The 115343-nt window shown below is 41.1% G+C and carries 113 protein-coding genes, 2 pseudogenes and 1 CRISPR repeat array (2 of these 116 only partly in view); of the genes and pseudogenes, 40 read left to right on the top strand and 75 right to left on the bottom strand.

The features are described from left to right. On the bottom strand, positions 1-322 hold the 5' portion of the coding sequence (gene bcp / locus NSQ36_RS04405; protein WP_113386881.1) for a thioredoxin-dependent thiol peroxidase. It extends 146 nt beyond the left edge of the window; 322 of the gene's 468 nt are visible here — the first part of the coding sequence; its start codon is at positions 320-322; the stop codon falls past the left edge of the window. Positions 323-450: 128 nt separating this feature from the next. Between bcp and NSQ36_RS04400 the strand changes: the two genes are divergently transcribed. Both NSQ36_RS04400 and NSQ36_RS04395 read left to right on the top strand, forming a co-directional pair. After that, the gene (locus NSQ36_RS04400; protein WP_339206888.1) at positions 451-1746 is read left to right on the top strand and encodes a glutamate-1-semialdehyde 2,1-aminomutase; all 1296 of its coding nucleotides are present in this window, start codon (positions 451-453) and stop codon (positions 1744-1746) included. A gap of 246 nt (positions 1747-1992) precedes the next feature. Beyond that, the gene (locus NSQ36_RS04395; RefSeq protein WP_050944721.1) at positions 1993-3066 is read left to right on the top strand and encodes an aromatic acid exporter family protein; all 1074 of its coding nucleotides are present in this window, start codon (positions 1993-1995) and stop codon (positions 3064-3066) included. Between the two features lie 34 nt (positions 3067-3100). Here NSQ36_RS04395 and NSQ36_RS04390 read toward each other — a convergent pair whose 3' ends face one another. The 10 genes and pseudogenes from NSQ36_RS04390 to fabL form a co-directional block, all read right to left on the bottom strand. Next, positions 3101-3997: an ABC transporter permease gene (locus tag NSQ36_RS04390; RefSeq protein WP_061407165.1), complete on the bottom strand. Its 897-nt coding sequence runs from the start codon at positions 3995-3997 to the stop codon at positions 3101-3103. A gap of 17 nt (positions 3998-4014) precedes the next feature. Continuing rightward, on the bottom strand, positions 4015-5016 hold the full coding sequence (locus tag NSQ36_RS04385; RefSeq protein WP_003217874.1) for an ABC transporter permease: 1002 nt from the start codon (positions 5014-5016) through the stop codon (positions 4015-4017). 60 nt (positions 5017-5076) lie between these two features. Continuing rightward, a complete protein-coding gene (locus NSQ36_RS04380; RefSeq protein ID WP_044139669.1) occupies positions 5077-6663 on the bottom strand; it encodes an ABC transporter substrate-binding protein in 1587 nt (528 codons plus the stop codon). Beyond that, entirely contained in the window at positions 6638-7615 is a 978-nt protein-coding gene (locus NSQ36_RS04375; RefSeq protein ID WP_339206886.1) for an ABC transporter ATP-binding protein, read from the bottom strand. The genes NSQ36_RS04380 and NSQ36_RS04375 overlap by 26 nt, the downstream gene beginning before the upstream one ends. Beyond that, positions 7584-8606, bottom strand: coding sequence for an ABC transporter ATP-binding protein (locus tag NSQ36_RS04370; protein WP_335365060.1), 1023 nt, complete (start codon positions 8604-8606; stop codon positions 7584-7586). Before NSQ36_RS04370 ends, NSQ36_RS04375 begins: the two co-directional genes overlap by 32 nt. 112 nt (positions 8607-8718) lie before the next feature. After that, entirely contained in the window at positions 8719-10461 is a 1743-nt protein-coding gene (locus NSQ36_RS04365) for an ABC transporter ATP-binding protein (RefSeq protein ID WP_339206884.1), read from the bottom strand. A 93-nt stretch (positions 10462-10554) separates the two neighbouring features. Then, the gene (locus NSQ36_RS04360) at positions 10555-11085 is read right to left on the bottom strand and encodes a DUF402 domain-containing protein (RefSeq protein WP_003217818.1); all 531 of its coding nucleotides are present in this window, start codon (positions 11083-11085) and stop codon (positions 10555-10557) included. Positions 11086-11232: 147 nt separating this feature from the next. Then, positions 11233-11493, bottom strand: a complete 261-nt coding sequence (locus tag NSQ36_RS04355; protein ID WP_050944727.1) for a YgaB family protein — start codon at positions 11491-11493, stop codon at positions 11233-11235. A gap of 174 nt (positions 11494-11667) precedes the next feature. Then, positions 11668-11814: pseudogene (locus NSQ36_RS04350) on the bottom strand (gamma-type small acid-soluble spore protein); the annotation flags it as partial. A 74-nt stretch (positions 11815-11888) separates the two neighbouring features. Then, positions 11889-12641 carry an enoyl-[acyl-carrier-protein] reductase FabL gene (fabL, locus tag NSQ36_RS04345; protein ID WP_024425211.1) on the bottom strand — a complete coding sequence of 251 codons (753 nt, stop codon included), beginning with the start codon at positions 12639-12641 and terminating at the stop codon, positions 11889-11891. A gap of 81 nt (positions 12642-12722) precedes the next feature. Between fabL and NSQ36_RS04340 the strand changes: the two genes are divergently transcribed. After that, the gene (locus tag NSQ36_RS04340; protein WP_310427947.1) at positions 12723-12947 is read left to right on the top strand and encodes a hypothetical protein; all 225 of its coding nucleotides are present in this window, start codon (positions 12723-12725) and stop codon (positions 12945-12947) included. On the opposite strand, the gene mutY is transcribed toward NSQ36_RS04340, so the two are convergent. Further along, positions 12934-14034: an A/G-specific adenine glycosylase gene (gene mutY, locus NSQ36_RS04335; RefSeq protein WP_310427945.1), complete on the bottom strand. Its 1101-nt coding sequence runs from the start codon at positions 14032-14034 to the stop codon at positions 12934-12936. The two genes, NSQ36_RS04340 and mutY, sit on opposite strands and share 14 nt — an antisense overlap. 191 nt (positions 14035-14225) lie before the next feature. On the opposite strand from mutY, the gene NSQ36_RS04330 reads away from it, so the two are divergent. Further along, a complete protein-coding gene (locus NSQ36_RS04330; protein WP_044139674.1) occupies positions 14226-15206 on the top strand; it encodes a metal-dependent hydrolase in 981 nt (326 codons plus the stop codon). Positions 15207-15294: 88 nt separating this feature from the next. Beyond that, positions 15295-15589: a CRISPR direct-repeat array (repeat unit 32 nt; unit sequence ATTTCAATCCACGCACTCATGTAGAGTGCGAC). Positions 15590-16210: 621 nt separating this feature from the next. Here NSQ36_RS04330 and rsoA read toward each other — a convergent pair. Both rsoA and NSQ36_RS04320 read right to left on the bottom strand, forming a co-directional pair. Further along, positions 16211-16432, bottom strand: coding sequence for a sigma-O factor regulator RsoA (gene rsoA / locus NSQ36_RS04325; protein ID WP_041815290.1), 222 nt, complete (start codon positions 16430-16432; stop codon positions 16211-16213). After that, positions 16380-16982, bottom strand: coding sequence for a sigma-70 family RNA polymerase sigma factor (locus NSQ36_RS04320; RefSeq protein ID WP_339206879.1), 603 nt, complete (start codon positions 16980-16982; stop codon positions 16380-16382). Before NSQ36_RS04320 ends, rsoA begins: the two co-directional genes overlap by 53 nt. A gap of 166 nt (positions 16983-17148) precedes the next feature. Between NSQ36_RS04320 and NSQ36_RS04315 the strand changes: the two genes are divergently transcribed. The 3 genes from NSQ36_RS04315 (at position 17149) to NSQ36_RS04305 (ending at position 19061) form a co-directional block, all read left to right on the top strand. Beyond that, on the top strand, positions 17149-17313 hold the full coding sequence (locus NSQ36_RS04315) for a YvrJ family protein (RefSeq protein WP_003217819.1): 165 nt from the start codon (positions 17149-17151) through the stop codon (positions 17311-17313). 94 nt (positions 17314-17407) lie between these two features. Beyond that, positions 17408-18571, top strand: a complete 1164-nt coding sequence (locus tag NSQ36_RS04310; protein ID WP_034664992.1) for an oxalate decarboxylase family bicupin — start codon at positions 17408-17410, stop codon at positions 18569-18571. 67 nt (positions 18572-18638) lie between these two features. Next, entirely contained in the window at positions 18639-19061 is a 423-nt protein-coding gene (locus tag NSQ36_RS04305) for a regulatory YrvL family protein (RefSeq protein WP_339206878.1), read from the top strand. Between the two features lie 2 nt (positions 19062-19063). On the opposite strand, the gene NSQ36_RS04300 is transcribed toward NSQ36_RS04305, so the two are convergent. Beyond that, positions 19064-19531, bottom strand: coding sequence for a DinB family protein (locus NSQ36_RS04300; RefSeq protein ID WP_339206876.1), 468 nt, complete (start codon positions 19529-19531; stop codon positions 19064-19066). A gap of 206 nt (positions 19532-19737) precedes the next feature. Here NSQ36_RS04300 and NSQ36_RS04295 point away from each other — a divergent pair, with 206 nt between their 5' ends. After that, positions 19738-20871 (top strand): NAD(P)/FAD-dependent oxidoreductase, encoded by a 1134-nt coding sequence (locus tag NSQ36_RS04295; RefSeq protein WP_339206874.1) that lies wholly within the window; start codon positions 19738-19740, stop codon positions 20869-20871. A 23-nt stretch (positions 20872-20894) separates the two neighbouring features. On the opposite strand, the gene NSQ36_RS04290 is transcribed toward NSQ36_RS04295, so the two are convergent. From NSQ36_RS04290 to NSQ36_RS04280, 3 genes are all read right to left on the bottom strand, one after another. Further along, positions 20895-23486: a YfhO family protein gene (locus NSQ36_RS04290; RefSeq protein ID WP_251191500.1), complete on the bottom strand. Its 2592-nt coding sequence runs from the start codon at positions 23484-23486 to the stop codon at positions 20895-20897. Between the two features lie 87 nt (positions 23487-23573). After that, positions 23574-24557, bottom strand: coding sequence for a glycosyltransferase family 2 protein (locus NSQ36_RS04285; protein WP_003217835.1), 984 nt, complete (start codon positions 24555-24557; stop codon positions 23574-23576). Positions 24558-24846: 289 nt separating this feature from the next. Next, a complete protein-coding gene (locus NSQ36_RS04280) occupies positions 24847-25119 on the bottom strand; it encodes a YfhJ family protein (RefSeq protein WP_003217809.1) in 273 nt (90 codons plus the stop codon). Positions 25120-25235: 116 nt separating this feature from the next. Here NSQ36_RS04280 and NSQ36_RS04275 point away from each other — a divergent pair, with 116 nt between their 5' ends. Continuing rightward, on the top strand, positions 25236-25385 hold the full coding sequence (locus tag NSQ36_RS04275) for a small, acid-soluble spore protein K (RefSeq protein WP_003217849.1): 150 nt from the start codon (positions 25236-25238) through the stop codon (positions 25383-25385). Positions 25386-25410: 25 nt separating this feature from the next. Next, entirely contained in the window at positions 25411-25584 is a 174-nt protein-coding gene (locus NSQ36_RS04270; RefSeq protein ID WP_003217811.1) for a YpzG family protein, read from the top strand. A gap of 22 nt (positions 25585-25606) precedes the next feature. Here the strand turns inward: NSQ36_RS04270 and NSQ36_RS04265 are convergent, their stop codons facing one another. Together NSQ36_RS04265 and recX are read right to left on the bottom strand one after the other, a co-directional pair. Continuing rightward, positions 25607-25921, bottom strand: coding sequence for a YfhH family protein (locus NSQ36_RS04265; protein WP_050944744.1), 315 nt, complete (start codon positions 25919-25921; stop codon positions 25607-25609). A 3-nt stretch (positions 25922-25924) separates the two neighbouring features. Continuing rightward, positions 25925-26716: a recombination regulator RecX gene (gene recX, locus NSQ36_RS04260; protein WP_322000558.1), complete on the bottom strand. Its 792-nt coding sequence runs from the start codon at positions 26714-26716 to the stop codon at positions 25925-25927. Between the two features lie 94 nt (positions 26717-26810). On the opposite strand from recX, the gene NSQ36_RS04255 reads away from it, so the two are divergent. From NSQ36_RS04255 to NSQ36_RS04245, 3 genes are all read left to right on the top strand, one after another. After that, positions 26811-27707: a TIGR01777 family oxidoreductase gene (locus tag NSQ36_RS04255; protein WP_339206871.1), complete on the top strand. Its 897-nt coding sequence runs from the start codon at positions 26811-26813 to the stop codon at positions 27705-27707. Between the two features lie 52 nt (positions 27708-27759). Further along, positions 27760-27870, top strand: coding sequence for a YfhE family protein (locus NSQ36_RS04250; RefSeq protein ID WP_017358836.1), 111 nt, complete (start codon positions 27760-27762; stop codon positions 27868-27870). A gap of 61 nt (positions 27871-27931) precedes the next feature. Beyond that, positions 27932-28087, top strand: coding sequence for a YfhD family protein (locus tag NSQ36_RS04245; RefSeq protein ID WP_003217852.1), 156 nt, complete (start codon positions 27932-27934; stop codon positions 28085-28087). A gap of 40 nt (positions 28088-28127) precedes the next feature. Here NSQ36_RS04245 and NSQ36_RS04240 read toward each other — a convergent pair whose 3' ends face one another. After that, positions 28128-28715 (bottom strand): nitroreductase, encoded by a 588-nt coding sequence (locus NSQ36_RS04240; RefSeq protein ID WP_003217860.1) that lies wholly within the window; start codon positions 28713-28715, stop codon positions 28128-28130. Positions 28716-28987: 272 nt separating this feature from the next. Between NSQ36_RS04240 and NSQ36_RS04235 the strand changes: the two genes are divergently transcribed. Beyond that, positions 28988-30244: a transcriptional regulator gene (locus tag NSQ36_RS04235; RefSeq protein ID WP_253622812.1), complete on the top strand. Its 1257-nt coding sequence runs from the start codon at positions 28988-28990 to the stop codon at positions 30242-30244. A 36-nt stretch (positions 30245-30280) separates the two neighbouring features. On the opposite strand, the gene NSQ36_RS04230 is transcribed toward NSQ36_RS04235, so the two are convergent. From NSQ36_RS04230 to mprF, 3 genes are all read right to left on the bottom strand, one after another. Beyond that, positions 30281-30748, bottom strand: coding sequence for a DUF393 domain-containing protein (locus NSQ36_RS04230; protein WP_050944749.1), 468 nt, complete (start codon positions 30746-30748; stop codon positions 30281-30283). Positions 30749-31084: 336 nt separating this feature from the next. After that, the gene (locus NSQ36_RS04225; RefSeq protein WP_003217810.1) at positions 31085-31633 is read right to left on the bottom strand and encodes a thioredoxin family protein; all 549 of its coding nucleotides are present in this window, start codon (positions 31631-31633) and stop codon (positions 31085-31087) included. A 91-nt stretch (positions 31634-31724) separates the two neighbouring features. Then, on the bottom strand, positions 31725-34295 hold the full coding sequence (mprF, locus tag NSQ36_RS04220; RefSeq protein ID WP_339206869.1) for a bifunctional lysylphosphatidylglycerol flippase/synthetase MprF: 2571 nt from the start codon (positions 34293-34295) through the stop codon (positions 31725-31727). 168 nt (positions 34296-34463) lie between these two features. Between mprF and NSQ36_RS04215 the strand changes: the two genes are divergently transcribed. Beyond that, the gene (locus tag NSQ36_RS04215; protein WP_003217817.1) at positions 34464-34943 is read left to right on the top strand and encodes a MarR family transcriptional regulator; all 480 of its coding nucleotides are present in this window, start codon (positions 34464-34466) and stop codon (positions 34941-34943) included. 22 nt (positions 34944-34965) lie between these two features. On the opposite strand, the gene NSQ36_RS04210 is transcribed toward NSQ36_RS04215, so the two are convergent. The 5 genes from NSQ36_RS04210 to NSQ36_RS04190 form a co-directional block, all read right to left on the bottom strand. Beyond that, entirely contained in the window at positions 34966-35247 is a 282-nt protein-coding gene (locus tag NSQ36_RS04210; RefSeq protein ID WP_106030241.1) for a hypothetical protein, read from the bottom strand. A 12-nt stretch (positions 35248-35259) separates the two neighbouring features. Then, entirely contained in the window at positions 35260-35787 is a 528-nt protein-coding gene (locus NSQ36_RS04205) for a YfiT family bacillithiol transferase (protein WP_339206867.1), read from the bottom strand. Beyond that, positions 35784-36809, bottom strand: coding sequence for a zinc-binding alcohol dehydrogenase family protein (locus NSQ36_RS04200; protein ID WP_339206865.1), 1026 nt, complete (start codon positions 36807-36809; stop codon positions 35784-35786). Before NSQ36_RS04200 ends, NSQ36_RS04205 begins: the two co-directional genes overlap by 4 nt. 690 nt (positions 36810-37499) lie before the next feature. Beyond that, complete coding sequence (locus NSQ36_RS04195) at positions 37500-38246, bottom strand: anti-sigma factor (protein ID WP_137055503.1); 747 nt, start codon at positions 38244-38246, stop codon at positions 37500-37502. Beyond that, a complete protein-coding gene (locus NSQ36_RS04190; RefSeq protein ID WP_050944756.1) occupies positions 38243-38809 on the bottom strand; it encodes a sigma-70 family RNA polymerase sigma factor in 567 nt (188 codons plus the stop codon). Before NSQ36_RS04190 ends, NSQ36_RS04195 begins: the two co-directional genes overlap by 4 nt. A 333-nt stretch (positions 38810-39142) precedes the next feature. Here NSQ36_RS04190 and NSQ36_RS04185 point away from each other — a divergent pair, with 333 nt between their 5' ends. Beyond that, positions 39143-39469: a YnfA family protein gene (locus NSQ36_RS04185; protein ID WP_050944757.1), complete on the top strand. Its 327-nt coding sequence runs from the start codon at positions 39143-39145 to the stop codon at positions 39467-39469. Positions 39470-39548: 79 nt separating this feature from the next. On the opposite strand, the gene NSQ36_RS04180 is transcribed toward NSQ36_RS04185, so the two are convergent. From NSQ36_RS04180 to NSQ36_RS04150, 7 genes are all read right to left on the bottom strand, one after another. After that, on the bottom strand, positions 39549-41264 hold the full coding sequence (locus NSQ36_RS04180) for an ABC transporter ATP-binding protein (RefSeq protein ID WP_050944758.1): 1716 nt from the start codon (positions 41262-41264) through the stop codon (positions 39549-39551). Positions 41265-41276: 12 nt separating this feature from the next. Further along, on the bottom strand, positions 41277-42206 hold the full coding sequence (locus tag NSQ36_RS04175; RefSeq protein WP_050944759.1) for an ABC transporter substrate-binding protein: 930 nt from the start codon (positions 42204-42206) through the stop codon (positions 41277-41279). Between the two features lie 138 nt (positions 42207-42344). Then, on the bottom strand, positions 42345-43928 hold the full coding sequence (locus tag NSQ36_RS04170; RefSeq protein ID WP_212046490.1) for a helix-turn-helix domain-containing protein: 1584 nt from the start codon (positions 43926-43928) through the stop codon (positions 42345-42347). A 70-nt stretch (positions 43929-43998) separates the two neighbouring features. Continuing rightward, positions 43999-45042, bottom strand: a complete 1044-nt coding sequence (locus NSQ36_RS04165) for an NAD(P)/FAD-dependent oxidoreductase (RefSeq protein WP_106030233.1) — start codon at positions 45040-45042, stop codon at positions 43999-44001. A gap of 154 nt (positions 45043-45196) precedes the next feature. After that, positions 45197-45826 carry a rhamnogalacturonan acetylesterase gene (locus NSQ36_RS04160; RefSeq protein ID WP_137055509.1) on the bottom strand — a complete coding sequence of 210 codons (630 nt, stop codon included), beginning with the start codon at positions 45824-45826 and terminating at the stop codon, positions 45197-45199. Positions 45827-45976: 150 nt separating this feature from the next. Continuing rightward, positions 45977-46441: a DUF6884 domain-containing protein gene (locus tag NSQ36_RS04155; protein WP_137055510.1), complete on the bottom strand. Its 465-nt coding sequence runs from the start codon at positions 46439-46441 to the stop codon at positions 45977-45979. Beyond that, positions 46438-46986 carry a VanZ family protein gene (locus NSQ36_RS04150; RefSeq protein ID WP_212046492.1) on the bottom strand — a complete coding sequence of 183 codons (549 nt, stop codon included), beginning with the start codon at positions 46984-46986 and terminating at the stop codon, positions 46438-46440. Before NSQ36_RS04150 ends, NSQ36_RS04155 begins: the two co-directional genes overlap by 4 nt. Positions 46987-47159: 173 nt before the next feature. On the opposite strand from NSQ36_RS04150, the gene NSQ36_RS04145 reads away from it, so the two are divergent. The 3 genes from NSQ36_RS04145 (at position 47160) to NSQ36_RS04135 (ending at position 48671) form a co-directional block, all read left to right on the top strand. Beyond that, positions 47160-47738: a TetR family transcriptional regulator gene (locus NSQ36_RS04145; RefSeq protein ID WP_034620888.1), complete on the top strand. Its 579-nt coding sequence runs from the start codon at positions 47160-47162 to the stop codon at positions 47736-47738. A 273-nt stretch (positions 47739-48011) separates the two neighbouring features. Continuing rightward, complete coding sequence (locus NSQ36_RS04140; RefSeq protein ID WP_003217798.1) at positions 48012-48356, top strand: SMR family transporter; 345 nt, start codon at positions 48012-48014, stop codon at positions 48354-48356. After that, complete coding sequence (locus tag NSQ36_RS04135; protein WP_003217878.1) at positions 48357-48671, top strand: multidrug efflux SMR transporter; 315 nt, start codon at positions 48357-48359, stop codon at positions 48669-48671. Between the two features lie 53 nt (positions 48672-48724). On the opposite strand, the gene NSQ36_RS04130 is transcribed toward NSQ36_RS04135, so the two are convergent. The 3 genes from NSQ36_RS04130 to NSQ36_RS04120 are packed head-to-tail and all read right to left on the bottom strand — an operon-like array spanning position 48725 to position 55814. Further along, positions 48725-49051, bottom strand: a complete 327-nt coding sequence (locus NSQ36_RS04130) for a hypothetical protein (protein WP_212046493.1) — start codon at positions 49049-49051, stop codon at positions 48725-48727. Further along, positions 49044-49646, bottom strand: coding sequence for a class D sortase (locus NSQ36_RS04125; protein ID WP_012009295.1), 603 nt, complete (start codon positions 49644-49646; stop codon positions 49044-49046). The genes NSQ36_RS04130 and NSQ36_RS04125 overlap by 8 nt, the downstream gene beginning before the upstream one ends. A gap of 21 nt (positions 49647-49667) precedes the next feature. Further along, positions 49668-55814 (bottom strand): SpaA isopeptide-forming pilin-related protein, encoded by a 6147-nt coding sequence (locus NSQ36_RS04120; RefSeq protein ID WP_339206860.1) that lies wholly within the window; start codon positions 55812-55814, stop codon positions 49668-49670. A 711-nt stretch (positions 55815-56525) separates the two neighbouring features. Between NSQ36_RS04120 and NSQ36_RS04115 the strand changes: the two genes are divergently transcribed. Then, complete coding sequence (locus tag NSQ36_RS04115) at positions 56526-58034, top strand: helix-turn-helix domain-containing protein (protein WP_113386858.1); 1509 nt, start codon at positions 56526-56528, stop codon at positions 58032-58034. 53 nt (positions 58035-58087) lie between these two features. Here the strand turns inward: NSQ36_RS04115 and NSQ36_RS04110 are convergent, their stop codons facing one another. From NSQ36_RS04110 to NSQ36_RS04045, 14 genes are all read right to left on the bottom strand, one after another. After that, positions 58088-58369, bottom strand: a complete 282-nt coding sequence (locus tag NSQ36_RS04110; RefSeq protein ID WP_003217864.1) for a hypothetical protein — start codon at positions 58367-58369, stop codon at positions 58088-58090. Between the two features lie 313 nt (positions 58370-58682). After that, positions 58683-59972, bottom strand: a complete 1290-nt coding sequence (locus NSQ36_RS04105; protein WP_339206857.1) for a hypothetical protein — start codon at positions 59970-59972, stop codon at positions 58683-58685. Positions 59973-59989: 17 nt separating this feature from the next. Beyond that, positions 59990-60556, bottom strand: a complete 567-nt coding sequence (locus tag NSQ36_RS04100) for a hypothetical protein (RefSeq protein ID WP_113386856.1) — start codon at positions 60554-60556, stop codon at positions 59990-59992. Between the two features lie 170 nt (positions 60557-60726). Continuing rightward, the gene (thrS, locus tag NSQ36_RS04095; protein WP_253622826.1) at positions 60727-62649 is read right to left on the bottom strand and encodes a threonine--tRNA ligase; all 1923 of its coding nucleotides are present in this window, start codon (positions 62647-62649) and stop codon (positions 60727-60729) included. Between the two features lie 609 nt (positions 62650-63258). Further along, on the bottom strand, positions 63259-64443 hold the full coding sequence (locus NSQ36_RS04090) for a DUF1835 domain-containing protein (protein WP_253622827.1): 1185 nt from the start codon (positions 64441-64443) through the stop codon (positions 63259-63261). Positions 64444-64681: 238 nt separating this feature from the next. Beyond that, positions 64682-65512: a DNA alkylation repair protein gene (locus NSQ36_RS04085; RefSeq protein ID WP_253622828.1), complete on the bottom strand. Its 831-nt coding sequence runs from the start codon at positions 65510-65512 to the stop codon at positions 64682-64684. Between the two features lie 191 nt (positions 65513-65703). Next, entirely contained in the window at positions 65704-66891 is a 1188-nt protein-coding gene (locus NSQ36_RS04080; protein ID WP_309217500.1) for an MFS transporter, read from the bottom strand. 26 nt (positions 66892-66917) lie between these two features. Next, positions 66918-67745: a MerR family transcriptional regulator gene (locus NSQ36_RS04075; protein ID WP_226804786.1), complete on the bottom strand. Its 828-nt coding sequence runs from the start codon at positions 67743-67745 to the stop codon at positions 66918-66920. A 139-nt stretch (positions 67746-67884) separates the two neighbouring features. Continuing rightward, complete coding sequence (locus NSQ36_RS04070) at positions 67885-68397, bottom strand: hypothetical protein (protein ID WP_050944775.1); 513 nt, start codon at positions 68395-68397, stop codon at positions 67885-67887. A gap of 4 nt (positions 68398-68401) precedes the next feature. After that, complete coding sequence (locus NSQ36_RS04065; protein WP_226804785.1) at positions 68402-68812, bottom strand: DUF6508 domain-containing protein; 411 nt, start codon at positions 68810-68812, stop codon at positions 68402-68404. Positions 68813-68918: 106 nt separating this feature from the next. Beyond that, positions 68919-70778: an alpha/beta fold hydrolase gene (locus tag NSQ36_RS04060; RefSeq protein WP_339206851.1), complete on the bottom strand. Its 1860-nt coding sequence runs from the start codon at positions 70776-70778 to the stop codon at positions 68919-68921. A gap of 58 nt (positions 70779-70836) precedes the next feature. Further along, complete coding sequence (locus NSQ36_RS04055; protein WP_113386849.1) at positions 70837-71403, bottom strand: TetR/AcrR family transcriptional regulator; 567 nt, start codon at positions 71401-71403, stop codon at positions 70837-70839. 153 nt (positions 71404-71556) lie between these two features. Then, the gene (gene rlmD / locus NSQ36_RS04050; RefSeq protein ID WP_339206849.1) at positions 71557-72942 is read right to left on the bottom strand and encodes a 23S rRNA (uracil(1939)-C(5))-methyltransferase RlmD; all 1386 of its coding nucleotides are present in this window, start codon (positions 72940-72942) and stop codon (positions 71557-71559) included. Between the two features lie 101 nt (positions 72943-73043). Next, complete coding sequence (locus NSQ36_RS04045) at positions 73044-73913, bottom strand: DNA-3-methyladenine glycosylase (RefSeq protein ID WP_212046530.1); 870 nt, start codon at positions 73911-73913, stop codon at positions 73044-73046. A 436-nt stretch (positions 73914-74349) separates the two neighbouring features. On the opposite strand from NSQ36_RS04045, the gene NSQ36_RS04040 reads away from it, so the two are divergent. The 3 genes and pseudogenes from NSQ36_RS04040 to NSQ36_RS04030 all read left to right on the top strand — a co-directional run bounded on the left by NSQ36_RS04040 (position 74350) and on the right by NSQ36_RS04030 (position 76478). Beyond that, complete coding sequence (locus tag NSQ36_RS04040; protein WP_003218040.1) at positions 74350-74862, top strand: hypothetical protein; 513 nt, start codon at positions 74350-74352, stop codon at positions 74860-74862. A gap of 132 nt (positions 74863-74994) precedes the next feature. Continuing rightward, entirely contained in the window at positions 74995-75954 is a 960-nt protein-coding gene (gene corA, locus NSQ36_RS04035) for a magnesium/cobalt transporter CorA (RefSeq protein ID WP_003218035.1), read from the top strand. A gap of 32 nt (positions 75955-75986) precedes the next feature. Next, a pseudogene (locus tag NSQ36_RS04030) lies at positions 75987-76478 on the top strand (DUF2716 domain-containing protein). A 35-nt stretch (positions 76479-76513) separates the two neighbouring features. Here NSQ36_RS04030 and pdaA read toward each other — a convergent pair. Next, positions 76514-77305, bottom strand: coding sequence for a delta-lactam-biosynthetic de-N-acetylase (pdaA, locus tag NSQ36_RS04025; RefSeq protein WP_339206845.1), 792 nt, complete (start codon positions 77303-77305; stop codon positions 76514-76516). Between the two features lie 101 nt (positions 77306-77406). Continuing rightward, the gene (locus tag NSQ36_RS04020) at positions 77407-77598 is read right to left on the bottom strand and encodes an SE1561 family protein (protein ID WP_339206843.1); all 192 of its coding nucleotides are present in this window, start codon (positions 77596-77598) and stop codon (positions 77407-77409) included. Positions 77599-77744: 146 nt separating this feature from the next. Here NSQ36_RS04020 and yfkAB point away from each other — a divergent pair, with 146 nt between their 5' ends. The 4 genes from yfkAB (at position 77745) to NSQ36_RS04000 (ending at position 81571) form a co-directional block, all read left to right on the top strand. Then, positions 77745-78866 (top strand): radical SAM/CxCxxxxC motif protein YfkAB, encoded by a 1122-nt coding sequence (yfkAB, locus tag NSQ36_RS04015; RefSeq protein ID WP_106030318.1) that lies wholly within the window; start codon positions 77745-77747, stop codon positions 78864-78866. A gap of 7 nt (positions 78867-78873) precedes the next feature. Beyond that, positions 78874-79710 carry a mechanosensitive ion channel domain-containing protein gene (locus NSQ36_RS04010; RefSeq protein WP_003218032.1) on the top strand — a complete coding sequence of 279 codons (837 nt, stop codon included), beginning with the start codon at positions 78874-78876 and terminating at the stop codon, positions 79708-79710. Positions 79711-79967: 257 nt separating this feature from the next. After that, on the top strand, positions 79968-80687 hold the full coding sequence (locus NSQ36_RS04005; protein ID WP_012009270.1) for a YebC/PmpR family DNA-binding transcriptional regulator: 720 nt from the start codon (positions 79968-79970) through the stop codon (positions 80685-80687). Between the two features lie 509 nt (positions 80688-81196). Then, positions 81197-81571, top strand: coding sequence for a stage II sporulation protein M (locus NSQ36_RS04000; protein WP_309217521.1), 375 nt, complete (start codon positions 81197-81199; stop codon positions 81569-81571). Between the two features lie 39 nt (positions 81572-81610). Here NSQ36_RS04000 and NSQ36_RS03995 read toward each other — a convergent pair whose 3' ends face one another. From NSQ36_RS03995 to NSQ36_RS03985, 3 genes are all read right to left on the bottom strand, one after another. Next, positions 81611-82372 carry a YfkD famly protein gene (locus NSQ36_RS03995; RefSeq protein ID WP_223251243.1) on the bottom strand — a complete coding sequence of 254 codons (762 nt, stop codon included), beginning with the start codon at positions 82370-82372 and terminating at the stop codon, positions 81611-81613. A gap of 88 nt (positions 82373-82460) precedes the next feature. Next, positions 82461-83528, bottom strand: a complete 1068-nt coding sequence (gene cax, locus NSQ36_RS03990) for a calcium/proton exchanger (RefSeq protein WP_106030316.1) — start codon at positions 83526-83528, stop codon at positions 82461-82463. Positions 83529-83592: 64 nt separating this feature from the next. Next, complete coding sequence (locus NSQ36_RS03985) at positions 83593-83970, bottom strand: OsmC family protein (protein ID WP_253622839.1); 378 nt, start codon at positions 83968-83970, stop codon at positions 83593-83595. 75 nt (positions 83971-84045) lie between these two features. On the opposite strand from NSQ36_RS03985, the gene NSQ36_RS03980 reads away from it, so the two are divergent. Next, positions 84046-85209 (top strand): MFS transporter, encoded by a 1164-nt coding sequence (locus NSQ36_RS03980; RefSeq protein ID WP_003218010.1) that lies wholly within the window; start codon positions 84046-84048, stop codon positions 85207-85209. Between the two features lie 16 nt (positions 85210-85225). Next, positions 85226-85726: a GNAT family N-acetyltransferase gene (locus tag NSQ36_RS03975; protein ID WP_339206840.1), complete on the top strand. Its 501-nt coding sequence runs from the start codon at positions 85226-85228 to the stop codon at positions 85724-85726. A 214-nt stretch (positions 85727-85940) separates the two neighbouring features. On the opposite strand, the gene NSQ36_RS03970 is transcribed toward NSQ36_RS03975, so the two are convergent. The 3 genes from NSQ36_RS03970 to NSQ36_RS03960 are packed head-to-tail and all read right to left on the bottom strand — an operon-like array spanning position 85941 to position 87601. Continuing rightward, complete coding sequence (locus tag NSQ36_RS03970) at positions 85941-86759, bottom strand: YhjD/YihY/BrkB family envelope integrity protein (RefSeq protein WP_335365587.1); 819 nt, start codon at positions 86757-86759, stop codon at positions 85941-85943. An 18-nt stretch (positions 86760-86777) separates the two neighbouring features. Then, entirely contained in the window at positions 86778-87110 is a 333-nt protein-coding gene (locus NSQ36_RS03965) for a YtxH domain-containing protein (RefSeq protein ID WP_339206837.1), read from the bottom strand. A 20-nt stretch (positions 87111-87130) separates the two neighbouring features. Continuing rightward, complete coding sequence (locus NSQ36_RS03960; protein WP_050944791.1) at positions 87131-87601, bottom strand: low molecular weight protein-tyrosine-phosphatase; 471 nt, start codon at positions 87599-87601, stop codon at positions 87131-87133. A gap of 173 nt (positions 87602-87774) precedes the next feature. Here NSQ36_RS03960 and NSQ36_RS03955 point away from each other — a divergent pair, with 173 nt between their 5' ends. Together NSQ36_RS03955 and NSQ36_RS03950 are read left to right on the top strand one after the other, a co-directional pair. After that, positions 87775-89130: a sodium:alanine symporter family protein gene (locus NSQ36_RS03955; RefSeq protein ID WP_003218008.1), complete on the top strand. Its 1356-nt coding sequence runs from the start codon at positions 87775-87777 to the stop codon at positions 89128-89130. Between the two features lie 77 nt (positions 89131-89207). Beyond that, the gene (locus NSQ36_RS03950) at positions 89208-89423 is read left to right on the top strand and encodes a DUF1128 domain-containing protein (protein ID WP_003214000.1); all 216 of its coding nucleotides are present in this window, start codon (positions 89208-89210) and stop codon (positions 89421-89423) included. Between the two features lie 113 nt (positions 89424-89536). Here the strand turns inward: NSQ36_RS03950 and NSQ36_RS03945 are convergent, their stop codons facing one another. Next, positions 89537-90055 carry a type 1 glutamine amidotransferase domain-containing protein gene (locus NSQ36_RS03945; protein ID WP_050944793.1) on the bottom strand — a complete coding sequence of 173 codons (519 nt, stop codon included), beginning with the start codon at positions 90053-90055 and terminating at the stop codon, positions 89537-89539. A 254-nt stretch (positions 90056-90309) separates the two neighbouring features. Between NSQ36_RS03945 and NSQ36_RS03940 the strand changes: the two genes are divergently transcribed. After that, on the top strand, positions 90310-94599 hold the full coding sequence (locus NSQ36_RS03940) for a multifunctional 2',3'-cyclic-nucleotide 2'-phosphodiesterase/3'-nucleotidase/5'-nucleotidase (RefSeq protein WP_339206835.1): 4290 nt from the start codon (positions 90310-90312) through the stop codon (positions 94597-94599). Positions 94600-94648: 49 nt separating this feature from the next. Here NSQ36_RS03940 and NSQ36_RS03935 read toward each other — a convergent pair whose 3' ends face one another. From NSQ36_RS03935 to NSQ36_RS03905, 7 genes are all read right to left on the bottom strand, one after another. Continuing rightward, on the bottom strand, positions 94649-95083 hold the full coding sequence (locus tag NSQ36_RS03935) for a terpene synthase (RefSeq protein ID WP_339206833.1): 435 nt from the start codon (positions 95081-95083) through the stop codon (positions 94649-94651). Between the two features lie 65 nt (positions 95084-95148). Beyond that, complete coding sequence (gene treR / locus NSQ36_RS03930; protein WP_044139741.1) at positions 95149-95877, bottom strand: trehalose operon repressor; 729 nt, start codon at positions 95875-95877, stop codon at positions 95149-95151. Positions 95878-95896: 19 nt separating this feature from the next. Continuing rightward, positions 95897-97597, bottom strand: coding sequence for an alpha,alpha-phosphotrehalase (treC, locus tag NSQ36_RS03925; protein WP_339206831.1), 1701 nt, complete (start codon positions 97595-97597; stop codon positions 95897-95899). Positions 97598-97612: 15 nt separating this feature from the next. Then, the gene (treP, locus tag NSQ36_RS03920) at positions 97613-99049 is read right to left on the bottom strand and encodes a PTS system trehalose-specific EIIBC component (protein ID WP_050944797.1); all 1437 of its coding nucleotides are present in this window, start codon (positions 99047-99049) and stop codon (positions 97613-97615) included. 164 nt (positions 99050-99213) lie between these two features. Then, on the bottom strand, positions 99214-99600 hold the full coding sequence (locus tag NSQ36_RS03915; RefSeq protein WP_339206829.1) for a DUF1992 domain-containing protein: 387 nt from the start codon (positions 99598-99600) through the stop codon (positions 99214-99216). Positions 99601-99731: 131 nt separating this feature from the next. Further along, a complete protein-coding gene (locus NSQ36_RS03910; protein ID WP_106033230.1) occupies positions 99732-101456 on the bottom strand; it encodes a methyl-accepting chemotaxis protein in 1725 nt (574 codons plus the stop codon). A gap of 31 nt (positions 101457-101487) precedes the next feature. Then, a complete protein-coding gene (locus tag NSQ36_RS03905; protein ID WP_050944800.1) occupies positions 101488-103146 on the bottom strand; it encodes a pyridoxal-dependent decarboxylase in 1659 nt (552 codons plus the stop codon). A gap of 579 nt (positions 103147-103725) precedes the next feature. On the opposite strand from NSQ36_RS03905, the gene NSQ36_RS03900 reads away from it, so the two are divergent. Together NSQ36_RS03900 and NSQ36_RS03895 are read left to right on the top strand one after the other, a co-directional pair. Further along, complete coding sequence (locus NSQ36_RS03900) at positions 103726-105708, top strand: LTA synthase family protein (protein WP_050944801.1); 1983 nt, start codon at positions 103726-103728, stop codon at positions 105706-105708. 99 nt (positions 105709-105807) lie between these two features. Further along, on the top strand, positions 105808-106395 hold the full coding sequence (locus NSQ36_RS03895) for a YjgB family protein (protein ID WP_268459389.1): 588 nt from the start codon (positions 105808-105810) through the stop codon (positions 106393-106395). Positions 106396-106440: 45 nt separating this feature from the next. Here NSQ36_RS03895 and NSQ36_RS03890 read toward each other — a convergent pair whose 3' ends face one another. Next, a complete protein-coding gene (locus tag NSQ36_RS03890) occupies positions 106441-106944 on the bottom strand; it encodes a DoxX family protein (RefSeq protein WP_003214123.1) in 504 nt (167 codons plus the stop codon). A gap of 194 nt (positions 106945-107138) precedes the next feature. On the opposite strand from NSQ36_RS03890, the gene NSQ36_RS03885 reads away from it, so the two are divergent. Further along, positions 107139-107897, top strand: coding sequence for a DUF817 domain-containing protein (locus NSQ36_RS03885; RefSeq protein WP_226804769.1), 759 nt, complete (start codon positions 107139-107141; stop codon positions 107895-107897). Between the two features lie 18 nt (positions 107898-107915). On the opposite strand, the gene nagE is transcribed toward NSQ36_RS03885, so the two are convergent. Next, positions 107916-109280 (bottom strand): N-acetylglucosamine-specific PTS transporter subunit IIBC, encoded by a 1365-nt coding sequence (gene nagE, locus NSQ36_RS03880; protein WP_050944804.1) that lies wholly within the window; start codon positions 109278-109280, stop codon positions 107916-107918. A 187-nt stretch (positions 109281-109467) separates the two neighbouring features. Here nagE and map point away from each other — a divergent pair, with 187 nt between their 5' ends. The 3 genes from map (at position 109468) to NSQ36_RS03865 (ending at position 110775) form a co-directional block, all read left to right on the top strand. Beyond that, positions 109468-110217: a type I methionyl aminopeptidase gene (gene map / locus NSQ36_RS03875; RefSeq protein ID WP_003213886.1), complete on the top strand. Its 750-nt coding sequence runs from the start codon at positions 109468-109470 to the stop codon at positions 110215-110217. 124 nt (positions 110218-110341) lie between these two features. Then, positions 110342-110503, top strand: a complete 162-nt coding sequence (locus NSQ36_RS03870; RefSeq protein WP_003214360.1) for a hypothetical protein — start codon at positions 110342-110344, stop codon at positions 110501-110503. A 134-nt stretch (positions 110504-110637) separates the two neighbouring features. Beyond that, positions 110638-110775, top strand: coding sequence for a YflJ family protein (locus tag NSQ36_RS03865; protein WP_106033234.1), 138 nt, complete (start codon positions 110638-110640; stop codon positions 110773-110775). 42 nt (positions 110776-110817) lie between these two features. Here NSQ36_RS03865 and NSQ36_RS03860 read toward each other — a convergent pair whose 3' ends face one another. Continuing rightward, positions 110818-111468, bottom strand: coding sequence for an MOSC domain-containing protein (locus NSQ36_RS03860; RefSeq protein ID WP_137055543.1), 651 nt, complete (start codon positions 111466-111468; stop codon positions 110818-110820). Positions 111469-111590: 122 nt separating this feature from the next. Between NSQ36_RS03860 and NSQ36_RS03855 the strand changes: the two genes are divergently transcribed. Continuing rightward, the gene (locus NSQ36_RS03855; RefSeq protein ID WP_050944813.1) at positions 111591-111863 is read left to right on the top strand and encodes an acylphosphatase; all 273 of its coding nucleotides are present in this window, start codon (positions 111591-111593) and stop codon (positions 111861-111863) included. 27 nt (positions 111864-111890) lie between these two features. Here NSQ36_RS03855 and NSQ36_RS03850 read toward each other — a convergent pair whose 3' ends face one another. Beyond that, complete coding sequence (locus tag NSQ36_RS03850) at positions 111891-112997, bottom strand: nitric oxide synthase oxygenase (protein ID WP_339206826.1); 1107 nt, start codon at positions 112995-112997, stop codon at positions 111891-111893. A gap of 104 nt (positions 112998-113101) precedes the next feature. Further along, entirely contained in the window at positions 113102-113659 is a 558-nt protein-coding gene (locus tag NSQ36_RS03845) for a PadR family transcriptional regulator (protein WP_212046546.1), read from the bottom strand. 112 nt (positions 113660-113771) lie between these two features. Here NSQ36_RS03845 and NSQ36_RS03840 point away from each other — a divergent pair, with 112 nt between their 5' ends. Beyond that, positions 113772-114257: a phenolic acid decarboxylase gene (locus NSQ36_RS03840; RefSeq protein WP_025206914.1), complete on the top strand. Its 486-nt coding sequence runs from the start codon at positions 113772-113774 to the stop codon at positions 114255-114257. Between the two features lie 72 nt (positions 114258-114329). Here the strand turns inward: NSQ36_RS03840 and NSQ36_RS03835 are convergent, their stop codons facing one another. Further along, positions 114330-115343: the 3' portion of a M14 family metallocarboxypeptidase gene (locus NSQ36_RS03835; protein ID WP_339206824.1), read on the bottom strand. Its footprint extends 618 nt past the window's final position; 1014 of the gene's 1632 nt are visible here — the last part of the coding sequence; the start codon falls outside the window, past its right edge; the stop codon is at positions 114330-114332.

Raw genomic sequence — 115343 nt, 5'->3', positions numbered from 1 at the left:
TCAGCTTCCATACTCCAAAGGCTTCGGACAATTTCTGTTCATCGTCTACAAGAAGTAAGAACGGTAAATCATGTTTTTCTTTAAACTTCTGATGTTTATCCTGACTGTCTGGGCTTACGCCGATAATGACAGCATCTAATTCTGCAAAGCTTTGATGGCGATCGCGGAAATCACATGCTTCTGTTGTACAGCCGGGTGTCATATCTTTTGGATAGAAATAAAGGACAATATGTTTTCCTTTAAAGTCAGAAAGCTTTACTTTCTCCCCGTTGTCACCGGTTAATTCGATTTCAGGTACTTGCTGGCCTACTTCGATTGTCATGACACAATCCCTCCAACCTATTTTTTAATAGCCTATCCAATTTTGAAAGGATATTCAACTAAGGACGCTTGCATCGGCATGTTAAAATAATGATAGACGACGTGATACGTTGAGATAGGAGGCTATTTATGAAATTCACAGAATCAGAAAAATTACATCAAGAGGCGCTGGAGCATATTGTTGGAGGTGTCAACAGCCCGTCTCGTTCATATAAGGCAGTAGGCGGCGGTTCACCCGTGGCTATGGAAAAAGGAGAAGGCGCTTATTTTTGGGATGTTGACGGAAATCGCTATATCGATTATCTAGCAGCATACGGCCCAATTATTACAGGACATGCCCACCCTCATATTACAAAAGCGATTACAAAAGCGGCTGAATCAGGTGTCCTTTACGGAACGCCAACGAAGCATGAAGTCACTTTTGCTAAAATGCTGAAGGAAGCCATGCCTGCTTTAGACAAGGTTCGCTTTGTCAATTCAGGTACTGAAGCGGTGATGACAACGATTCGTGTCGCACGTGCATATACAGGCAGAACAAAGATCATTAAGTTTGCCGGATGCTATCACGGTCACTCTGATCTTGTACTTGTGGCAGCTGGCTCTGGTCCATCCACTTTAGGAACCCCTGATTCAGCAGGCGTTCCAAAGAGCATCGCCAATGAAGTGATTACCGTTCCATTTAATGATCTTGACAGCTACAAAGAAGCATTGAATCGATGGGGCGATGAAGTCGCAGCTGTCCTTGTCGAACCGATTGTCGGGAACTTCGGCATCGTGGAGCCTATGGACGGTTTCCTGCAGCAGGTCAATGACCTCACTCATGAAAAGGGCGCACTTGTGATCTATGATGAAGTGATTACAGCTTTCCGCTTTATGTACGGAGGCGCACAGGACTTACTTCAAGTAAAACCTGACCTCACTGCATTAGGAAAAATCATTGGCGGCGGACTTCCAATCGGTGCTTATGGCGGTAAAAAAGAAATTATGGAGCAAGTCGCTCCTCTTGGACCAGCCTATCAAGCTGGCACGATGGCAGGAAATCCTGCATCCATTCTTTCTGGTATTGCCTGCTTGGAATTGTTAAAACAAGATGGTGTTTACGAGCGTCTTGATCAGCTTGGCGCTATGCTAGAAGAAGGCATTTTAGCCCATGCAAAAAAACATCAAGTAGATATTACAGTGAACCGCTTAAAAGGTGCTCTCACTGTCTATTTCACAAAAGAAACCATTGTGAACTATGAACAGGCTGAAAATACGGATGGCGAAATGTTCGCTCGCTTCTTTAAATTAATGCTTTCGCAAGGGATTAACCTCGCTCCTTCTAAATATGAAGCTTGGTTCTTAACGATTGCACATACTGAAAAAGATATTTCTGAGACGCTGCAAGCAGTAGATCATGCGTTTGAACAGTTGAAACAATCATAATAGGGTCAAAAACAGGCGTAAAAAAATGCGCCTGTTTTTTTATTTATCAGCTCTTGTTTGTCAAAAGCGTGTGAATCTGTTACATTTCTTCTCAATACCTTCTTTTGATGTTTTCATGAACTTTCAAAAATCACTTGAATATTTCGGAAGACCGCTGTATATTACTTAGTTGTTCATCAAAATATTTATAATAAATGACGAGTGATCATCTATTATCTAAAAGAAAGGAATGCAGGGACAAAACCAATGAAACTTGGAGCCCGTATTTTAAAAACAGGTATTGCCATTGTACTCGCGCTTTACCTGGCAACATGGCTTGGGTTGCCAACGCCCGTCTTCGCGGGAATTGCAGCTGTATTTGCTATCCAGCCATCTATTTATCGATCTTTTTTAACGATTGTTGATCAAGTGCAAGCCAATATTATTGGAGCAGCACTTGCCATTACGTTCGGTCTGCTTTTTGGCACTGGACCAGTCATTATCGGTTTAACCGCCGTCATGGTCATCGCCATTAATTTAAAGCTGAAGATTGAACACACGATTCCAATTGCACTTGTAACCGTCATTGCGATTTTAGAAAGTGCAGGGGATCATTTCCTTTCCTTTGCCTTAATTCGAACAGCTACTGTGGTGTTAGGAGTTCTTTCTTCATTTTTAGTGAATTTAATCTTCCTGCCGCCAAAGTATGAAACAAAGCTTGTTCATCACATTATGGAAAATACGGAGGAGATTTTAAAATGGATCCGTCTGAGCTCCAGACAGTCTACTGATCATTCCATTTTAAAGGATGACATCGATCAAATAAAAGAACGCATGATCAAATTAGATCACATTTACTTGTTATACAAAGAGGAACGAAGCTATTTAAAGAAAACAACCTATGTAAAATCAAGAAAGCTCGTTTTGTTCAGACAGGCCATTATGACATCGAATCGTGCCCTGTACTTGCTGAAAAAGCTTCATAAATTAGAAAATGAAATTCATTTGATGCCAGAGCATTTCAAGGAAAGCTTAACAGATGAAATTGATTACTTACTGTATTGGCATGAGCGCACCTTGATGAAATTCGTCGGTAAAATGAAGCCGCAGGACGATGAATTTCAAAATGAATGCTCTCTTCGCCTTGAAACGTTAACGAAATCATTTATCCAGCATCAGCAAAACCAAGAAAACGACTTGCTCGATTACAATATGCTGAATGTCATGTCCAGCATCATCGAATACCGTGATGAACTAGAGCATTTAGATACATTGATTACAAGCTTCCAGACGTATCACCCAAAAGACAGTGAAATTGAGACAGATGAAAAAGAAGCATAAATAGAAAAGACCAGACCGATTCCAAGAATCGGTCTTATTTTATTTTCTTCATTTTAGGATCCAGTGTGTCTCTTAACCCATCTCCCATCAGGTTAAAGCCCAAAACTGTCAGCATGATCGCTACACCTGGGAAAATTAATGTCCAAGGGGCTTGAACGAGATAAGGTCTTGCATCGGCAAGCATTTTCCCCCACTCTGGGCTTGGTGCCTGTGCACCCAATCCTAAAAAGCCTAAAGCCGCTGCTTCGATAATCGCTGTTCCGATCGCAAGCGTCGCTTGTACGATGACCGGCACCATACTGTTTGGCAGAATGTGACGCAGTACGATGCGGCGGTGTGACATCCCAACCGCCTTTGCTGCTAGCACGTATTCTTCTTGTTTAATACTCAGCACTTTTGAACGAACGAGCCGTCCAAAGGTTGGGACATTAATAATCGCAATGGCAATAAGGGCATTTTGTAAGGAGGGGCCTAAGATAGAGACGATCGCAATCGCCAGTAGAATACTAGGAAAAGCGAGTAAAATATCAAACACTCTCGAGATCACAGCATCTAGCACTCTTCCGCCATAGCCTGCAATCAATCCAAGCAGTGTGCCTAAAATGACAGACCCGAGAACCGAGAAGAAACCAACCCATAAGGAAATCCGCGCGCCATGCACAACTCTTGAAAATATATCTCTGCCGAAATCATCTGTACCAAACCAGTGCGCAGCTGATGGCGCACTAAATCGCTCACCGAGAGATTGTTCATTGATTCCAAAAGGAGCAATGAGCGGTGCAAATATCGCTAAAATGAGAAATAAAAAGACAATCACACTGCCAATGACCGCCAGCTTATGCTGAAAGAACAGCTTCATCGATTCAAGAATCAATGATTGAGAGCGCTCTTCTTTTGGTTGAGGTGGTTCAAGCTCTTTTTGCGCTTCCATGTGATCACTCTCCCTCCCTAATATTTAATCCTTGGATCAATGACCGCATACAAGATGTCCACAATGAAATTGATCAGGACAAATATGAGCGCAACGACGAGAATACCTGTTTGAATGACAGGGTAATCACGATAACTGATGGCGTCATATATATACCGCCCGATTCCCGGCCATGCAAAAATGGTCTCTGTTAAAATGGCTCCGCCTAGCAAAAGGCCCGTCTGAAGACCAATAATCGTCAAGATCGGAATGAGCGCATTTTTCAGACCATGCTGATAAATGATGAAAAATGAACGTACTCCTTTTGCTTTTGCTGTTCGAATAAAGTCTGAATGAAGTACTTCCAGCATACTTGCCCTTGTAATTCTCGCAATAATCGCAGCAGGGATTGTGGCGAGTGCTGTACTTGGTAAGATCAAATGCTTGATGCTGTCAGTGAATTGATCAAACCGGCCTTGCAAAAGCGTGTCCAGCGTATGAATATAGGTGATTGATTCCACTGGATTTCTGACGTTTTCACGTCCCGTTGTCGGTAAAATACCTAATTCAATCGAGAACAGCCACTGCCCCATTAAGCCTAACCAGAAAATCGGCATGGACACTCCAATGAGTGCAATAAACATCGCGACATAATCAAAGAAAGAATGTTTAAACCAAGCACTGATGATTCCAGCATTTACCCCCACAACAATCGCCAGCACCATGGCAAAAAAGGTCAATTCTAACGTCGCAAATAAGTATGGCTTCATTTCCTGGGCAATAGCCGCTCCTGTTCGTATCGAAGTCCCTAAATCCCCTTTTAAAAGGCCCAGCATGTAATGTCCGTATTGAACATACCAAGGCTGATTTAAACCGAGCTGGATGGTTAACTGTTCTACTGCTTCTTTCGTTGCCCGCTGTCCTAAGATGACCTGTGCTGGGTTTCCTGGAATAAACCGTATAATTGAAAACACGACCAATGTCATTCCGATCAATACTGGGATGAGCATTCCTGCCCGCTTCATACAATAAGCAAACAAACAGCTTTCACCGCCTTTTCTTTGTTTGAATAAGGGAGATACAAGATCTCCCTTATTTGCTTATTCGAAATACACGTCAGTCAAAGCTTCTGAACCAGTTGGATGCGGCTGGTAGCCTTTTAAATCACTAGATGCTGCAAGCATTGGGATGGAATGCACCAATGGAATCCAAGGTGCTTCATCATGAATGATTTCTTGTGCTTTTTTATATAGCTCATTTCGTTTCTTTTGATCTGTGTCTGTTTGCGCTTCAATGAGGATGTCATGCATTTTATCGTTTTCGAAGAATGTATAGTTGTTGCCGCCAATGCTGTCTTTGTCCAAAAGTGTGTAGATGAAATTATCAGGATCGCCATTGTCCCCTGTCCAGCCTAATAAGAACACATCAGCTTCCCCTTTACTTGCCTTATCTAAATAGGTCGCCCAGTCGTAAGTCACAATTTCTGCTTTGACGCCGACCTTTTCAAAGTTTGATTGAATGACTTCTGCTACCTTCATCCCATCTGGCATATACGGACGCGGTACAGGCATCGCCCAAAGCTTGATGCGAAAGCCGTCAGGAAAGCCCGCTTCTTTTAAAAGTTCCTTCGCTTTTTCAGGATCATACGGATATGGATCAATGTCGTCATTGTAACCTTCTAAAGCTGGAGGAAGAGGGTTTTTTGCTGGCTCGGCAAGTCCTCCATAAAATGACTTAATAATGGATTCTTTATCGACCGCGTAATTGAGCGCTTGACGAACGAGCTTGTTATCAAGCGGCTTTCTTGTGACGGTCAGTCCGATATAACCTACATTCATTGATGGTCTTTCAATGAGCTGGAGTGCTTGATCCGTTTTAATGCCATCTAAATCTGACGGATTCACGCCATCCATCAAATCGATCTCGCCTGTTTTCAATGCATTTAAGCGAGCCGAGTTTTCTGGGATCGAGCGGAAGATGATTTGATTCAGTTTTGGTTTATCCTTCTGCCAGTAATCTTCGTTCTTTTCTAACACGATACGGTCGTTTTGTTTCCACTCTTTAAATTTGAATGGTCCTGTTCCTACTGGATTTTCGCGAAAGGAATCGCCGCTTTTTTCAACAGCTGCAGGACTCGCGATGCCAAACGGTGACATGGCAATATTTTTAAGAAATGTCGCCTGCGGGCGCTTTAGCTGAAATTCAACTTCATGCTCACCTTTGACGATGATGTCCTTAATCACATGGCCTTTATCTTTTTTATAACCGCCAAACATGCCATAGTACGGGAATTTTTCTGCATCACCATTCATCCAGCGGTCAAAGTTGAATTTCACTGCTTCTGCGTTAAAGTCTGTGCCATCGTGAAATTTCACACCTTCTCTTAAGTAGAATGTGTACGATTTTCCGTCCTTTGCAACATCCCAGTCTGTTGCGAGACCTGGATGGATGGTCGTGTCTTTCTCACCGTAATTCAGCAGCTTTTCAAACATATTCTCTGTGACCTTGAAGGTTTCGCCTTCTGTTGTTGTGATTGGATCAAGTGAAGTGGAGTCTCCTCCTCTGCCAAATACGAGGGTGTCTTTTGTTGCCTTCTCTTCTGATGACGGAGCGGACGAGCATCCCCCTAAAAACAGTGCAAGTGCCAGCACAAAAATGAAACTACTGAACAACCATGTCTTCTTCATTGTGTTCCTCCTTTTGATATAAGTAACACGCCGCCGCGTGCCTCGCTTCCTTCTCATACAAAGCAGGTGCTGCTTTTAAGCATTTCTCCCACCTTTTTGGACACCTTTTGTAGAAAGGACAGCCGCCGCTTGGTGTCATGGCAGACTCTTCTGCCGACACATCTTGCGTCTCTAGCACGTGATCCATATGTGGAATGGATTTCAGAAGCAGCGATGTATAAGGATGAAGCGGGCTGTGAAATACGTCTTCGGCAGGCCCCATCTCGACAATGCGGCCTGCATACATGACTGCGATTCGGTCGCTCATATATCTGACAACACCAAGATCGTGAGAAATAAATAGATACGTTAGAGAAAGTGTCTTTTGCAATTCAAGCATCAAATTCAAAATTTGCGCCTGAACGGATACATCTAAAGCTGAAACGGGTTCATCGGCAATGACAAGACTTGGATGGGTAATGAGTGCTCTAGCGATACCAATACGCTGCCTTTGTCCGCCGCTGAATTGGTGTGCATAACGTTCTCCGTAGGATGGGTCAAATCCGACAATATGCAGCATCTCTTTTACCCGCTTCCGTCTTTCTGCTTTCGTTCCATGTCGATGGACAATGAGCGGTTCCTCTAAAATATCTTTGATTTTCATTCGTGGATTTAATGAAGCGTATGGATCTTGGAAAATCATTTGAATGTCTTTTCTTAAAGAACGCATCTCTCTTTCTTTCAAAAGAGTGACCTCTTGCCCTTTCAGTTGAATAGAGCCTGACGTCGGTTCAGTCAATCTCATTAAGCTTTTGCCAAGTGTTGATTTCCCGCAGCCCGATTCACCAACAATGCCAAGCGTTTCCCCCTCCTTCACGTGAAAGGACACTTGATTTAAAGCCAGAGTCGAATGTTTGTGTTTAGAAAAAAAAGCGGCTGTGTCATACCGTTTTGTCAGCTGATTCACTTGCAAGAGTGGGTGACTCAGTGTCTTCTCCTCCTTCCATTAGAAAGCATGCCACGCGGTGATCCTGTTCAATGGATTGTAAAACTGGATCTTCTTCAAGACATTGCGCCATTTGATAGGAGCAGCGCGCGGCAAATTGACAGCCTGATCGAATGGTCCCAGGCTTCGGTACATGACCTGCAATGGAGATGAGCTTTTCTTTTTTCTCTTTAAACGATGGAACTGAGGCGAAAAGACCTTTTGTGTAGGGATGCAGAGGTTTTTGAAAAATACGGTCAACGGTTCCTTCTTCTACGATTCGACCGGCATACATAATCATGACTCGCTGGCATATTTGCCGCACGACACCTAGATCATGGGTAATAAATAAGATCGCGGTGTCCATCTCTTCATTCAGCTTTTTGAGCAGGCGAAGGATTTGCGCTTGGATGGTCACATCAAGTGCAGTTGTTGGTTCATCTGCGATCATGAGCTTTGGGTGACAAAGCATCGCCATCGCAATCATCACACGCTGGCGCATGCCACCTGATAATTCATGCGGGTATTTTTTAAGCAACGATTCGGCTTGCTTCAATCCAACTGTCTGAAGCAGATCAACCGCCTTCGCTTTTGCTTCTTTTTGACCGATTGCTTGATGTGTGAAAAGGGCTTCCGTCATTTGTTTGCCGATGGTCATTAATGGGTTCAGAGAGGTCATTGGTTCTTGGAAAATCATCGAAATATCATTTCCTCTTATTTCTCGCCACTGTTTTTCTGAAAGCGACAGCAGGTTTTGCCCTTCGAATTGGATCTCTCCCGTTGTATCTGTTTGCTGATTCAGTCCCATTAATGACATAGATGTGATACTTTTCCCGCAGCCAGATTCGCCAACAATTCCTAAGGTTTCTCCTTTTTGAATCGAGAACGATATGTGATGGACGATGGGTACTTTTTGCTTTTTTTGCTGAAATGCAATGGACAGCTGTTTGACATCTAGCAGCACGTCTTGTTCTTTCACATATTCACCACCCCGTCATACTTTTTAAAATTGTATTGAGACAAGCTGGGAAATATGTCATGTTTTTGACAAGCATAAAAAAGCCTATCCGCTAGAATCGGATAGGCTTCTACTAATTTAATGTTTGAATGGTAAAAAGATGGCGATAGTGGCTGTCTCTGTTCATTAATTCTTCGTGTGTTCCTTTTTCCACAATCTCACCTTGTTCCATGACGACAATGAGGTCAGCATGTGTAATTGTTGATAAGCGGTGCGCGACAATAAAGGTTGTGCGGTCCTTTGCTAGCTTTTGCATCGCTTCCTGAATGTAATGTTCACTTTCTAAATCTAGTGCAGACGTTGCTTCATCTAAAATCAACAGCGGTGGATTTTTTAGAAAGACCCTTGCAATGGAAATCCGTTGTTTTTGACCACCTGACAGCTTCACGCCCCGTTCTCCTACCTTCGTGTCATATCCTTCAGGAAGAGACATGATAAAATCATGGGCATTTGCCGCTTTTGCAGCCGAAACGATTTTTTCAAAAGAGGCTTCTGGGTCTCCAACCGCAATATTTTCTTTAATCGTGTCACTGAATAAGAATGTATCCTGCAGCACCATTCCGACTTGATTTCGAAGGCTTCTTGCTCTGTACTCTTTTATATCAATGCCGTCAATTTCAAGTGACCCGTTTGTCACATCATAAAACCTTGGAATTAAGCTGACGAGAGTCGACTTCCCTCCACCGCTCATTCCTACAAGCGCAACCGTTTGTCCTTTTTCTACTTTCAAGGAGATATTGCGGAGAATCTCTTCCTGCGTGTGTTCATAACGAAACGATACATTTTTAAATTCGACCTCTCCTTTTAAATGATCGGCTTCTTTCGCATTCGGCCGATCTGTTACCTCGTATGGCTCATCAATAAATTCAAAGATACGATCCATTGACGCTACTGACTGAGTTAAAGTCGTGGATGAGTTTATGAGGCGGCGAATCGGGTTGTACATCCGGTCAATATAACCGACAAAGGCAATCATGGTCCCGATCGAAAGTGATCCATTAATGACGGTGTAGCCAGCAAATGCAATGATCAATAGCGGTGCAATATCAGTAATGGTATTGACGACGGCAAATGTTTTAGCGTTCCAATTCGTGTGATTGATCGCTTTGTTTAAGAAATTTTTGTTTTCATCATGAAAATTCTCTTGTTCATATTCTTCAATGGCAAAGCTCCGAATGACTGGCATTCCTTGTACCCGCTCATGAAGATGCCCTTGCACTTCAGCCAGTGCCTGTGACCGCTCTTTTGTCAGCTTACGCAGCCTGCCGTAAAAAAACTTCACTGCAGACGCATATAATGGAAAAATAATGACAGACACGATGGTGAGCTTGATGTCCAGTGTACACATAATGGCGATCACGATGAGCACAGTCATCAAATCAAGCCAAATATTCATAAGACCTGTGATGACAAACTCTTTTGTCTGCTCCACATCGTTGATGACTCTAGAAATGATTTCTCCTGTTCTCGTGTTGGCATAATAACGAAGGCTGAGCTTTTGAATATGCGAAAACAGCTTTTCCCGAATATCAAATAATACTTTACTGCCTGTCCACTGCGCATAGTATTGTCTATAGTATTCAACAGGCGGTCTCATCACTAAAAATAAGACGAGCATGATTCCCATAATGATCAGTAGAGATGATGTCTTTTCTTCAGCCGACCCCGAGCCTTGAATGACATCATCAATGACATACTTTAAAAGCAGAGGCAATGTTAAAGGAATCGAGAACTTGATCATCCCGATGACCATTGTCAATGCAATCTGTTTCTTATACGGTGTTACAAAAGCCATGTAACGTTTAATGACCCCCATGTAAATCTCCTTCCCAATCTATCAGTGCCTCTTATCCGTACGCAGTCAAAAACCTGTTAGCCTAAAAGCTAAACAGGTTTTTGCTGCTCTTGCTTATTTTGTATAATGTAAAAAACGTTCATACCACATATCCACAAATTCAGGAGCAAACGGACCTTTCCGCTGGTGAATCCAATGCAATAATGTATTCAGATGCTCTCTTAAGATACTATCGATTTCCTTTGGATAATTCATCTGCCTCTTATGATCTGCATATTCATCCTCATCCAAAATATTATACGTCATGTCTGGAAAGACTTTGACATCTAAGTCGTAATCAATATACTTAATTGCTTCTTCATCTGTTGCAAAAGGAGAGCTGATGTTGCAGTAATAATATACCCCATCATCTCTAAGCATCCCAATCACATTAAACCATTGTTTTGCATGGAAATAGCAAATAGCCGGTTCTCTCGTCATCCAAGTACGGCCGTCGGATTCAGTCACCATTGTCCGGTCGTTTGCACCAATGATACACAATTCCGTTGCTTTCAGAATGGTGGTTTCATTCCAAATCCTGTGGATCAAGCCATTGTGTTTATAGCTTTGAATTTGGATGCTTTCTCCTTCCTTGGGATAGCCCATATTTTCTCCCCTACTTTCTATAACAAAAAAACATAACAGTCCAAAGACCTAATTTCCCAACTAAACATGTCTCTATCATATTATACCGTTACATCATTAAAAAATGAAATGAAAAAGCCATTCAACCCAATTGAACGGCACACTGTCTTACATCACGGTTGAACTCTTTTCCATCTGCTTATATGAATTGATGACCTCTTCTGTCTGTTTTGTAAACAAGGTTTGGATTTTTTGCAGTTCCTTACGTTTCTGTTTGATTTGATCATGAAGCCTAGTCCACTCTTCTTGTTTTTCATCTTGCAGCAATTGTTTTTCTGTTTCTAAGCATAGATCGAGTTCTCCCTGTACATTGAGCAGTTGATCCATGAGCTGCATTTGTTCTTTTACAAGCTGATCGAAATCAGACATCTAACTCCTCCCTTTTATTTTCATCCACTTTTTGTCTGTATACCATTTCTTGAAAGATTGCAGAAATCCTTTGACTGTTTATGTAGAGGCTTTACAGGTTTTGTCGGATGGTGGGGAGAGGCAAAAAGAAAAGCACTTCATTCGTAGATGAAGTGCTTCCCTCTGTTTCAGTGATTAGCTGTTTTGTTGTTTGTTTTGCTCAGCTTTTTGGTTGTATTTTTTTACTTGCTGTGCGTCAGTCTCGCTAGCAAATTCAGTACCATATTGACCTTGAGCAGTAGCTTGGTTTTGTTTTTTCACTTGTTGTGCGTTTGTTTTGTTTTGTTGTTTATCCATCATTATCACCTCCACGCACATTAATTTGTGCAGAAGGTGTACTTCCTATTCATGATTTTTTAAACAAGCAAAGAACGTCCGCCATCTACAATGATGGTTTGTCCTCTAATCATGTCTGCTTTGCCTGATACAAGGAATTCGACGCTGTCGACCATGTCTTTAATTTCCACCATTCGGCCAGCTGGTGTATTTTTCTTGGCGTCTTCTAAAAGCTCTTCTCGGTTCGGGAAGTGCTTAAGTGCATCTGTATCGATCGCGCCGCCAGATACGGCATTCACGACAATATTTTTTTGTGACAGCTCAACAGATAGATAACGCGTCAACGCTTCTAATGCTGCTTTTGATACGCCAACTACTGTGTAATTTTCAAGGTAGCGGATGGAGCCTAGTGAGCTAATGCTGACGATATGTCCGCCGCCGTTTTTCTCCATTAATTTCGCCGCTTCTTGTCCGCAAAATAGTAACGCTTTTGCATTGATATTCATCGTCCAGTCCCAATGATTTTCTTCAAGGTCCATGATTGGCCGCTGAACACCTGATGCCGCATTGTTTACAAATACATCTAAACGGCCAAAGGTTTCGTCAATTTGTTGAAACATGTCTTTGATTTTCTCTGGCTGACCTACATTGGCTTTGACAACCAATGTTTTCACACCCATCGCTTCAATTTCTTCCGCTGTTTCAAGTGCGGCTTTTTTGCTTCTCGCATAGTTAATGACAATGTCATATCCTTTTTCAGCTAGGCGAAGGGCTACTTCTTTCCCTACACCTCTACTACTGCCTGTAATTAATGCACATTTACGTTGACTCATTATGGTTCATCTCCTGATTTGAATAGTTTTCGTTCATTCGCTTCACACTAATAGGAAAGTTCCTATTAGGAGGTTACATTCATGTATGTCGGACGCGATTTAAGCCAGCTTGGCATGATGTCCAAGAATCAATGGAAAGATACTGAGCTTGCTTACTTTCATCATGCTTTCCAACAAATTTTACCTTATTTAAACGAAGAAGGGCAATCTAAGTATCGAGAAATCATTTCTGAAATTGAAAACCGCGGAGGGCTGCACCGAAATGAAGCCGATTATACCCACGGTACAACGGTTAAATACGACTAGGCTGTTCAAGTGCCATCATCCAAATTTTTTGATGTGAAACTGGCAAAGCATATGCCTTAAATTCTTCTGTTGTCACTTTTTTCAGCATCGTGTCATCAGATACAGAGGTCACACGTCCAAAGAAAACAGAAATATTCCAGATGAGGTGGGTAAATACATGCTGAATGGTGCCTTCTAAGTCACCAAGCTCTGCTTGTACACCTGCCTCCTCTTTTAAGAAATCCATTAGCTGCTCTTTTTCCGTTTTTCTTCCCTTTATGGTTTCCAAGTTAGGGAATTCCCATAAATTCGCAAGAAGGCCTGTACTTGGCCGCTTATGAATATAGAGGTGGCCTGCATCATCAAATAACACCACCGCTGCCATTGATTTCGCAGTCGGCTTTTTCTTTTTACTTTTCACCGGCAGCTCATGCTGAACGCCTTCCTCAAGTGCCGAGCAATGCATGTTTACAGGACAAATGAGGCATGCGGGAGAGGTTGGGGTACAAATAAGCGCACCTAGCTCCATTAGCCCTTGATTGAATTCTGACGGCTTTTCCCGGGAAATGAGCTGATCAACCGCAAATTCGAAAATGTTTCTCGTTTTTGGTTTTGCAATATCATCCCATATGGACAAGATACGGGAAATGACCCTCATCACGTTGCCGTCTACCGCAGGGTATGGCTTGTTATAGGCGATACTCAGCACTGCGCCGCTCGTATACGGGCCTACACCTTTGAGCTTTGAAAATTGCTCTTTCGTATCAGGGACAATGCCACCGTAGGATTCATATACTTCTTTCACAGCTGCCTGTAAATTACGCACTCTTGAGTAGTAGCCAAGACCTTCCCATGCTTTCATGACCTTTTCTTCATCAGCTAAAGCGAGATCTTTCACCGTCGGGAATTGCTCCATAAACCGGTTGAAGTACGGAATGACCGTATCTACTCTCGTTTGCTGAAGCATCACTTCTGATACCCAGACGCGGTATGGATCTTGATTTTCACGCCATGGCAATGTTCGTTGTTCTTTTTCATACCAATCAATTAAATCATGCTGAAAGCCCGCAATATCTTTGCGGTCCAGCTTTTCTTGAATGTCTTTCATATCTATACTCCTTCTCATTGGACCGAGGGCTAACGTTCTGAAAAGAACCTTATTTGTTGTATACTGTTTGTAGATACGTTAACATGTTACATTAAATCGGGATAAAGCAAAAGTGATTTTGCACATAGTCTTGATTGGAGACGTATACTTTGTATGATTGTTCCTAAGCATGACAACTAGGAGGTAATCAATTGGACACTGGTACTCATGTAGTAATGGGCATTTCTCTTGGGGGACTTGCACTTTTAGATCCAGCCGTCAGCGCAGATCCACACATGGCACACGCCGTGATGATCGCGACCATCGCCGGCTCCCAAGCACCAGACATTGATACTGTGCTAAAACTAAAAAATAATGCAGTTTATATAAGAAATCACCGGGGATTTACACATTCCATTCCGGCTGTACTGTTCTGGTCATTGCTGATTCCGGCTGTGATTTTCCCATTTGTGCCGGGGGCGAATTTACTTCATCTTTGGTTATGGACACTATTAGCTGTTGTGCTTCATGTGTTTGTCGATATATTCAATGCATACGGCACGCAGGCCATTCGTCCATTTTCAAAGAAGTGGGTAGCGCTTGGGATTATTAACACGTTTGATCCGTTTATCTTTTTTACACACCTTGTCGCCATTGTCGTTTGGGCGATTGGCGGGCATCCCGGCTATACGTTCATTACGCTGTACGCCGTGATTTTCTGCTATTATATCGTCAGGGTCATCATGCAGCTTCAGATCAAACATCAGCTGCGTGCACAATTCGATGAAATTGAAGACATTATTATTTCGCCTACAATGAAGTTCAGACAATGGCGCATTGCCGTGAAATGTAAATCCTCTTTCCATGTTGGGCGCAGTATGAATGGAGAGGTCGTCATTTTAGACACCTTTAACCGGGTGCCGGTCCCTGACACAGAAATTATGAAAATTGCCAAACAAGATGAAAACATTTCAGCCTTTCTCTCCTTCTCCCCTGTCTACCGGTGGGAAGTGGATAAATACAAGGATCATTATGAAGTGCGGTTCATTGATTTGCGCTACCGCAGCAAAGGTCACTATCCTTTTGTCGCGATCTGCCATATCGACATGGACCACCAAATCAAAAATTCCTATACCGGCTGGATTTTCAGTGAAGAAAAACTGCAAAAAAAATTAAGACTCGGCTCTGTGTGAGCGAGTCTTTTTTGTTGTGTAGGGCTTGGATTATTCATTTGTGTAGATTTTGAACTGATAGGTACTTGAATTTGTATAAAACGCAGAAACTGTGATCTATGCACTCATGTAGAGTGCGACAACACTAAACGACTTTAGAGGTGTGGCCGCTTTATTTCAATCCACGCACTCATATAGAGTGCGACGCTCCACCTTGACCTGTATGTTCCAAATCATTCAATTTCAATCCACGCACTCATGTAGAGTGCGACTTTTACTCGTATGAGCGGTTGCAATACCCGCTTTATTTCAATCCACGCACTCATGTAGAGTGCGACACTAACCTGCGGTCCTTTAAAACCACCAGTACTTATTTCAATCCACGCACTCATGTAGAGTGCGACTGCGATTTCCGCCCCAATTATAACATTTTTTAGGGAATGATAGCCAAAACCCTCAATTTTCTATATAGAATTTTGTTTTCACCTCTAAATAATATACATTTTTTCTCATTTTTGTCGAATGAAAAGGTGCGAATGTCCCGGGGATTTTATGTTCACCTCACATTCGCACCGAATCTTTCTTAATCCTATTTAATTAAAAACTATTAATGATGATAATCATACTTATTTCGCTGTTTCATCAACAGCTTTGAATTCATTAAAAAAAGGCTGAAACAGAGTTATGTTTTTCACACCTATATCAAGCGCAATGTCAATATATCTTTCAAGCTACCTACTGACAAGAATTTTATTCCTCACACTCATATAGAGTGCGACCTCATTTGACGCTCTACTTTTTTCCCCTGTGGTATTTCAATCCACGCACTCACATAGAGTGCGACTGCGATTTCTGCCCTAATTGTAACATTTTTTAGGAAATGATAGGTAAAATCCTCAACTTTCAATAAAGAATTTTGTTTTCTCCTTCATAAAATATACATTTTTACCCAATTTTGTCGAATAAAAAGGTGCGAATGCCACGGGGATTTTATGTTCACCTGACATTCGCACCATCAGTTCCTCTTACATCTTCGTCATATATTCCACAATAAACTCCCAAAATCCAGGTCCCTCTTGGTAAATCAGCCGGTCTACTTTTTCGATGAGTTTGATATAGAGTTCTTGTTCGAGGTCTTCTCTTTCTTGATATGCCGTGTTTTGTAGTTTCTTTTTGATCATGGGTGTGAAGGTTTCAATGAGTTCTTCCATTTCCCCATTGGTCATTTTTTCTTCGTTCACGGACATCTCCCCCTGTTTCTTCTTTTAGTTTGTTGAGCGCTTTTTTGTGAATGTTTGAGATGTTTTGTCTCGTTTCGCCTAGCCGATCGGCTATTTCTTTCATTGTTTGACCTTCAACATAAATATGGGTTAAGACCATTTTTTGTTTGTCTGTGAGCTGCTGGTAGGCCTTGTACAATGTTTGGTCTTGCAGGTGCTCTCCTAAGTCTTGCTGGTTGCAGAGCACGGCTTCATACGTATCTGTTTGAACAGGGTCTTTCACTTCTTGTGTATCAGGATGATTGAGTATGAGCGGAAAACGCTGCTGTTTCTTTTTTACTCGTTTGTCAAAGTCGACTGAAAAGATGCGGATCATTGTGGAAATATACTTGATGATGCGGATTTTTTGATAAAACTGCTTGAATTCGAAATCTAGTTTTTTCGCATTTTCTTCGTTTGGCTCTTCCATGACTTGCCTAAGCAGCTGCTGGTTTTTAGGATTGCTTAAAAATTGCTGAATGAGCGGGTGATCAACGATTTCATTCCATTTTGCTTTCAATAACAGCCGATAATCCATGTGCATCCTCCCCTTTGTTCTCTCTACTTGCATTAAGTGGACAAAATTTAAAAAAAGTAAACTTTGTGAAACGGGTCTAATGGTTCATTTTCTCCCCCTTTGATTTCCTATTTCTTCTTTCATACCACTTATAAAGAAGACGAGCATCCGCTGGGAGGTGAGACAAATGGAGACCTTTTTTTCGGAGGAATGGCTGAAGCAGCTCGGTCAGGCTGGCTTTCCTGCCATTTTGACGGTTTATTTGCTGACACGTTTTGAACGAAAGTTTGATGAATTAAGCAAGCTCATCCAACGATTGGTCGCTGTTCAAAAAAATGATGAATCAGATTGACATCTGCTTGATTTGTTTCACCTTATGAAAACGAGGGCGAAATGAAAGGCCTTTTGTCACCTCACACAATACGATGTTGAAAGGGGATTTTATCATGAGTGAAAAGCAAAATGGTGTACCACAGCCGATTCGAGGAGAAAAAGGAGCAACGGTCAAAATTCCACGTAATCTCGAGCGAGACAGACAAAACCCAGATATGCTCACGCCACCAGAAACCGATCATGGAACGGTTCCCAACATGAAATATTCTTTTTCTGATACGCACAACCGTTTAGAAAAAGGCGGCTATGCCCGCGAGGTAACGGTGCGTGAACTGCCAATTTCTAAAAGTCTTGCCTCTGTGAACATGCGGCTAAAGCCTGGTGCGATTCGCGAGCTGCACTGGCATAAGGAAGCGGAATGGGCGTACATGATTTATGGGGAAGCCCGGATTACATCGGTTGATGCAGAGGGACGCAATTTTACAGAGGATGTGACCGAGGGGGATTTGTGGTACTTCCCTTCCGGCTTGCCGCATTCTATTCAAGCACTTGAACCGGGAGCTGAATTCTTGCTTGTGTTTGATGATGGTTCCTTCTCTGAAAATAGTACGTTCCAAGTGACTGATTGGCTTGCCCATACGCCAGAGGAAGTTGTGCTCCAAAACTTTGGAATGACAAAGGAGCAATTTGAGAAACTGCCAGAGAAAGAGAAGTATATTTTCCAAAAAGGAATTCCTGGTTCCCTTGAGTGTGACAAGGTGAAAACAGAGCAAGGAGAAGTCCCGAATTCCTTTAAATATGAGCTGTTAAAACAAGAGCCGATTACGTCAAGCGGGGGACAAGTGTGGATTGCGGATTCTACCAATTTCAAAGCCTCTAAAACGATTGCGTCTGCTCTTGTGAAAGTTGATCCAGGTGCCATCCGTGAGCTGCACTGGCATCCAAATACGGATGAATGGCAATATTTCATTTCTGGAAAGGCACGAATGACGGTCTTTGCCTCTGATGGACATGCGAGAACCTTCAACTATCAGGCCGGAGACGTTGGATATGTGCCATTTGCGATGGGGCATTATGTAGAAAATACAGGCGACGAACCGCTTTATTTCTTAGAAATCTTTAAGAGTGATCATTATGCAGATATCTCACTCAATCAGTGGCTTGCGGTCACACCGAAACAGCTTGTTCTTGATCATTTAGATCAAGGCGAAGACTTCTTGAAATTGCTTGACACTGAAAAACACCCTGTCATCGCTGCACCTAAAAAAGAGGATTAATTCAACCTTCCTGCAAAAAGGCTGTCCTTTTTGCAGGTATCTTCATGTAAAGGAGTGTTGTTTACCCATGCAGCAATCTGTTCACGCTTTATGGCAAGGGCTGAAATGGCTGATGGCGCTATCAGCTATCTGTTACATATTTTTGTTGTTTTGTGTGCTGTTCTTTCATTTGACGGGTGCTTTTTATCAATCGATTTTATCGCTGCTACTGTTTATGGGCATCTATGTTGTACTCGGGATCTCTTTTGAACATCTGGAACACGTGCTCATGCGGTTTGTTCGAAAATGCCGGTCCAAAAAACGATCCATCGTTTTCTATGCCATCTTACTTCACCTTTTGTTTATTTGGGGTGCTGTCTATTTATCAGACGAATTGGTTGACGGCATTTTGCTGACTACTTCTGAAGAAATTCTCTTTGCGCTTAGTCTTTGGCTATTTCATTTTTTGTTTGATTATGCGACGTTTCCATTTGAGAAAGAAGCATCGTGAGGCTATCGTCTTTCTGTTGAGAGCGCTTGTTTAACCTGCTCCATATGATGGAGATCATGCTTAATTAAGCCTGGAAAATAACTTGATAACGTCAGCTCGGTTTGACCGATCAGAAAGGGTGTAGTCCAGCGAGATGCTTCGATTTTCTTCATTTCTTGAAGCAATTCTGTTCTGACAGCAATAAATCGCCCAATCGTATCGCTTCTCTTTTCGTGTCTTGCCCTTTCGGCTGACTGCCGGTTCATTTCATGCACATCAGGTGCCTTACATAACGCCCGATCTTTCCAAAATTCCTTTAGGCGATCATGTAAAATAAATTCATCCCACGGAACAAAATGTGCGATGATCTCAGCAATACTCCACTTCCCATCAGCAATGGCGCGGCGCCATTCTTTGTCTGTTAATTCCGTTAGCGATTGTACCCATTCAAGGGTGTGTTCATAGTGTTTTATCACGGTGTCTTTGCTCATGTTTTGTTATCCCCTTCATGTTTTTAAAAGAAGTTGATTAGAAATTGGTTAGTTTCATTCTTGCGAAATCATTTATAACATATTATCATATACTTTAATTACCAAATGAAAAGGGGGAATTGTGATACGCTGTCCTATATGAAAAAGCTTATTTTTTTGCACTAAAATAAACCGACCGGTCTGTTTATAAAAGAGGAGGGGAAATAATGAAATCTCAACATGTGATCATTATCGGCAGTGGTGTAGCAGGATTGGCTACTTCTTTATTTTTAAAAAAGGCTGGGATGGAAAGTACGATTTATGAAAGCAGGTCAGATGAAGAATTAGAAACAGGAGCAGGTTTTTTACTGTCTCCAAATGGGGTAAAGATTTTGGATGAAATCGGGTGTAAAAATGAAGTGATAGCAAATGCAACAGTGATAAAGAAGATCCAGCAAATAAACAGTGAAAATGAAGTAGAAGCGATCTTTCACAATTATAGTGAAAAATATTATGATGCCCCTTTACTGAACGTCATGAGAGACCAAATCATCAAATCACTTTTAAAAGAAGTTCACCGTCAAGGAATAGAAGTGAAATACAACAAAAAGTTAACCTCGATCAAACAGCAGCCTCATTCCGTTCAGGTTCTTTTTGAAGATGAAACTGTGATAACAGGTGGTATTGTAATAGGAGCAGATGGAACTTTTTCGAAAACAAGAGAGGCTATTGCGTTTAATGCTAAATTAGATTATAGCGGCTTTTGGGGACTGCAAGGAGTATCGTTTGTGAAGGATTTTGTATTGGATGAGGCAACAAGTTATTTTTACAATGACGGAACCTTTCAATTCATTTTTGGAAAAGCGCATCCAACAAATAAAATGAATATTTTATGGCAAGCTTTCTCTCAGTGTCCTGAGAAGTTACCTACAAAACATTTTGAGAAAGCCAATAAAGAAACCATTCGACAGTTATTATATAAACAAATGGAACATTGGAACATTCCTAAACACCTATCTGACATCATCGATCATACAGACATGTTCTTTCCAAGAAGTATCTATGAAATAAAGGAGCTTCCTGTGTGGTCAAAAGGACGAGTTGTTCTTATAGGTGATGCTGTACATACAGCAAATCCTTTTGTTGGTCAAGGAGCATCGTATAGTCTAGAAGATGCCATGGTCATAGCAAAGATGCTAAGGGATCATGATGATCGAGATGCGTTCTATTATTATGAAAAGGATCGAAGAAAGAGGACAGAAGAATTGAATGAGCTATTTCAGCACATGAGTATTCAAAACGATATTGATAAAAAAATGAACGAATACACGATTGAATGGGATGAAGAAACTTACGTATGAGATGAAAGATAAAAAAACACCACTTATGATGAAAAGTGGTGTTTCTTGTGTTTTCTCCGTGCATAGAGGATCGCACCAATCAAACTGACGAGTGAAATCAATGCGAGAATTCTGATATAAGGCGGATAGTAGGTTAGCACAATCTCGTTTTTGCCTTTTTCTATTGGAAAACCGATAAAGGCGTAATTGGCTTGTTCAATATCAGTCTGCTGACCATTTACTGTGAGCTCCCAGCCTTTTTCATATGGTACTGGCAGAACCATATAATCATCGCCGCGTTTGTTATCATATGAGATCGTAAAGCGGTTGTTTTCGAGCTTTACCTGCTGGCTGCCATCATCCTGTTTTTCTTTTTCATATGCTTTCTCTAGGACGCGGTAAGGTTCTTGATACAGCTTCAGTTGATTGAGCTCATATGTCCCTTTTGGTACTCGAATGGAGAGGATCTTTTCCGCAGGGACCCGAATCGTCACATCATTGACACCTGTTTTGTAGATGGATGTATTGCTTTTTCGTGATGTGACATAGTCGTCAACGGATAACTGAAATCCTTCGTTACGGTCGGTCCGCTTCACATAAAAGCTCACATACACATCCCCAGCGCGAGCGATGTCATCTGGAAGTGTGATATTCAGACCGCCCATTTCTCCGTATACATCAAGCACGCCATGTTCGTATACAGCTTGTTCCGTATGAATATTCGTATCTTTGAGTCGATCTGCTGCGTGCTCGATTTCAGCGTTTCCTTTTTTGTCTAAAATGACGCCTTGCAGCATCGCATGCTCTTTATCAAGTGCTGAGGCATCCTTTAAGGATTGTTCTGAATAAACGGTGCTCGTTGTTCTTGCAAATGGCAGTGACCGAGTATTTTCATATACCTCATAATGCTCACTTTTCAAGATTGGCTTAAAATAAGCTGGTGGTGAGTAAGGCATCATGCTGTTTCTCATATAATACTTTCCGTAGGTCAAGCTGTATAAATTCGCCCTGTCCCCCATTGTTGCATACCGGCTGACACTTTCCCGTCCCATATCGATTTGCAGGTCATTCCAATAGAAATTGAGCAAATGCTGATTCAATATACTTGAATACACACTCATGCCTTGAAAGCCTTCAAATAATGGGGTATTGTTGCGCACGCCATTCATCCAATCAATCCGAGCGAGCGGATCTTTTGAGCGGCTTTGAATTTGCTGGATCAGCTTCATTTGTTCATGGCCAGCATATGCCTCACTATTCAGATACGTATCTGATACGCTCTTAATATTGCTTCTTTCAGATAAGTATCCCTGCTGATACACGCCTGCTGTCAGTAGGCTAATGGCAATAAGTACTGCTGAAAAGAGACGAAGGTGCTGACGTTTTTCGGCATGCATCCATAGGAAGAACAAGCTGATCACAACCAGTCCTATGCCTGTAAACACAACGACATCCATGTTTCCCTTTGCTCGTTCTGAAAGAGCGACTGCGAGAAGGAATACAATCCAAGCGCCTAAGACCGCACGCTTTTTCCACTTCCACTCGATTTGTGAGAAATGCTTGATCGTGATGGCAACGACCCCTCCAACTGTAAAGGCAAGAATGTACTCAAATCTGTACTGCGGTGCTGAAAAACCATTAAACACGCTCGCCATCTTTGGACTGTAGTGAAAAACAATGAGCAGCATACTGATGGATGTGAACATGAAAAACCATCTGTTCCGGTAAAGCGGTACGAGAAACAGACAAATCAGAAAAATCACGGGTAATAAATACACCCTGCTCGTAAACAGCAGATGATCATGCAGTTCGAACCAAGGAATGGCCTGTTCATACGGCGGTCTTATATTGTTAAGAAAGCCATAAACAGACGGGATAAAAAAGGCGGCACTGATCCCAAAGGATAACAGTGTAGAGATCGCAAGCGTCCAAAACACCTTCCACCCGCGCTCCTCACTTCGCAGCTTGATCATATATCTGAAGACAAGATATATCGCTAAAAAGATAAAGTGAATGTAAGCAAAGTAAAAGTTGTTGATCAGCATCAAACTGCAACTCGCAATAAACCAAGCGGGCTTACCCGTTTTGAATATCCGCTCAACCCCAAGTACAAGCAGCGGAAGCCACATCATGCTGTCGGTGAAAAATTCCCAAAACGTTTGATGCCGGAAATATACAATAGATAATCCATAAATTGCGGCACCTGTCAGTGCACCCAGTCTATTTTGAACCATTGAAAGAAGCACACGGTAAGCGATGAAAAGAATAAGCGTCAGCTTGATTACACTCAGCCAAATCACGGCATTTGCCCAGAAATGAATGTCCGTTGACTGTATGAGATGGAGCGCATTCATCAGCCAAACGACAGCGACTGTCACCATAAAGACCGTCGACGTTGTGAAATAATACCCTAATTGCGTGTATGTACCGCCGCCTAGACCGAATTGGTAGGAATAAAAGAAATTCCCTTTGACATATTCGTCATACAGCAGCTTTTTAAATGGGAGCATTTGCGAAATGCCATCCCCATCTCCTGTCATGTACCGGCCTTGCGTATATTCATATAAGAAAAAGGAGTGGCCTAATAATGCGAGAATGAGGCACATTCCAATGATTATCCATCTACGTTTCATCATCTAAATCCTTTCCACAAAAGATCCATTGTTCTTTGAAACAAAACAACCCAGCAAGCGATTCGTGCTTGCCGGTTATTTGACTCCACGTTATTTAAATAACTGTGTTAACACTCGGTCTTGTTCCTTTGAGCTTGTCTCTTGTTGCATGACATTTGATTCTTGGATCAAATAATGTGGCCTCTTTTTCGTTTCATAATAAATGCGGCCAATATATTCTCCAATCACACCTAGACTCAAAAGCTGGACACCTCCGAGGAAAAGCACAGCCGATATTAAAGTGAAATAACCAGGTACCATCACGCCCGTTCTGACGATTTGAATAAAGGTGGCAACGATGTAAATCAAAGAAAGGAATAAGATCAGTATGCCAGTATAAAAACAAATACGCAGCGGGCGGTTGTTAAAGGAAATGACGCCATCTATGCCATAGTTAAACAACTTCTTTAGTGACCATTTTGTATCACCATGCTGTCTTTCTACATTTTCATAATAGATGACCTTTTCTTCAAACCCAATCCAGCAAAAAAGCCCTTTTGAAAAACGATTTCCTTCTTTCAACTGAAGCAATGCATCAATTGCTTGGCGCGAAATTAAACGGAAATCTCCGACGCCATCACGCAAGTCCACTTCGACTACCTTGTTCATCACTTTATAGTACATGGATGATAAGTAAGAGCGAAGCTTGCTGTCTCCTTTACGGTTCCGTTTGGCAATGACTTGATGGTAGCCTTCTTCATATCCTCTAACGAAGTCCTGAATCAAATACGTTGGGTGCTGCAAGTCGGCGTCCATGATGATCGCAGCTACTCCCTTCGCATATTCAAGTCCTGCCAGAATAGCGGCTTCCTTCCCAAAGTTACGTGAGAAGGAAATGTATTTGACCTTTGCACTTTTGCGAGAGAGCTCTCTCATGTATTGAAGTGTGTTGTCTTTGCTTCCATCATTCACAAAAATGATTTCAAAGTCATAATGAAAATCGCGAAACTCTTCCTCGAGTGCCTCAAAGATTCGTCTGATGTTTTCACCTTCATTGTAAGAAGGAATTATAACAGAGAGCAATTCTCGTTCCATATCGCACCTTCTCTTCACTTTTTTCACATAGTCTGATATGTTCATTATTCCTTTTTTGTCAGGAAACGAAACCCTTTTTTATTATCCATAAATTACATGTCTCTTTAATCGTTCCATTATATCAAAGTTTTATTTCCAGTGATTTTCAGTAAGATGAATTTAATGTAATTTTAAGTTTAACCATTGTAAAAAGCCTGTAATTTCGATCACAGACTGGGTATTGTATCATAAAATTGTTTACTCATTTATATATTTTCCTATTTCTTGAAAAAGATGAGGGGCACTTCTTTTAATGAAGCAGCCCTTTGTTCTGCTCTTGTAGATGCTCGTTTGCCTTCGATTGTTTATTTTGGAATAAATGCAACTGCGCACCGTAGCTCTCAATCCACTCTTGGACAATCCGTTCAGTTGTTTCCTGTCCTTTATACTTGTGACCAGCCTTTGCATAGGTCGTTTCAAAATCACTCCATAGCAGCTCTACCCATGTACGTGCTTCATCATATGTCAGCATATTGTTTTTTTCCATCAGTTGTTCTGTTAATCGCTCAAAGTATTGTTCCATGTTGATTCCTCCTTCATCTAGCAGAAAGTGCCTTTTTAAAAAAACCTCTTTTTTCATATACTACCCTTACGTCTTCAAAAGACGCAAATGATTTGTATTGTTTGGAGGGAATCGAGATGCGTAATAAAGCAAAGGGCTTTCCAAATCAAGTGAATCACAAATTTGAAGGCGAGCCAGGCGCCACAGATGCTTATGCGTCTAAAAGGCCGAATGGTGAGACGAATACACGTCCACAGGAACGAATGAGGGCATCAGGGAAACGCTAATTTTTCCAAAGGGAGTGCTTGAGATATGAGTTCAAATGGGAAATCGTATATGGAAGACTTTGTTCAATTAAGGACAACCGCTTACCCTCAACCATGGGCGAATGCAAAGCATTCTGCCTCTCAGGTCAACGGAGAAACGCAGCAAACGCAGCACGACATCGTACTTCAGAACAACGTCCGTAAACAACGTTCGAAGTAAAGAAAAGGACTGATCTCTCGGATCAGTCCTTTTTCGTAAGCATTGAAATTGGCAGTGCATCTTCCTTATTTGGGGCTGATACTCTGTATCCCCACGCAAATACACCATTTAAATATTCCACGTAAAACTCTTCGTCTGTATCTTTGATTTGATAAGTCATTTTGGTTTGAATCAAGGCTGGATCTACTAAGTAGGCTTTCGCCATATCGATTTTCCGTTCTAAGACGGCATATTCATTCACAATGCCAAGCTGCTCAGCCTTACGTGCTTTTTCAGAAAGAGAGGCTATCTCCTGCTTCAATTCGTATTCCGTCATCTCACTATAACGTTTGTCCATCTGTCATTCCCCTTTGTCTAAAACGTGATCAATTGTGTCGAGATCAAAGCCTTTTCTGAATAAAAATTGCTTCACTTTCATCTTCTTTTCAAATGATCCGTCATATCCTACCTTGCGTTTTGCCTTCTCCAGCATATAGAGGAGGGCTTCTTCTTCCTTTTCCTCTTCTTGTCCATCATAGGTTTCTTGAAGGGCTTTATCAATGATCCCAAACGAAAATCCTTTTCGTTGCAGCTGCAGCTTGATGCGCTGCTCGATCTCTTTTGCGGAACGATTTTTTTCTTTTCTCACAAGCTTCTGAACCTGCTTCACAGCTTCCTCCAGCTGTAAGTCATCAGGATATTGCGATAGTGCTTGTTCAATGTTGTCATCATCTATCCCTTTGAGCTTTAGCTCTTTTTTCAGGACGGACGGCCCTTTGCTGTTCGTTTTACGGTGGGTGCTGACATAGGCTTCCGCAAATTCAAGATCATTTACATACTTGTATTGCTTTAATTTGTGTATAATTTCACTAATAGCAGGTGCCGGGATTTCTTTTTTCGTCAAATAATCGGTTACTTCTTTCACCGATCTCATTCGGTAGGATAAATAATCGACGGCCTGCTGAAATCCTTTTTTCACAGCATCACCGAATTGAATGTCGATGATATCGGCTTCGTCCAGCTCTTTTCCCTTTTTCAAATCGTGCTGGACGAGCACATCTAGATCCACGCTAAAGGCGTATTTTTCATCAAGAAAGATGTTTACCCGCTCTGTATTGTTTTTCTGAGCAGAGATTTTTGTAATATAGGGCATCCTGTGATCACTCCTTTTTTAAAACAGTCAGGATGTTTCTTCTGATTCAAAATCGTGAAAGATATAGGTATGTATATGAGAGGAGAGATGTCAATTGAATATCGCCATCACCGGAGGAACCGGTTTTATCGGCCAGCATGTCACAAAAGTGCTCGCTGCTGAGGGACATCATCTATATATTTTAACAAGAAATCCAAAGGAATCCGAACAAAATCATTTACACTATGTGCAGTGGCTGACAGAAGGTGCTGCGCCTGAGCATGAATTGCCTGCGATTGATGTCTGGATTAACCTTGCTGGAAAATCCATTTTCACCCGCTGGACAGACAAGGCAAAAGAAGGCATCCTCTCTAGCCGTATTCAATCCACACAAGAAGTAAGGCGCATTATAGAAGCGCAGGAATCGAAACCATCTGTGCTCATTCAAGCAAGTGCTGTCGGAATTTATGGCACGTCTCAAACAGGAGATTTTACAGAGGAATCACCTCCTGCGGATACTGATTTCTTAAGTCATACATCAAAGCGTTGGGAAGCTGAGGGGCAAAAGATTGAAGCACTCGGCATTCGTACGGTCTACACACGCTTTGGCGTCGTGTTAGGAGAAAAAGGGACACTGCCACTGATGGCACTGCCATATAAGCTGTTTGCCGGCGGGACCATGGGCTCTGGCACACAATGGGTTTCATGGGTACATGTCGAGGATGTGGCACACCTCATTCATTATGCCATTCAAAACGACGACATTTCAGGACCACTTAATGTCACGTCTCCGAATCTTGTTCAAATGAAGCAGCTCGGACAAACCATCGCCTCTGTCCTTCACCGTCCTCATTGGCTGAAGGTCCCATCTTTTGCGATGAAAACGGTACTTGGCGAAATGTCATTACTTGTTTTAGAAGGTCAGCGTGCTCTGCCAAAAAAAGCACTGCTCTCTTCTTATGACTTTTTGCACCCTGAACTAAAAGAAGCGATTTTGCATTCTAAGGAATAAATGTTGTCAAAAACACCCATCCTATTAGAAATGAGATGAGGGGGCGATTTTGATGAAGAAAAAAGAACACCAGCCAACTTCAAAGCTGAAGAAAACCCAGGAAGTCCTGTATCAGCAGGAATTCAAAAAAGCGGAAAGAGCAGCAGAAAAAAGAAACAAATAAGATGGATATTCCACTCCAACAAGCACATAACTAAAGTGATCTTGTAAAGGAGGGAAAGGCTTTGAAAAAAGACCAACACCAAAAAGCCAATCACGAACTTGCAGCACAAGAGTCGGATGGCGAATATGTTGAATTTTCCAAAGAACTTGCAGATCCGAATGACGTAAAAGCAATGGCACGTATGAAAGCAGCCGATCAGCGCGCCAAAAAACAATAAGTAAAAAAAGCAGACCCTTTTGCGGTCTGCTTTTCTTCTTTTATTGAATTTCAGTAAGAAGACTTGATGCTTTCTGACGTGATTTTTCCTCAGGCACCTCTTCTGGATAACCAATATGAAGGATGGCAGCAAACCGCTCGTTTTCCTTTAGGCCCATGTCCTGTTGAAAGCCTTTGTCGTATAAGATGCGGCCGCTCTTCCAGACCATACCGATTCCTTGATCCCAAGCAAGCAGCTGGAAGTTTTGAATGAGAGCACTCACAGCGGCAAAATCATCATTTCTCACCACTGGGTTCTCGTCTTCCTTTAACACTACAAGTAAAAGGGCTGGAACTTTTGAAAAGTAATCTCTATATTGATTGATCTTTTCTTCCTTTGCATCTGGATTGTTGCGCTTGAAAAACGCAATGAAGCGATCAATAAATGTCGCTTTCGCTTCCTCCGTCACCGCATATAGAAAGCGCCAAGGCTCCGTAATTTTATGATTCGGTGCATAGACCGCATCCTCTAATAACGGCTGAAGCTGCTCAATGGTCACCGGCGTTTCTTTAAATTTTCGAATGGATCGTCTATATCTGACAGCGTCTCGTACCGTTAACGCTTCTGTTTGTTGTTTGATTTCTGGCATATGTGTCATCCTTTCAATCAATCTTAATTGAAATTGATTCTCATTCACATTATAAACATCATTGCGAGCAGTTGCAAATGATGTTTCCCATCCCTTCTGCTAAAAAGTTGTTTGAGTTTTTCAAGTAATGTTACAATCATATTACGTTTTAAACAAATTTTGATAAAAAACCCAAGATGATGAAATAGGTTTAGTTATTCCCATTTTGTCTAATGCGGTTATTTTGTCAAAAGGCTTTCAAACCATGATTGGAAGGGAGGCTTCTGGATGGAATGAAAATCAATATCGGGCAAATCATTAAGCTCTACCGGTATAAACAAAATATGACCCAATCTGAATTGGCAGAAGGAATTTGTTCTGTCTCTCATTTAAGTAAAATCGAAAATGGCTCAAAGGAGGCCAATCAAGATACGATCAATTTACTGCTTGAACGACTTGGCATCAGTCAAGAAACGCTGTCACAAAAGGCGCGTCACCTGCTGTCACTCTTAGATGAGTTTCAAATGAATATGTATTTCTATGCACTCGATCAAGCTGAACAAAATGCAGAAATGATCATTCAGCACGAAGAACAGTTCTTTTCGCTAGATTTAGGCATTCAGTATCATTTGTCCCTATTTCAATTTTATTTATTATCGGACAAGCAGCCACTTGCCTTAAAAACACACCGCGTGCTTAAAAAGTTTGAAAAAACCTTTATTGAAACGGAAAAAGAAATATTTGAATATCTAGATGGCATTCATCTCATTACAAATGGTCAGTTTGAAGAAGGGATAAAGAAACTTGAGAGCTGCTTTTCTTACGCGTCTGTTGAACAAAGTGACCTGTATTATCACTATGCAAAAGCACTTGGAAACATGGGACTTCTTGGCGATGCGCTTGAAGCAACCCATCAAGCCATGGATTTATATAGACAAAAGAACAATTTCAAGCGGATCATTCACTGCACACTCATTCATGGCGTGATCTCACTGGAACTAAAAGCCTTTCAAACGGCGAAGAAATATTTAAAAGAAGTGATTTTGCACACGTCCCTTTATCCTGATGCCTATATTAAAATGACCGCTTATTTTTATTACGGGGTGCTCTTAAAACGGGAAGGCGATTTTTCTTCAGCTGTGCCTTATTTACTAGATTCACTCAATTACTTTAATCAAGAACAGATAGAAGACCGTTATTGTGAAACTCTGTATGAAATCGCGACCTTATATGCTGAATACGACCGCAAAAAGGCCCTTCCCTACATACATGAGCTGTTAAAACAGCCTCGTATTCAGCCAAACTGTTTATATATGATCAAAATCTATAAATTGATGATTGAGGAAAACCCTCTTGATTTGAAAACCTATTTGATCGAAGCAGCTCTTCCTTACTTTAAACAAAATGAGCTGCACAGTGAGTACTTGTTTGCTCTTAGAACCTTGCTTTCCTATGCGGGTTCTGAGCTTGACGAACGTACCTATATGTCCTACACGAGAACGCTGCTTCATCACCTTGCATCATATGTCCCCTATTACAAAAAAGCATGACCTTCTGCCGATCGAAGGTCATGCTTTTCCTATTCATTAAATGGTCTTCTGTTGATCTGTATCAGGACGGGTGACTTGTTTGACTGAATGAACATACCGTTTTCTCGCAAAGTAATCGTACGCATGCTGACCAAAGCCTAACCAAATGCTGAGCACGATGAATGGGATCGTTCCCCATAATGCAGGGATATTGCAAGCAATTTTCAGCCATGTATAGATCCCTGAGTTTTTTTGGTTTTTGGCTAAGGAAATTGACACGATTCGCTTTTCTGCCTTTTCTTCACTTATTTTGTTCAGTTTGAGCAATTGCGAGTGTCTAAAGGATTCAAAATGAATACGGTTCTTCCAATCGAGAGCTTTCAACAAGTCCATCGCTTTTGCACATGAAGGACTTTGCCCGTCATAAAACACAAGCAGCCTAAGTGATTTGATGGAACGCTGTTCTCTTTTTTTCGATTCAGCGAGCTTCTTTCTTTCTTGATCGAGATAAATGATTTTTTTCATAGATTGATCGCCAGCCCTTTTCCGTCATTTGTTTTTTAGTTCGTTCAAAGGAGATTACAACTAGATTACTATAGTTGCTGGGCCTCTTGTATTGGGAAAAAGCAAACCAACGTGCGTTATATGAGCCTTTAGATAAGGGCAAAATTAAGGTTTTCATGGCACATATGAGGTTTTTCAACTAAAAATGGTTGGGAAAATCGTGATGCGTTGCGGTTTTCTGCGGTTTTTTGTAGAATTCTGCGGTTTTTCTACATCTTTATGCGGTGTTTTGTAGGTGAGACGCAAAAACAAGATAAAAAAAGACTACTTCCCGTTGCGGCGAAGTAGTCTTTTGGTTTATATTTTTTCCAAAACTTCTACTATTTCTTTCTCAATATCTTTCCATAAGTAACGATCTGTCGTATAGTGATGTGCGGCTTCTTTCGCAAATACTTGAAAAGCTTCCTCAAAATCAGGTGCATCCTTGTCGGGTTTTTTCTCATCAACAAATCGCTGTGCTTCTGTTGAGCGTGGTCCCCATTTACCTACTTCATTCCCGTCCTGATCAATGATCACGATAATCGGAATCGATCTTGCGGTCCCGTTCGTTAAATACTGATCCATCAGGTCTAGATGCTCGTCCCGAATAAAATAGCGCGCATCAATGAGTGCTTCACTTGCAATACGCATGAAAATTGGTACATTGACCATCGCATCTCCGCACCAATCCGCTGTGATGACAAGCGCTCTGAGCTTTTTCTTTTGCAGCTTTTGAAGCAGCTCTTTTTCTTTTTGATGAATTGCGTACTGATTGTACACCGTGAGTAGATTTTCTCGGTTTTTCTCCATGTTGTGTACATATGTACGTTCAGTTAATCCCTTTTTAAACCATTCATTTAATGTCATATTTACATCCCCCTTACTCTTCAACTTTACCACTTTTGCTATTCTTTTGTCTAAAAAAACCTTCACCTAGTGAAAGGTAAAGGCTTTTCATCTATGGACGCCGGTTGCGATCTGGGTCCATCCCTATCAGCTTGGTGACAAGCACCATTGTGACAGGTAATGATGTATTCTTTTTATACGCTAAGTATTTTCCGCGCCATTCAGGTTTATATTTCTGTTTAAACGACCGTAATCCGCTGAAGCTGTACATAAATCTGACGTTGTTGAAAATAACACTCGCCAAACGCTCCGTGAGGAAGGACTGATGAAATGTTCCTACATTTGATAAAGGCGCCATTCCCATGTTAAAGGATTTGTAGCCTTTTTCTTTCGCCCATTGAAAAAGGTGGATAAACAGCGCATCCATCATCCCGTTCGGTGCATCATGCATATGACGCATTAGGTCGATGGAAATCTCCCCTTCTTGATACATCGGCATTAGTGATACAAAAGAAATGATTTCCCCTTGCTCATCCTTCAGAATCGCAATCGGTGCTTTTTGAAGATAATCTTCTTGAAAATAGCCGAGCGAAAACCCTTTTTCATTTTTCTTTCCGAGCCAGCTGTCAGAAATCTGTTTTAAGGTTGAGATGAGCTCATCTGAAAAAGGCGGTTCCAGCATTTCAAACGTATAGCCTTCTCGTTCAAACTTATTGGCCACAGCCCGTAAATTTGATTTTTTCTTACCGGAAAGAGAGAACGTTTCTAAATCGACCATGGCTTCTTCTCCAAGCTTAAAGAAGTGAAAGCCTAAGTCATGGTAGAGCGCCATCCCTTCCCGTTCTACTTGATAAAAAGCAACGCGATAGCCTGCTTTTTCTGTCTGCTGTAGAAACTCTTCAAGTACAAGTGGATAGGATGCTTTACGTCCGGATGGATCTCCAAGCACAATGACGCAGCGGCCAATGCGACCAAATTGAAGCATCGCCTCTCCATCACTTGAGAAAAATAATTTTTTATCGCCTAAAAAGCCAAGATGACTGAGGGCATTTCCGCCCTTTTCTTCTAAAAACGTTTTTAATTTTTCCTCATCTGCTTTTTCTCCAATCGGAAATGCTCTTTTATTAAAAATCAATCTGCTAATGAAGAAAAAAAGCGGTACACCTATGAGAGCAATCATGCTTGTCATTGTGATATGCCGTTCATTATGCACGAGGTAATCCCTACTCAAGAAATGTCCAATTTTTGTCCAAATAAAGTTGCCGATGACATTATAGTTAAACAGCACGAGTAAATATCCAGCGGCAGCCGCCACAAACTGATACAAGGAATAAGGGGCCTGCTGCTTCACAAATTGATTTCGAAGAGAGAAAAATACAGCCATGATGACTGGCAGTATAAAGATGAGACTCAGGTTAAATCCTTTTAACAAAGTAAACACAAAGCCGCCTGCTAGGGCGATCATCGTCAGCACGTACGATCTTTTTGTTCGTTTATACACTTCAATGGACAAAATCATCAGGATGATGCCGAACATTAAAGAAAGACCATTAAATCCTGATAATAGAAAGCGTGGAATGCTCGTAATCACGCCTAAACGATCGACAGGAAGCACAACAGACGCCATAATGAGCAAGCCGCTTCCAAAGGTTAAAATCGATAAAGATCCGTACAATAAACGGATTAATAAAGCACGGTGCAACACAATTAAGACGTTCGTTGTTTCTATGGCAGGTGCCATTCTCGGATTGCCTTCAAGGCGTCTAAGTGTCGTTCCCGTTAAATCGTAAGCAGCTAGACAAAGCCCAAGGATAAACGGGAAGATCGAGTACACGAAGCGGTACAAAACAAGCGCCGTCAGTACCATCTCTTTATCAAACCCAATGTACTGCATGCTCAGTAAAAAGATGAGGTCAAATGAACCAAATCCGCCCGGAACCATACTGATTAAACCGCCGATTGACGCAATCGCAAATACGCCTAATACAATCCGGACATCGACATTCATCCCCATAGAGACGACAGCCATGTACATGACGAGACCAGCTGCCAGCCATTCTAAAAACGATGCTCCGATATAAGCGTAAATCGGATGCTTCAGTCCGCTTTCACCGCTCTCAATCGAGCTTTTTCGTACGGACGCCATAATGATGTAAATGGGCACAATACAAGCAAAGATGATCACAAAGGCCCATAGCCACGGCTCTTGGCTAATAATACTTTCAACAGGAAGCACCCTCACCAAGATCAGATCACTGAAAATAGATAAGCCCAAAAGAACCGAGGAAGTCAAAAGGGCAATGCCTTTCAGCAGTTTTTTCGTATCGGTTATGTACTCCTTATATAGAAGTGTTCTAAGCCCTGCTCCTGATAGACCGCCGAACCCAAGGACACTGTTAAAGGAGTTCGCAATCCAAGAAATGCGAATCGTTTTCCAGCCGCTGATGGGCATATTCAGGCTTTTTCGTAAAATAAAATCATATAAGGACATCGTTAACACTGCGACAAGTCCAAGAAAAACAAGAATAAACAAGTCCATCCGATTCAAGCTGTCAATGATATAAAACGTTTTTTTAATGGAAAGGCCGCTCAGTTCCTTTTTGGCGACGAAAATTAAGACAAGGATAATCACGATCGGAAAAAGCATTTTTAAGATCGTCATACCCGTTTTTTTGTTCCACATGATTTTCCCAACTTTCTAAGTTGCTTCATTTATTTCGACTGACCATTATTATACAACAAATACCACTTGATTCATGCAGTTTAACATTCAAAAGCTTGTCGAACCTTTCAATTAGAAGTGAAAATCAGTAATATAGAGAAAAGAGCCGCTTAAAGGAAGTGAACGAGCGTGGAATATAATATTCATGACACCACCGTATTAAAAGAAGAGATTCTATCTCCAGAGGAAAAAAAGACATGGGTGCTCTATATGAAAGTACTCACAGCTGCAGGTCTTGGAGATGTGTCAGAATGGATGAAGCTTGATATGAGTATGCCTCAAATGAAGGTACTCATGCTACTCAATAACCATGGCTCTCTCAAGGTATCCGAAATCGCTGAAAAAATGGGCGCTTCTTTGTCCAATATGACAGGCCTGCTTGACCGGTTAGAACAGTCTCATTTTGTTGAACGAAAACACTCTGAGCGTGACCGTAGAATCATTGTCGTCGAACTAACAGAGGAAGCGAAAAATATTTTTAGAAGCATTTATCAAAAAGGACACGAAAAAATCAAAAACTCCCTGCAACGGCTCAATGACGAGGAAAAAGAAAAAGTCAACGAAGGGCTGGCTATTTTAGAAAAAGCACTGCGTCCTGAACGCGGCTAAACATGAAAAGGAAAAAAGACGGTCACTTGAGATCCGTCTTTTTTAGTTCTTCTACTTGTCGATCTGGGGTGAAGAGATTTTTACGAATGACTTCCCTGTCGTCCCATAAAAGATAACCTAAACCGATGATAAGAAAAAAGATACTGATCCACGTACCGCCAGGCAGTATCTGTTCAAGTTCCTCAATCGTTCTTTCCGAGCCTAAGCTGTTACTATAGCGTATCTCAAAAAGAACATATTTTGCTATATAAAACAATGCCGCCATACAAATAAACATGGCGCCGACAATTCTTCTACCAGACATGTGTTTACTCCTTTAATTCCATTGATTTCTTTTGATTAATTCCGTGATATGGGCAAGATGATGCTTTGAGTGCCAGACGTACATACCTGTTGCATCATATAAGGACACCGTTTGTTGATCGGCTGGGTGATAATAGGACGCAGTGAAGTCTTCCTCTGACATCCCTCGAAGTAATGTAACCCATCTGCGATGCAGACTGCTGATTAAGGGCAGTGATAGGCTGATGGGCGCTTTGCTATCTGGAAGCTCGGCGAATCCCGCCTGATCATATGGACGGATGTGCGGTATTTCTTCTGTGAGCGCAAGCTTGAATCGTAAGTATGCATTCAGATGGCTGTCTGCTACGTGATGAATGAGCTGACGGACGGTCCATCCTCCAGGCCGATAGGGTGTATCCATCTGAGCATCTGTCAATTGATTGGTGACTGTTTCATATTCTTGTGGAATCGCACCCAACTGATCAATCCATGACTCTAGCTGTTCCTTTGTTTTATTTTCAACCGGTTCATATAACCCAATCGGATATTGTAATGACGTCATACCCTCTCCCCTTTCTCAAATCCTTCTAGTACAAATTTGCCAATCATCTTTCCTTGTTCAAGGGTTTGGTGTGCCTGCTTCAAATGAGCGGCATTGATCGGACTGAGAACCTTTGTTAACGTATGCGTTAATGTCCCGTGTTCAAATAACTCAGCCACCTCTGTTAAAAGCTCATGCTGTTTGATCATGTCCGCTGTTTTGTACATAGGGCGTGTGAACATGAACTCCCATACAAATGCAGCACTTTTATTTTTGAGTAATTGAATGTCTAGGTTGTGCTGATTCTCGACAATGGTACAGATCGTGCCTTGCGGTTTGATGGCTTCTGCCATGCCTTTGAAGTGTCCGTCTATATCATTTAGGCATAAAATAAAATCCACTTCGCCTATTCCTTTTTCGTGGAGCTGCGCGAGAAGCGGCTCATGATGATCAATGATATGATCAGCACCTAATGACAGACACCACTCTTTTGTTTCAGGTCTTGATGCGGTGGCGATTACAGTGGCATTTGCTAATTTGGCTAGTTGGATGGCGATAGAACCTACTCCGCCTGCACCGCCGATGATGAGCAGTGTTGCCCCTTCTGCATTTCGCTTCATATGCATCCGGTCAAATAACGCTTCATATGCCGTAATTGTCGTCAGAGGCATCGCGGCTGCTTCTGCAAAGGAGAGATTGGCAGGCTTTTTTGCCACAATCCGTTCATCCACAAGCTGATACTCACTATTTGAGCCTTGACGCGTGATATCTCCCGCATAGTACACTTGATCACCAGGCTGAAATAATGTACACGCTTCGCCAACTTCAACAACCGTACCGCTTGCATCATAGCCAAGAATTTTCAGTTTTTCTTCCTTCTGATCCTTCGGTGATCTCACCTTCGTATCAACTGGATTCACTGACACAGCCTCTACCTTCACCAGTATATCCCTGCCCGTTGCTTTAGGCTTTTCTACTTCCTGATCCATCAAGCTTTGCTCATGCTCAATCGGTAAGTACTCCAATAGTCCAACAGCTTTCACTCGCTCGCACTCCCTTTCACCATGCTTCTTTTCCACATTTTATCATAATTTTCTGATGTTTATGGATAGATCAAACGAGTGATTGCACATTTAGGACCCTTTCAAAGCCTTTCGCTCCCTCGCTATATAAGAAGGACGAGTTCTTTGCCATGAAGGAACATAGGAGAACCAGCTTTTGGATTTAAAAAATAGCTGAACGTAATAAAACTGGATGTGCTGAAGGAAAAAGATCATTAATAGAAAAATAGCTAGTGACAGAGTTAGGCTATCAGCTGCCCCTTGCATCCATTTAGTGATAAAGAAAATAACAAAACCGATCATTATCATTTGTTCCAGCCTTTGCATGATCTGGGTCAAGACATGTCCTCGTTTCGATAGATCACCAGACTGGTGCTTCCTGATCTTTCTCGATTTATAAAACCATATGGTACATTCTACTAAGTTATGAGTCATAAAAAGAGCGATGAGGGCGATCAATAAAGGTGATGGGGTATAAAGGACTTGAGCAACGAACGGAAACACTAAAAAATAGCATGCCATACATGCGTGTCTCACTGATAAGAGAAATAGTTCTTTTTCTATGTATGGTTTCATCTGTTTCACCTCCATATGTACTACGTCTTATCTGCCAAAAAGTTCCCTTTGCCTATCAAAAAAGGATGCCCCAAAGGCATCCTTCCTGAATCACATTTAAAATGCAGCGCTTAGTACGACAGGTCCTTGCGGCAGTTTGTTATCCTTTTTTGGTTCAAGGGTGACTGCCACGGTATCCCATGATTCGCTCGCTTCTTTTTCTGATAATGCATAGGTGACGGTTCCTTCTCCTTTGTTATCTGTTTTAAAGGCACCAGCTGGTACCGGCTGATCTCCTTTAATGAGCCACACTTGATAAACAGCAGATGAATCAAGCTGATCCTTTAATCCGTCTGCACTCACCACCAGCTCTTTTTTGCCGTTATGCTCAATCACTGAAAAAGCACCCGTTGTTTTTGGTGATGCGGCTGATGCCAGTGATTTTGTCGCTACAACCCTGACAGGTTCTTCCGCCTGTTCTTTTCCATTCGATAAGAAATACACGTTTCCAGCTGCTGAAATAAGAAGCAGTGCGGCAACAAGTGGCAATAGCCATTGGTTACGTTTTTTTTGCAGTGGTTTCATCTCGTTTGGTTCATGTGCTGCCTTGAGGTCTTTTCTATGGCTATTCTTTTCTTCGACCGTCTCTTCTTCAAACACCTGGGATAAAATACGGTCTTTCATCCCTGCCGGAGGTGTTTGGTCATCTGCTAGAAATGGAATGTCAGACATGAGCGATGTCAATTCTTCAAGCTCTTCTTTGCAAGCTGAGCAGTTCTTGAGATGCTCTTCAAATTGTGCTTTTTCTTCTCCTTGTACATGCCCGTTGAAATAATCAATCACTTGATGTTTACACTGAGTCATGCCTCTTCCTCCTTTCCTCCGCGAGACAGTCTCGTCCGTAAGTGCTTCAATGACAATCGAACTCTTCCCTTCACCGTTCCAATGGGGATGCCTAGTTTTTCAGCAATGCTTTTTTGTGTCATTCCTTTAAAATAGACATCTTCTATGATAGTTTGCTGTTCTTTTGACAATGTAGATACTGCTTCACGTATGATTTGTTTTTCCTCGTTCCATTCAACTTCCTTTGATACATCTTCTTGATGATCGGCTAAATATTCAATATGCTCATCTTCTAGTGCCGTTTCGTTCCGGTGCTTTCTTAGGAGATCGATGGCTGTGTTGCGTGACATCATGAATAACCACGAGGAGAATTTGCCTTTATCCGTATGGTATTCTCCTATACCGCGCCAGAGCTTGATAAAGACTTCTTGCAGCACTTCCTCCGCAAGCTCACGACTTCCAGTCATTTTATAAATAAACGAATATAACACACGTTCATAGCGATCATACAGCACTTCAAGCGAAGGCTTGTGACGATCAAATTTGATCTTGTGATACAGCTCAGAATCTTTCAGTGTATCCATGGTCATCTCCTTCCTTTTTCATGAGAAAGAGCATGCTGCATTCATCATGAAATCCTTCACGTATTGCTTATCACTCGATTTGCTGAAATAAGCCTACTTTGTACTTTACTCTTTTTTAAAGGAGAAAAAAAGAGCGCCGAAAAAGGAAGTGTGCTCCTCATGAGAATGTACTTACTGTACGAAAAGCAAGGCCATTTGGATCACTTCTATCTGAAAAGTCAAGAATCCATGTGTTTCCATTCTCTGTTCAGTTGATTTTAGCAAACTCTCATGTCCCTCACAATGTCAACATGTCATAATAGAAGGTAACGAAATGAATTGGAGTGTCCTTACATGATGTTGACGATCGTTCTTTTTTTATTAGCAGGAATAGCAGAAATTGGCGGTGGCTATCTTGTGTGGCTTTGGCTGCGCGAAGCCAGACCTGTCAGCTATGGAATCGCCGGCAGCCTCATCCTCGTCGCTTATGGGGTCATCCCTACCTTCCAGCAGTTCCCGACTTTCGGACGAGTTTATGCGGCCTACGGCGGTGTGTTTGTGGTTCTTGCTGTGTTTTGGGGCTGGTGGGTCGATCGAAAAACGCCTGATTTGTACGATTGGGTAGGCGCTCTTATTTGTTTAATAGGTGTGAGTATGATGCTCTTTGCCCCTAGAAACTAGGGAAAAAGATTGCAATACATGTCATGAGAAAAAAGCCGGCGCTCTTTTGCCGGCTTTCACATTTCTTCTAATGGACTTTTTATGCCCCGAATTGTGTTTCATAAAGGCGCTTATATAAGCCATTTTGCGTTAGTAATGTTTTGTGATTTCCTTGCTCTGCAATGCCACCTTTTGTCACAACCACAATTCGATCTGCATGTTGAATAGTTGCAAGGCGATGCGCAATGACTAGCGTCGTTCTACCTTCTGAAAGCTCTTCTAGTGATCGTTGGATCGAAGCCTCTGTTTCAGTATCTAGTGATGAGGTCGCTTCATCCAGTATTAAAATAGGTGGATTTTTCAGGAAAATACGTGCAATTGATACACGCTGCTTTTGTCCACCTGACAGCTTGACGCCTCTTTCACCAATCATTGTCTCAAGACCTTCGGGCAGGGATTCGACGAGTTCTTTTAGCTCTGCTTTTGACACTGCCTGCCATATTTCATCCTCAGTTGCATCAAGTTTTCCATAAAGAATGTTCTCTCGAATGCTCCCATTAAATAAATAGACGTCTTGTTGGACTATTCCAATTTGTTGGCGCAGTGAAGACAGCTTCATCTGTCTACTATCAATTCCGTCTATCGTAATGGTTCCAGATTGCCATTCATAAAACCTTGGTAATAAACTGCAAAGCGTGGATTTACCAGCACCGGAAGGACCTACTATGGCAACCGTTTCCCCTTGTTTGATCTCCAGATTAATATGCTCAAGGATCAAACTGTCCTTCTCATAACCAAAGCTGACATCATGAAATGTAATTTCACCTTTTAGCCCATCGACATGAATCGCATCAGGGACGTCCTTTTCGTCTGGGGCTTGATCTAAGAGCTTAACAAATCGCTTAAAGCTTGCGACTCCCTTTGGATACGTCTCAATGACTGAATTAATTTGTTGAATAGGTCCTAAAAAGATTCCAGACAGCAGGACGAATGAAATGAATTCGCCATAGGTCATATTCTTTTGCATCACAAACCATGTCCCGCATACAAGTCCAAAGATGGTGACGCCCTTCATAAGCAGGTGACTAATTGAAGCGTGTAATGCCATCATTTTGTATGTGGTTAATTTCGTTTGTTTAAACTGTTCATTGTGTTCAATAAAGCGATCCACCTCGTGCGTTTCATTCCCAAATGCCTTCACTACTCGAATTCCGCTCACATTATTCTCAACCCTTGCATGGAATTGACCAATACTTGAAAACATGTGATCAAAGGCAATCGACATTTTCTTCGTAAAATAAACCGATAGCCCTATTAAGAATGGGACAATGAGAAACGTGAGGACGGCAAGCTGCCAATTAATTGATAGCATCAAGGCAAATGCACCTGTAAGAGTCATCATTGCAATAAATAAATCTTCAGGACCGTGGTGAGCGATTTCACCAATATCCATTAAATCGTTTGTCATGCGTGAAACAAGCTTTCCTGTTTTCTTTTGATCAAAGAATCGAAAAGACATTTTTTGTACGTGGGTGAATAGCTGACTTCTCATATCTGTTTCAATATTGATACCTAGCTTATGTCCGAAATATGTCACCACATAATTCATTGCTGAGCTGACGACATAGACTGCCAGTAAAATTCCACTCCAGATGAGAATCATTTCCCAGTTTCTGTTTGGGAGAAGGTCATCTACAACCATACTGATCGCGAGTGGAAATGATAATTCAAGTAGTGCCGCTATGACGGCACAGGAAAAATCTAATATAAACAGCCCCATATATGGCTTGTAATAGGAGAAAAATCGTTTTAACAAAAAGCAGCCCCCTTACTTCTGAGATAATTCTGTCAATATCTCAACGTATTTTTCTGCTTGATTGGCGATAGCTATTGGATCAAATGGCCAGAAATACGTAATATCCAAGTCATGTACTTGATTCTTTTTCACCGCTTTTAAGCTTTTCCATATTGAATTGTTCTTATCGAACGTACCTCCGTTGGCTTCATCAACAAATATATAATCACCTGCATATTTTGGTAGCACTTCATATGAAATATGTTCAAATCCTGACTTTCCATTTAAAACAGTGTCTGCAACATCTTTTGGCGGCTGAAGCTGCAATTGTTCATAAAGTGCTTGTCCACCTCGATAGATACCATTCCCATACACATAGACATCATTTTTAAATGCACCCAAGATTGACACTGTTTCGCCTTCTTTGATGACTGTTTTCACTTTCTTTCTAGCAGCTTCTATACGTTGATCAAATTTTTTCAAAAACGCTTTTCCTTCTTCTTCTTTATTCAAGATGCTGGCTAATGTAGTGATCTCTTCTTGTGAATTTTTAAATACACCGAACGGATAAACAATCGTTGGGGCAATCTTTCTGTAGACGTCAAGTACCTTTTCATCGTCTACAGCTGAAATGATGAGGTCTGGTTTTAAGCTTGCCACCTTTTCGGCGGAGCGTTCATCACTAATGTCTGCCACACCATCCACTTTGCCTTTGAGATGTATGTTTTTTAAATCTTGTGTTGTGGCACCAACCGGTTTTACCCCTAGTGCAACAGCACTACCCAAATAGCCATCTACGAGAATACGCTTTGGATTTGCTGGAATCTCGACCTTGCCTTTCACTGTGTCAACCGTTTTTGTTTTTTCTTCGGCTTTTTTACTTTCTTCCTTTTGACCGCAGGCTGCTAGTGCGAATAACAACACTAAAGCTATTAAACTAAGAAATATGCCTTGTTTTTTCATAACTTCTTTTCTCCTCCATATCATGATGAATCACTGAGAATCATTATCATTTATTTGTCTCTCGTATTCTATCAACCGCTTGTCTATCGGTCTATGGATAATCGTCATAACTTGTTTATGGACAATTGTTAGAAACTCTTATTCTTTTATTAAAAATTGAGAGAATCGTTTCATGATTTCTATCGCCCGTTCCCCTTCACCAAATCTAAATTCTTCTAGTTTTAACAGGTAGAATGTATTATTTTGCACTGCGGGTAAATTACGCAGGACATCACTTTCCTTCATACGTTTGTCCATATGTCTGTACCATCCATTTCGAACAGCCACAATAAAAAACATATGATCTGCTGCATAATCTGCTAAACGCTCAAGCGGAATCACAACATGTTTATCCGGTTTCAGCACCTCCTCTTGAATGGCTTCAGGGGGCTTCAACCCCAACGTTTTATATAGGTTGATTGCTCCTCTCGCATGAAAAGACCACATATACACCTTGTCATGTCCCCTTACTTCATATAAAGCAACCGTTTCCTTTTTTTTCAAAAATGGCGTCAAGCGAGCTCTTTCCTTCTGTGCTTGCTTCTCATAACGCTCCACCCATTGCTTTGCTTCTTCGCTCCTTCCGATGAGGCTACCTAAACAAAGTACCTCCTCTACAGGACTCAGGCGACTATATGGAAAAACAAGCACAGGAGCGATTTTCTCCATGCGTTTCATCCATTCTATGTTTGTATAGAAATAATCAGGCATTAAAATGAGGTCTAAGTTCATGTCCTTCAAAACGTCGTCAGGTGTATGCTCATGAATGACGATAACATCACTGAGTTGACCTTGAAGCACATCTGAATAAAGAGCAATATCTTCTTCCATGCAAATTGGTTTCACTCCAAGCGCAAGCAAAGAGCCTACAAACTGAAAAGCGGCAATTCGTTTTGGTTGGCGGCTCAGTCGATACTGACTAGGCGATCTGCCCGTTTTTTGACGAAATTTTCTGCTGAAATAGAGGCTATCAGTATAGCCTACTCTTTGTGCAATCGCCTGAACCTGTTCATCGGTTTTGAACAATAGCTTTTTTGCTTCATCTATTCGAATTTGTGCAATATAATCTGTGACACTCATTCCAACGCTTTTCTTAAAAAAAGTAGAGAAATAGCTTTCATTAAAGCCCATTTTATGTGCTAAGTCCTTACGGGTCAGTTCTTGTTGGTAATGCTCTGCAATGTATTGAAGAATCATTTGAATTGAATAATGATCAGCATGAATTGTTTTTTCATTTTGTTGCTGGAATATTTGCAGTACTAGCTTTAGTAGCTTCACTTGGCTACTTTCTGAATAAGAGGGATCACTTAAACGTTTAATATGATGAAATAATACCGGTGAGCCCATCACCACTTGCCCGTTATCAGGCAGGGTATCATAATTGATTTTATAAATTAATTCATCATCAGCATCATTTGTGAGCATGTAATGTTCAAATGAAACAGCAAAAATTGTGACTTGCTGATTAGATAAAGAACGGATGACAACGGGGATGTGAGATCGTATAAACAGGCTATCCCCACCGTCAAGCTCGTACTCCATTCCTTCTAGCTGAATGACAACGGTACCATCAGCTGTTAAAACGCTTGGAGATTTTGTCTGCCATCTGTTCGTTTGTTTTGCTTTCAGACACATCTGAATTTTCTTTTTCATATGTAGCATCGTTTCCATTTGTGCGTTCATCTTCAGATACCTCCTTTCAGCGATAAAAAAGGTGATGCCGTTGCGGCACCACCCTTCTTGTTTTGTTTTTTTAGCGATTCGCACCGGCTGCCAGCAATTCTTTGTTTTTTTCCTTAAAACGTTCATTATGAGAAGATACATACGCCACTTTCTCCGCATCTGGTTCGATATATAATTTCGCACTATTTAGTGCGTTCACACCATCTACAAACGTTCCTGCAATCAAGCGAACCTTGCTTTTATGTGTACATAAATCACCTACTGCATACACACCTGGTAAATTGGTCTCCATCTGCTCATTCACTTCAATGAGTCCCCATTCACCTTGCTTTAATCCCCATTCTGCAAGAACACTTAAATCGCCTTTCATGCCGTGGTTGACAATGACTGCGTCTGTTTCAATACGCTCTTTCTCACCTGTTTCTAAATGCTGAACAGTGACAGCTTCGATTTCTTTTCCGTTACCATGTAGGTCAGTTAATTCATGTGGGGTTAAAATACGTGCACTTGATGCTTTCATATTCGCCACGTTTTTTTCATGTCCACCAAACATATCTCTGCGGTGTATAACAGTAACACTTTTCGCAATTGGCACAAGGGCATTTGCCCAATCCACCGCAGAATCGCCGCCCCCAGAGATGACGACTCTTTTTCCAGCGAAGGTTTTGAGCTCCTGAACCGTATAATAAAGGTTTGTTACTTCATAGCGATCTGCATTTTCAACCTCCAGCTTTCTTTGAACTGGAATACCGTGCCCCATTGCCAAAATCAAGGTTTTGGTTAAATGGCGATCACCATTTTCGGACGTAATCAATATATTTCCATCTTCTAAGCGATGAAAGTCTGTTATTTTTTGATTTAATGCAATGACAGGTTCAAATGTTTTAGCTTGCTGTTCAAGCTGTTTAATTAATTGCTCTCCTCTTGTTGGCACTAATCCACCTACATCCCAAATGACTTTCTCTGGATACAGTAGGATTTTCCCACCAAGGCTTTCGTTATACTCCAGTACCTTTGTCTTTAAATCCCGCATCCCACTATAAAAGGCGGTGTACATTCCTGCTGGACCGCCGCCAATAATGGTGACGTCAAACAATTCAAGCTGCTCTGTCATTTGAGTCCCTCCAGTTTTTCATCGATTGATCTATTTACAAGTGATATTGATTCTCATTATCATATGTACCTATTGTAGTCTACTCTGGTGAAGGGAATCAATAGCTTTCTGCAAAAAAAAGAACAGGACGAGCTCTTTCTCGTCCTGTCATCCATCACACAATCGCTAATCCAAGGTCTTTTAATTCAAGCGAAACAAGTCTTGCAATCGCATCTGCTCCTTCTTTTGTAAAGTGCGTGCGATCCTCTACGCCTGTTGACAGCATAAAGTAAGAAGTCGTTTTCTCTATGCCGGAAATTTGATAAAATTGAAGGCTTGCCGTATTTAAATCAACAAGAAGGACTTCTTCTTCATCAGCTAGTTCTTTCATAGCGGCACAGTAATCAGGGAAATCATTGATATATTCTCCGTCTTTTTCATGAAAGCGGCCGACTGGCGTTAATAAAAGCGGTGTAGCGCCTTTTGCTCTTGCTCCGTGAATATATTGAGACAAATAGCTTTTATACGTCGTGAAAGGATCTGTATGCCGTTCGGGCTTCTCCGTTGAAGCATCATTGTGCCCCATTTGTGTAAGCAGCCAGTCCCCAGGCTGAATGTCAGCCAATATTTTATCAAGCCGTCCTTCTTCAATGAATGTTTTTGAGCTTCTTCCACCGATTGCGCGGTTGTCGACGCTCACGCCTTGCGCTGTATAGCGATGTAAAAACTCTCCCCATCCTCCTTGAACAGGACGATCCGGGTAAGATGCAACGGTTGAATCACCAGCTAAATAGATGGTTGTCATGTTCATACGCCCCCTTGTTCATATAGCCACTCTTATAAGCGATGCGGACATCCTAGTGGCTGCTGAAAAGATATGAAACAATCAGCATCGCTACTTCATTCATTCTCTTTTTAATGATCAAACCCCTGCTTACCGGTAGATGTGAATGCGTTAAATATTCGGCGGAAGTTCTACTTTTGTCTCAACGGCTTGCTTTAACGCCTGAAGCATGTAGCCAATTCCTTTATATGGAGCTAGCGGATAAATCGCTGTCTGATGAGGAAGTAATAAAGGATCGATCACCTTTCGATATTTCTTTCCACCTAGTATCACTAGTTCATCATATGCAGTGAGATGTTTTTCATGAAATTGCTGCCTTAGTGCTTCACGTGTTATCTGATCAGCATGCGGTGTACCAAAAGCCACATCATAATTTTCATGAATGATATCATCTGCTTTTAGGAATCCATGCTTCGCTGATATGATCAGCCAGTCTGAAAAGAACGTTTGGGCATAGCTCTTCGTACGCTGATGCAGCGGACTTAAATAAACGAGGTTCGCTGGCTGGCTCCCTGCCTCTGGATGGACGTCCCAAATTTTCTTCGCCCCACATGGAATGATACATACTCGCTTCAATTGATTTTCTCCTTCCTTCGTCGATACATTCGATACAACATACAACCTAGCGCTGTGCCGAGTGTATTTAATAGAATATCATCAATATCGCTGCTTCTTGTAATCATACCAGATTGCGAGAATACCCATTGAAGCACTTCAATCATTGTTGACAAGAAAAAGCCAGCAAGAATCGCCTTTTGCCAGCGCAAGGTTCGGAATGCCTGATAGAGAAAAAAACCAAGTGGCACAAATAACAAAATGTTCCCTGCCAAATTTAAAAAAACAAGATTGGGATAGCCGTGATGATAGGCATGGAGATTTTGATAAATGGACTGCAAAGGCATGAGGTTGACACTCACCTGATCCCTTGGTGCGGAAAAACGATTTGGAAAGACCGTCAAATACAATAAAACATTCGTATACATAAACAGACAGGCAAGAACGATTTCTGTTCGTAAATAGATAAATCGTTTTTGCTTTTTCGCCTGTCTGTATCTCATATGTAAATAGAGCGGGACGAGCAAGAGAAAATAAGTAATGGAAAACATCGCACTGAATGTCATACGGAGAGCTGCCCCTTTCTCACATGATGCTTGACCATATTTACAGCTTATTCAGGCCTGCCCTCATCTATTCATCACTTATTCTCCTATTCAATGACGAGACACCCATATTGACAAATCGTCAGTTTTCCGCTAAACTGACTGACATTCAGTCATTTAGGGTCGGTGATGATGTGTCGAAACGAGAAAAGATTATGCTTGCTGCCATTGATGCGTTTAAAGAAAAAGGAATCGAAAAAACGACCATTTCGGATATTGTGAAAGCAGCAGGAGTGGCGCAAGGAACGTACTATTTATATTTTCCTTCAAAGCTGTCTGTCATGCCTGCTATCGCAGAACATCTCATCTCGCAGATGGTTCCCGCTATTGAAAAGGAACTGACTCAGCATGCGGATGTCCTCGATCAAGCAGATGCGCTTGTTGAATTCATCTTCTCTTTTACAAGACAATACCGTGACGTCCTTGCTCTAACCTACTCAGGTTTAGCTGCCACGGAGCATTTAAAGGAATGGGAAGATATTTATGAGCCGATTTACAAATGGGTCGCTGCTTTTTTAGAAAAAGCAAAGCAGGACAAAAGGGTCCGTGCGAATTTGAACTGTCAATATGCAGCCAAATTCATTATCGGTTTACTTGAATCGTCTGCTGAGCAAATGTACTTGTTTACAGAAACAGATACAGAAGAGGTTCTGATTCAAAAGCGAGAGGTGAAGCAATTTCTTCTTTACGCACTTGGCATAGAGACACCTTAACTTAGTACAGCACTTGCTGTACGGCGTGTAGACAAACCCGCGCATTCGGTGTCAGTCCTGCGTGCTGGTGCTCACGAATGTCAAATTCGCTCCGCGCCAGTACTCGTCCTTCCTAGACTGCAAAGGTTTTCTATCACGCTGAAAAGAAGACAAAGGGCTAAAATAAAGTTCATTTTAGCCCTTTGTCAACAATCTGAGTACAGCACTTGCTGTATGTTCTTTTTTGGTTTTAAAATGACGAATCGTCAGTTTTGAGTTTTAGGAGGAAATACGATGAAAAAAAGCTGGATGTATGTCGCACTCACTTGTTTATTCGAATTACTTTGGGTGTTTGGTTTAAATAGAGCTGATGCGGTGTGGGAGTGGGCGATCATTATCTGCCTGATCCCGGTTGATTTTTATTTTTTAATGAAAGCCTGCGAGAAGCTGCCGACAGGGACCGTGTACGCCGTGTTTGCCGGAGTTGGAACGATTGGTACGTCTTTGATGGATTACGCGCTGTTCGGCGGTTCGTTTTCATTAGAAAAGCTCTTATTTATGGGCATTTTAATTCTCGGCATTATTGGACTAAAAGTGTCTGATGGAGATGCACATGAGCAGAAAGGAGAAGCGGTATAAATGGGCTGGTTTTTTGTACTATTAGCCTCTGCCTGCGAAATCGGCGGAACCATTGGCCTCAATATGTTTAGTAAGAAAAAGCAAATCACGACAGGTATTTTATTTGTCGGCGGATTTGCCCTATCCTTTTTGTTTTTATATGCCTCGTTCTCTTCCGTTCAAGTATCCGTTGCCTATACGGTCTGGATTGGACTTGGAACGGCGGGCTCTGTCTTGTTTAATATGATTCTATTTAAAGAACCGAAAAACATGATTCGTATACTCAGCTTGCTGCTGATTGTGATTGGCGTCGTTGGGCTGAAGTTATTTGCGTAATTGAATGACAAAAAAGGAAGGGAGTCAAAGCCCCTTCCTTTTTTAATTCTCGTTTAATGTGGATCATGCTGCTCGAGCAAGAGATCCATTGCGTAAATCGATTCGCCTTTCTCATCTAATAAAAAGTACACTATCAAAGGTTCTCCAAAAGCTGGTGTCTGCTGCGTGAACAACACACAGGTGAATTTTTCGATACCAATTGGAAGCTTTCTTTTTAATATAGGATGAAGAATAGGCGAAGTCCGAATTGTATCTACATCAACATCCCAACGTTCGTTTTTTAATGTTGGATAATGCTCTGATAATAATTGGTGTAACATGTCGGTCGTGAGCGTTGCTTTTCCATTGTATCCATCATCTATTATATTGGTGTTATACATCCGACGGTTGCTCACCCTTTGAAGCATTGATTCGTATTCCTTTTAAGACAAATCGTTTCTGACCATCAAGAGTACAAGTGATCAATGTCAGTTCATTTTTCCCGCGATCCTTTAGTACATCAACATCCGTCGGTTCAATCGTAGCTGAGCTGACAATTTTATATTCATATGTTTCAGCTTGATGATGTAAGACGACTTTTTCTCCCTTCGGCACCTCTGGCAGCTGCCTGAAAAGCCGATCGCCTCTATACCCTCTATGGCCTGCAATCGTGAAATTTCCTTCACCTGGCATTTGATGAGATTTGATCTGAGTCAGTGCAATACCTAAATTTTCTTTTGATGTAACAGGAAGCACTTTTTCGTTTAAATCAATTGACGGGATCTCTAGCTCCATCACATCTCGAAGGTCTTCTTCTGACACAGTTAGATGTGGAATAGAAGAAAGGGCATCACTGTCATTTTCTTCAATCATCTTTAATGCCTGTTCCATTGCTGCTGTCTCTTGAGAAGTTCGCCACTCATATATAAAAGGAACGGAGATGAGCATTAGCCCCGCGACCACCAAAAAGCTGCCTAATAAGGTTCTTTTTTTCATCAATATACTCGTTCCTTCCTTTTACTGAATGGCTCTTCTTCTAAGAACAAGAAGAACAGTTCCAGAAACTACTAGTAAAATCCCTGCATACATCATATAACGCAGCCATTCTTCTCCAGTCTTTGGCAGCTCACCGTTTGAGTCATGAGGTGGATGTTGATCCCCTTTAGGTGAGGCTGGAGGATTCGTGTGGTCCTCTTCATTCTTCACTGGAGCATTTTTCACAATCAATGTCTTGATCTCCACTTCGCCCATTTGAATTGTAAAGATGAGTGGTTTCTTTAAAGCTACATAACCATTTGGAGCTTTCGTCTCTGTGAGTGTATATTCACCAGGTTTAAGCCCTTTGACAATGGCTTCTCCGTCTTTTCCTGTTGTCACAGATTTTATGGTTTTCCCGGCTTTTGTACGAATGTCAAAGGCTGCACCTTTTAAAGTTCTATCTGTCTGCTGGTCTACCTTTATGATACGCAGACTTCCTAAGATCAAGTGATTCTTCGCTGTTAATTGAAGTGGCTTCTGCTGATTTTTTTCAATTGTAAACAGGATCGGCTTATGGTCCAATTGATAGCCATGAGGTGCTTTCGTTTCAACGAATTGATATTCTCCCGGTTTTAGATCGTTGATGCGAAGCTTTCCTTTTTGATCGGTTACAAGTGATTTCTTCAACGTTTTCCCTTCTTTACTCAGAAGAGCAAACTCTGCATTTTCGAGCGTATGTCCCTCATCATCCACTTTGGTCAGTTCCACTGCTCCCGGCGTCAGTTTGTTGATCATTTCTACTTTTGCTGGTTTGTCTTGACCTAAACGGATCGTAAATGAGACAGGTGTCTGATCCAATTCATAGCCGGCAATGCTTGCTGTTTCGACAAATTGATAGGTTCCTGGCTTCAGTTGATCGACTGTCAGTTGACCGTTTTTGTCTGTCTTTAAGTCTTTCTTCACACGCTGATCGTGCGCATCAATCAGGTCAAAGGTCACGCCAGCGAGCAACTGACCATCCTCCCCTTTTTTCTGAAGCTTCACAGCACTTGTCGTCCGAATATTTTCTTTTGTCACTTTCACCAGTTGATTTGGATTGAAATCAATCTTAAAGTCTACTGGTTCTGCATCAAGTTTATGTCCAAAAGGAGCCTTCGTTTCAACCAATTGGTAAGCGCCTGGTTTCAAATCGTTGACAGTGATGATGCCTTTCTCGTTGGTTGTTAAACCTGACATCAATTCTTTACCATCGTCATTGAAAAGTGTAAATTCTGCGCCCTTCAATCTTTCTTTTTCTTCCCCTATTTTTGTTAGTTCTACAGAACCTTTCTTGAGCTGATTGATGGCCTCCACTTGAATCCATTCTTTTTGACCTAATTCAACTTCAAAGACAAGTGGTTTCGCACTCAATTCATAGCCTTCAAGACTCTTTCTTTCAACAAATTGATAGGTTCCAGGTTTTAGACCTGTGAAGGTGATTTCTCCATCCTGATTGGTTGTAATCCCTTCTCCTCCTGCCACTATCTTTCCTTTGGCATCAGATAGATCAAAGACAACCCCTTCTAATGATTTCCCATCTTCGCCTTTTTTGTGTAACAGCACTCCGCCTGTTGTGCGGCTATTTTCTTTTGTCACACTGACCAGCTTCTCAGGGTTAAATGGAATAGCAAAAGTGACAGGTGTTTCGTCAAGCTCATGACCGAATGGAGCCTTCGTTTCAACAAACTGATAGGTTCCAGGTTTAAGATCGTTGACGATGATTTCCCCGTTCTGATCAGTGACGAGACCTGTTTTCATCTCTTTTCCATTTGCATCTACAAGCTTGAATTCTGCTCCTTCAAGCACTTCATTCTTTTCACCAAGCTTCGTGAGCTCGACAGCTCCAGTTTTGAGATCATTGATCACTTTGATCTCTGCCGGTGTTTTTTGTGCAATTTCGATGGTAAACGGATAAGGTTTATTTTTCTTTTGATAACCATCAATACTCTCTGTCTCTACAAGCTGATATTTGCCCGGTTTGAGGTTATCGACCAAAAGCTTCCCATCTTTATCTGTTGTCAAATCTTTACGTACAACTTCGTCATTTTGATCCGTGATTTCAAATCGAACACCTTGAAGCTTCTTACCATCTTCCCCTTCTTTCATCACTTCTAATGCACTTGTTTCATATAGGTTCTTTTGTGAAATGATGACTGGTTCTGTTGGATCGAGTGGTACTTCAAATTTGATTGGTGTTTCATCTAATACATAACCATCAGGTGCTTTTGTTTCAATGAGCTGATACGTACCCGGTCTTAGTTCGTTTATCGTGATCTTGCCATTTTCTCCTGTAACAAGCGAACCATTTAGCTCATGCCCATCTTGATCTAAGAGCTTGAACTGTGCACCTTCTAGTCTCTCTCCACCTTCACCTATTTTGCTCAATTCAGCAGAGCCTTTGATGATGTCATTTACTGCAGTGACAATCGTTGTTTCTGTTTGATTTTCTTTGATTGTGAACGGCCATTTTTGCTGATTTAATTGATAGCCTTTCGGTGCGTTTGTCTCAACAAAATAATAGGAACCTGGCTCAAGATGTTTGAAAAGGATTTCTCCTTTTTCGTCCGTTTTCAAATGGGTTTGGACGGTATCTCCAGATTCATTTTTCAGTTCAAATTCAGCATTCTCTAATGCCGCACCCGTCTCTTTGTCTTTTTTCGTTAACTTGACATGCTGGCGGATTTCTTGGTTCTGCACCGTCATGCTATTTCCTGTTTTCGCTTGATCTCCTGATTCGTAGGGCTGATCAATCGTTACATTGATTGGTTCCTTCGTCTTAATATAACCATCAGGTGCTTTCTCTTCTGTCACGATATAGTCACCATACAGAAGACGATCAAATCGAAGAGCTCCTTCTTCATCTGTTGTCTTTGTTCCAATGACGATACCGCTCGCAGCATCTGTCAGAGAAAAGCTTGCTCCTTTTAGCGCTTTTCCACTACTCGCGTCTACCTTTTTAATGGTTAAAGCGCCAATCGCTCCTGTGCCATCTCCCATACCAGCGGTGCGTTTGACCACAATTGAGGCTTCGGATTCCTTTTTGATTTCTTTTACATTTTCACCTCTAAACGTTACTTCGTTTTGAAGTGTACTTCCCACCTTATCTAAAATGAGAGATTGGTATTCTAAAATATATGGTCTCGTGATTTCTTCTTTAAATTTGATTTGAAAAGAATCTGGATCGAATTCAAGGTCTAGTTCATAATCCTTCCCTTTTTCCAGCTCTTCCTTTTTGGTCACTTGCCCCTTTTCATCTATTGTCGTCGAATAGAGATGAAATGAGTTTTCTATTATCGCTTGGTTACTGCTCGGATGGTCTATAATCGTCGCATCTTGGACTGTTGATTGACCAAAGTTGATATTCAGTTTCCAATCAATGACTTTCCCTTGTTGATTTCCTGATTTGCTTGTGTATTTCCCTCCATTTGGAATGGACACCACAGCATTCACGTCTGATTCTTTCGTCTTTCCATCAAAAAGAGTCGCTTTATTTTCGTAGGTTTTCTGTACTAAATCCATTCCTTCAACACTTGTTTGATACGTGATTTTGTATGGGGAATCAATGGCATGTTTGAAAATGACTTCGAAGCCTGATTCTCCTTTTTCATTTTCAAGGAATTTGATGTCATAATGTTCTTTCGCTAATACCTCTTTTTCTTCCGCTCCATTTTCCCCGCCTTGTAAATCAAGCGAGTAGACGGTGATTGAATCTTTTAGCAAACGCTGATTTCCTTGAATGAAATCCTCGATTTTCGCCTCTTCTAAATGTTTCAAGTTATAGTTCACACCGATATTCCATGTGATCTCTTTTTTCTTTGCATCATATGTTCCGTTCTTGAAACCATTTGACTGCGTGTATGTGTCAGGCGTGAAGACAGACTGATTTTCCTTCGTCAAATCCTTGCCATCTTCATTTACCCATTCAAGCTTTACATGATTACGCAGGTTCTTTTGATCTTTATCTGCTCTTTTTTCATAATCAAAAGACGTTGTATATGTGACGGTATGTTCTGTCTTGATTTCTTTCGTAAATTGAATATCAAATCCATTTGCATGTTCAACTATTTGATAATCTGTGCCTTCTTCAAGCACTGTATTACCTGTCGTCACTTTTAAACTATCTTTTTGCAGCGTCAATCCTTCGTTTGTAAACGTATCTTTTAATATCAGGTTGTTCATGGTTTGTTGATCTTTGTTGAAGGTGATACGCCATGGAATGGTCTTGTTCTTGTAATTCGGTGTTCCATGATTTTTCGTTAGGATTTGTTGATCAATTCTTTGCTTCCCTTGTTTGCTCTCTTTGCCAGCTGTTACAGTATTGATAATCTCTTCAGCTTCGAAAATCCGCTCGGTTGCTTTTGTTTGATATGTGATGAGATAAGCCGATTGAATATCTTGATTGAATTGCAAGGTAAACCCGTTTTGTTCATCCTTTTTTTGAGGTTGAACCACATAATGTTCAAATGCTTTTGTTCCTGATTCTTTGCCATTCTGATCAATTGTGACTTCCTTGACTTGAAATGAATCAGAAATCAGCGCCTGTGTGCCATTAAAGAAGTCTTCTAACAAAGCATCCTTTTCAGCAATCTTTTTTTCGTTATAGTTGTAACGAATTTCCCACGTAATTGTTTGTTTGACTGGATCGTAGTGGGCGGCTTTTTTATTTAAAGGACTGCCTCTTGTCACATTCACTGTTCCTTCTGCTGAACTAATCACTTTATCAGCAGATACAAGGGACGCTTTATTACGAAACGCAGACTGATCTTGATTCGTAATGTCCGTTTCATACATTAAACGGTAAGCTAGATGCACGTCATCTTTAAATTCAATCGTGAAATCTTGACCATCTGCTGTTTGGCCAATTGTGTAGTGGTTTTCGTCAAGCAGCTGACCAAGCGATGTTTCACCATTTAGCTTTGTATCAACACGATAAAGCTTGATTGAATCTTTCTTTAACGCTTGACCTTCTTGAATCGGATCTAAAAGTCTCGCTTGTTTCACATCGTCTAAGTCCATATTAAAATCGACTGTCCATTGAATGGTTTCAGCATTGTAAGATCGATTTGGTTCTCCCTTTTTAGAGACGTTTGGACCATTTGGAATGTATTGAATCGGGATCGATATCGTATCTTTGCCTTCAATCGGGGTAATGACCACTTCTTTTTCTTCAGTAATGACTGTTTTTTGATCTAATTGCGTCCACACTTGAAGTGTTCCATGGATATTTGAATATTGTTTGATAAAGTCAGTGAATTCGATGGAGGCATTTCCGCTCTCATCTACAGAAAAATAACCAATGGTTACCTGATTAAATTTCATCTCGAGACGATCGATTTTTTCATAAATCACTAATTCCTCTGGAACCTTGAAATGGAATTCATCCCCGCCATTATAGCTATGACCATTTGGGATCGCCCACTCATAGTTAATGGAAATAAGCGAGTTGATGTCAGGCTTATCAACTGAATTTCCTTCCTGATCTTCAAAAATTAATTTTGCATCAGTGAGAAGATTTTCTTGTATCTGTATTTGTTTTGAAACACTTTGCAGCCCTAAACGCTTAGATACGTTCACTTTGTTTTTTAGTAATTCATCTTCATCGCTTTGTTTCGTTTGAGCGGCTTCTTGATTCTTATCGTTTTTTTCAGATGAGGTTGAGTCATCTTTTGGAAGGCTTTCTTCACGCTCGTTTTGCTTTGTTTTCTCTTTTGGCTCAGCTATACTGGTGACATCTATGTTTATTGATCCTTCTAAATTTGGATCAAGATCAACATCTTCTTTAAATATGACCGTTACTTCATTTTGTTTTGAAACGGTATACTCACCAACAAGTATGTCACCCACAGTAATGGGTTCCTTCTGTTCCTTCTCTACCTGTATGGCTGAAGGAAGAGTGAGAACATACGGATATTGTTTTTTTAGATCGATTCCTTTTATCGACCAATGGACAATTGCCTTTCTGACTTGCTGATCTTCCATGTTTGATAACTTGTTTCCTTCGCTATCAGCAAACTCAATATCTCCATAAATGTTTTCTTGGCTTTCTTTTGCTTGTGCCCCTGCTAAAGGCAAGATTCCTAATATACTAGACTGTATGACTAACACCGCGATGAGAGCCAATGACAATATTCTTTTCAATACATCCACCCTTTTCTAAAATTAATTTTCAACCATGATAAAAAAATCATTTGTATACTGTCAGATCAATCACTCCGCTTCTGATCAAAATATTTTCTAAAAATTTGCACCTTAAGACCCTATGAATAAAATGAGTTGATCAATCATGAGCTTGAAAGGGAATCATGAGTAGTGGATATAATAACTGGATAGGGGTCTATAGAAATGAGGAATAGTGAGAGGATCGTGAAAAGAATAAATGTGAATTTTTCTATTTATACTGGAATGAACAATAACTGATGTGTACATGCATATATAAGCATGTATTCACATATGGTTCGTTCATATGAAACAAGCATGTATCATATCGTATGTAAGGTGAGACAGTTCAGCATTATATAAATCGCATTCCTTTCTACTCCCTTTCATATGGTAATCAAAAAGTTGCTGCGTTTTATTCTTACATTTACCGTTTCAACAGCAAAAAAATAAACGAAATATCTAAAATGATCCATTTTTATAGGATTCATGGCTTACTTACCACTTTATAAATGAAAAATATGGAGAATCAGGGCATAACATTTGTTTTCGTCTAATTTTTTTCTCTTTTATCATGAAAAGTGAAGACAAAACGATTTAGCCTAAACATTACAATCATTTCATGCCTATTTTGAGAATCAAATGTTCTTTAAGTGAACTTCATAATATAGAGGCAAGCCAAAGGAAGGAGTTAGTTGTTTGATGGAGCTCATTGATAATAAATCAAAGAGATGGATAAACATTTTAAAACTACTTGTATCCAAAAATAAGTGGTGGAGCCTTCAAGAGATATCGAATGAACATATCGGTTCGGTTCGTGCCATTCAAAGCGATTTAGAACAAATGAAATCGTTCAAAACAGAGAACGGTGAGCCGTTAATCCACATAAAGCCGAGACAAGGCATATCCATTTGTTATACACAGACGATACGAGTGGACTACTATATCAAGGAAATTTTAAAAGATACGATTGAAATTCGATTGATTGACGGCATTTTTTTCGAACAAAACAGGTCTTTCTATGAATGGATGGACACGCTTAATATCAGTAGATCCACATTGTATAACACCATTCATAAAATCAATTCCATTCTTATCTCTTATGACATTGAGTTACGCCCAGATAGTATGCAGTTCCATGGAAATGAGAAGGAGATTCGTCAATTCTTTGTTGAATTTTTGTTTGAAGTGTATGGAAGCCGGCTTTGGCCATTCGATGATATTCATAAGCAAGATGCAGTTGATTTATTACAGGAGCTATTTCAGGTGCTAGAAGTCAATGTGCCAGATGTGGCGATAGATAAATACTGCCTATGGTTCGCCGTTTCCATTCACCGAATGAGGAAAAATTTCACAATAAGCCGTAAATATACGTACTCAATGAAAGAGGAAAAACAAAGTTCTGTAGCCAAAGGGATCTATGATCAAATCCAAACATGGGAAGAGCATATTTGCCGAATGACCAAAGACGTATTTGATGTGACGCTGGATCATCATGAATTTGTCTTTTTGCTATTGATCGAACCAGCTATTGGACACTTTAAATCAATTGAAACTGTCGAAGAAAAATTGACGTTCTTCCAATCACATACACCACGACTTTATGATGCCATTCATTCATTTATCAACCAATTGGAGTCGATTTTTCATCAAGAAATAGCGAATCGCAAGGTGATGACACTCGTTCTTCTCCAATATTATGTGTATTCCAATGAAATTACCGTGAGAGATGGATTCCTTTTCAAAAAGAAATCGAGCTATTTATCAGAGGTGAAAAAACAGTTTCCTTATTTCTATTCGAGGATTACTCATATCATCCAAGAGTTAAAAACAGACGATATCCTCGGTCCTTTTGTGAAAAATGAACGGGAATTGATTCGTATGATTACGTCGTCCTGGAGAGGGCTTGTTCAATTGGAAATGGAACGGAGAAACGTGTTGAACATATTTGTTATTTCAACATTAGGCTATTATCATAGTTTGTTTATTGCGGATTTAATTAAATTAAGCGTACCTCCTCTCATTCACATTTTTACAAGTCCAGAGAATACATTAAATGATGTCACGATGGAGGAACTTGGGATCGATATGATTGTGACCGATACCGAGCTGCCTCTTCAATTCGGACAATCTACGCTGCTGATCAGCTCTTTTCCAACAAAGAAAGAATTGGACAACTTGCACTCAAGATTGGTTGATATGACAGGCTAATGTTCATCAAAAAAAGCTGCTGAGGAGCTCTCAAGCAGCTTTTTGCTTCTGTATTAATGAAGCACTATTTGTTCATTCATCAAATCAATGGCATAAAGTGATTGCTCATATTCATCTAATAGAAGGTATACTTTGAGCGGTGCAGCGGTTTGATCTGTCTGCTGCGTGAATAGGACACAAGTGAATTTTTCGATCCCCTCTGGCAGCTTGCTTTTCAGAAAAGGATGAAGAATAGGAGAGATTCGAAGAGTATCAACATCTTTTAGCCAAAGTTCATCTTGTAACGCAGGATAATGGTCAACCAAAAACTGACGAAACACTTCCAATGTACTCAAGGTAGACATCCTCACTTTCTTCTATCATGGCTTCAAGCTTACCTAAATCAAACATGTTCAAAGTCATCCTATGATGTCAGCCCACCAAATGTCGTATACTACTAGAGACACGATTTCATTTTTTTCAAAAAGCATTGTAGATCAACTTTACTGTCATGAGTGTTTCATATGTATGACGTCTACTAATATTCCAACCGATGGACCTATGATCATATTCTTATCTGTTTCTTTCGTGATGAAACGACAACTTCCTGCTACAAAATTCCAAATTTCTTCAAAAAATTGGTGCAATGAGACAAAAAAGAACAGCTTCTCACTGTTCTTTCAAAGAAAACACTTCGCCGCTCTCTGCATCAACACCAACATGGCAATCGAGCTTTCCGCATAGAACATATTGTTTTTGCGCTTCGTCATAGACGTAAATAGGTGTAAGTTCAAGACGTTCTCTCAATTTTTCAAAGGCTTCTGTCTGAGATACAGAAATATCACTTGCCGCTTGAGAGGGGCTGAGTATCCCGCACACTTGAAACATTTCTTTTTTATCTATGTAATTAACGGCTTCAAACGAGCTGGCGTCAATGAAGACCTTGATCTTGTCCATAAACCCACTGCCTTCTTGCCCGTTCGTTTTTAATATCGCATGGATGTATCCATGCTCACGATGGAGTGTTTTCAGAACCCACTTCCCTGTATCCTTTGGATATTTTTGCGCCAAGAAGGTTCGGACTGCTTTGATACACTCAGCTTGCTCTTCTTTTGATATCGGGAAGGTATCTGGTGACGGTTCCAATGAGAAAGCTTGTTCAGCTGAAATGTTCTCATGCATGTTCATTTCCTTTTTTTCAAAGGCATTGTTTATCGGTTCATTCCACTCAATGACCTCATTCATGTGTATAAAGTGCGTTTCTTCACGCCCAATTTCAAACGGAAGCGTTCCTGTTCCATCGTTTTTCACATAAATTTCTTCTAATGCATAAATAGATCGGATTCGGTTGTGCTCGAAGGAAGGCCATTGAAACAGCTGTACTTGCTGCTCAGCTAAGTTCTCCAGCTTATCAAGGGAAAGCGCATATTCCTCAGCTTTCAGTAATGTTTTGGCTAAAAATGGGCCGTGGTGTGTAAAGTACATGAGCTGTCCATGTTCATTCCATTTCACTTCGATTCTGCCTGATGGCGTCACTTTCACACCATCTATTGCTTCTTCGAAAGAAAGTTCCCCTTTCTCCTTCTGATGCATATGAAAATGCTCATCATAAATCAACCCTGTTTCTTGTTCGATCCATTGAATGACATGAGCTGGATAAGGTCTCTTAAACGTGACACCCTGCTGCGCATAGGTTTTGTCCATGACAAAAATAACCGATTCGATCTGTCCTGTATTCAAATTCACTTCAATGACAGCTGTGCCGTCTGGGTTGATATCGTCGTCCTCAGGTTCAGCTTCATGAGAGGGGAACCATTCCATATTCAATGTATAAATCGTTTCATTGAACATGTTGACGTAACGATGAAAGCTGTGTCTTTTTAGATTATAAAGATCTAAGCCAAATTTCGCCTTTGTCTGATCAATCAATTGTTGTATGTTTGCATTCAATGGTTTCACCTCTAAATAATGATGTTTTATGGAAGAAGAAAAATGACGATAAAGATAGAGATGATGATTGCCATCAATAACCCTAAAGCAATTCCCATCATGTTAGACTCTTTTGTATAGCCTGTTAATTCTCCTTCAGTCGATCGATCGATTTTTCTAAAGCGAAAAAGCATGCTTATATTGATAGAGGCTAGAACGATTAAAAACAATAAAATGGTCAATACAGGCTCGATGTCACTAAATGGATTCATTACATTTTGAAAACTAAATGATTGAAAAAACATAATGCCACTCAATACGACTTTCCAAACATTCTCTGAAAATTTTTCTTTCTCCCATTCTTTTCCTAATTTCTCTTTTTCATAAATAGCTACCTGCTCAAAAATAGGTATGAAAAACTTTGTTTTTCCTTTTTTGATAAAGCCGATAATGCCTTGGAGAAGCATTAAAATTCCTAAACACAAAAAGAAATGTGTAAGTTGGATATTAAAGATTTGAATCACCATAAAAAAAGCGATGATCATAAGTCCGAATATCAAATTAGAGACACCTATTTGTTTTGTCCTCATCTTTTTCAGTGCAGCTTGTTCCATGTAATACTCCTCTCCGTTTCAAAGGTTTCTGTTGAACGCTCTATCTTTATTACGATTTCACTGAAAAAATGTTTCAATATTTTCCCTTTCTACTGTCAATTCGGCTTTTTTCGCAAATGAAAAGACGCCCATCATTCGAACGTCTTATTCTTCTTCAAGAAATCATCACATCATATTTGGGCAACTGTTCTGTTTTTTATTTGTTGAGCTGCCAGATATTTAAAATCATCAATAGAGAGCTGTCTAGATGTCTTTTCTCGATGCTGTCTGATATTCAGTGTTTTTTCTTGCATTTCTGTATCACCAATGACAGCGATATAAGGGATTTTTTGCATTTGTGCTTCTCTCATTTTATAGCCGAGTTTTTCATCCCGTTCATCGATTGTGACTCTGATTCCGATCTTTCTTAATTGCTGCTGCACCTCAAGGCAATGATCAAGGTGAATCTTTGAGACAGGAATGATTTGTACTTGCACTGGTGCCAGCCATAACGGGAAGGCACCTGCAAAATGCTCGATGAGAATCCCAAAGAAACGATCTAGAGAACCAAAAATGGCACTGTGAATGACAACTGGTCGTACCTTTTCATTCTTTTCATTGATATATGTTAAATCAAATTTCTCAGGCATTTGAAAATCCAGCTGAATTGTAGCGCACTGATGGCTCCGCTGCAAGGCGTCTTTAATATGAAAATCGATCTTCGGTCCATAAAATGCCCCATCTCCTTCATTTAGCTGGTAATCGATCTTTAGCCGATCAAGTACATTCTTTAGCGCTGATTCAGAGATATCCCAAATGGCATCATCCCCTAACGCTTTTTCTGGACGAGTGGATAGTTCCACAGAGTACTCAAACCCAAATGTCCGATACACATGATCAACTAATTGGAAAATCCGTTTGATTTCAGCTTCAATTTGATCTTCTCTCAAAAAAATATGGGCATCATCTTGGCAAAAAGTTCTGACCCTGAACAATCCATTTAATGCTCCGCTAAATTCATGACGATGCACCTGACCGAACTCAGCCATTCTGATCGGAAGGTCTCTGTATGAATATAAGTTATTTTTAAACATGAGCATATGCCCTGGACAATTCATCGGTTTTAAAGCAAAGCTTGTATGATCTACTTCTGAGAAATACATATTTTCATGATAATGATCCCAGTGACCTGACTTTTCCCATAGCTCTTGGTTCATCATAAACGGTGTGTTCACTTCTTCATATTGCGCTTTGTTTCGCACTTCTCTTGAAAAGGCCATTAATTCATTTCTCACAATCTGACCTTTTGGTAAATAAAACGGCATACCTGGCGCTTCTTCCGAAAACGTGAACAGAGATAATTGTTTCCCTAATTTCCGGTGATCACGTTTGCTTGCTTCTTCCATGAAATGAAGATACTCAGCTAGATGTTTTGGATGTTGATACGCTACACCATACACTCGCTGCAATACATCTTGATGACTATCACCCCGCCAATAAGCCCCTGCAACACGTGTTAGCTTAAATGACTTTACGAACCCAGTAGAAGGTAAATGAGGCCCGCGGCATAAGTCGATAAATTCACCCTGCTGATACACTGTGATGGCTTCTTCAGATGGGAGTCGTTTTAAAATATCAAGCTTATATGGATCATGTGCAAACAACGATTCAGCTTCTTTGTAAGTGACCGCCTTTCTTTGGATGAGATGATTCTCGTTTATGATTTTTTCCATCTCTTTTTCAATTGTAGCCAAATCCTCTACACTTAATGTTTGATTCAGCTTCATATCATAGTAAAATCCATTTTCGATGACCGGTCCGATTCCAAGTGTGACATTGTCATATAACCTTTTCACGGCTTGGGCTAATACGTGTGCAGATGTATGGCGCAGCACTTCAAGCCCTTCTTTTGAATCGAGTGTGACAATAGACAGCCGAGCATCACTTTCCAGCTGATGACTTACATCGACCATTTGTTCATTAATCTTTCCTGCCACTGCTTTCTTCCTTAAGCTCGGGCTAATATAGGAGGCAACATCTGCGACAGTCGTACCTGCAGAGAACCCCTTTATCTTTCCATCTGGAAATTGAATCTTCACCATGTTTTCTCTCATGACTGACACACCTTTCTTTTTTAAAAATAAAAAAACACACCCATCCCGCATAAAGGGACGAATGTGTAATCCGTGGTTCCACCCAAATTCCCATAACGCATATTCGCTTTATGGCTCTGGTGCCGTAACGTGGCATAGTCGGTATTGGATACTTCAATTTTCCCCAATACAGCTCAAAGGTGGTAAGACAACTTTTCTGCGTTAGGAAGATTTCAGCGTGACTTCCCTCTCTGGTAACCGATAAAAGTGGCTCATGTCCTTTTCAAAGCAATGATGATAGTTGAGTGAACAAAAAAACACACCCATCCCTCATAGAGGGACGAATGTGTGATCCGTGGTTCCACCCAAATTCCCATAACGCGTATTCGCTTTATGGCTCTGGTGCCGTAACGTGGCGTAGACGATATTGGATACTATGATTTCCCCAATACAGCTCAAAGGTGGTAAGACACTTTTCTGTGTTAGGAAGATTTCAGCGTGACTTCCCTCTCTAGTAACCAGTAAAAATGACTCATGTCCTTTTCTTCGCTTTTAATTTCTCCATATCTTACATGAAGGTGATGGATCATGTAAAGCTTTATTTTTTGCAGTGCAATTGAATTTCATTCTTTAAATGATATGTTGCGTGTATTTACTTGGGCTGTATTCAATTTTAAACGCGGGAGATAGGGCTCGTTTCACTTCTTCAGTGATACGCTCTCCTCCTTGATTGAATTTCTTTTCCATGTCTGCGCCATTTGGCAGCAAATCATCTGTCTCTTCGTCAAACCAGCGGCCATACTGTATGTTCCAATTCCAGATCTTCGAGAAAAGTGTATCGCTTATTGGTACATCGTCTCTTTCTAAATGACATTGACAATGCCCACAATGAAAAGGTTCATATCCATAATCTCCTTCAATTTTCACAAAAGGATGATCCTCATACTCTCGACAGCACACCCACTTTTTGAAGTTCTGACCGAATTCTGTCAGTTTAATTGAGTAATAACGCATAGAGGTGCGCCTTCCTATCATGTCAAAAATCCCTTGATCAATTAATGTCTTTAGCCGATACTCGATAAAATCATCACCGATATACTGTTCTAAATGACCGAGCACTTCCCCTATTAAGCGTGGCGTTACGATGTACTCCTCTTCTGGATGGGACTGATGAAGCCGCTTAGCCATTTTCACTAAATAAGCATCAAATTCATCTTCTGGTACGCTGATCGTTTGTCCTTTTTGCCATATCCGCAGCGTATGATTTTCTTTAGCAAATGAAAGCCATTCGATGAGTAATTGCGCTCTTTCTTCTTTTGTTACTGAGTGCATATGCTCTTTACTTTTGTACAAAACCTTCAATTTTTCAGTTGTGATTTCCCCGGCATGCCGAATATCCATTCGTCTTGTATTTGTATTGAACAGCTGATCAAATGCAGTCGTTGTATTGATGAGAGACAATTCAATGTTTTTCTCTTTTAATAAATAGATGGCATATCGCAAACCAATTTGCTCATGGGCATTATTGCCTGTCCAGATGAGGATACTCGTACCATCTTTTATATCTTTTATTTGCTGAAACATTCTATGCTGATTGGTGATCATGTCATCAAAATAGCCATATTCATTTGACATCACGTGACGAAGCCACTCTATACGTTTCTCCTGTCCTTCTTGTTCATGTAAATGCAGAAGGGGTCCAATCGAATAAATGTCATCAAAGGCGATGATCTCATTTACTTGGTCTTGCTTCATTTCGCGCAATGCTTGTTTTAAACTACCGGCAGCTGCTGCTCCAAATACGATATGTATCATCAGTCGTCTCCCTTTATCTTACAGTTCACTTCATCTTCACCTATTCATGGTTCCCTCGTCAATTCTATTGAGTCAATTTCATTCAAAAGTATGACAATGAGAGGTTAAGATATATATAGAATGCAGAATTGAAGAGACTATATCCCATGAAATGGGGCAATCTGTTTACTGAGCTCGCTTTAAAACTTTCTCTCTGAATGATTGATAGAATCCCCCTTCATTTAGTTCAAATTCTTATTCACAAATTCCCCTTCACAATCGTTCTCTTGGCTTTCTTAACAATTCTGCTAGTTGCTTTTGTGTCAGAATTCTTTGACCACTGGTCGCACAGGTTTGTTACCCAATTTGGTTGTGTTTTACTTGCGTCATTGAGCCAGTTTCCTACAGAATCTTGAACATATATGGATGGATCGGATTTGAGTAAATTTAGAATAGGCAGTGCCCTCTCTGGCTCTTGTTTTAATAACTCAATATGCTTTGTCCATACCCCTCTCGGACGGAGCGACTCTACAGAGAACCGGCGAATATTTTCATCCTCGCTTTTTGCCCATTCTGTTAAATGCTCTATACTTTGATCGAGCTGAAGACTTAGACTTTCTCTCACTGACATCCACGCAATTTCTCGAACACCAAAATGATGATCAGCTGCAAATGGCTGAATGTACGCAAGTTTCTCTTCCAGTGTTGATGAACTCTGTTTGTTCATATAAGCAGCCCAACAGCGAACGCTATCAGATATGTGGTGAGCAAATGCCAGCAGCACTTCCGCTTGTTTTTCTTCATTCTCTTCATGTAGCACGTCATCTAACAATTGACCAATGAGCCGAATGGCTTTCATTCCTGATTCAGCTTTTTGTTTAGTGATCTCAGATGATACATCGTCTAAACGATGCTCTAAACCAACGGACGGCAAAACATGCTGTATTAGCGTCATATGATTGACAGCCAGCCATTCAGTTAAATTCACACTTTCAATCTCTCCCTGATTCAAAAGGGTCAAGACGTCATGAGGGATATCAGTCCCCTTTCGAGCGCCTTTTCGATTGATCATTTCCTCACTTATTGGCATTCTGTATTCTCTCCTTGTCTAGTGGTTCTTTTGTTTGATATTCATTGTTTTTAAAAGGAATTTGTTGATGCTTTCAATCTTTGGATATTGACTCCTATTTTAGCAAATAAACAACTTCACTGGTGCATTCTTCAAATCAAAAAGGAACTACCCGAAATAAGTAGTTCCTTTCATACAACATTGAATGTAAGTTAGCTTCCTTGCTCGATCACCTTCAAACTCTTGCGCTGAGAAAATCGGTCAAACGCTACCATTAGAATGGTCATGAGTAGAGCGAGAAAAACAGTGCCAGCACTGATCCAGCTTAGGTTTAATATAGATGTTTCGCTTAGCACAATCCCTCCTACACCAGAGCCTAAGGCAAATCCGAATTGAATAAATGATGTATTGACACTTAATGCGATATCAGGAGATTTTGGTACAAGTGTGACAAGATATAGCTGCTGAGCTGGTGATGTGCTCCATGTAGCGATCATCCATATCATGATGACAGCCACCATGAGCACGAGATTACCTGTGACAAATGATAGCAGCAAGAGCATGATGATTTGCAAAATGATTCCTGAGAAAATCGTGAATATTGGGCCTTTTTTATCTGCCGCCATCCCTCCAAGGCTGGAGCCCAAAAAGCTGCATATTCCTGCTAGTAACAAAATGCCACTGATTTCTGTGATGCTAAGATTTGCTGATGCTTGCAGAAAGGGCGTTAAATAGGTAAACAACGTGGAATATCCACCTACATAGAATAGCGTCACTGCCACCGCCAGTAATATTCGCTTGTCTTTTAAAATCGATAACTGCATACGAAGCGTCACCGGTTCTTGTTCTTTCATAGAGGGGATTCGCCTGTACACAACAATCAGCGGAATCAGCGTGATCAATCCAATGGCTGCGAATAATGCTTTCCATCCGATCAGACTGCTTAGAAATGTCCCGATTGGAACGCCTAAAACCAAGGAGCTGCTGAGTCCCATTAAAATGATGCCAATAGCTGTTCCTCTTTTTTCACGTTCTACAAGACGAGTCGCAACAGCCATTGCCACTACAATAGCCGTCCCCCCACTGATTCCTTGTAAAATCCTTGTCATCATCACCATTTCAAACGAATGGCTGACACTTGTGATGACATTACTTAAAATAAAAATCATCAGCATCCATGACAGTATTTTTTTGCGGTCTATATTGATGGTCAGTGCAATGACAATCGGCGCGCCGATTGCCGCTGAGAGCGCTAAAGACGTGACCAATAATCCAGCGGCAGACGTCGTGACATGTAAATCATCTGCGACCATCTGGATAATGCCTGTAATGATATATTCGATTGTTCCGATTAAAAAGGCTGCTAATGCAAGTAAATAGACAACGGTTTTATTTTTCATCGTGACGTTTCTCCTTTGGGCACTGTTTACGATTTGATTTCATCTATAATAGGAATTTGAATTTCAATGAGTCTGCCTTCTTCATTTTCAGACAATGGGTAATAAATCTCTCGGCCTGGCTGGTCTTCTTTCACGCGGTATCCATTATTTTCGATCCATGTCGCTAGGTCAATACAAGCTGTTTGTGCAGATGGAGAATGTGAATGAAATAATAATGTCGCCATGGTTTCTTCAGCAGGTAATGTACGTATCGTGATCCCTTGAGGAAGAGTGCCCCTTAACGCTTTGACGGAATACCCCACCTCAAATTCGAACTCACTTTCTTTTTCGAATGATTCCCTCCATAGCACCACTTGTGGTCCCGAGATCGATTCTTGTTGATTTTTAAGTAATAAATGATGAAACGTTTGAAAGAATGAAGGAATTTCGTCAACAGTTCCGTTGGATTGGAAAGACATGATGCGTTTGCTTTCAACAGATTTGATGATGACCTCCTGTTCTTTTTCAACACATCCCTCTCGTTTGATGAGGTGCATCCGCTCCTTAATACGCGCTAATTTCTGTTGTTCTCTCTCGATCAATTGCTGAATTTCACTTTCTTTCAGCAGAAACATGCCCTGAATCTGCTCTACTGATATATCTTCACGAAGAAGCTGAGCCATTTGCTTTAACGTAAAGCCCAATTCCTTGTACAGAAAAATTCGGTTGACCTCAAGCAGCTGTTCAGCTGAGTAATAACGGTATCCCGAATCTTGATCGATCTGCTTAGGCTTTAATAAATCAATTTGGTCATAATATCTTAAGGTTTTAACAGGCACTTTACTTAACATAGAAAAATCGCCGATCTTGAACATCCTGCATCTCCTCCGTTTTGTTGATCTGATCAAAGTATAAACCTTTCAGTTAAGGGGAAGGTCAACATGAAGTTGAATAAATTTTTCAAAAGCGCGAAAAAACCTAGATGTCTCTAACATCTAGGTTTTGCTCATTATTCTAAAATTTTTCTAACAAGCCCATCTCTTCAACAATCTTTATATCATTCATAAACCGTTGCAAACTTACTTTGTTCTCTTTTTTCTGTAAATCTGAAGAATAACCTAAGCATAGATTAAAAATACGATCTAACCTTTCACCGACTCCGCTATAAAAATAATTTGTTAATATTCCATTATTTTCACTTGCAAGAACCACAACTGTAGCCATCTCTAGTACATATTCAATATCTTCTTTAGAAATCGTTCGATCCTTTTTCTTAGCATTCATGAATTCATGACTATGAATAGAACGTATCCTACCTTCAAGTAAATTGAGTATAGACTTTTTATAGATGACATACACACTGTGAATATCACTTTTATCAGGACAATAGGGATCTTGTAAAATGAATTTTATACGCTCATCTTCTTTTTCCATTTTTACTGCATCAAGATCATTTAATAAAATGTTATCGATTTCTTCTATTTTCATAGGAGGAAAAGTGTTGGCTGCATCTGTTTTACTTTTCATTTGATCACTCTAAACAATCCAATCTTTCTAGGCACTTTACAATAGCTCCGCTTTTAAAGAAATTGAGTATGGCACCCTCGCTAAATCGTTCGGCTCTCACAACCTCCATCATAAGAGCAAGCACACACTGTGCATTTAAATTTGAAATGTCCACATTCTCCATATCATTCATTCCCGATTCAATCCCATTTTCTCTAAGGATCTCTCTGTAGCGGATAAGCCCCATCTCTTCGTGTTGTTCTGCAAAGGTATAAATATCTTCAATCAAGTGACGGACCGTTTCGGAATATTTCACAAAAGGCATTTGAATCGGATGTTCAGCTGTTCCATCATTTTCTTGATCGATCACCCATTCTCCAATAGGATCTTCCTGAAGCAGCGGTATGTATTTAGTCAACATCTCGAATTGGCTCATTCTCATCCTCCTCTATTTCATTCATATGTTTTACTTTGTTTCTCACGATTTCATCAAGTATCCTACTATTAAAATTTTTTAGCCACGCTGGTCTACCTCAAACCTTTTATTTATCCCATACCCTCATCTGCCTTATGACCAATGTTGCCGTTTCACTCGGATGGCTAAGTGGGAAATGATGACCATATGGAACAAAATCAACCTTGCCAAGATGTGACGGTGCAGAATAGCCTTTGTCATAATCCCCCCAAATAATATGAAGATGATCCTTTGTGACCTCATTGAAATCATCTTGATTGGTTTTCTGTAGTAAATGGTTAAGCTGAACCGTCGTATTTAATATTCTAGGAGACGTAAAACTATTTCTGACTTTTTCAATATAATGTTCAGGGATGCTCTCCGTATTTTCAAACAAACCATTCCTTAATACATAACGCCCTATCATATTAGTCGTTGCCCATTTCAATGTCCATTTGTTCATCAATTGAGGAACATGTCGCGATGCAGCATTTTTCTTATCAACAGGCGGCTGAAGTAAAGTGATTGAATACTTCTTATCGATGTACTCTTGTACCAATGCTTCCAAGAGAATATACGCACCGAATGAATGGCCGATTAGATGTGCACCATTCGTCGCTTTCTCCAATACCTTTTTCACGACATTCAAATAGATATCTAGAAGATGTTTCTCTCGTTTAAAAGGAGAACGTCCCAAACCTGGAAGATCCAAGATCCATACAGGTTGACCCGTTTTTTCATGTAGCTCTTGTGCTAAGGGGAATAAATCCTCTCCATCACTCAATAAACCATGTAATAAAATAAACGGTTTACCCTCTCCTTTTAATTGGTAAAGGGTCGTGTTATCACATAGTGTTCGTTTAAATAAATGATCATCCTTACCGTTTTGATTCATCATTCGATAATCCAGATCAGCTACTACAGCAGGGAAAAATTTCATGACACTCGTCTTCTTAAACCAATCTTCTCCCATTATTTTTTTCGCTGCAACATTTGAAAATGTTCGTTTTGTCATAAAGTTCAGTCCATCAGAAGGAATGTTTGTGAGTTTACTTACGCCACTATTCATCATAGCTTTCATCAGTGGCATTGGGACAGAGATTTTTGGTGCCCTCATATTCATACTTTCTGACATCACACTCAATAATTCACCAATATTCTGATCGCGCTGCTTGTCTTCAACAAGCGTATATGTTTGAATAGCCGGTTGCTCCAGTTTGAAAACCTGCACAATAAACCTCGCAAACTCATCGTTTGAAATAAGTGGTAACCTATAGTCCTTACCTCCAGGAATCACCGGCATGAGCCCTCTTCGCATACTCTTCACAAGCAAACCTAATCCTGCTATCTGCTCTGTACTCCCCGTTTGACTACTACCGACTACAGTTGGCGGATTAATGACAGAAAGCGGATAACCTACTGCTGATGCCTGTTGACGAATATAAAGATCTGCTAAAAATTTTGTTCTCTCATATGGATTTTTTATTTCCAAATAATGATTTCCTTCTTTAAACACATCAATTTCAATCTTGCTATTTTGATCATCAAAGGGACTCATATAACCGACAACATGAATAAATTGCTGCAAGCCCTTCAATTGATGAATACTTTTAGCTAAGTCACTCATATGTTTGGCGCCATTTAAAAAGACGGAAGCTGCCTTTTTACTTGTCGCTTGAATATCCATGGGTCCTCCTGCGTGAATGATCACATCCGTTTTCAACACCTTCTCCTTATCTTCAGCACTTAGACCCAAATCGACTTTCGTCAAATCACCTTCAACAAAGTGCATCACTGCCTCTTTTAAAATACCTCTTTCTTGAAAAATGCGTGTTGCTTTACTTTTCGACCTCACTAAAAGAAGAATGTTCACATCCTCTTTGGCTAATTCTTTTACTAACTCCTTTCCAATAAAGCCCGTTCCACCAATTAATAATACTGTTCTCATATAAACATCTCCCTTTTAGTACTAATCAGTACTAATTTAGTGTGAAAAAAAAGCTTCTTTATCGAAGCAAGTTAAAAATATGATCGGCTGTTTTCGTAATGACAGTGGCATCCTTCAATGTTTCTGAAATAAATAACGCGCCTTCAAGATTGGTAATAAATAGTGATGCAACCTCATCAATATGAATCGTCTTTCTGAATTCTCCATTCTCTACTCCTTGTTTCAGTAATAGAGAAACCTTCTTTTGTAATCCTGTAAAAAACAGACCTATTTTTTCTTTTATTTGTGTGGCCTGTGTAGGACTTTGAATATAAAGAGTAATAAATGGACAGCTCCCTTTATAGTCTCTCGATTGAACTCCTTGTGATAATTGCTTTAAAAATAGTTGGATACGTTCTTCAACTAAAAATTGGTTCTGAGATAGTACGTCATCAATTGCAGATTGATACATGTCAATCCAATAATCAACGACCCCTTCTAATAATTCCTCCTTATTAGAAAAGTGATAATACACATTAGACTTTGACACTTTGCTTACACGTACTAATTCATCCATGCTTGTATAAGCAAATCCTTTTTCTAAAAATAAAGTTGCAGCTACTTCAAGCACACGTTTTTGATTCATTAATTTTACTTTTTTCATAATTAGAACTATATAGTACTAATTTAAATATTGCAAGTGTATATGTTCATTTAGAAAAAAGTCTGATGAAAGAAATGCCCGCAAAACAAAAAAAGCTCGAAAATCTAATATTGATTTTCGAGCCTTGATTAAAGTCTATTTTTTCACGAGCGATACAACAGTCTCCACATGCGCCGTATGCGGGAACATATCGACTGGCTGCATGTATTCGATTTTGTAGTCTTTTGACATATATTCGAGGTCTTTTGCTAGTGTTGATGGGTTGCAAGAGACGTAGACAAGGCGTTTTGACTTGACTTGTTTGACGGTGTCTAAGAAAGTGCGCTCGCAGCCTGTTCTTGGCGGGTCCACGACGATGACGTCAGGACGGAAGCCTTCTTTGACCCATTTTGGCAGCCAATGTTCAGCTGTTCCTGTCACATAGGTCGCGTTTTTCATGCCGTGTTTTTTGGCATTTTTCTTGGCATCATCAATCGATTCTTTGATGACATCCATTCCTCGTACTTCTTTGGCGCCATCTGAAAGCCACATCCCAATCGTTCCAACGCCGCAATACGCATCGACAACTTTTTCTTTGCCAGTTAGGTTTGCCGCTTTTTTCGCTTCGTCGTAAAGCTTTAGCGTTTGCTTCGGATTCAATTGGAAGAAAGCACGTGCACTCAGTTCAAAGGAGACGTCTCCTAAAAATTCTTGAATGACCATGTTGCCAGCTAGGTGAGATGTCTTATGGCCAAAGATGACCGACGTTTTTTCACCATTGATGTTGTGCATAATGGACGTCACTTCTGGCAGACGTTTTTGAATGGCTTCGGCGATTTCTTTTTTCTTTGGAAATTCCGGCTTTGATGTGACAAGAACGACCTGCACTTCCCCTGTTTCAAAGCCGACACGCACGACAATTGATCGTACGTCGCCTTTTCTCGTCCGTTCATTGTAGACCGATACACCGAATTTCTCTAAAATTTTGCGGACAACGCCCGTTGTTTTGTTCGTTTTTGGATGCTGCACGATGCATTCCTTAATCGGTACAAGCTTATGAGAGTTCAGTCCGTAAAGCCCAGCAATGATGTCACCGCTGTGAGAACGCCCTACTTGGAACTGACTTTTATTCCGGTAGTGCCACGGATCTTCCATACCGATCGTTGGCCTGATATCTAGCTGTTCAACTGGTAGTTTTGTATGGCGTTCCATTGATTGAATGACAATATCTCGTTTTTCCTTTAGCTGCTGCTCGTACGCCAAATGCTGAAGCTGACAGCCGCCGCACTCTTCGTATACTGGGCATGGCGGTTTCACTCGATGCTCGGAGCGCTTTCTAACTTTCCTAACCGTACCTTCTGCATATTTTGCTTGGACATTCGTTGCTTCCACAACCACTTCTTCGCCTGGAAGCGCACCTGGGACAAAGACCACTTGCTTTTTAAAATAACCGACCCCTTCCCCATTAATGCCAAGGCGTTTAATGGTAAGCGGAAACTGCTGTCCCTTTTGCAAAAGGGCACCTTGCTGTTTTTCCTTCACTTCATTCTCTCCGTTCTATCTGAACCGTTGATAGGTTGTCTTCATTTTATTCCATCTCATTAGTATACCATGACTTGGACAAAGAGAGAAAATCCCTTTCATTATTTATCTGTCTCAATGCTTCTCCATAAATATAAAGAAGCGTAGCTTAAATACGGGGTCCACTCCTTGCTGAATGCTGCCATCTCTTCTTTTGTCGGCTTTTCAGGCAGGTCAAAATGCCGCTTGATGGCGTTTTGAATCCCGATATCTGCCATCGGAAAGAGATTTGGCCTTCCAAGTCCATTCATGAGCACATTTTGAACTGTCCAAGGTCCAATCCCTCTAATCGGAAGCAGACGTTCTTCCACCTCCAGATCAGTTAAATCATGTAATTCTTCTAAACAAAGAGAGCCGCTCACAATTCGCTTCGAGACATCGATGACATATTCCGCTTTCCGCTGACTAAATTGGAGCTTTCTCAATTCCTCCGTTTCAAGTGAGGCGATGGTTTCTGGTAAAGGATCAAACCAAACCCCCTCTATTTGCTCGCCATACGTATGAACAAACCGTTTTGTGAGTTCATAGGCAAACGCCAGATTGAGCTGCTGATGAATGATGCATTTCATCAAGCAATGATATAAATGAAAATCCAGCATGAGCGGTGTCCCCTTATGACGCTCAAAAACGGGCGCTAGATTTGTTTGAGAAAAATGCTCATGCACAGCGTCTAATTGATGCTCCATGCCAAATATCCGCTTCACCTCGCATATGAGAGGTTCCTCAGGACCATTTCCTTTCACCCGAAACGTGGGCGCTTCTTTTGTTCCCGTGGCTTGAACGACGACAACGTATGGTGTTTGTTCTAATCTGATTGGTACTTTGATTTCTCTTTTATTCAAATCGACTGCTTTTAATGGATCATTTGATAAGCGTCTCAGCACTTGATCGAAGTGATATGGCGGTTCAACCACCAGCTGTTTTTCCCACATGTTTTCCCTCTTCCTTTCTGCAAACACGCGCAGATGCGATTGTTTCATTTTGCTTGAATGATTCTCTATATTAAATACTTTTGAATATAAAGAGTACAAGAATTTATCAGTTATATCTTCCTTATTTGTGGTCATTCTCCTTTTGGTCTGATGAAAGTTTTTGGTCGAATTCAGCTAATATTCGACATGATCCTCCAATATTTTAGGATCATTTTCCTTAAATTAGAAATAGAACCTCTGGGTGATATCTTCTATCCCGAAAAAATTTGTATAATTATGACATATCAAGGAGGTGAACAAAGGAATAAGCTGATTAGGCAATCATTTGTTTTATCTTGCAGGAACATATTTTACCTCATTGATAACCGGCTTCACCTAGTTTCACTTTTTACGAAAAGGAAGACCCAAACATTTTAAAACAAAGGAGATCCGACCAATGAAAAAAACCATTCTTTCTATTGCCCTTGCCACTGCTGTTTCTTCGACTCTGCCAGTATTTGCTGACGCTGCTGAGAAAAAAACGTCAGCACCCGTCTCTACTACACTACAGCAAACTGTATTAAACAAAGCTGCTGAAGGAAAAGCTGGAACGACAGCTAGTCCTAATGTTAACGTCAACTTCGATGTTCTTGGGATTGCCAATGCGATTGTTAACGCAGTAAACGCAAATGCAAACCGTCCTGGGTTCGTTAAAGGCGTGATGGAAAGCACATTCTATGCTGCTGGTGGCAGATATAATGTCATGGTCTTTAACCTAAGCCAAAATTATGAAGACCGCTTTAACGGCGTGAAAACTTTTGCAACTGCTAATCTTGGTAACGTTGTTTACGGTATTTGGGTATTTGAAAGTGGTACCTTTAAAAACAACGGCGATGGCGGCTGGGATAACTGGGCGTTCAGAGGCTGGTTTGACCGTCAAGATAAATTTGTTACGTTCCGTCGTCCTTAATTCTCGGTTTTATCCATCAATCATACACGCACAATGGACCGATCTCAGTGATGAGATCGGCTTTTTTATGGAGAGAATGTATAAGTTCACTGGCGTTGCTTCATGATATAATGCAAGTCTGGAGGGGTGTATATGCTGAAAAAACTTGCAGTGACAAAGAACGGAGACTTGATTGAACATGCAACATTGCACCAGCTTTCAAGCCCCGATATCGCCTGGTATTGGATTGACTTTCATGCGCCAACGGAAAAGGAAGCAGCGCTGCTGAAGGAATTCTTTCAGTTTCATCCGCTTTCAATTGAAGATTGCTTCCATTATTTACAGCGGCCTAAGCTTGATTTTTATGAAGAGTATTTATTTTTCGTTCTTCATGCTCTCAATCAAAAAACACTTCGTTCAGAGGAAGTGGACCTGTTTGTTGGGGAAAGTTTTATTGTCACCTTTCATTTAAAGGAAGCACCATACATTGATCGTGTGATGCGAAAGCTAAAAGCATCTGAACACGCGCGAAATAGTGGACCTGAGCATCTTGCATACATGCTGATTGATGATCTGGTTGATGATTATTTCCCGATTATTTATCAAATTGAAGACAGGTTAAATGAGATCGAAGATGAAGAAGGTCATAAAACGTATGGTACTTTAATGAACGAAGTATTCGGAATTCGGTCAGACTTGTTAAAGCTAAGAAGGACAATTATTCCGATGAGAGACCTTTTATATCGTATCGTGAACATTAATATGATGAAAAACGATAAAAATAGACAAGCCTATTTCAATGATATCTATGACCACCTTCTGAAATTAACAGAGATTGTCGAATCAAACCGTGATATGACAGCCGATTTACGAGACAGTTATCAGACGCTGAATTCTAACCGAATGAATGCAATCATGATGACGCTGACCATTGTATCGACCATCTTTATTCCATTGACCTTTATTGTTGGAGTGTACGGAATGAACTTTGATAACATGCCTGAATTACACTGGAAGTATGGCTATTTTGGCGTACTGATTTTCATGGGTCTGCTCGTCTCGGGTATGCTTTTGTGGTTTAAGCATAAAGGATGGTTCCGCATATTCAAATAATGTGTAGAGTGAATGACTGAGGAGGCGGTTAGATGAAAAACTGGATTCCTTTGTCTCATCAAGAACTAAAGCTCGTATGGGAGACGCTCTATCGAGATTTCAAATTTAATCCGAGCCTCTCTCGTTTTCCCTCATTTCGCGTACCTTCTCCTTTCATTACATATGATATTTCTGCTTATTTTGAGGACTCTTCCCTTCTTCATGCAGATGAAGACCTTGAAGAGAAAGCATGACTTGTTTTTCAGGAGCTTATCAGAACAGACGAGTATATGCTGGCACTTGATTGGCAGCACGAATGCTACTGGATCACACCATACGGCTCATTTGAAAAAGATGAATTTGGAGAATGGACAGTGCCTGTGCTTCCGAATGGGGATTATTATTTCTTTTTATCAAAAGAGATGCATTGGGGCTTGCTAGGACATCCTTGGGAGCAAAGTATCACAATTTTTGGTGAGGGCTTGATTGATTCTTTCTCGCGCCATCATCCGATTTTGTTTCAGCGTAAAATAAGAGAAGGATAAAGAAAAAGCTCGCAGGTGTTCTGCAAGCTTTTTTTCTATAGCTGAGGGAGATGCCATACTTTTTCAAGCATGAGATCGTCTAGGCTTTTAAAGGAATAACCTTGTTTTTTCAGTGCCGTGATGGCATCATCCAATGCCTCGGCATTGTCCCTTGAGACGGTATGAAGTAAGTAAATGGCACCTGGGTGCGCCTGCTTCATCATTTGATCGTAAGCATACTGTTTTCCTTTTTGATGATGGATATGCCAGTCCACAAACGCCACTGACCAAAAAACGGTTTGATAGCCGAGCTCTTTTGTTTCCTTCAGCACTCTTTCACTGAATACACCGCGCGGCGGACGAAGATAGAGGTTGTCTTGTTTTCCAGTGATTTTGTATACAGCTTCATTGACGCGTCCCAGCTCTTCTTTGATTTCTTTCGTACTCTTTGTTGTTAAATCTGGATGGTGATAGGAATGGTTGCCAATGATATGACCTTCCTCCGCCATACGTTTAACGAGCTCAGGCTGGTCCTTGACAAAGTGACCTGTCACAAAAAAGGTGGCTGGCACTTGATGTTTTTTCAGCACATCTAAGATCTTGGGCGTGTACCCATTTTCATAGCCATTGTCGAAGGTAAAATAAATCTCTTTCTTTTTCGTGCTTCCTAAATAGAAGGCATCATACTTTTTTAAAAGGGCGTTCAGTTCTTTACCCGCATCCGCTGGCTTGTGTTCTTTGCTTTTCGCAAATCCCCAATGGACGGGCTGATTAGACACGGCTTCCGCTTCTGGGAGAGGCATGGATACAAAAAGCGCACATAAACAGATGAGCATGTATTTTTTCATTTACGTCACTTCCCGGTTTTTCTTCTATTGTGCAGAATAAAACCAAGACTCATACACTGATTCACCTGCCAATTTAAAGAAAAAAGCCCGCACTGTGCGAGCTATTCTACCTTCCAATCGGTTTTAAACCGTTCATATTTTGCTTCTAGGTCGTCAATCATCTGGATCAGTCTGTCTATATCCTCAACATCTGTTGATTCTGGATCTAATGAATCAATCACATTCATAAACATATCTAATCGGTTCTTTAAATAATCAACCTGCTGCTCTTTGCTGTCTGCTGCCTTGCCCATAGATACACTCCCTTTAGCGTTTGTTTCTAGCTTATCTTTTTTTCCCTTGTAAATCAATGAAACCCCACTTGCGTATAACGGTGATGGGGCTTAAAATTAACTGTTGGCGGGTCCACGTTTGCCCGAATGAAAAGGAGATAGATACCATGAACCAAAAAACAGCACTTCGTCCGATTACACCTGCATATGACCCTTGGGAAGCCTATCTTGATGTGCAGGATTACGGAGAGATGAAGCTGACAAATATTGAATTTACAACTACGACGTTGTGTAACATGAGATGTGAGCACTGCGCGGTCGGCTATACTTTGCAGCCAAAAGACCCGAATGCACTGCCGCTTGATTTACTGCTTCGCCGTTTAGATGAAGTTCCGCTTCTGCGCTCAATCAGTATTACAGGCGGAGAGCCGATGCTTTCTCTCAAATCTGTGCGGGAATATGTCGTCCCTTTATTAAAGTATGCCCATGAACGCGGCGTCCGTACACAGATCAATTCAAACTTAACACTTGATTTGGCGCGATATGAAGAAATTATTCCATACTTAGATGTTCTTCACATCTCACATAACTGGGGAACTATCGAAGAGTTTGCAACGGTCGGTTTTGCGATGATGGACAGAAAACCAACCTTTGAACAGCGCGAGAAATTATTTAACCGCATGATTGAAAATAGCCGGGCACTTGTCAAAGCAGGTGTTACCGTATCTGCTGAAACCATGCTTAATAAACGCACACTTCCATATATTGAACACATCCACCGGCAAATTGTGGAGGAAATGAAATGCCAGCGCCACGAAGTTCACCCGATGTACCCAAGTGATTTTGCCAGCGCCCTTGAATCATTGACACTGCCGCAAATGCGTGATGCGATTCATCAGCTGCTTGATATTCGTGATCAAGACACATGGATGCTGTTTGGCACCCTGCCATTTTATTCTTGCAGTACAGATGAAGAAGACCAGCGCCTTCTCAAGCGATTGCGTCAGGAGAAGCATGTCACGGTACGAAATGACCCTGACGGACGCTCACGGTTGAATGTGAATATTTTTGATGGGAATATTATTGTGACGGACTTTGGTGATACACCGCCGCTTGGAAATATTGCGACCGATACATTGCAATCAGCTTATACTCGCTGGATGGACACAAAATTAGCAAAAGAGCTGAATTGTCATTGTCCAAGCGTACAATGCCTCGGTCCGAATGTTCTTGTGAAAAACAGCTATTATCAAGATGTTGATTTTACTTCTCGTACAGCCAGGGGGTAACCGATAGATGGACGATACATTTCTGACAGTGGTCAAGAACAAATACATTGAAATTCTAATTGTTGGACTTGTTCTTTGGCTTGCCGTCTTTATCATCAACAAAGCCCTTCAGATTTTCTTTAAACGAACGGAGTTTATTGAAGATAAGAAGAAGAAAACGATCGAGAGCTTGGTCAAATCTGTGACGAAGTACACAGCTTCAATTTGCTTTGTATTCTATGTCATTTCTCTCTTCTTTCATGATTTCGGAAAAATTCTTGCAGGTGCCGGTGTTGCCGGGATCGTCATAGGTTTTGGCGCCCAGACGCTAATTCGTGATATTTTAGCAGGCATCTTCCTGATCTATGAACGTCAGATTCATAAAGGGGATTATGTGACAGTGAATAACCTCTTTAATGGAACGATTGAAGAAATTGGTCTCCGCTCTCTGCAAATTAGAGAATGGAGCGGCAAGCTGTTAACCATTTCTAACGGGGACATCCGGCAAATTCAAAACTATAACATGCACTACATGCGGATTACGGAGTCTGTATTAATTAGTGCGAATCAAAACCCAGATACAGCCTTTCAAGCACTAGAAACGGCCTGTGACAATTTAAATCAAATGCATCATGATTTTCTTAAAAAAGATGAATTCCAGCATGCCATTGAACCGTTTCAAGTCCATGGCATTATGGGTCTGAACAAGCTGAACCGCGGGATTGAGATCACAGTGAAAGGAATGGTCGAAGACGAAAAATACTTCGATGCTGCCCTCGCTGTCCGAAAAGAAATGATCAAACAACTTCATCAGCATGATGTCAAATTGCTTGAAGATCTCGTTTATCCCCAGCCTGCAAAATAACCTCATTTGTGATGGGGTTATTTTTTATATCATCGGCTCTTATTTCTTTATTTATTAGGTGCGCCGAGCTGACTCGGGCTCTCCAAAAACATGAAACGCTTGAACAGCTTGGACATATCCGTTAAGAATTCGCTTTAATTCAGCCCCTCTAACTTCTATCCTCTTGACTAATTCATGTATAATAGAAAGCAGAATGATTTCATGCAGCATGGGGACCCTCATACTGTGTATTTTCTAAGTGAAAGAGAGTGAATAAGATGGGTCGTAAGTGGAACAACATTAAAGAAAAGAAAGCATCAAAGGATGCCAGTACAAGTCGTATTTACGCAAAATTCGGGCGTGAAATCTATGTGGCTGCCAAACAAGGTGAGCCAAACCCAGAATCAAACCAAGCACTTCGTTTTGTCCTAGAACGTGCAAAAACATATAGTGTCCCAAAACACATCGTGGACCGTGCCATTGAAAAAGCCAAAGGCGGTGCGGAAGAGAATTTCGATGAGCTGCGCTACGAAGGATTTGGTCCAAACGGATCAATGGTGATCGTTGATGCCCTCACCAATAACGTGAACCGCACAGCGTCAGATGTTCGTGCGGCTTTCGGAAAAAATGGTGGAAACATGGGCGTAAGCGGCTCTGTTGCCTACATGTTTGACCAAACAGCTGTCATCGGTGTCGAAGGAAAAAGTGAAGAAGAAACACTTGAGCTTTTAATGGAAGCAGACGTTGATGTACGTGACATCATGGAAGAAGATGAAACAGTGATTGTGTACGCTGAACCAGATCAATTCCATCAAGTACAAGAAGCATTCAAACAAGCCGGCGTAGAAGAATTCACTGTCGCTGAAATCACAATGCTTCCTCAAAATGAAGTGACATTAGATGATGAATCTAAAGAACAATTCGAGAAACTAATCGATGTATTAGAAGAGCTTGAAGACGTGCAGCAGGTTTATCATAATGTGGATTTAGGGGAATAAAAGGAAATTTTGCCATAACATAAGTTTATTTAAATAAACTTATGTTATGGCTTTTTTATTTAAAACTCATCATATCTTTTGAAAGCAAAACTTTATATTCAAATTAGGAAAAGCGTATCTTAATAGAATAAAGTTAAATATTCTATTATTGTGTAAAATTTAACAAAAAAGGTTCACTACTCCTTTGTCTAGTTGTATTATAGTGATTACGAGAAATAATACATAATTTTATATATAAAAGTTAGGTGGTGTTATTATTTTTAAAATATGGTGGAAACAGTATTTTGGATTTATGATCATACCATTTATTACTATGGGGCTTATCTTTAAAAACTTCTCTCACTTTACAAAAATTATCTATTTCCTTTTCCTTGCTTGGTTATTATTTAATGTTATTGACTTTTATAGAAGTGAGGTAAGAAACAAAAAGGACAAAAAGTCATGAAAGGGGGTGTAGACGTTGATATTTGAAGTAGCCACGAAATTTTTTTAACTATCAAAATTTATCTATATGTATCATGATGATAGTTGGAATGGTTACTTTTGGTTTATCTAGTGTATACATATTGTTTATCAATGGATTAATGATTGGTGGAGCTTTTAAAATTTCGATTCCGTATTTAATGCATCCTTTACAATCATTACTTCTCATCTTACCTCATGGTATAAGCGAATTGATGGCTATTATGATTTCTGGTGGTATTGGTTTTATCCTTCTGAAAGAGGCCATCCTTTTATTGTTTGGTAAAAAGAAGAAAATAAATTTTAAAAATATATGTAAAATTACTTGTACAGGGCTTGTGCTAGTAACTATACTATTATTTTTCTCGGCCATCATAGATTTTTTTATCACGCCTGACATTAATAACTTTACGACAAATTAAACCCCCTCTTCTATAGTGAAAGAGGGGGGTTTTACTATGTTAATTCATCCCTTGAAACCCAAACGTCAGGTGATCCTGAACAGGAATCCAAGCGCCGATTCCTTGTGAGGTCACGTTTTTCACGACGAGTTTGCGTTTATTTCCTTTAAGCACAAGGTACACTTCTCCGTATGTCACCTTTCCTTTTTCGTTAATGGCCGGGGCATAGGCATGAAGTGAAGCTGCTTTTTTCGGAGAGACATGGTACGACTGATCTCGTTTTGTTCCTGCGCCAATGACTGTGTCAAATGCGAGGGGTAGCTTTGTTTTTTGAATGGCTTTTTGCATCATCAATGTTTTCACATCTTCCGGGCTTGGCACCTTTGCTGTGAGCCCGCCGCTCACTTTTACTTGCTGCTTTTGAACATATTTGCCAATGGCTGTTTTGTTGCCGCCTCTGTTATCAATATGATTCGTATTCACTTTTTTGTATTCCCAGTTGGCGACCGTTTCGTTTGAATCATAGCTCAGTGCCCATCTTCCAAGGAAAATGGTCGCGCGGTAACCAACAGCTAATGGCGTCCCTGAAATGCTGGATTCATTCAGCATTTTGATCAAATGAGTATTCTCAATCGGCACATTCGTTGTTTTAAACAATTCGGCTGTCAGCTCGCTCGGCTGGAGCAATGGCTGATCCTGTGACGCATTCGGATACGTATTCTCCTTAGAAATACTGGCGACAGACGATGGCACCTTAAATGGCTTCGCCGCCTCCGCTGGAAAGCTGTATAGAAAACTTAAGGATAAGAGAACAACAAACATGATGCGGGGCATCTTTTTCATATCATCACTCTTTCTCATTCATTTTTCCATAGTATTTTCCGCAAAGACGTCCCTTATCCACAAAAGATTATAAAAGGAAAAATCCAATCGCCATAATGAAATAGGCAGCAAGTAATGTGGCGCCTTCAAACCAATTGGTATCTCCGTCATTAGATAAAATGACTGTGAGTAACACAGCGGATGCCATCGCAATGAGCTCTGGTAAGGAGAAAATGAGTGGCATCTGCGTATTGAAAAAAAGCGAGCTGATGACAAGGATTGGTGCGACCATCATCGCAACCTGAAGTGTGGAACCAAAAGCAATTTCCACTGCGACATCCATTTTGTTTTTATACGCCATGATGACAGCAGAGGCATGTTCTGCCGCATTGCCGACGATGGCCACAATAATGACTCCGATAAACAACTCACTCCAGCCAAATTGTTCCCCCACCGTATCAAATGTATGGACGAGGCGCTCTGAAATGTACGCAACGGCCATCGTTGCAAGCAGCAAAATCAAAGTGGCAAACTTACCAGACCATTCAGGTATTTCTTCTTCCGTCTCCGCCTCTCCGTCCAAGCTCTCCTGCTTAGCAACATAGACACCTCGGTGGCTCACCAGTTTGAAATAGAGCGCTGCAACATAAAGCAAAATCATCACAATGCTAATGCCAATGCTTAAAACAAATTGCTTCTCCTCAGCCATTTCCACCGAAAACACTTCTGGAATGACAAACGCCACAATAATGGCAAACATGAGCAAGCCCGAGTTGTGCCTTGCATCGTGGACATTGAACACTTGGCGCTTATATTTTAATCCGCCAACGAAAAAAGACAGCCCCGCCACAAGCAGTAAGTTTCCGATCACTGAGCCAGTTAACGACGCAAGGACGATGGCTGTCAGTCCTTGCTTTAAAGCAAAAAACGAAATAATTAACTCCACCGCATTTCCAAATGTGGCGTTTAAAAGCCCGCCAATTCTGGGACCTGCTATGATGGCAAGACTTTCTGTAGCTCTTCCCATAAAACTAGCAAGACCAATAATGGCGATACAATACACAGCAAACATGATGACCTGCGGAAAATGAAGAAAACTGCCAATCACCGATAGTGGCACACCAATTGCGACAATCACAAGAAACAAACGATTCATACAGCCATTCTCCTTTACATATGTCTGACTGTTATTCTTTCGTGAGTGCCGGCTTCATATACATTTAGATTTTCTCGTGTGAGAAGGTGATTTCAATACTACCTTTCACAGACTGCACCATCGCGCAATGCTTCAATGCCAGTTTAATGCTTTTCTCTATTTGTTCATCAGATGTACGGATGCCTTCAAATAAAATATGTAAATGAATACGGGAGATTTTGTTTACAGCTCCTGCTCTTGTCGTTTCAGGTGTAATCGTCAGCCCTTCCCAGGATATTCGCTTTTTCCGGCATACATGAATGAGCATTTCTCCAAAACAGCCAGCAATAGCTGAGGTGAATAATTGAGATGGCCTGTATCCCGTTTCTTCATTTGCTGAAATATACAGCTGCCTTTCATCTATTCCCGCGATCCACCCGCCTGATTCGTATATCAGTTTCATTCCTTTCCCACCTTTCTATTGAAACCCCTATGGTTCCATTGTACGATGAAAACATGAACTTGTAAGGAGCAACTTATGTCGAGAATTCACTTTATGATTTTAATTTTACTTGTATCTGTATCTGGTTTTTCGCAGGGAGCGTTATTGCCAGTCATTTCGATTATTTTTGAACATGCCGGGACTTCTCCTACGTTAAACGGACTGCATGCCACAGGCTTATATCTCGGCGTGCTGCTAGCATCTCCCTTTATGGAAGCGCCGCTTCGCCGGTTTGGGTTTAAGCCGTTAATTGTCATTGGAGGCGCCGCTGTTTTTTTAAGCTTGTTCAGCTTTGTGTTTTTTGAATCTTATGTTGTCTGGTTCTTCCTGCGACTCATGATCGGGATTGGCGATCATATGCTGCATTTCTCTACACAGACGTGGGTGACCTATGCGTCGTCATCGAGAAATCGCGGGCGAAATATTTCATTGTATGGGTTATCCTTTGGACTTGGTTTTGCCGCTGGACCTTTTTTAACACCACTCATCGAAATCAATCCATCTTTACCTTTCATTGTTTCCGGTGCTGTTAGTTTATGTATTTGGCTGCTTGTTTTTGTTTTGAAAAATACATATCCAGATACGGGCGAAGTGCAGACGTCAGAGCAGACAAACAGTTTGAAGCGCTTTAAGAAAGCTTTTCAATTTGGTTGGGTCGCCTTTATGATGCCTTTTTGCTATGGCTTTTTAGAAACGACACTCAATAGCAACTTCCCTGTGTATGCACTCAGAAGCGGGGTGACCGTAGATGCAGTGGCGTTTATTTTACCTGCGTTTGCCATTGGAAGTATTGTCTTTCAGCTACCTCTCGGGATGCTCAGCGACCGGTTTGGCAGGCGCCGCATCATTTTATGTGTCACACTCGTTGGATCTTTCTTTTTCTTACTAGCGGGGATTTTCATTCAATCGGTTTTGGCTGTGGCGATTTGTTTCTTTATTGCCGGAATGGCTGTAGGCTCTACCTTCTCACTTGGCATCAGTTATATGACCGACTTATTGCCAAAGCATCTGCTTCCTGCTGGAAATTTGATGTGCGGAATGGCATTTAGTGCGGGAAGTATTCTCGGGCCTGTTCTCGGTGGAATCTTTGTGCAAACGTTTGAAGGAATGAATTTACTTTACCTTGTTAGCATCGTGATATTATTCGTGTTTTTCTGCGTTCGATTTGGGCGAACGGCGGCAGTGGTGGAAAGTCATTAAAATGGAGGGTCGATCTTTGTTTTCATACGACGTCACAAATGAATTGACTTTGGCATCTCTACAATTAGATGATGCGGACACATTATTGGAGCTTATTCAAGAGAATCAGGCTCATTTAGGGGAATGGCTACCATGGGTTCATCACTGCAAAAGCATAGAGTATGTCAAAACGTTTATTCAATCGACTCAAACCATCTACAATGAACAAAAAGGATTGGAAGCTGGCATTAAACTGAACGACCAAATGATCGGGGTGTTCCGCCTGACATTTAATCAGAAAATAGGCAATATCGGTTATTGGATTCGTCAAGACGCGCAAGGTCGGGGCATTGTGACAACGATCGTGAAATATATGACAGAAACTTTTTTTTCAAAAGTCGATGGATTTGAAATTTTTTGTCCCGTAGGTCATGTTCGAAGTGAACGTGTAGCAATGAATGCCGGATTCGAGCTAGATCCTCACTATGAGTCAAAGCCTGATGCCGCTTTTATCCTTAAACGATATATACGATTGTGAATTAAAAACTCCCCTGCACCCATGCAGAGGAGTTTTTTTCATTTAGTGATATCCATTTTGCCCGTTCGCACTGCCGCTTGTTTTGTGCTTAGGCTGATGGCCTTTGTTTTGTTTCGTATTGCTTCCGCCTTTTTTCGATTGTTTGGACATATGTGGTTTCCCCCATCCATTCAGATTGAACTTGATCGTTCTTCTTTAGGATGCCCGGATTTCTTTATAGTTTGCCTGGTACGATTTTACGCTTATGTAAAAGCGCATTGAGCTCGCCGCCAAGGATAATCATGATGCCGGTTAAATAAAACCAGATCATTAAAATAATGATTCCCCCAATGCTTCCGTACATCGCACTGTAGTTAGCAAACTCGCCTACGTAAAATGAAAATAGCATGCTGACCAAAATCCATCCAAGCGATGCAAAAATGGCACCTGGCAGAACAAATTTTAATTTCAGCCTAATGTTTGGAGCAAAATAGTATAAGGATGTAAAAACAATCAATAAAATCAGCGGGCTAATGATCCATCTCATTGCAGTCCATACGGTGAGAAAGGCGTCTGACTGCCCAACTAATTTAGCGACAAATAAACCGAGTTCTTTGCCAAAGACAGGTAGCATCAGGGCAAAAATAATGGTCAAAACCATCGCGATCGTTAAAATGATCGATGTTAAACGTACGAGAATGAAGGAACGATTTTCCTCAACTTCGTAAGCATGGTTAAATGCTCTGACGACGGCATTAATGCCGTTAGATGCTGACCAAAGGGCGGCAATAATCCCGAACGATAATAACCCGCCATTACGATTATTCAGCGTCTGTTCGGCGATGGATTCAATCATCGAAAGCGCTCCTTCTGGCGCATAGCCAGAAATGACGCTTAGGACATCCTTTGACGTCAAAGGCAAATACCCAACGAGTGTCAGTACGAAGATGAGAAACGGAAATAATGAAAGCAAAAAGAAATAGGCAAGCTCAGCAGATTTTGCCGGTCCTTCATGCAGCAAAAAGCGTTCAATTAACGCTTTAATAAAACCCATACGCCTCATCTCCAATGATCAATCTGTCTGTTTCGATTGAAAGTGATCCTTTGTTTCTTCAATAATTTCTAATACCCTTGGGGTTGTTTCCTTTAACTGATTGACCTGTTCATTTAAAAATGACAAATCATCTGAGACTGTTCGCATAAGTTGCTTCGTTTTTTCCAGCTTTTCTTTCATGCAAGCCGATATTCTGCCTGGCTCCTCACGGTACTCATCAAGCTTTTGCTGGCAGTCATTCCATTTGTCTTTGAGTGCAATTCTTGTTGGCCGATGAAATAAAGTCAGCAATGCGCCGCAAGCTGCACCTAAGAGAGCTCCTCGGAGCACGATTTGATTTTTTTCTTCCATCTCGTCTGATCTCCTTTCAGTTAAAGGTGGTTCTCTTTCTTTACATACGTCAAAAAACGGTCAATTCCTGTTTCAATTAATTCATGGACTTCCTCAAAGTTCCCAGTGTAATAAGGATCTGGCACATCATCTCGATCGTCGTCTTCTACAAAATCAAGAAGACGGCCAATAAAGTGATGTTTCCCATAGCCGGCTATACTGCGAAGTGCCCCTACATTTTCAGCATCCATCGCAATGATATAGTCGTATGTTGTGATGTCTTCATCCATGATTTGTCTTGCGGACATTCCTTCATAGCTGATGCCTTTTTCATCAAGCAGCTTTCGCGTTCCTTCATGCGGAGGACTGCCTTGATGCCAGCCGCCAATACCTGCTGAATCAATCACAAAGTGCTCGCTAAGCCCCTCATCTTCTACTTTTTTTCTAAATATGGCCTCTGCCATCGGTGACCTGCAAATATTGCCAAGACACACGAATAACACATGAATCATCCTTCATTCTCCTCCTATCTTTTCCCTAAGAGTTCTTTTCGAAAACCTTTTCTCTATCATATCAAGCCCTTTTTCTTTTGAAAACTTTGCAAGAAAAACTCTCATCGGCATTGACACATTATACAAAAAAAGGAGACACTTTAGGAGAATTGCACAAATAAAGGGGGATACATATGGGATGGGTTGAACAGATTGTCAGCAATATCAATGACGTATTATGGGGACCGCCACTCTTGCTTTTGATCGTGGGAACAGGGATTTACCTGACCTTTCGAGTGCTTTTTATTCAGATTAGGCTGCTTCCCTATTCACTCAAGCTTGCATTTTCAAAGCAAGACAAGACATCAGAAGGTGATATTTCTCACTTCCAAGCATTAATGACAGCTCTTGCTGCAACGGTTGGAACGGGAAATATTGTAGGGGTCGCCTCTGCTGTCATTGCCGGCGGACCAGGCGCCGTGTTTTGGATGTGGTTTGCTGCATTCTTTGGCATGGCGACAAAATATGCTGAAGCTGTTCTTGCCGTGAAATATCGTGTGAAAAATGAAAAAGGCGAAATGTCTGGCGGGCCGATGTATTATTTGGAGCATGGCTTGAAGCAAAAATGGCTTGGGGTGCTGTTTGCTATTTTTGGCGCCACGGCTGCCTTTGGAATTGGGAATCTCGTACAGTCAAATTCGATTTCTGGTGTCATGAATTCAACCTTTCAAGTCCCAACATGGGTCACAGGCATCATCATTACTGTTTTTACTGCCCTTGTGATTTTAGGCGGAATTAAAAGCATTGGCCGGGTGACGTCTATTTTTGTACCTGTCATGGCATTATTCTACGTCATTTGCGGACTGATCATTCTTGTCATGAATGCCGACCTTGTCCCAGGCGCAGTCGGGCTCATTTTTTCAGACGCATTTACTGGTCAAGCGGTTGCAGGCGGTGCTATCGGTACGGTGATTCGCTGGGGTGTGGCGAGAGGGGTCTTTTCCAATGAAGCAGGTCTCGGGTCTGCTCCAATCGCTGCGGCCGCAGCAAAAACGGATATGCCCGCTCGTCAAGCGCTTGTGTCGATGACGCAAGTATTCATTGATACGATGATTGTTTGCTCTATCACAGGTATTACGATCGTCATGGCAGATATGTATGTCACAGAAAAAAGTGATGCACTCACCTCGTTATCCTTTGCTCATTTCCTCGGTCCAATCGGTTCAACCATTGTGGCCATCGGCTTACTTTTGTTCGCTTATTCCACCATTATTGGCTGGTCATATTATGGCGAAAAATGCTTTACTTATTTGGCGAAAGACTCTTATGTGATGTATTATCGTGTTGTGTTTGTCATCGCTGTCTTTTTCGGTGCCATCTTCAAGAATGATTTCGTCTGGGGTGTGGCAGATATGCTCAATGGGCTGATGGCCATTCCAAACTTAATCGGACTCATCGGTTTATCAGGGGTTGTCGTATTTGAATCCAAACGAATCATTGATAAGATGAAGCAGGAGAAAAAGGAGAAAAACATCTCGGTGTCATCTTAATAGCCCTTTTATTCTTTTGCATTTCTGTTAAAATAGACATATTATTCGACACATATGCAGGAAAGGACGTGCCGCCCTTGTCAGAGCAAAAAGCGGCTGAAGTCAATCAGCTGATTGAAGACATTTCGCAAAAGTTAAATATGCTGAACATTGGAGTCATCAAAGCAGAGGACTTCAGTCCAGACAAGTACGAAGATATTGAATTTCTTCACCAAATGGTGATGAAAAAATCTTCATTCAGCCCAAGTGAAATGCAAGCCATCGCAAGCGAGCTAAAAAACTTAAGAAAATAATGGTGTGAAAGGGAAACTGTTTTTATGGTCTACACGCAGTTTTCTTACATCATGCACACAAAAAGCCAGCACCCCGCAAGGTGCTGGCTTTTTTATCCTTTTACAACTGCGGTTTATTTCTCAAGCAGTTTTAATGATTCACGGTTAAAGGCTGGAATGTCATCAGGTGTACGGCTTGTCACAAGCTGATCCTGACAAACGACGACTTCTTCGTCTTTAAATTTAGCGCCTGCGTTTTCCATATCGACTTTGATGGATGTATACCCAGTCGCGCCTCTTCCTTCCAGCGTCTTCGCTGTAATGAGCAATTGCGGTCCGTGACAGATTGCAAATACTGGTTTTTTCTCATCCATAAATGCTTTAGTGAATTGGACGTAACGATCATCTGCACGCAGAATATCTGGTGAGAAACCGCCAGGAATGAGAAGTGCATCGAAGTCTTCAGGCTTCACGTTGTCAATAGACGCATCCACTCTTACTTCTGCCTCTCCTTGCTTCCCTTTCACTGTTTTTCCTTTTTCATTTTCAATGACTGTCAACTCATGACCTGCATCTTTAAAGGCTTTTGCAGGCTCGGTGAATTCAACATCCTCAAAGTAATCTGTTAATACAACTGCAATTTTCTTACCCATGTAGAAACCCTCCTGCTTGATTATCGTTTACACTACACACTATACCCGGGCATGTAGAAATCAAACATCCTATCCCTATCAGAAAACCCCTTATGATAAAAATAAGTATTTAGACTCATTCACATTACCTCAACAAGGTAATTCGTATGATTTATGTTATCTTTACAATAATCTGCAAAAAATAACTACAAAAGTTAACGAAACATTTCTACAATAGGTATTGTGGTCAAAAAAATTAGAAAGGCGGAGATCAGGTGAAGAAGCAAGCACATAGGTCTAAACGAAGGAAAAACCTGTCTATTCTGCTCACTTCCATTATGATGATTAGTCTCATTCTCCCAGCAGTACCTACTCATGCAGAAACAGAAAACGGCAAAGCCGTAAAGGTCAGCATCTTAGCCACAACCGATGTTCATGCGAACATGATGAATTATGATTATTACAGCGACAAAGAAACAAATGAATTTGGTTTGGCAAAAACAGCCGAGCTGATCGACAAGCACCGATCACAAAACCCAAATACACTCCTTGTGGATAACGGAGACTTGATTCAAGGAACCCCTCTTGGAGAATACGTTTACAAACATGAGAAAGACAGCATCATCAATCAAACAAAGGTTCACCCTATTATTCATACACTCAACAAACTAAAATACGATGCAGGAACACTTGGCAATCATGAATTTAACTACGGATTATCCTTCCTTGACGGTACCATTGCGGGCGCCAACTTCCCGATTGTTAATGCGAACGTCAAAAAGCTAAATGGAGAACACCGTTTTACACCTTATGTGATCCAAGATAAAACCTTTAAAGATGCAAACGGAGCCTCACAAACTGTGAAAGTTGGTTACATAGGATTCGTTCCACCACAAATTATGACGTGGGATAAGAAGCATTTAGATGGACAAGTCCAAGTGCAGGACATCGTCGAATCTGCCAATGAAACCATTCCTGAAATGAAAGAGAAAGGCGCAGATGTCATTGTCGCTCTTGCTCATACAGGAATTGAAAAAACCGCTTCACCTAAAGGATCAGAAAATATGATCTTTGACCTTGCCACGAAAACAAAAGGCATCGATGCCATTGTATCAGGCCACCAGCATGGCACATTCCCAAGCGCTGAATATAACGGCGTCGACAAATTCAATGTCTCAAAGGGAACCATCAATGGCATCCCAGTCGTCATGTCAAAAAACTGGGGCAGCTACCTCGGGGTCATTGATTTAACACTAGAGCCTGACGGCAGCAACTGGAAGGTCACAGACGGAACAGGCAAGATCGAATCTGTTGCCGGAGTATCATCTCAAAACAGTACCGTAAAAGACGCCATTCAAACAACGCATCAAAACACACTTGATTACGTGAGAAAGCCTGTTGGCAAAACAGAAGCAGACATTAATAGCTTTTTCGCTCAAGTGATGGATGACCCTTCGATTCAAATTGTGACAGATGCCCAAAAATGGTATGCACAAGAAAAAATGAAGGACACATCGTATAAAAATTTACCGATTTTATCTGCAGGTGCTCCGTTTAAAGCAGGCGGCCGAAACGGTGTAAACTATTATACAAATATCGCAAAAGGAGATTTAGCGATTAAAAATATCGGCGATCTCTACCTTTACGATAACACTGTGCAGATTGTGAAACTGAAAGGCAGTGAAGTGAAAGACTGGTTAGAAATGTCTGCTGGCCAGTTTAATCAGATCAAACCGAACGATGCAAAAGAACAGCCGATTTTAAACGAGGAATACCGCTCGTATAACTTTGATGTAATTGATGGCGTGACATACCAAGTCGATGTGACGCAGCCTGCTAAATACAGCACAACAGGCACACTTCTCAACGCCAATGCCAACCGCATCAAAAACCTGTCTTACAACGGGAAAACCGTCTCTGATAATCAAGAATTTTTAGTCGTAACAAATAACTATCGTGCTTCTGGCGGCGGAGGCTTCCCTCATTTGACGCAAGATAAAGTAGTGCTTGCCTCAGCAGATGAGAACCGCCAAGTACTGATGGATTATATTATCGAACAAAAAACGATCAACCCAAGTGCAGATCAAAACTGGTCGATTGCACCGATCAAAGGCGCAACAGTCACTTTTGAATCTTCTCTTTTAGCCAAACCGTTTGCTGAGAAATCCAGCAGCGTAGACTTTATTCGTAACGCAAGCACAGATGGTCTTGGTGTGTACAAGCTAGCCTTTAAAGACGATGGCACAACAGAACCGCCTACATCAGACAATTGGAATTTAACAGTGATGCATACGAACGATACACACGCACACCTTGATGATGCGGCAAGACGCGCAACAAAGATCAAAGAAGTCCGTGCTGAAAGCAAGAACAATATTTTATTAGACGCTGGAGATGTCTTCTCTGGTGACCTGTACTTCACAAAGTGGCAAGGACTTGCCGATCTGAAATTGATGAACTTAATGAAATACGATGCCATGACGTTTGGTAATCATGAATTTGACAAAGGTCCTTCTGTACTCCGTCAATTCCTGACAGGTGATGCATCAGATGTCGATCCGAAAAACCGTCATCAATTTGAAAAGCCTCGATTCCCGGTCGTGTCATCCAACGTGGATGTCTCGAAGGAAAAACAATTGAGTGACTTAGTGAAAAAACCAGCCTCATTTAAAGCTGGTGAGAAAAAAGAAGCCGGGATTTACCCTTACATCCTGCTCGATGTAAACGGTGAAAAGGTGGCCGTATTCGGTTTAACGACTGAAGACACAGCCATTACATCCAGCAGCGGTCCTAACATTCAATTTAAAGATGCGTACAAGAAAGCAAAAGAAACAGTCAACACCATTCAAACAGAAGAAAAAATCAATAAAATCATTGCGTTAACACACATTGGCTACAACCGTGATCTTGAGCTCGCTCAAAAAGTCGATGGGATTGATTTAATCATTGGCGGTCATACGCACACACTTGTAGAAAAATTAAAGGTCATCAATAAAAAAGAACCTACGATTGTCGCTCAAGTGAAAGATTACGGACAATTTTTAGGAAAAGTAGACGTAGCCTTTGACAAAAAAGGTGTCATCCAGCCAAAAGAATCTTCTTTTGACCTGATTCCCATCAATGACTCTGTCAAAGAAGATGCAGAGGCAAAAGCGATCCTTGATGGATACAAAGCAGATATTCAAGATTTAAAAACAGAAAAAGTCGGCCATACAGATGTCCTTTTAGACGGTCAACGTGAGCATGTCCGTGCGAAGGAAACGAATCTTGGGAACTTTATTGCTGACGGCATGCTGCAGAAAGCGCAAGAATCAGCTGGAGCTGACCTTGCCATCACAAACGGCGGCGGTATTCGTGGAAGCATCGAAAAAGGTGATATCACGTTAGGTGATATTTTAACGGTGATGCCTTTCGGAAATACGCTTTATGTCGCAGATTTAAAAGGCAGTCAAATTAAAAAAGCACTTGAACAGGGGCTGTCAGGCATTGAGGAAGGCGGAGGTGCATTCCCTCATGTAGCCGGCATTGAATATACGTTTACGCTCAGTAAACCAGCTGGAAGCAGACTGATTGATGTGAAACTGAAAGATCAAAAAGGTCAACTGACAAACATTGATGATGAGAAAACATACCGCGTAGCCACAAACGCATTTGTTGGCACAGGTGGCGACGGCTACAGCGTCTTTACAGAAGCCTCTCACGGTGAAGACTTAGGGTATGTCGACTATGAAATTTTCAAAGAGCAAATTGAAAAGGCAGACGGTCAAATTTCGCCTGTTATCGATCACAGGGTGAAAGAAGTGTTCCTTCCTCGTGCGAAAGGAAAAGGCGCTTATGACATTCAAGATGATAAGAAATTCCAAACGTATGTACAGCATACAAACAAAGCATTGCTCTATTTAGACAAAGCAAGCAAAGTGAAAAACGTTCAATTGTCTCTATCAAAAGCGCAAGTAGCCGAGCTGAAGAAAAGAGAGCAAGATCCAAACGTCACCATCTATCATGACAAAGTGGGACTCGCATTACCGCTCTCAAATTTATCCGAGACAAGCGCAGATATATGGATGACAAAGAAAGATAAAGTGAAAAACGCATTAACGGATACGTATGATTTCCAAATCAAACAAGACAAGAAAAAGGTTTCGACCTTTAAAGACCCTGTCACACTATCCTTTACACTAGACGAGCCTCAAAAGGCGAAAAAACCTAGTGTATATTATGTGGATCGCAAGAAAAATCGTTACACCAAAACTAGTAATGGATCATTTGAAAACGGAGTCGTATCAGGTCAAACTGAGCACTTCAGCGAATACACGGTCCTTAACCAAAACGGGGCAGCTGGAACAACGCCAGATCAAACTGGTGGAGACGGCGGAACAACAGCACCAGACGGAGGCACGGGTACAGATCCAAACCAAGATGGAACAGGCCTTCCTGGCGGCACATTGCCGAATACAGCCACGATGATGTATACAGCTGTACTGATTGGCGTGCTCATGCTTGCCTCAGGAGGTATCCTATATTACTACCAGCGCAAGCGTACAAGAAAAAATGTATCATCCTAAAGGAAAAGGACAGAGCCTATGCTCTGTCCTCTTTTCTTGGAATAAGATATCAATCTTGAGATAAATAGATCCAATTGCGGCCGTCGAATTCTTTTACATCATCTGACCCTATATGCCGAAGCATCCTATTAAAGAACATCATGTCATTTTCATCATCGACATCATATAAATCCTTTAAAACATAATCTCTCGTAATAAAATTCGTTAAGTTCGTATTATTTACTAAATCAGCAAAAAAACCTTTTACCATCGTTAAATCCTCTTCACTTAATTTTTCATCATTGATAATGGAAATATGGAAAACATTCAAAATCGCTTGTATATCTTCTTCATCGATATAACATAATGGCTCTAGCTTTCTGTCTTCTGCCGTAAACGATTTTCGCGTATCTTCAATGATGACATAACATAAAATCTGATGATCTTTCATCACGCTGAATATTTCTAAGTCTCTTAATTTTAGTGGTCTATTTAATCTCATCATCTTTCCTCCTGAAAATGGTGATCTATTCGTCGTCTACTTCTCCCAAAACCTGAAAAGGACAGAGCCTATGCTCTGTCCACTTTTTCTCTTCTTGCAAAATCGACGAATCTGAAGCGGTCTAATCGGTGACGGCTTTCTGTGTATTGAAATAAACTTGTATCCTCTAAGAACACGTAATTCTTCACGACGACGACATGATCAAACCCGTTCAAATCAAGATACTTGGCGTCCTCTTCTGTACATGGCTCTACCACAAATTCCTTTTGGGCATAGCTGATTGATACACCGAGCTCTCCTTCAATATACTCGTAGATGGATCCTTCGCATATGTCCTTCGACAAGACCGACACATGCTTTTGCAAAAAGTAATCCTTGTCTAAAATCACTTCTTCTCCGCTAATATTACGAGATCGAATGACTTCCCAGACATCCTCCTGCCCATTAATTTTCAGCTGAGACTGAATATACTGATCCGGTTTGATTAAACCAAATTCGTGAACCGTCGTAACGGTCTTTCGGCCAAGCGTTTGGGAAAGTTCTTTAAAGCTGACAAGACCCGAGACTGGGAATTGCATTTTCTCTCGATTCAGCAAGACAGAGCCTTTGCCGCGGATTTTTTGGATATAGCCATTTTGCACAAGGATATTTAATGCCTTTCTTACCGTCTCACGGGATGTGTCATACATCAAGGACAGCTCATGCTCTGATGGCAGAATGCCTTTATCCTGCCATTCACCTTGTTCAATTCGTTTTGCGAGCTGATCATAAATCACTCGAAACTTATTCTCTTTCATTTTCCCTCCGCCCCATTTTCTAGCGTTTGGTTAAATGATAAACGATTGACTCGTATGGACGCAACGTAAATCCCTTCATATCTGCCGGTGCATCCTCATAATTGGATAACAGCACTTGCTCCTCCATCTCATCTACAGCCTGCATAAGCTCATCAGGAAGCGTAAAGTCCGTCTCTTCTGCATAAAAGTGATTGATTACAAGAAGCTTCTCCTCACCGCTTTCTCTCACATAAGCAAAAATCTTTGGATCTTCTGCTAAGAGTAAGGTGAAGCTTCCATATGTGATCACGTCAAGTTCTTTACGCAGCCTGCAAAGGGCTTGATAATGATAGAAAATAGACGACGGGTCCTTTAACGAAGCTTCGACCGAAATGTCGTTATTGGCTGGCTCAATCCAAGGTGTCCCTTTTGAAAAACCTGCATTCTTTTCTGAGGTCCATTGCATCGGTGTTCTCGCATTATCTCTTGACTTGACCTGTAAAATGGCGAGCGCTTCTTCCTTTGATTTCCCTTTTTCAAGCATAACTTCATACATATTGAGTGATTCGATATCGCGGTAAGATGAGATGTCCTCAAACTGAGGATTCTTCATGCCAATCTCTTCCCCTTGATAAATATATGGAGTCCCTTGCATGAGATGAATGGTGGTCGCCAGCATCTTCGCTGATTGCTGATGGTATGTTTCATCATCACCGTATCTTGAGACGATACGCGGCTGATCATGATTGCACCAGAAGAGCGCATTCCAGCCGCCGCCCTCATGCATTTTCGTCTGCCACTCAGACAGAATCGACTTCAATTCCTGAAAATCAAATGGTGCGAGGGCCCATTTTTCTCCGTTTGGATAATCGACCTTTAAATGATGAAAATTAAACGTCATATCCAGCTCCTGCCGATCCGGTCTTGTATACCGAATGCAGTCTGCAATATTCGTTGAAGACATTTCTCCGACGGTCATGCTGTCATATTTCGAAAAAACCTCTTGGTTCATTTCGTGCAGAAATTCATGAATTCTTGGGCCATCCGTATAATACATGCGGCCGTCTCCTTGTACAGATTGTCCGGCGTCATCTAAGAAGCGTTGATCCTTTGAGATGTTGTTGATGACATCCAGCCTGAATCCATCAATTCCTTTTTCAAACCAAAAATGCATGATGTCATATACTTGCCTGCGCACCTCATCCTTTTCCCAATTGAGATCCGCTTGGGTGACATCATATAAATGAAGATAATATTCTCCCGTTTCTTCATCTAGCTCCCAGGCTGGACCGCCGAATTTTGACTGCCAATCATTCGGCGGTGATCCGTCCGCCTTGGGCTCCTTCCAAATATAATAATCTCGATAAGGATTATCCTTTGACTCGCGTGATGCTTGAAACCACTTATGGAAAATGGATGTATGATTGACGGCTAAATCCATGATGACTCGTATGCCTCGATCATGGGCTTCCTTCAGCATGTGTTCAAAATCTGCCATTGTACCGTACATGTCATGGATTTTTGTATAATCACTAATATCATAGCCGTTGTCATACTGCGGGGACTCATACATTGGTGTGAGCCAAATACAATCCGCCCCAAGCTCTTTGATATAATCGAGCTTTTTTGTCACACCATTGATATCGCCTGTACCTGAGCCCGTTGTATCTAAAAAGCTCTTCGGATAAATTTGATAGACCACCGCTCTTTTCCACCACGGTTCGTTCGTTTGTTGTTTCAATTTCATCCACCACCACTAGTTAAGTTCTTGTGAAACATCTTTCTTCTTTTTCAGCTTTGCATACAAAAGGGTTCCGATGAATGGGACGATGAGGACAATGACCATCCCTATCGCAAATGCGCCCCAATATTTCGGGATAATAGAGAAGATTCCCGGAATGCCCCCAACACCAACTGAGCTTGCCAGCACCCCTTGAGAGGCGATAAACATACCAGCTAAACCAGAGCTAATGAGTGCGAAAATAAATGGGAATCGGTAGCGCAAGTTGACGCCAAACATCGCTGGTTCGGTAATTCCTAAGTAAGCAGAAATACTTGATGTGAGCGAGAGACCCTTTTGCTTTTCATCTTTCAAAACAAACATCATTGCAAGTGCGGCTGATCCTTGTGCAATATTAGACAGAGCGAGCATCGGCCATAGAAACGTGCCGTGCAGTTTTGAATTAATCAATTGAATATCAACAGCGAGGAACGTATGATGCATTCCAGTAATGACTAACGCCGCATACAAACCGCCGTATAATAGACCACCAAGTGCTGCGAACTGCTGGAATACAGCGACAAGTCCAGATGTTAACACGTTGCCGATTGCAAATGTAATAGGTCCAATGACGATAAAGGATAAAAAGCCAATAACTAATAACGTAATCGGTGCAACCACTAATAGCTGAATGCTTTCAGGTGTCCGTTTTGTGATAAACAATTCGAGCTTCGCTAGTAAATACGAGGCGACGAGTATCGGAAGAACCTGTCCTTGATACCCTACCTTTTGCACTTCAAGTCCAAACAAATTCCAGACTGGAATCTCACCGGACTTTTCAGCCGCTCCATAGCCCCACGCATTTAATAAATCTGGGTGTACGAGCATAAGTCCAAGGACCATCCCTAAAAGCGGATTTCCCCCAAACCGCTTCACGGCTGACCAGCCGATTAATGCGGGCAGGAATGTGAAGGCAGTGCCTGCAATCAAGTTGATCATATTCGCTAAATCAGCCCATGCCGGATACACATCGACTATCGATTTTTGATCAAAGAAAATATCAGGAGCTGTTAAAATATTATTAATCCCCATTAATAAACCGGCTGTGACGATGGCAGGAAGAATCGGAATAAAGATATCCGCAAGCGTTTTCACAGCGCGTTGCAATGGATTTAATTTTTGATCAGAGGCGCGCTTCACGTCCTCTTTTGAGGCTTCGCCAATCCCTGTCTGTTTCACCATTTCGGCATATACCCGATTGACGACCCCTTGGCCGATCACCACTTGGTATTGACCGTTCGCTGAGAAAGATCCCTTCACTTCTTCTATTTGTTCAAGTGCTTTCTCATCAACCTTTCCTTCATCCTTCAGCACAAAGCGCAGCCTTGTCACACAATGTGTCGCTTGATCAATATTTTCTTTGCCGCCGATGGCTTTCACAATCTGATCTGCTGCTGCCTGATAATCAGCCATGCTATCCCCTCCGAGATCGTTTTTTATAAGAAAAAAGAACCAAAAAACTTGTATATACATGTTTGATTCTTATTTTATATTTGTATATACATGTAGTCAATAACAAAATGTAGCGCTTTCATAAAAAAAGCCCCCTCAATGTGCTCAGGAGAGGCTGCGTGTCATCATCTTTTTTTATGCTCCACTAATTTTTCGTAGACCCTGTTTTTATAAAAGGAGGAGGCTGGACGAGCAAAAGTTTGGCGCTTAGATGTGAGTTCATCCAGTCGTTTTTGTTTTTCTTCACATATGAGAGAAAGCTTTTTTCTTTCCTCTCCGTCTATACTGGAGTGAAGTAGGTCTTTGACGGTCATGAGTTCTTTTTTCAGTGCTGTTTCTTCCCCAGCAAAGCCAGCATTTTTCATCATCCGGTAGCCCATTCTTAGTTCTTCAGGCACATGAGCAGCGTCATCTTTAGATAGAGGTTTGCCAAAGCCAGATAATCCTTCAAAAGCCCCGTTATCCATCGCTTTTTTGATCCGTTCTTCTGATAATCTCTGCGCAAAATCCATGGCGTTCTCCTTTCGTCTGAAACGATTTGATTAAGCATAGCAAAAAAGCTGACTCTCTCACAAGAGTCAGCATCAGCTACGTTGAACATAAGACAAAGGGCTAAAATCAAGATCATTTTAGCCCTTTCTCGTTATTTATTGTCGATTTTGAAAGTAGAAACCATATGTGCTAAGTCCTCTGACATATCAGAGAGCTGTTCAATCGCACTTGAAATTTGCTGCATGCCAGCACTTTGCTGTTCTGTTGCTGCCGCTACTTCTTGAGAGCTGGCTGCATGTTCTTCCGATACAACAGAAATTTGCTCAATCGATGTAGAAATCGTTTGATATGCTCGTTCTACTTGCTTAATAGAAGCAAGCAAATTGTTCGTTCTTGTTGCAAATTGAGACACACCGTCGTAAATCAAAGCGAAATTTTGTGACGTGCCTTCCATTTGTACGCGTCCCTCTTCCACTGCTTTACTGCTTTCCTCTACGCTTTCAAGAACGCGCTGACTGTTTTCCTGTGTGCCGATGACGAGGTCTGAAACAGTTTTAGCCGCATCCGCTGATTGCTCAGCTAACTTGCGCACCTCATCTGCCACAACAGCAAAGCCTTTTCCTTCTTCTCCAACACGTGCCGCTTCAATTGAAGCATTCAGTGCAAGCAGATTCGTTTGGGCCGAAATGTCTGTAATAATTGAGATGACACTTTCAATCTCCGTTGAATGAGATTGTAATTCTTCTGCTGCATGCTTTGAGTTGGTCATCTTGTCATGAAGCATATTCAGATGATCTAGCACATGGTTCACTAATGTTTGACCAGATTCTGACTGCTCTTGTACGTCAGATGAAACAGATTTCATTTCATCGACTTCTTTTGTGACGCCTTCGATTTGAGTATCGATCTCTGCAACGGATGTAGTACAATCCGTAATATTTGCGACAGAATCATTGATTCCTTCACTCATATTCGTCATAGCTTCTGATACTTGCTGCGCACTTTGACTTGATTCGGTCGTCACTGTACGAAGCTGTGAAGACATTTTTGACACTTCACTAGATGAGTGTGAGATTTTCGAAATAAGCTCTTTGATCCGCCCCTGCATCTTTTGGAAGGATGCGGCAAGCTGGCCGATCTCGTCTTTACTTTCAACCTCTACCATACCAGTTAAATCACCGTCAGCAATTCGGTTTGCTGATTCCATCAAGGAACGTGCTGGTTTCGCAATTCTTCTTCCCATAAAGAATGAGAAGAGTAATCCACCGATGAGCACAATGGCAGATGCCACTGTGATATAGATCATCAACTTCTGCGTTGTTTGAGGCACGACAGACGCATCTAAATCAATGCCTAAAATCCCTGTCAGCTCACCGCCTGAATCCTTGATTGGCAAAAAGACTGATTTATGTGTACCAAATGAATCTTTATAAATATCACTTTTGACCATTTTATCTTCAGAGAGCGCTTGTTTCATCTCATCTGAAAAAGCATAATCTTGATCAAAGTCATTTTCTTCACCGGTTAATATAATAATTCTTTCTTTGCCGCCTTTATTAGATAGCACGTATAAGTTCTCAAGCGTATGATCTTTTTGAAGCTCTGTGAATTTCTTTTTGACCTCCACATAAAGAGGGTCATCTTTCCCGCTAATACCAAGGACGTTCCCATCCAGATTATCGATCTCTTTCTTCGCTGTATCAACATCTGTTGTTAATCGATAATCAAATTGCTTTAATAACTGGGATGATAAATCCTGGCTGACTAGATAAAATGTTAGAACGAATAGTGCAACGGTTGCGAGTAATGTTACGACAACGACTGACATGATTTTAGAGGATATGGTGTATCCTCCAAATTTCCTTTGTTTCGCCATTTTTTCCTACATCTCCACTCTCAGATTTGATTTAAGCATGTACATGTTCAAATTGTCCACAAACAGATGCGATCACATCTTTTAAATAAGATACGATATGTGGGATATGCTCTGGTAACGTATAAGGTGAGATGACAAAAAACTTACTAACGCTTAGATAGAATTCTTGTCCTTCTTTTGCATTTACAAGTAAAAACTTCGTTGTATCCCCAAAGAACATTTCGTCTCTTTTTTCTCCAAGCTTTTCAAACAGCATTTTGTTCAATTCATTGTTCCGCTCAATTTCCATTGCCGTCGCTTCGCCTGAAATTTCTTCTTGAAAGCGCGGTGAGCCGTCTAGGTAAATTCTAAATAATGTAGCCATTCCGACATTGTCATCATTTACGACTTCTGCTTGCGGAATTTCTTGACTGAGTGCTTCTCTGAAGGCAAGGTTCACCTCTAAGAATTGACCGAGCAAGCGTTGGTAGCCTTCAACTCCAAACGTTAACAGCACACTCAGCATACTGATCGAGCTTCCCATTCTTGAGCATTCCAGCGTATAACCTGTATGGTATTCGCCGTAGCCTCTATGACCAACGTATGGTGTCTCTTGTTCTTCCAGATCTAAACGCTTTAGGTCTGCCGCGTTTTTCACTAAGAATAAACTAGATGTGTAAGGTGTTTGGCCGAGCTTTTGAAAGTCAAAGCACATCGTGTCAGCAAGAGAAAGATGCTGGAATTTCGCTTTGATTTCTTTTAGCATACGAAGAACACCGTCTGAGAATTGCAGCGGGTTTTCAGCTAGATCATACTCATTAAAGAAAGCAAAGAATCCACCGAGCGCTGAATCCGCATGAATATGCGGCACCTTTAGACCATACTCCTCAGCAATGGCTTCCGCTGTTTCACGTACCCCTTTTACATCATCAATTGCAATGGCATCTGTTGTTCCGGTTGTTGCGACAATATAAACGGGAATTCCGCCATTTTGTGCAACACGTTCCATTTGACAACGCAAATCTTCCATATCCATCGAATGATCTTTATTCGTTTTAATTCTGATCAAGTTGTCTGTGCCAAGTCCTGTTGCTTCCATTGACTTAAATAAGCTGTAATGTGCCGCATCAGAACAAAACGCATAAAGGTTTTGTGGAACACCTTTTCGCAGTGACTCCGGCGCAGCTTTTGCAATCGCTAAACGCAGTCCTGAGAAAATGGCTCCTTGACCTCCCCATGTTGTATATCCCCCGCTCACACTTGGATCATATCCGATGAGCTTAGACATCATTGAGACCACTCTGACCTCAGCTTCCGCTCCTGCTGGTCCATAAACATCCCATAGGTTGTTTCCATTTACCAGCATCGCCGTCAGCATGCCTAGAATTCCTGGTGTACTTGCCATTGGCAAAATGTTCGTGAAGAAATACTTTGTGTGGTAAGGATGGTTATGTAAAAGCTTCAGTAATTCTTCATTCACAAGTTCCGCTTGTTGGCCGTTCAACGGAATTTGACTTGTTTCAGTGAGCTTTTGGTAAAAATCCTCCTCGCGATTCTTTTCACCCTTTAGGTGTGCACGGTTCGGATCTTTCAGGTGATCGACCCCTGAAACAATCTGCTCCATCAATTTGATGAGTTCTTTACGCTCTGCTGCATTTCCGTCCTCACTCGGAAACCAGTTCTGAACGAGGTTGTTTGCTCGTACAGTCATATACTATCAATCCTTTCAATGGAAGATTTCCTGTCAAAGTCTATATCGACCCCATTTCAAAAGTTTATAGTCTCGAAATGTTCACTTAAGTATATTTAGATAATTTGTTCATTCATCAAAATAAATAAAACCCTTACAAAACACATAAAAACCATTATATTGATGAAACAAAAAAATATATCGATATATCTTATATCAGGAAATTTCATCCATGTCCTTTCTCCATTCTTCTTCTCATTTTTTTTACTTAACCTGCATAAACATTAAGAAACACTGGAAATACACTCTAAATCATCATTGTAGAAACCAAATTAATTCTTTAGACTCGTGCCTTTTTACCTGTTTTATTGATATAGCAACTGGAAAACGGCTGAATTTTCTGTTAATAATAGGATGAATTTCATAAAAAGTTTTTCGAAGAGCGAATATTTTCGTTTTCCACCCTTTTATTGCGCGGACGAGCTGCTAGACACTCTTCGCCGGTTATCACTTTTCTATTTGATCATTTCATGGTATATTCTAATGGTTCGTTTTCTTTCGTTCCGCCTCTTCCGTGTATCGGAGAAAAGGAGTGTTTTTATGAAAACATTTATTCAAAAACGAGGCCTCGGCTTCTTTGTTATTGCAGTCATTTTACTGTGGCTCAAAACGTATTCAGCGTATTTAATTGAATTTAAACTTGGTATATCAAATGTGCTTCAGCATATTTTGCTTTTCGTGAATCCTATTAGCTCCAGCTTGTTCTTTCTTGGCTTTGCTTTATTGTTCAAGAAAAAATGGCAGCCTGCCGCTATCATTGTGATTCATTTTTTCATGTCTTTTTTACTATACGCAAACATCGTGTACTATCGATTCTTCAATGACTTTATCACGCTGCCTACCGTGATGCAGGCAGGAACGAATGGCGGACAATTAGGTGATAGTGCATTTTCACTCATGCGTTGGACTGATATGTTTTACTTTATGGATACCATCATTTTGATCGTACTCGCAGTCCGCATGAAAAAGAAGCAGCAAACAAGTACAGCTACTGTACCTGTTCAAAAGTCAAAATCGTTTAGACTCGTCCTTGTGTCCTCTGTTGTCATCTTTGTGATGAATTTAGTCGCTGCAGAGATTGATCGTCCAGAGCTTTTATCAAGATCATTTGACCGCAATTATTTAGTGAAATATTTAGGTGCTTATAACTTTACTGTGTTTGATGCCATTCAAAATGTGAAATCAAACAGCCAGCGCGCTCTGGCAAATTCAAATGACGTGACAGATGTAGAGAACTATTTAAAAGCGAACAGCGCTGATCCTAACCCGGCTTATTACGGGAAAGCGAAAGGCATGAACGTGATTACGATTTCTCTGGAATCTCTGCAAAACTTTGTCATTGATTACAAAGTAAACGGAAAAGAAGTAACGCCATTCCTTAATTCATTGGCACACAACAACAAAACGTTTTACTTTGATAACTTCTTCCATCAAACAGGACAAGGAAAGACGTCTGATGCTGAATTTATGATGGATACTGGGCTCTTCCCATTATCCCAAGGCTCTGTTTTTATTAACAAAGCGCAAAACACGTATCAAGCACTTCCTGGCATTTTGAAGAAGGATCAATACACGTCAGCAGAATTCCACGGCAATACAAAAACCTTCTGGAACCGTAATGAAATGTTTAAGTCGTTTGGATATGACAGATTTTACGATTCTGAGTATTACGATATGAACGAGCAAGATACGAAGAACTATGGGCTGAAAGACAAACCATTCTTCAAAGAATCTATGCCAATGCTTGAAAACTTGAAGCAGCCGTTTTATTCGAAATTTATTACGTTATCGAACCATTTCCCATTTGGAATGGATGAAGGGGATACCGATTTTGAACCTGGTGACTTCGGAGACTCTGTCGTCAATAACTATTTCCAATCGGCTCATTATTTAGATGAAGCGATTGAACAGTTCTTCAACGACCTGAAAAAGTCTGGACTCTATGACAATACAGTCGTCATTATGTACGGAGACCATTACGGCATTTCTGAAAACCACAATGAAGCGATGGAAAAAGTGACAGGACAAAAAATCGGAGATTATGAAAATGCGCAGCTCATGCGCGTACCGCTCTTTATTCATGTACCAGGCGTAAAAGGCGGACAGATTCATAAATACTCTGGTGAAGTCGATGTCGCACCAACCCTTCTGCACCTGCTTGGTGATGATACGAAGAACTATTTAATGTCTGGTTCTGATATCTTATCGAAAAATTTCAAGGAGCTAGTGCCATTTAGAAATGGTGACTTCGTCTCTAAGGATTACACAAAAGTAGGCAATAACTATTACAGCAACAAAACAGGCGAGAAAATCGAGCCGACTGATAAGGCATCACAAGAAAATGAAACGGTGAAAAAGATGCTTGAGACATCTGATAAGATCGTCACCGAAGATTTACTCCGTTTCTACAAGCCTAAAGGCTTTACACCGATTGACCGCAATCAATATGACTATACAAAGAAAGTACAGGATGAAGAAGATTCCTCTTCCGCCAAAGATAAATCCGGCACTTCATCAAAATAACTTTCTCATTTTAAGAACCAGCCGATCCATGATCAGCTGGTTCTTTTTACGTTTGACCCCTATTGCACCGGGTATAGAAAGAAGAAGGAGGGATTTATGATGAAAAAAACAACCGCTTTTGTCATGACTGCTTCACTCGCTACGTCCTGCCTCATTGGATTCAGTCCTGCAGTCTCAGCACACGCCATGACCAAAACAGCAGTCGAACAATCCGTTCCTCAAGGTCCGAAAACCGCACTAAACAACATTTATGAGCTGGCACATAAAGGACAAATGCCGTATTATGCAAAAGGTCTTAAAATTGGAGTTCAAACAAAGATGGATGTCCATCATAAACTAGGAAATCCATATCCAGAAACAGGTCAAAGCAGCTTTGATTTGTATCATGCTGAAATGGGGAATCCGGGATTTGCTTTTCATTATGATGCAAAAGGCAAAATTGACGAAATCCGTTATTTCGGTACAAATGTAGAAAAAGAAACGAATATCGGCGGAATGACCCCTTCCCTATTAAAGAAACAACTTGGACAAGCAGGTTCGGTCAGCACCATTCCACAGACAAAAGAGAAAAAATACGTGTATCGTACTGGAGATTATGAGCTGGAATTTATCGCCGGCCATGACCCAGATATAAATCAGCAGAAGCTCACCGTCCTGCATATTAATCTGGTGAAAGCTGATTCCTAAATAAAAAAAGCATCCTGAGCAGAAGCTGAGGATGCTTTTTCTTTATTATGAAGCCACTTCTAAATGCGGCTTTCTTTTCATTGTTCGTTTCAAGACTGGACCTGCGACATAATCAAGTCCAAATTTGCCTGCATTTCCTTTCGCAGCCATGATGACGATGGCAATGAGCAGAAGAAGCGGGTTGACAGAGACGGTACCAGCTAGTAAGAAAGAGACATTCATCATGCTTCCGAAAAAGGCTGCAGTTGTTGTGAATAATCCAACAATTAATCCTAGACCTACTAAAATTTCTCCCCACATGACCATGGCACTGAATAGTCCAGCATTCGGCAAAGCGACATTTTCTAAAAACCATACATAGAACGGATACACAAGGTTTCCATCTTTGACAACAGGTTCAGCTATCGCAAATTGTAAATATCCTGATGCATCGAATCCGCCTGTTAGTTTTCCTATACCAGATGTGAGCCAAGTCCAACCGATATAAAGTCTTGCTGCCAAAAGGATAACCGCTGCCCATACATTCGTTTGTAAGAATTTTGTAAACATGATGATGCCTCCCTTTAATTTATGTGAATTTCTTCACATTTTCTTTATGATCTTATTATACTATGTTAAAACTAATTTGTGATCTTTTTCACATACGTATTCACAAATTGTTCATGAATATCTAGTTGAGGTAACTTTTCCCTTGCTAAATCCGTCTTAGTCATTTCAGACAATGAAAAGAGGTTTCATTTTGTATGAAAACATTATTCCAGTTTGCTTACTTACAGGCGATGTCGTGTCTATTCCCCGTCATGATCTTTGCAGCGCTTGCCCTATCAAAGATAGTGACGATTCCTTTTCTACACCGGTATGATTTCATTCTACTGCTTTGCCTTCTTGCCCAGATACTCATGCTGACGCTTCGGCTGGAGACATTGAATGAATTGAAGGTGATCTGTCTATTTCACATAATAGGTATTGGCTTAGAATTGTATAAAGTTCATATGGGTTCTTGGTCCTATCCTGAAGAGGCTTATATGAAGGTATTTGGGGTTCCGCTCTATAGCGGGTTTATGTATGCGAGTGTAGCAAGCTATATTTATCAGGCACTGTCCCGGCTTCACGTGCAGGTCAGTTCATGGCCCCATCCGTTTCTTTCAATTGGGATTAGCTTGTGTATTTATCTCAATTTTTTTACGCATCACTGGCTCTATGATGTCAGGTGGTGGCTGACATTACTGCTTGTTGTCGTATTTCGAAAAACGTCCGTCTCGTTTCAGGTTGGCTCTTCTACCTTCCGAATGCCGCTTGTCGTCTCTTTCTTGCTGATTGGTTTCTTTATTTGGATTGCCGAAAATGTCACCACCTTTTTAGGGGCATGGCAATATCCAAATCAACAGCACGCTTGGTCTCTCGTACATCTTGGAAAAATCAGTTCTTGGTTTTTACTTGTTGTGATCAGTATTGTGCTCGTCATCGAACAGCGCAAACAAAAAAACGTTCAGCCGATTTGACCTGGCTGAACGCTTTTTTTAATCTCGATCGACTTCCTTGCGAAGATCATCTGCGACAAATTCTACATTCGTTCCAATGATGATTTGTACGGAGGTTTTCCCTGAAGTCAATACACCTTTGGCACCTGCTTTTTTCAATGTGCCTTCATTTAATAAATGTGTATCTTCTACTGTTAAACGCAGGCGGGTGGCACAATGATCAATGGCGGTGATATTGTCTTTGCCGCCAAGTCCCTCTAAAAGTATACTCGCACCTGCCGTCTTCGTATCATCGGCTGCAATATCTTCAATGTCCTCATCTTCTCTACCCGGTGTTTTGAGCTTTAACAGTTTAATGAGGAAATAGAAAACGACAAAGTACACAATGCCATAAAGCACCCCAACCCCAAGCAGCATGAGTGGTTTTTGTGCAATGCCAAAGCTTAAAACGTAATCAATCGCTCCTGCTGAAAAAGCGAAGCCGCTATGAATCCCGAGAATGTTCACAATAAAGAGCGAAAGACCCGTTAGTACAGCATGGACACCATATAGGAGTGGAGATAAAAACATAAATGAAAATTCAATTGGTTCAGTGATCCCTGTAATAAATGACGTAAGCGCCATCCCAATCATCAGGCCAGCCGTTGCTTTTCGCTTTTCAGGCTTTGCGGTCACAATCATGGCTAAACATGCCGCTGGCAGACCGAACATCATCACTGGGAAGAAACCAGTCATAAAGACACCCGCGCTTGGATCTCCTTTAAAGAATCGCGCTAGATCTCCTGTTGCCCCGCTGAATTCCCCGAATTGAAACCAAAATAAGTTATTCAGCACATGATGAAGCCCTAATGGAATGAGCAAGCGGTTAAAGAAACCAAACAGCCCTGCACCCGTTGCACCAAGACTTAAAATCCATTCTCCTAAACCATTGATCCCGCTTTGAATCGGAGGCCATACAAATCCGAAAACGGCTGCTAATAAAATGGTGAAAAGTGCGGTCATAATCGGCACAAGCCGTCTTCCGCTAAAGAAACCTAAGTATTCGGGCAGCTTCGTATCCTTGAAGCGATTGTACACATAACCTGCCAATAGCCCGCATAAAATACCGCCCAATACCCCCATATTGTTCGTTGAATTAATCGACGTTGTACCAGCTGATAAAATAAAATAAGAGATTGCACCTGATAATGCCGCTGCCCCGTTACCATCCTTTGCAATGCCGATCGCTATCCCCATTGCAAAAATTAAAGCCAAGTTTGCAAAAATGGCATTTCCAGCCGCATGAATAAACGGGATATCGAATACATCCTCCCGCCCAATAGCCAAAATAATCCCTGCTGCTGGAAGTACAGCGATTGGAAGCATAAAAGATTTGCCTAGCTTTTGAAAAAACTGAAACACCATTTGCCTTCTCCCCCTTTGTCATCATCATGACTAAACGTCCATGATGCTCATAAAAAATATATCATATGCACGTCTAGTTATCTATACCAATTTGTCCACATTCATTTGAATTCCGCTCTTTACTCTTTTTGCGTAAAATGTGGTAAGCTATTGAATAGAATGAAGTTATAGAAAGCGGGAATGAACAGTGATTGTCAAACATGATCATGAGTTAGAAGCCTTAAAAAAAGTCGGCCGAATTGTCGCTTTGGCAAGAGAAGAAATGAAAAGCCAAGCGAAACCAGGCATGTCTACAAAAGAACTAGATTTGATTGGGAAAAAAATATTAGAAGAACATGGGGCGAATTCAGCACCCGAAAAGGAATATGACTTCCCTGGGACGACTTGTATCAGCGTGAACGATGAAGTTGCTCACGGTATTCCAAGTGAAAAAACCATTTTACAAGAGGGCGACCTCATCAATATTGATATCTCAGCAGAGCTGGACGGCTATTATTCCGATACCGGTATTTCATTCGTATTAGGTACAGGTGATGCTCGTCTTGAAGCATTATGCCAGTGTGCAGAGGATGCATTCCTTGAAGGATTAAAGCATGCAAAAGCCGGTAAAAGACAAAACCAAATTGGCCGTGCGGTCTACAATACAGCAAAAGAACAAGGATTTACTGTCATTAAAAACCTGACAGGACATGGTATTGGGAAAAATCTGCATGAAGCACCTAACCATATTTTGAACTATTATGATCCATTCGATAATGCTTTGTTTAAGAATGGCACCGTGATCGCCTTCGAACCTTTTATTTCAACAAATGCTGAATCGATTTATCAGGCTGATGACGGCTGGACCTTTAAAACACCAGATAAAAGCCTAGTCGCACAGATTGAACATACCATTGTCATCACAAAAGACGAACCGATTATATTAACGAAGCTATAAGCCAGCTGATCCCCTTCTTCATTGGAGGGGATCCTTTTCGTTTCCCTTTCACGAATCTGTCATGACTAAACAAAAATGCCTGTGGTAAAATAGGCAAAGATATGCGAAAGGGGTCTTATTTGATATGTGGTTCATCATCATCGGCGTTATCTTTTTGATTGAAAGTATTATCTTAACGGTTGTAGGTATTAAGAAAAAACAATCCATGATGACTTATCTTGGTATTGTCATCATGATTATGACGGTCGGCATGATCATCGTTACCCTCAACCCGCCAAATTCATAAATGATCATTTCCAGCATATACATGGATCATAGGAAGATAGAATCAGTTTTCATTTATTCATACCTGCACACTTTTCACGTCCTTTTTTGAGATGTTACAATGCAGGCAGTTTCAATTGAAAGGAGTTTTCTATCATGCATTATGGTAGCAAAGGCTGGTATGTCGAAGAATTAAAGAAGCTTGGTGTGACCAAGCATGAAGGAAGAAAGCTTCAAAGCTTAAAAACATATTTCCTTGCAAATCTTCTTGAGCAAAAGAAATCTAGCTCATAAGCGCTTAAAAGCCGTACATCTTATGCTGATGTACGGCTTTTTTTAAATGGGCTGAATTCGTTTTTCTAAAGACTTCCTCACGACATCTGCTAAGGCATCTACTTCAAGAACGGCTTTTAGCCTCTCTGGACTTGTTTGACGATATTTGACCTCGTTCACTTCATGGACTGTAATGTGATGAGGTGCTTTTTCTACTAATACAAGAGAAGCATCAGCAGGCACTAAGCCTTCTCTCAGCACCCGTAAATAAAAGCCGGTATACCCCGTTTGCTGTACTTCCTTTACAAGCTTCATGTTGCCATGCTTAAAAGATAGTTTCACACACGGCTGTCTTGGCTGGCTCACTTCAACAAGTGCTTCTCCAAGCTGAAATACATCGCCAATCCGCACTTCTGTTTCAACTAGTTGGTGCACGGTCACATTCTCACCGAAGGCAGCTTCCTGTAACGGAACCCCTAAAAACTGCTCAAAATAAGCATAATGATCGTATGGAAAGACGCAGACGGCTTTATCATATCCTCCATGATGAACCAAATCACCTTGACCATCTCCCTCAAAATTGACCTTACTCAAATAGACAGGCTCATGAATTCGCTTTTTGTTGATGGCTGTTTTGATTTCTTTTCCGTTTGCATAGGTCGTGATGGGTTGTCCTACTTGAATTCCTACTATGTCGTATCTCTTCTGTCCCACGATGACCATCTCCTTTGATTGTCTCATGGCTATTATTTTACATCGTTAGACAATGAAATCATAGTCGATGCGTGAAGGTCAGTTAGATGCTATGGTACGATGAGAAAAAAGGAGAGATGACATTGATTCATTATCATGCCATTGTCACAGGACGGGTGCAGGGAGTCGGTTTTCGCTATTTTGTACAAGGAGAAGCCGTCAATCGCGGGATGAAAGGCTGGGTACGCAACACAGATGAAGGGCATGTCGAGTTAAAGGTAGAGGGTGAGCAGCAGGAAGTGCTTGATTTCTTAAAGACTGTCCGGAAAGGAAGCCCTTTTTCAAAGGTCACAGATATGCAGATGGAGCCGCTCACTGAGTTCGCTCATTATCAGGATTTTCGCATCAAGGGATGAAGTTTTCATAAAAAAACCTAGCTTTCGCTAGGCTTTTTCTGTTCCATGATAGGGCTTTTCCTGATAAAAATAATTCGGCTTCACAATGGTATTGTCGTAATGCTTGTGGAAGATGTGGGTAGCAGCTGGTGATACCGGTGGAATCAGCCAAGTCCAGTCCCCAGTCAGCTTACGGTCAGCCTTTTCTTCCTGCTTTTCGAACTGTTTGAATTGATGTGCTGCTGTATGGTGATCAACAATGGTCACCCCTGCTTCTCTGTAAGAATGGAGAACCGCCACATTCAACTCGACAATGGCTTTGTCCTTCCAAAGCGACGCATTCTTTGTCGTGTCCAGTCCTAAAATCGAAGCGACTTTTTTCAGCATATTGTAGCGATTTTCATCGGCTAGATTACGTGCGCCAATTTCTGTGCCCATATACCAGCCATTGAACGGCGCTGCATTGTAATGAATACCACCAATCTCCAATTTCATATCAGCAATAATCGGAACGGCGTACCATTTCAGTCCTAAATCACGAAATCCTTCATATTCAGGATGGGTAATCTCGACTTCTTGGACGATTTCTTTCGGAAGCTCATACAAAACTGGCGATTGATCCTTTAGCTGAAACATGAGAGGCAGGATATCAAAATGCGTGCCTTCCCCTTTCCAGCCATGGGCTTCACACAACTTTGTTAATTCAAGAGAAGCCTCGTCGCCGATGATGCCGTACTCCGTCTCATAGCCTGCATAACGAACGAGCTGATGATTATAAATGACGACTTCCTTTTGTGCATGATTTTCTGGAGGAAAGATCGTAATGGATGGTTTGATTTTCCCATCATTGGTCGCATACTCAATATGATGAAAGAGTGCCTCTTTCACCTCTTCTTCTGTCTTCACATGACGGCAGTCGTGAACATGCAGGGTTGACCAAAATAAACGGCCAATGCAGCGGTTGCTGTTGCGCCACGCCATTTTCGCTCCATGCGCCAATTCCTCTTGTGTGTGAGTATACGTCCCTTTAGAGTTAATTTCTTGTTTTATTTCATGCAGACGTGCTGCTTTCTCTTCATTTGACTTGCCCAATTCTTCATAGCATACAGAAATAAAAGCTTCTGCTTCATTCCACAACGCTTCTTGATTACTCAAACATACTCGCCTCACTTTAATACGAATATATCCATTGTAGCGGTTTCTATTTATAAATTCACTAGTTTCAAACCATTTTTTATCATATCATCCGACCATTGTCCTTAGAGCGAGGATGAATCAATCCGTTTAAGGGTTTGCTCGAGCCAGCGGACATAGCCTTTTTCTCTTTCAATTGCCCTTGTCAGCACTAAGTAATGCCCAAATTGCGCTGAATGAAGCGATTCAGCCCCAGGATCTTCCTCTGTTAACGCATGCAGCTTCTGCTTTAGCATGTCGACTTTCTTCGTGCGCTCTAGCAGTTGATGTGTAAACAGATCAGCTGCTTCTTTTTTGTCCATGGAGGAGATGAAAAATGTTTTGAGCATGAATTCATCCTTTGTTGTTTCTGGGATCGGGTCTTTTGTCCTTAACCACTGATGCAATGCTGCTTGCCCTGCCTCTGTAATTTGATAAACCTTCTTCTCCAGCTTCTTTCCTTGTATACGAACATCAAATTCAATAAACCCTTCTTCTGTGAGCCGTTTTAGCTCAGGGTAAATTTGGCTATGCTTCGCGCTCCAAAACTGTCCAAGGGAATCCTTAAAATGTTTGGTGATATCGTATCCAGTCAGCTCACACTGATTTAGTAAACCAAGAATGGCATATTTCAAAACTCTCATGATGTGCCTCCAACGCTTATTCTTTGACAATAGTATACCACAGACTTTAAAATAAACATGTAAATCACGACATGTTTGAAACAACATCATTCTAATGAAAGAAGGAATCAACATGGATCAATTCGTTGGACTTCATATGATTTATACGTATGAAAATGGCTGGGAATATGAGATTTACATTAAAAACGATCACACCATTGATTACCGCATTCATAGCGGAATGGTTGGAGGCCGCTGGGTCCGTGATCAAGAAGTGAATATTGTGAAGCTAACAAAAGGCGTTTACAAAGTTTCTTGGACAGAGCCAACTGGGACAGACGTCTCTCTGAACTTTATGCCTGAAGAAAAGCGCATGCATGGCGTCATCTTCTTCCCAAAATGGGTGCATGAACGTCCAGATATCACAGTTTGCTATCAAAATGACTACATCGATCTCATGAAAGAATCTCGTGAAAAGTACGAAACATATCCGAAATATGTTGTTCCAGAATTTGCGGACATTACGTATATCCATCATGCAGGTGTAAATGACGAAACCATTATCGCCGAAGCACCATATGAAGGCTTGACTGATGAAATAAGAGCAGGACGAAAATAAAAAAGCAGCACGCACTGTGCCGCTTCTAGATTGTAGACAAAGGGCTAAAATGATGTTGATTTTAGCCCTTTTTTATTTAATGCCCAACGTCCTTTTAGATAGCAAGAACCGGTACACTGGCAGTTCATCGCCTACTTTTGAAGCAATAAATCCAGATGACATGTAGCTGTCTTTTGATTCTGGCTCAAGGGCAAGTGACAACAAATTCGTTTGCGGCTGCGCCGTGAAATATACCTTTGTCCCTTTTGGCAACTGACGTTTCTTTTGGACGATTTCTGTTTCAAGCTGAATATCTGTTTTGCTTTTTTCATCTCGTTTTGTTACTTGATAGGCTTGTACCGGTACTTTTACACTGGCAGGCAATGTGACACTTTTTAACCCTAAGGTTTGAAGCTTCCGTTCTACCCCTTCATGTCCAGGTAAAACAAGATAAGCTGTCGGTCGCTCTCTCGACATGACAGGAGTAGCATCGCTCGCACTGTGAAAGCGTACAGGGACATTGATGGTCTGTCCTTTTTCAATATCTACCATTTCAAGCGAATCATCCACCGGCGCTTTGAAATCATCTTGAATGACCACTTGATCGTCATCATTCGATTGGAGACCTTTTTTCACCAGCTTCAAACGCTCCGTCACCATTTGCTGCTTCACCTGCTTTGCATGTTTCACCGTTGTTTCAATGATTTTTTCATGAGTGGTGACTTGTGCTGCGACGCGGCGGGTAAAGTCCTCTCTCCCAATGCCAATCCCTCTGCTTTCTACAAGAAAGGATAGCGCTGGGGAGAGCGCCAGAGCATTTCGACCAATTCGTGCATCCGTTCCGCCTTCATAGAGATCGATCTTTCCATCAATTCCTCTTGTGCTTGTATAATATAAATCATTTGAAAATCCTTGATTTGTTAGCGTTTCACGGACGCCGCTCACGTATAATTCATTTGACGTGAGCCGGATGCTTTCTGGAATATTCAAGTTCTTCCCTGATAAGATCAGTAAATCGTGATATTTGAGGGCTCCCGCTGAGCCGATATCTTCAAACTGCTTTTGACCCACATCGTATTCATGGGCATCAATAACTACCTCTGGCGC

Source organism: Bacillus sp. FSL W8-1143 (assembly GCF_037965155.1).
Classification (GTDB): domain Bacteria; phylum Bacillota; class Bacilli; order Bacillales; family Bacillaceae; genus Bacillus; species Bacillus pumilus.
Note: the sequence above shows the minus strand (reverse complement) of the source record. Positions and strands in the feature narration are given on the sequence as shown.

Bases quoted from the DNA above. Each gene is read 5' to 3' on its own strand.
- NSQ36_RS04045 (WP_212046530.1), bottom strand. From the start codon at position 73,913: ATGTGGGAAAAACAGCTGGTGGTTGAACCGCCATATCACTTCGATCAA.
- fabL (WP_024425211.1), bottom strand. From the start codon at position 12,641: ATGAGTCAACGTAAATGTGCATTAATTACAGGCAGTAGTAGAGGTGTA.
- NSQ36_RS04395 (WP_050944721.1), top strand. From the start codon at position 1,993: ATGAAACTTGGAGCCCGTATTTTAAAAACAGGTATTGCCATTGTACTC.
- cax (WP_106030316.1), bottom strand. From the start codon at position 83,528: ATGAATCGTTTGTTTCTTGTGATTGTCGCAATTGGTGTGCCACTATCG.
- NSQ36_RS04320 (WP_339206879.1), bottom strand. From the start codon at position 16,982: ATGGATTATCGGCTGTTATTGAAAGCAAAATGGAATGAAATCGTTGAT.
- mutY (WP_310427945.1), bottom strand. From the start codon at position 14,034: ATGAAAGACATTCAAGAAAAGCTGGACCGCAAAGATATTGCGGGCTTT.
- NSQ36_RS03935 (WP_339206833.1), bottom strand. From the start codon at position 95,083: ATGATGAGATTAAATAGACCACTAAAATTAAGAGACTTAGAAATATTC.
- NSQ36_RS04250 (WP_017358836.1), top strand. From the start codon at position 27,760: ATGAAGAAAAAAGAACACCAGCCAACTTCAAAGCTGAAGAAAACCCAG.
- NSQ36_RS03965 (WP_339206837.1), bottom strand. From the start codon at position 87,110: ATGGAAGAAAAAAATCAAATCGTGCTCCGAGGAGCTCTCTTAGGTGCA.
- recX (WP_322000558.1), bottom strand. From the start codon at position 26,716: ATGCCCTATATTACAAAAATCTCTGCTCAGAAAAACAATACAGAGCGG.
- NSQ36_RS04365 (WP_339206884.1), bottom strand. From the start codon at position 10,461: ATGGGGGTCATTAAACGTTACATGGCTTTTGTAACACCGTATAAGAAA.
- NSQ36_RS04265 (WP_050944744.1), bottom strand. From the start codon at position 25,921: ATGGACAAACGTTATAGTGAGATGACGGAATACGAATTGAAGCAGGAG.
- NSQ36_RS04290 (WP_251191500.1), bottom strand. From the start codon at position 23,486: ATGATGAAACGTAGATGGATAATCATTGGAATGTGCCTCATTCTCGCA.
- NSQ36_RS03895 (WP_268459389.1), top strand. From the start codon at position 105,808: ATGAAAAAAACAACCGCTTTTGTCATGACTGCTTCACTCGCTACGTCC.
- NSQ36_RS04400 (WP_339206888.1), top strand. From the start codon at position 451: ATGAAATTCACAGAATCAGAAAAATTACATCAAGAGGCGCTGGAGCAT.
- NSQ36_RS04315 (WP_003217819.1), top strand. From the start codon at position 17,149: ATGGAGACCTTTTTTTCGGAGGAATGGCTGAAGCAGCTCGGTCAGGCT.
- NSQ36_RS03915 (WP_339206829.1), bottom strand. From the start codon at position 99,600: ATGGATTTTGCGCAGAGATTATCAGAAGAACGGATCAAAAAAGCGATG.
- NSQ36_RS03840 (WP_025206914.1), top strand. From the start codon at position 113,772: ATGGATCAATTCGTTGGACTTCATATGATTTATACGTATGAAAATGGC.
- NSQ36_RS03885 (WP_226804769.1), top strand. From the start codon at position 107,139: ATGAAAACATTATTCCAGTTTGCTTACTTACAGGCGATGTCGTGTCTA.
- NSQ36_RS04355 (WP_050944727.1), bottom strand. From the start codon at position 11,493: ATGTCTGATTTCGATCAGCTTGTAAAAGAACAAATGCAGCTCATGGAT.
- pdaA (WP_339206845.1), bottom strand. From the start codon at position 77,305: ATGAAAAAATACATGCTCATCTGTTTATGTGCGCTTTTTGTATCCATG.
- NSQ36_RS04005 (WP_012009270.1), top strand. From the start codon at position 79,968: ATGGGTCGTAAGTGGAACAACATTAAAGAAAAGAAAGCATCAAAGGAT.
- NSQ36_RS04115 (WP_113386858.1), top strand. From the start codon at position 56,526: ATGGAGCTCATTGATAATAAATCAAAGAGATGGATAAACATTTTAAAA.
- mprF (WP_339206869.1), bottom strand. From the start codon at position 34,295: ATGTGGAACAAAAAAACGGGTATGACGATCTTAAAAATGCTTTTTCCG.
- NSQ36_RS03910 (WP_106033230.1), bottom strand. From the start codon at position 101,456: ATGGCGAAACAAAGGAAATTTGGAGGATACACCATATCCTCTAAAATC.
- thrS (WP_253622826.1), bottom strand. From the start codon at position 62,649: ATGAGAGAAAACATGGTGAAGATTCAATTTCCAGATGGAAAGATAAAG.
- NSQ36_RS03960 (WP_050944791.1), bottom strand. From the start codon at position 87,601: ATGATTCATGTGTTATTCGTGTGTCTTGGCAATATTTGCAGGTCACCG.
- NSQ36_RS04100 (WP_113386856.1), bottom strand. From the start codon at position 60,556: ATGGAACAAGCTGCACTGAAAAAGATGAGGACAAAACAAATAGGTGTC.
- NSQ36_RS04275 (WP_003217849.1), top strand. From the start codon at position 25,236: ATGCGTAATAAAGCAAAGGGCTTTCCAAATCAAGTGAATCACAAATTT.
- NSQ36_RS03970 (WP_335365587.1), bottom strand. From the start codon at position 86,759: ATGGGTTTTATTAAAGCGTTAATTGAACGCTTTTTGCTGCATGAAGGA.
- NSQ36_RS04380 (WP_044139669.1), bottom strand. From the start codon at position 6,663: ATGAAGAAGACATGGTTGTTCAGTAGTTTCATTTTTGTGCTGGCACTT.
- NSQ36_RS04230 (WP_050944749.1), bottom strand. From the start codon at position 30,748: ATGAAAAAAATCATTTATCTCGATCAAGAAAGAAAGAAGCTCGCTGAA.
- NSQ36_RS04085 (WP_253622828.1), bottom strand. From the start codon at position 65,512: ATGCCAATAAGTGAGGAAATGATCAATCGAAAAGGCGCTCGAAAGGGG.
- nagE (WP_050944804.1), bottom strand. From the start codon at position 109,280: ATGGTGTTTCAGTTTTTTCAAAAGCTAGGCAAATCTTTTATGCTTCCA.
- NSQ36_RS04140 (WP_003217798.1), top strand. From the start codon at position 48,012: ATGAAAAAAAGCTGGATGTATGTCGCACTCACTTGTTTATTCGAATTA.
- NSQ36_RS04170 (WP_212046490.1), bottom strand. From the start codon at position 43,928: ATGAACGCACAAATGGAAACGATGCTACATATGAAAAAGAAAATTCAG.
- NSQ36_RS03890 (WP_003214123.1), bottom strand. From the start codon at position 106,944: ATGTTTACAAAATTCTTACAAACGAATGTATGGGCAGCGGTTATCCTT.
- NSQ36_RS04065 (WP_226804785.1), bottom strand. From the start codon at position 68,812: ATGAGCCAATTCGAGATGTTGACTAAATACATACCGCTGCTTCAGGAA.
- NSQ36_RS03980 (WP_003218010.1), top strand. From the start codon at position 84,046: ATGTCGAGAATTCACTTTATGATTTTAATTTTACTTGTATCTGTATCT.
- NSQ36_RS04295 (WP_339206874.1), top strand. From the start codon at position 19,738: ATGAAATCTCAACATGTGATCATTATCGGCAGTGGTGTAGCAGGATTG.
- NSQ36_RS04150 (WP_212046492.1), bottom strand. From the start codon at position 46,986: ATGACATTCAGTGCGATGTTTTCCATTACTTATTTTCTCTTGCTCGTC.
- NSQ36_RS04080 (WP_309217500.1), bottom strand. From the start codon at position 66,891: ATGAAAAATAAAACCGTTGTCTATTTACTTGCATTAGCAGCCTTTTTA.
- NSQ36_RS04225 (WP_003217810.1), bottom strand. From the start codon at position 31,633: ATGACATTAAATGAATGGTTTAAAAAGGGATTAACTGAACGTACATAT.
- NSQ36_RS04190 (WP_050944756.1), bottom strand. From the start codon at position 38,809: ATGGATACACTGAAAGATTCTGAGCTGTATCACAAGATCAAATTTGAT.
- NSQ36_RS04195 (WP_137055503.1), bottom strand. From the start codon at position 38,246: ATGACTCAGTGTAAACATCAAGTGATTGATTATTTCAACGGGCATGTA.
- NSQ36_RS04055 (WP_113386849.1), bottom strand. From the start codon at position 71,403: ATGAATCAAAAACGTGTGCTTGAAGTAGCTGCAACTTTATTTTTAGAA.
- NSQ36_RS04060 (WP_339206851.1), bottom strand. From the start codon at position 70,778: ATGAGAACAGTATTATTAATTGGTGGAACGGGCTTTATTGGAAAGGAG.
- NSQ36_RS04205 (WP_339206867.1), bottom strand. From the start codon at position 35,787: ATGACGTCATTACAATATCCGATTGGGTTATATGAACCGGTTGAAAAT.
- NSQ36_RS03945 (WP_050944793.1), bottom strand. From the start codon at position 90,055: ATGGGTAAGAAAATTGCAGTTGTATTAACAGATTACTTTGAGGATGTT.
- NSQ36_RS03870 (WP_003214360.1), top strand. From the start codon at position 110,342: ATGTGGTTCATCATCATCGGCGTTATCTTTTTGATTGAAAGTATTATC.
- NSQ36_RS03905 (WP_050944800.1), bottom strand. From the start codon at position 103,146: ATGACTGTACGAGCAAACAACCTCGTTCAGAACTGGTTTCCGAGTGAG.
- NSQ36_RS03985 (WP_253622839.1), bottom strand. From the start codon at position 83,970: ATGAAACTGATATACGAATCAGGCGGGTGGATCGCGGGAATAGATGAA.
- NSQ36_RS03995 (WP_223251243.1), bottom strand. From the start codon at position 82,372: ATGTTTGTTGTTCTCTTATCCTTAAGTTTTCTATACAGCTTTCCAGCG.
- yfkAB (WP_106030318.1), top strand. From the start codon at position 77,745: ATGAACCAAAAAACAGCACTTCGTCCGATTACACCTGCATATGACCCT.
- NSQ36_RS04310 (WP_034664992.1), top strand. From the start codon at position 17,408: ATGAGTGAAAAGCAAAATGGTGTACCACAGCCGATTCGAGGAGAAAAA.
- NSQ36_RS04040 (WP_003218040.1), top strand. From the start codon at position 74,350: ATGAAAAAAACCATTCTTTCTATTGCCCTTGCCACTGCTGTTTCTTCG.
- NSQ36_RS04340 (WP_310427947.1), top strand. From the start codon at position 12,723: ATGTATGTCGGACGCGATTTAAGCCAGCTTGGCATGATGTCCAAGAAT.
- NSQ36_RS04300 (WP_339206876.1), bottom strand. From the start codon at position 19,531: ATGAGCAAAGACACCGTGATAAAACACTATGAACACACCCTTGAATGG.
- corA (WP_003218035.1), top strand. From the start codon at position 74,995: ATGCTGAAAAAACTTGCAGTGACAAAGAACGGAGACTTGATTGAACAT.
- NSQ36_RS04270 (WP_003217811.1), top strand. From the start codon at position 25,411: ATGAGTTCAAATGGGAAATCGTATATGGAAGACTTTGTTCAATTAAGG.
- NSQ36_RS03955 (WP_003218008.1), top strand. From the start codon at position 87,775: ATGGGATGGGTTGAACAGATTGTCAGCAATATCAATGACGTATTATGG.
- NSQ36_RS04280 (WP_003217809.1), bottom strand. From the start codon at position 25,119: ATGGAACAATACTTTGAGCGATTAACAGAACAACTGATGGAAAAAAAC.
- NSQ36_RS04165 (WP_106030233.1), bottom strand. From the start codon at position 45,042: ATGACAGAGCAGCTTGAATTGTTTGACGTCACCATTATTGGCGGCGGT.
- NSQ36_RS04185 (WP_050944757.1), top strand. From the start codon at position 39,143: ATGATGTTGACGATCGTTCTTTTTTTATTAGCAGGAATAGCAGAAATT.
- NSQ36_RS04090 (WP_253622827.1), bottom strand. From the start codon at position 64,443: ATGATACATATCGTATTTGGAGCAGCAGCTGCCGGTAGTTTAAAACAA.
- NSQ36_RS04160 (WP_137055509.1), bottom strand. From the start codon at position 45,826: ATGACAACCATCTATTTAGCTGGTGATTCAACCGTTGCATCTTACCCG.
- NSQ36_RS04235 (WP_253622812.1), top strand. From the start codon at position 28,988: ATGAAAATCAATATCGGGCAAATCATTAAGCTCTACCGGTATAAACAA.
- NSQ36_RS04240 (WP_003217860.1), bottom strand. From the start codon at position 28,715: ATGCCAGAAATCAAACAACAAACAGAAGCGTTAACGGTACGAGACGCT.
- NSQ36_RS04390 (WP_061407165.1), bottom strand. From the start codon at position 3,997: ATGGAAGCGCAAAAAGAGCTTGAACCACCTCAACCAAAAGAAGAGCGC.
- NSQ36_RS03900 (WP_050944801.1), top strand. From the start codon at position 103,726: ATGAAAACATTTATTCAAAAACGAGGCCTCGGCTTCTTTGTTATTGCA.
- treP (WP_050944797.1), bottom strand. From the start codon at position 99,049: ATGGCTGATTATCAGGCAGCAGCAGATCAGATTGTGAAAGCCATCGGC.
- NSQ36_RS04175 (WP_050944759.1), bottom strand. From the start codon at position 42,206: ATGAAAAAACAAGGCATATTTCTTAGTTTAATAGCTTTAGTGTTGTTA.
- NSQ36_RS04130 (WP_212046493.1), bottom strand. From the start codon at position 49,051: ATGTATAACACCAATATAATAGATGATGGATACAATGGAAAAGCAACG.
- NSQ36_RS04020 (WP_339206843.1), bottom strand. From the start codon at position 77,598: ATGGGCAAGGCAGCAGACAGCAAAGAGCAGCAGGTTGATTATTTAAAG.
- NSQ36_RS03865 (WP_106033234.1), top strand. From the start codon at position 110,638: ATGCATTATGGTAGCAAAGGCTGGTATGTCGAAGAATTAAAGAAGCTT.
- NSQ36_RS04125 (WP_012009295.1), bottom strand. From the start codon at position 49,646: ATGAAAAAAAGAACCTTATTAGGCAGCTTTTTGGTGGTCGCGGGGCTA.
- NSQ36_RS04210 (WP_106030241.1), bottom strand. From the start codon at position 35,247: ATGTCTGGTAGAAGAATTGTCGGCGCCATGTTTATTTGTATGGCGGCA.
- rsoA (WP_041815290.1), bottom strand. From the start codon at position 16,432: ATGTCCGTGAACGAAGAAAAAATGACCAATGGGGAAATGGAAGAACTC.
- NSQ36_RS04360 (WP_003217818.1), bottom strand. From the start codon at position 11,085: ATGGGCTATCCCAAGGAAGGAGAAAGCATCCAAATTCAAAGCTATAAA.
- NSQ36_RS04070 (WP_050944775.1), bottom strand. From the start codon at position 68,397: ATGAAAAGTAAAACAGATGCAGCCAACACTTTTCCTCCTATGAAAATA.
- NSQ36_RS03845 (WP_212046546.1), bottom strand. From the start codon at position 113,659: ATGAGAGTTTTGAAATATGCCATTCTTGGTTTACTAAATCAGTGTGAG.
- NSQ36_RS04305 (WP_339206878.1), top strand. From the start codon at position 18,639: ATGCAGCAATCTGTTCACGCTTTATGGCAAGGGCTGAAATGGCTGATG.
- treR (WP_044139741.1), bottom strand. From the start codon at position 95,877: ATGAAAGAGAATAAGTTTCGAGTGATTTATGATCAGCTCGCAAAACGA.
- NSQ36_RS04285 (WP_003217835.1), bottom strand. From the start codon at position 24,557: ATGGAACGAGAATTGCTCTCTGTTATAATTCCTTCTTACAATGAAGGT.
- NSQ36_RS04075 (WP_226804786.1), bottom strand. From the start codon at position 67,745: ATGTTCAAGATCGGCGATTTTTCTATGTTAAGTAAAGTGCCTGTTAAA.
- NSQ36_RS04010 (WP_003218032.1), top strand. From the start codon at position 78,874: ATGGACGATACATTTCTGACAGTGGTCAAGAACAAATACATTGAAATT.
- NSQ36_RS04135 (WP_003217878.1), top strand. From the start codon at position 48,357: ATGGGCTGGTTTTTTGTACTATTAGCCTCTGCCTGCGAAATCGGCGGA.